General features: G+C 68.3%; 113 protein-coding genes (2 of these 113 running past the window's edge). 92 read left to right on the forward strand and 21 right to left on the reverse strand.

Annotation, left to right across the window (positions count from 1 at the left end; all coding sequences use genetic code 11):
* The 24 genes from AADV74_RS16205 to map all read left to right on the forward strand — a co-directional run.
* Window positions 1-323: the 3' portion of a YoaK family protein gene (locus AADV74_RS16205; RefSeq protein WP_342116066.1), read on the forward strand. Its footprint begins 382 nt before the window's first position; only the last 323 of its 705 coding nucleotides appear in the window; its start codon lies off the left edge, out of view; it ends in the stop codon at window positions 321-323.
* A gap of 458 nt (window positions 324-781) precedes the next feature.
* Window positions 782-1,090: a 30S ribosomal protein S10 gene (gene rpsJ / locus AADV74_RS16210; RefSeq protein WP_055821380.1), complete on the forward strand. Its 309-nt coding sequence runs from the start codon at window positions 782-784 to the stop codon at window positions 1,088-1,090.
* Window positions 1,091-1,100: 10 nt separating this feature from the next.
* A complete protein-coding gene (gene rplC / locus AADV74_RS16215; RefSeq protein WP_055821377.1) occupies window positions 1,101-1,757 on the forward strand; it encodes a 50S ribosomal protein L3 in 657 nt (218 codons plus the stop codon).
* Window positions 1,758-1,761: 4 nt separating this feature from the next.
* Window positions 1,762-2,421: a 50S ribosomal protein L4 gene (gene rplD / locus AADV74_RS16220; protein ID WP_342116070.1), complete on the forward strand. Its 660-nt coding sequence runs from the start codon at window positions 1,762-1,764 to the stop codon at window positions 2,419-2,421.
* Window positions 2,418-2,720, forward strand: a complete 303-nt coding sequence (gene rplW / locus AADV74_RS16225) for a 50S ribosomal protein L23 (protein ID WP_055821369.1) — start codon at window positions 2,418-2,420, stop codon at window positions 2,718-2,720. Before rplD ends, rplW begins: the two co-directional genes overlap by 4 nt.
* 17 nt (window positions 2,721-2,737) lie before the next feature.
* Window positions 2,738-3,577 (forward strand): 50S ribosomal protein L2, encoded by an 840-nt coding sequence (gene rplB, locus AADV74_RS16230; protein ID WP_055907448.1) that lies wholly within the window; start codon window positions 2,738-2,740, stop codon window positions 3,575-3,577.
* Window positions 3,578-3,589: 12 nt separating this feature from the next.
* Window positions 3,590-3,871: a 30S ribosomal protein S19 gene (gene rpsS, locus AADV74_RS16235; RefSeq protein WP_055821365.1), complete on the forward strand. Its 282-nt coding sequence runs from the start codon at window positions 3,590-3,592 to the stop codon at window positions 3,869-3,871.
* A 26-nt stretch (window positions 3,872-3,897) separates the two neighbouring features.
* A complete protein-coding gene (gene rplV, locus AADV74_RS16240; protein WP_082467805.1) occupies window positions 3,898-4,263 on the forward strand; it encodes a 50S ribosomal protein L22 in 366 nt (121 codons plus the stop codon).
* Complete coding sequence (gene rpsC, locus AADV74_RS16245; RefSeq protein WP_055821362.1) at window positions 4,263-5,021, forward strand: 30S ribosomal protein S3; 759 nt, start codon at window positions 4,263-4,265, stop codon at window positions 5,019-5,021. Before rplV ends, rpsC begins: the two co-directional genes overlap by 1 nt.
* The gene (gene rplP / locus AADV74_RS16250) at window positions 5,021-5,440 is read left to right on the forward strand and encodes a 50S ribosomal protein L16 (RefSeq protein WP_056165737.1); all 420 of its coding nucleotides are present in this window, start codon (window positions 5,021-5,023) and stop codon (window positions 5,438-5,440) included. Before rpsC ends, rplP begins: the two co-directional genes overlap by 1 nt.
* On the forward strand, window positions 5,440-5,763 hold the full coding sequence (rpmC, locus tag AADV74_RS16255) for a 50S ribosomal protein L29 (RefSeq protein ID WP_055821355.1): 324 nt from the start codon (window positions 5,440-5,442) through the stop codon (window positions 5,761-5,763). The genes rplP and rpmC overlap by 1 nt, the downstream gene beginning before the upstream one ends.
* A gap of 2 nt (window positions 5,764-5,765) precedes the next feature.
* Entirely contained in the window at window positions 5,766-6,074 is a 309-nt protein-coding gene (rpsQ, locus tag AADV74_RS16260; RefSeq protein ID WP_055907435.1) for a 30S ribosomal protein S17, read from the forward strand.
* 32 nt (window positions 6,075-6,106) lie between these two features.
* Entirely contained in the window at window positions 6,107-6,475 is a 369-nt protein-coding gene (gene rplN, locus AADV74_RS16265; RefSeq protein ID WP_055821349.1) for a 50S ribosomal protein L14, read from the forward strand.
* 3 nt (window positions 6,476-6,478) lie between these two features.
* Entirely contained in the window at window positions 6,479-6,838 is a 360-nt protein-coding gene (gene rplX, locus AADV74_RS16270; protein WP_342116090.1) for a 50S ribosomal protein L24, read from the forward strand.
* Window positions 6,838-7,425 (forward strand): 50S ribosomal protein L5, encoded by a 588-nt coding sequence (gene rplE, locus AADV74_RS16275; RefSeq protein ID WP_056165746.1) that lies wholly within the window; start codon window positions 6,838-6,840, stop codon window positions 7,423-7,425. The genes rplX and rplE overlap by 1 nt, the downstream gene beginning before the upstream one ends.
* A gap of 148 nt (window positions 7,426-7,573) precedes the next feature.
* Window positions 7,574-7,972 (forward strand): 30S ribosomal protein S8, encoded by a 399-nt coding sequence (rpsH, locus tag AADV74_RS16280; protein ID WP_055821339.1) that lies wholly within the window; start codon window positions 7,574-7,576, stop codon window positions 7,970-7,972.
* A gap of 6 nt (window positions 7,973-7,978) precedes the next feature.
* Window positions 7,979-8,515, forward strand: coding sequence for a 50S ribosomal protein L6 (gene rplF, locus AADV74_RS16285; RefSeq protein ID WP_342116094.1), 537 nt, complete (start codon window positions 7,979-7,981; stop codon window positions 8,513-8,515).
* A gap of 2 nt (window positions 8,516-8,517) precedes the next feature.
* On the forward strand, window positions 8,518-8,889 hold the full coding sequence (gene rplR / locus AADV74_RS16290) for a 50S ribosomal protein L18 (protein WP_055821334.1): 372 nt from the start codon (window positions 8,518-8,520) through the stop codon (window positions 8,887-8,889).
* A 29-nt stretch (window positions 8,890-8,918) separates the two neighbouring features.
* Window positions 8,919-9,587 carry a 30S ribosomal protein S5 gene (rpsE, locus tag AADV74_RS16295; RefSeq protein WP_268765481.1) on the forward strand — a complete coding sequence of 223 codons (669 nt, stop codon included), beginning with the start codon at window positions 8,919-8,921 and terminating at the stop codon, window positions 9,585-9,587.
* Window positions 9,587-9,769, forward strand: a complete 183-nt coding sequence (rpmD, locus tag AADV74_RS16300; RefSeq protein WP_183060650.1) for a 50S ribosomal protein L30 — start codon at window positions 9,587-9,589, stop codon at window positions 9,767-9,769. Before rpsE ends, rpmD begins: the two co-directional genes overlap by 1 nt.
* Window positions 9,769-10,500, forward strand: coding sequence for a 50S ribosomal protein L15 (rplO, locus tag AADV74_RS16305; RefSeq protein WP_342116106.1), 732 nt, complete (start codon window positions 9,769-9,771; stop codon window positions 10,498-10,500). The genes rpmD and rplO overlap by 1 nt, the downstream gene beginning before the upstream one ends.
* A 109-nt stretch (window positions 10,501-10,609) precedes the next feature.
* Window positions 10,610-11,932: a preprotein translocase subunit SecY gene (gene secY / locus AADV74_RS16310; protein ID WP_056165749.1), complete on the forward strand. Its 1,323-nt coding sequence runs from the start codon at window positions 10,610-10,612 to the stop codon at window positions 11,930-11,932.
* Entirely contained in the window at window positions 11,929-12,561 is a 633-nt protein-coding gene (locus AADV74_RS16315; protein WP_342116109.1) for an adenylate kinase, read from the forward strand. Before secY ends, AADV74_RS16315 begins: the two co-directional genes overlap by 4 nt.
* Before the next feature lie 5 nt (window positions 12,562-12,566).
* Window positions 12,567-13,397: a type I methionyl aminopeptidase gene (gene map / locus AADV74_RS16320; protein ID WP_342116113.1), complete on the forward strand. Its 831-nt coding sequence runs from the start codon at window positions 12,567-12,569 to the stop codon at window positions 13,395-13,397.
* A 98-nt stretch (window positions 13,398-13,495) separates the two neighbouring features.
* Here map and AADV74_RS16325 read toward each other — a convergent pair whose 3' ends face one another.
* Window positions 13,496-15,424, reverse strand: coding sequence for a BglG family transcription antiterminator (locus tag AADV74_RS16325; RefSeq protein ID WP_342116116.1), 1,929 nt, complete (start codon window positions 15,422-15,424; stop codon window positions 13,496-13,498).
* A gap of 185 nt (window positions 15,425-15,609) precedes the next feature.
* Here AADV74_RS16325 and AADV74_RS16330 point away from each other — a divergent pair, with 185 nt between their 5' ends.
* The 16 genes from AADV74_RS16330 to glmM all read left to right on the forward strand — a co-directional run bounded on the left by AADV74_RS16330 (window position 15,610) and on the right by glmM (window position 28,278).
* Complete coding sequence (locus AADV74_RS16330) at window positions 15,610-15,924, forward strand: PTS sugar transporter subunit IIB (protein ID WP_342116118.1); 315 nt, start codon at window positions 15,610-15,612, stop codon at window positions 15,922-15,924.
* Window positions 15,925-16,015: 91 nt separating this feature from the next.
* Entirely contained in the window at window positions 16,016-16,300 is a 285-nt protein-coding gene (locus tag AADV74_RS16335; RefSeq protein ID WP_342116121.1) for an HPr family phosphocarrier protein, read from the forward strand.
* A gap of 45 nt (window positions 16,301-16,345) precedes the next feature.
* Window positions 16,346-18,031: a phosphoenolpyruvate--protein phosphotransferase gene (gene ptsP, locus AADV74_RS16340; protein WP_342116124.1), complete on the forward strand. Its 1,686-nt coding sequence runs from the start codon at window positions 16,346-16,348 to the stop codon at window positions 18,029-18,031.
* 18 nt (window positions 18,032-18,049) lie between these two features.
* Window positions 18,050-19,576: a PTS mannitol transporter subunit IIBC gene (locus AADV74_RS16345; RefSeq protein ID WP_342116126.1), complete on the forward strand. Its 1,527-nt coding sequence runs from the start codon at window positions 18,050-18,052 to the stop codon at window positions 19,574-19,576.
* A 124-nt stretch (window positions 19,577-19,700) separates the two neighbouring features.
* Window positions 19,701-20,141, forward strand: coding sequence for a PTS mannitol transporter subunit IIA (locus AADV74_RS16350; RefSeq protein ID WP_342116127.1), 441 nt, complete (start codon window positions 19,701-19,703; stop codon window positions 20,139-20,141).
* A gap of 2 nt (window positions 20,142-20,143) precedes the next feature.
* A complete protein-coding gene (locus tag AADV74_RS16355) occupies window positions 20,144-21,292 on the forward strand; it encodes a mannitol-1-phosphate 5-dehydrogenase (protein ID WP_342116130.1) in 1,149 nt (382 codons plus the stop codon).
* A gap of 207 nt (window positions 21,293-21,499) precedes the next feature.
* Complete coding sequence (gene infA / locus AADV74_RS16360) at window positions 21,500-21,721, forward strand: translation initiation factor IF-1 (protein ID WP_021759551.1); 222 nt, start codon at window positions 21,500-21,502, stop codon at window positions 21,719-21,721.
* A 79-nt stretch (window positions 21,722-21,800) separates the two neighbouring features.
* Complete coding sequence (gene rpmJ / locus AADV74_RS16365; RefSeq protein WP_055821300.1) at window positions 21,801-21,917, forward strand: 50S ribosomal protein L36; 117 nt, start codon at window positions 21,801-21,803, stop codon at window positions 21,915-21,917.
* 155 nt (window positions 21,918-22,072) lie between these two features.
* On the forward strand, window positions 22,073-22,447 hold the full coding sequence (rpsM, locus tag AADV74_RS16370) for a 30S ribosomal protein S13 (protein ID WP_055821296.1): 375 nt from the start codon (window positions 22,073-22,075) through the stop codon (window positions 22,445-22,447).
* Between the two features lie 46 nt (window positions 22,448-22,493).
* Window positions 22,494-22,892, forward strand: coding sequence for a 30S ribosomal protein S11 (gene rpsK / locus AADV74_RS16375; RefSeq protein WP_055821293.1), 399 nt, complete (start codon window positions 22,494-22,496; stop codon window positions 22,890-22,892).
* 148 nt (window positions 22,893-23,040) lie between these two features.
* The gene (locus AADV74_RS16380; protein ID WP_056165781.1) at window positions 23,041-24,030 is read left to right on the forward strand and encodes a DNA-directed RNA polymerase subunit alpha; all 990 of its coding nucleotides are present in this window, start codon (window positions 23,041-23,043) and stop codon (window positions 24,028-24,030) included.
* Between the two features lie 45 nt (window positions 24,031-24,075).
* Window positions 24,076-24,609 (forward strand): 50S ribosomal protein L17, encoded by a 534-nt coding sequence (gene rplQ / locus AADV74_RS16385; RefSeq protein ID WP_342116182.1) that lies wholly within the window; start codon window positions 24,076-24,078, stop codon window positions 24,607-24,609.
* Window positions 24,610-24,794: 185 nt separating this feature from the next.
* On the forward strand, window positions 24,795-25,781 hold the full coding sequence (locus AADV74_RS16390; protein WP_342116408.1) for a tRNA pseudouridine synthase A: 987 nt from the start codon (window positions 24,795-24,797) through the stop codon (window positions 25,779-25,781).
* Window positions 25,782-25,914: 133 nt separating this feature from the next.
* The gene (rplM, locus tag AADV74_RS16395) at window positions 25,915-26,361 is read left to right on the forward strand and encodes a 50S ribosomal protein L13 (RefSeq protein WP_055821281.1); all 447 of its coding nucleotides are present in this window, start codon (window positions 25,915-25,917) and stop codon (window positions 26,359-26,361) included.
* A gap of 48 nt (window positions 26,362-26,409) precedes the next feature.
* Window positions 26,410-26,895 (forward strand): 30S ribosomal protein S9, encoded by a 486-nt coding sequence (gene rpsI, locus AADV74_RS16400; RefSeq protein WP_342116185.1) that lies wholly within the window; start codon window positions 26,410-26,412, stop codon window positions 26,893-26,895.
* A gap of 21 nt (window positions 26,896-26,916) precedes the next feature.
* A complete protein-coding gene (gene glmM, locus AADV74_RS16405) occupies window positions 26,917-28,278 on the forward strand; it encodes a phosphoglucosamine mutase (RefSeq protein ID WP_342116188.1) in 1,362 nt (453 codons plus the stop codon).
* A 17-nt stretch (window positions 28,279-28,295) separates the two neighbouring features.
* On the opposite strand, the gene coaA is transcribed toward glmM, so the two are convergent.
* Window positions 28,296-29,252: a type I pantothenate kinase gene (coaA, locus tag AADV74_RS16410; RefSeq protein ID WP_342116190.1), complete on the reverse strand. Its 957-nt coding sequence runs from the start codon at window positions 29,250-29,252 to the stop codon at window positions 28,296-28,298.
* A gap of 44 nt (window positions 29,253-29,296) precedes the next feature.
* On the opposite strand from coaA, the gene glmS reads away from it, so the two are divergent.
* The 10 genes from glmS (at window position 29,297) to AADV74_RS16460 (ending at window position 36,973) form a co-directional block, all read left to right on the forward strand.
* Window positions 29,297-31,147: a glutamine--fructose-6-phosphate transaminase (isomerizing) gene (glmS, locus tag AADV74_RS16415; RefSeq protein WP_342116193.1), complete on the forward strand. Its 1,851-nt coding sequence runs from the start codon at window positions 29,297-29,299 to the stop codon at window positions 31,145-31,147.
* A gap of 3 nt (window positions 31,148-31,150) precedes the next feature.
* A complete protein-coding gene (locus tag AADV74_RS16420) occupies window positions 31,151-31,510 on the forward strand; it encodes a holo-ACP synthase (RefSeq protein ID WP_342116195.1) in 360 nt (119 codons plus the stop codon).
* Window positions 31,507-32,625: an alanine racemase gene (alr, locus tag AADV74_RS16425; RefSeq protein ID WP_342116197.1), complete on the forward strand. Its 1,119-nt coding sequence runs from the start codon at window positions 31,507-31,509 to the stop codon at window positions 32,623-32,625. Before AADV74_RS16420 ends, alr begins: the two co-directional genes overlap by 4 nt.
* Window positions 32,626-32,662: 37 nt before the next feature.
* Entirely contained in the window at window positions 32,663-33,190 is a 528-nt protein-coding gene (tsaE, locus tag AADV74_RS16430) for a tRNA (adenosine(37)-N6)-threonylcarbamoyltransferase complex ATPase subunit type 1 TsaE (RefSeq protein ID WP_342116410.1), read from the forward strand.
* 9 nt (window positions 33,191-33,199) lie between these two features.
* Window positions 33,200-33,820, forward strand: a complete 621-nt coding sequence (gene tsaB / locus AADV74_RS16435) for a tRNA (adenosine(37)-N6)-threonylcarbamoyltransferase complex dimerization subunit type 1 TsaB (protein ID WP_342116199.1) — start codon at window positions 33,200-33,202, stop codon at window positions 33,818-33,820.
* A complete protein-coding gene (rimI, locus tag AADV74_RS16440; protein ID WP_342116201.1) occupies window positions 33,817-34,335 on the forward strand; it encodes a ribosomal protein S18-alanine N-acetyltransferase in 519 nt (172 codons plus the stop codon). Before tsaB ends, rimI begins: the two co-directional genes overlap by 4 nt.
* Window positions 34,332-35,387 (forward strand): tRNA (adenosine(37)-N6)-threonylcarbamoyltransferase complex transferase subunit TsaD, encoded by a 1,056-nt coding sequence (gene tsaD, locus AADV74_RS16445; protein WP_342116204.1) that lies wholly within the window; start codon window positions 34,332-34,334, stop codon window positions 35,385-35,387. Before rimI ends, tsaD begins: the two co-directional genes overlap by 4 nt.
* 104 nt (window positions 35,388-35,491) lie before the next feature.
* Entirely contained in the window at window positions 35,492-35,908 is a 417-nt protein-coding gene (locus AADV74_RS16450) for a DUF4190 domain-containing protein (protein ID WP_342116205.1), read from the forward strand.
* A 20-nt stretch (window positions 35,909-35,928) separates the two neighbouring features.
* A complete protein-coding gene (locus AADV74_RS16455; protein ID WP_342116207.1) occupies window positions 35,929-36,624 on the forward strand; it encodes a hypothetical protein in 696 nt (231 codons plus the stop codon).
* Window positions 36,625-36,646: 22 nt separating this feature from the next.
* Complete coding sequence (locus tag AADV74_RS16460) at window positions 36,647-36,973, forward strand: hypothetical protein (protein ID WP_342116209.1); 327 nt, start codon at window positions 36,647-36,649, stop codon at window positions 36,971-36,973.
* A gap of 61 nt (window positions 36,974-37,034) precedes the next feature.
* On the opposite strand, the gene AADV74_RS16465 is transcribed toward AADV74_RS16460, so the two are convergent.
* Window positions 37,035-38,222: a class I SAM-dependent methyltransferase gene (locus AADV74_RS16465; RefSeq protein ID WP_342116211.1), complete on the reverse strand. Its 1,188-nt coding sequence runs from the start codon at window positions 38,220-38,222 to the stop codon at window positions 37,035-37,037.
* Window positions 38,223-38,366: 144 nt separating this feature from the next.
* On the opposite strand from AADV74_RS16465, the gene groES reads away from it, so the two are divergent.
* The 4 genes from groES to AADV74_RS16485 all read left to right on the forward strand — a co-directional run bounded on the left by groES (window position 38,367) and on the right by AADV74_RS16485 (window position 42,134).
* Window positions 38,367-38,663, forward strand: coding sequence for a co-chaperone GroES (gene groES / locus AADV74_RS16470; RefSeq protein WP_056165818.1), 297 nt, complete (start codon window positions 38,367-38,369; stop codon window positions 38,661-38,663).
* A 194-nt stretch (window positions 38,664-38,857) separates the two neighbouring features.
* A complete protein-coding gene (rarD, locus tag AADV74_RS16475; RefSeq protein WP_342116215.1) occupies window positions 38,858-39,808 on the forward strand; it encodes an EamA family transporter RarD in 951 nt (316 codons plus the stop codon).
* A 46-nt stretch (window positions 39,809-39,854) separates the two neighbouring features.
* On the forward strand, window positions 39,855-40,613 hold the full coding sequence (locus AADV74_RS16480; RefSeq protein WP_342116217.1) for a hypothetical protein: 759 nt from the start codon (window positions 39,855-39,857) through the stop codon (window positions 40,611-40,613).
* 225 nt (window positions 40,614-40,838) lie between these two features.
* A complete protein-coding gene (locus AADV74_RS16485; RefSeq protein WP_342116218.1) occupies window positions 40,839-42,134 on the forward strand; it encodes an ABC transporter substrate-binding protein in 1,296 nt (431 codons plus the stop codon).
* A gap of 318 nt (window positions 42,135-42,452) precedes the next feature.
* Here the strand turns inward: AADV74_RS16485 and AADV74_RS16490 are convergent, their stop codons facing one another.
* The 4 genes from AADV74_RS16490 to AADV74_RS16505 are packed head-to-tail and all read right to left on the reverse strand — an operon-like array spanning window position 42,453 to window position 46,365.
* Window positions 42,453-43,217, reverse strand: a complete 765-nt coding sequence (locus AADV74_RS16490) for an ABC transporter ATP-binding protein (RefSeq protein WP_055821236.1) — start codon at window positions 43,215-43,217, stop codon at window positions 42,453-42,455.
* Window positions 43,204-44,118, reverse strand: coding sequence for an ABC transporter ATP-binding protein (locus AADV74_RS16495; protein WP_342116221.1), 915 nt, complete (start codon window positions 44,116-44,118; stop codon window positions 43,204-43,206). Before AADV74_RS16495 ends, AADV74_RS16490 begins: the two co-directional genes overlap by 14 nt.
* Window positions 44,108-45,091 carry a branched-chain amino acid ABC transporter permease gene (locus tag AADV74_RS16500; protein WP_342116414.1) on the reverse strand — a complete coding sequence of 328 codons (984 nt, stop codon included), beginning with the start codon at window positions 45,089-45,091 and terminating at the stop codon, window positions 44,108-44,110. The genes AADV74_RS16495 and AADV74_RS16500 overlap by 11 nt, the downstream gene beginning before the upstream one ends.
* A gap of 14 nt (window positions 45,092-45,105) precedes the next feature.
* The gene (locus AADV74_RS16505; RefSeq protein WP_425287315.1) at window positions 45,106-46,365 is read right to left on the reverse strand and encodes a branched-chain amino acid ABC transporter permease; all 1,260 of its coding nucleotides are present in this window, start codon (window positions 46,363-46,365) and stop codon (window positions 45,106-45,108) included.
* A gap of 293 nt (window positions 46,366-46,658) precedes the next feature.
* On the opposite strand from AADV74_RS16505, the gene guaB reads away from it, so the two are divergent.
* Complete coding sequence (guaB, locus tag AADV74_RS16510) at window positions 46,659-48,161, forward strand: IMP dehydrogenase (protein WP_342116226.1); 1,503 nt, start codon at window positions 46,659-46,661, stop codon at window positions 48,159-48,161.
* Window positions 48,162-48,325: 164 nt separating this feature from the next.
* Here guaB and AADV74_RS16515 read toward each other — a convergent pair whose 3' ends face one another.
* Window positions 48,326-49,501 carry a MalY/PatB family protein gene (locus AADV74_RS16515; protein ID WP_342116228.1) on the reverse strand — a complete coding sequence of 392 codons (1,176 nt, stop codon included), beginning with the start codon at window positions 49,499-49,501 and terminating at the stop codon, window positions 48,326-48,328.
* Window positions 49,502-49,648: 147 nt separating this feature from the next.
* Between AADV74_RS16515 and AADV74_RS16520 the strand changes: the two genes are divergently transcribed.
* From AADV74_RS16520 to AADV74_RS16570, 11 genes are all read left to right on the forward strand, one after another.
* Window positions 49,649-51,334 (forward strand): ABC-F family ATP-binding cassette domain-containing protein, encoded by a 1,686-nt coding sequence (locus AADV74_RS16520; RefSeq protein ID WP_342116417.1) that lies wholly within the window; start codon window positions 49,649-49,651, stop codon window positions 51,332-51,334.
* 55 nt (window positions 51,335-51,389) lie between these two features.
* Complete coding sequence (locus AADV74_RS16525; RefSeq protein ID WP_056165852.1) at window positions 51,390-52,508, forward strand: GuaB3 family IMP dehydrogenase-related protein; 1,119 nt, start codon at window positions 51,390-51,392, stop codon at window positions 52,506-52,508.
* Window positions 52,509-52,543: 35 nt separating this feature from the next.
* Entirely contained in the window at window positions 52,544-54,271 is a 1,728-nt protein-coding gene (locus AADV74_RS16530; protein WP_342116230.1) for a glycerol-3-phosphate dehydrogenase/oxidase, read from the forward strand.
* 1,013 nt (window positions 54,272-55,284) lie between these two features.
* The gene (locus tag AADV74_RS16535) at window positions 55,285-55,809 is read left to right on the forward strand and encodes a cation:proton antiporter regulatory subunit (RefSeq protein WP_342116232.1); all 525 of its coding nucleotides are present in this window, start codon (window positions 55,285-55,287) and stop codon (window positions 55,807-55,809) included.
* A 3-nt stretch (window positions 55,810-55,812) separates the two neighbouring features.
* A complete protein-coding gene (locus AADV74_RS16540) occupies window positions 55,813-57,153 on the forward strand; it encodes a cation:proton antiporter (RefSeq protein WP_342116234.1) in 1,341 nt (446 codons plus the stop codon).
* Between the two features lie 4 nt (window positions 57,154-57,157).
* Window positions 57,158-57,955, forward strand: coding sequence for an SURF1 family protein (locus tag AADV74_RS16545; protein WP_342116236.1), 798 nt, complete (start codon window positions 57,158-57,160; stop codon window positions 57,953-57,955).
* A 10-nt stretch (window positions 57,956-57,965) separates the two neighbouring features.
* Window positions 57,966-58,427 (forward strand): DUF3817 domain-containing protein, encoded by a 462-nt coding sequence (locus AADV74_RS16550; RefSeq protein ID WP_342116238.1) that lies wholly within the window; start codon window positions 57,966-57,968, stop codon window positions 58,425-58,427.
* Window positions 58,424-59,998 carry a glutamine-hydrolyzing GMP synthase gene (gene guaA / locus AADV74_RS16555; protein WP_342116239.1) on the forward strand — a complete coding sequence of 525 codons (1,575 nt, stop codon included), beginning with the start codon at window positions 58,424-58,426 and terminating at the stop codon, window positions 59,996-59,998. The genes AADV74_RS16550 and guaA overlap by 4 nt, the downstream gene beginning before the upstream one ends.
* Before the next feature lie 460 nt (window positions 59,999-60,458).
* A complete protein-coding gene (locus AADV74_RS16560) occupies window positions 60,459-61,406 on the forward strand; it encodes an L-lactate dehydrogenase (protein ID WP_342116241.1) in 948 nt (315 codons plus the stop codon).
* Window positions 61,407-61,503: 97 nt separating this feature from the next.
* Window positions 61,504-61,929, forward strand: a complete 426-nt coding sequence (locus AADV74_RS16565) for a YciI family protein (RefSeq protein ID WP_342116243.1) — start codon at window positions 61,504-61,506, stop codon at window positions 61,927-61,929.
* Window positions 61,930-61,958: 29 nt separating this feature from the next.
* Complete coding sequence (locus AADV74_RS16570; RefSeq protein ID WP_342116244.1) at window positions 61,959-63,242, forward strand: RNA polymerase sigma factor; 1,284 nt, start codon at window positions 61,959-61,961, stop codon at window positions 63,240-63,242.
* A 70-nt stretch (window positions 63,243-63,312) separates the two neighbouring features.
* On the opposite strand, the gene AADV74_RS16575 is transcribed toward AADV74_RS16570, so the two are convergent.
* A complete protein-coding gene (locus AADV74_RS16575) occupies window positions 63,313-64,119 on the reverse strand; it encodes a Bax inhibitor-1/YccA family protein (protein ID WP_342116246.1) in 807 nt (268 codons plus the stop codon).
* Between the two features lie 151 nt (window positions 64,120-64,270).
* On the opposite strand from AADV74_RS16575, the gene AADV74_RS16580 reads away from it, so the two are divergent.
* From AADV74_RS16580 to AADV74_RS16590, 3 genes are all read left to right on the forward strand, one after another.
* Window positions 64,271-65,299, forward strand: coding sequence for a glycerophosphodiester phosphodiesterase family protein (locus AADV74_RS16580; RefSeq protein ID WP_342116248.1), 1,029 nt, complete (start codon window positions 64,271-64,273; stop codon window positions 65,297-65,299).
* A 95-nt stretch (window positions 65,300-65,394) separates the two neighbouring features.
* On the forward strand, window positions 65,395-67,923 hold the full coding sequence (locus AADV74_RS16585) for an ATP-dependent helicase (RefSeq protein WP_342116250.1): 2,529 nt from the start codon (window positions 65,395-65,397) through the stop codon (window positions 67,921-67,923).
* Between the two features lie 19 nt (window positions 67,924-67,942).
* Window positions 67,943-68,485 (forward strand): NUDIX domain-containing protein, encoded by a 543-nt coding sequence (locus AADV74_RS16590; RefSeq protein ID WP_342116252.1) that lies wholly within the window; start codon window positions 67,943-67,945, stop codon window positions 68,483-68,485.
* Window positions 68,486-68,596: 111 nt separating this feature from the next.
* On the opposite strand, the gene AADV74_RS16595 is transcribed toward AADV74_RS16590, so the two are convergent.
* Window positions 68,597-71,137 carry a hypothetical protein gene (locus AADV74_RS16595; RefSeq protein WP_342116254.1) on the reverse strand — a complete coding sequence of 847 codons (2,541 nt, stop codon included), beginning with the start codon at window positions 71,135-71,137 and terminating at the stop codon, window positions 68,597-68,599.
* A 255-nt stretch (window positions 71,138-71,392) separates the two neighbouring features.
* Between AADV74_RS16595 and sucC the strand changes: the two genes are divergently transcribed.
* The 8 genes from sucC to ddaH all read left to right on the forward strand — a co-directional run bounded on the left by sucC (window position 71,393) and on the right by ddaH (window position 81,285).
* A complete protein-coding gene (gene sucC / locus AADV74_RS16600; RefSeq protein ID WP_135118914.1) occupies window positions 71,393-72,562 on the forward strand; it encodes an ADP-forming succinate--CoA ligase subunit beta in 1,170 nt (389 codons plus the stop codon).
* Between the two features lie 28 nt (window positions 72,563-72,590).
* A complete protein-coding gene (gene sucD, locus AADV74_RS16605) occupies window positions 72,591-73,478 on the forward strand; it encodes a succinate--CoA ligase subunit alpha (protein ID WP_055911400.1) in 888 nt (295 codons plus the stop codon).
* Window positions 73,479-73,627: 149 nt separating this feature from the next.
* The gene (locus tag AADV74_RS16610; protein ID WP_342116259.1) at window positions 73,628-75,199 is read left to right on the forward strand and encodes a hypothetical protein; all 1,572 of its coding nucleotides are present in this window, start codon (window positions 73,628-73,630) and stop codon (window positions 75,197-75,199) included.
* Between the two features lie 33 nt (window positions 75,200-75,232).
* Entirely contained in the window at window positions 75,233-76,492 is a 1,260-nt protein-coding gene (locus AADV74_RS16615) for a cell division protein PerM (protein WP_342116261.1), read from the forward strand.
* Window positions 76,493-76,611: 119 nt separating this feature from the next.
* Window positions 76,612-77,205, forward strand: a complete 594-nt coding sequence (gene purN / locus AADV74_RS16620) for a phosphoribosylglycinamide formyltransferase (protein WP_342116263.1) — start codon at window positions 76,612-76,614, stop codon at window positions 77,203-77,205.
* A complete protein-coding gene (purH, locus tag AADV74_RS16625) occupies window positions 77,202-78,803 on the forward strand; it encodes a bifunctional phosphoribosylaminoimidazolecarboxamide formyltransferase/IMP cyclohydrolase (RefSeq protein WP_342116267.1) in 1,602 nt (533 codons plus the stop codon). The genes purN and purH overlap by 4 nt, the downstream gene beginning before the upstream one ends.
* Before the next feature lie 113 nt (window positions 78,804-78,916).
* Window positions 78,917-80,002: a Glu/Leu/Phe/Val dehydrogenase family protein gene (locus tag AADV74_RS16630; protein ID WP_342116269.1), complete on the forward strand. Its 1,086-nt coding sequence runs from the start codon at window positions 78,917-78,919 to the stop codon at window positions 80,000-80,002.
* 32 nt (window positions 80,003-80,034) lie between these two features.
* Window positions 80,035-81,285 carry a dimethylargininase gene (gene ddaH, locus AADV74_RS16635; RefSeq protein ID WP_342116271.1) on the forward strand — a complete coding sequence of 417 codons (1,251 nt, stop codon included), beginning with the start codon at window positions 80,035-80,037 and terminating at the stop codon, window positions 81,283-81,285.
* On the opposite strand, the gene AADV74_RS16640 is transcribed toward ddaH, so the two are convergent.
* Genes AADV74_RS16640 through AADV74_RS16655 form a run of 4 tightly spaced genes read right to left on the reverse strand, consistent with a single transcriptional unit; the run spans window position 81,266 to window position 88,444 of the window.
* Window positions 81,266-81,967 carry an ABC transporter ATP-binding protein gene (locus tag AADV74_RS16640; protein ID WP_342116273.1) on the reverse strand — a complete coding sequence of 234 codons (702 nt, stop codon included), beginning with the start codon at window positions 81,965-81,967 and terminating at the stop codon, window positions 81,266-81,268. The two genes, ddaH and AADV74_RS16640, sit on opposite strands and share 20 nt — an antisense overlap.
* Entirely contained in the window at window positions 81,964-83,034 is a 1,071-nt protein-coding gene (locus tag AADV74_RS16645) for an ABC transporter ATP-binding protein (protein WP_425287314.1), read from the reverse strand. Before AADV74_RS16645 ends, AADV74_RS16640 begins: the two co-directional genes overlap by 4 nt.
* A 5-nt stretch (window positions 83,035-83,039) precedes the next feature.
* Window positions 83,040-85,757 (reverse strand): FtsX-like permease family protein, encoded by a 2,718-nt coding sequence (locus tag AADV74_RS16650; RefSeq protein WP_342116278.1) that lies wholly within the window; start codon window positions 85,755-85,757, stop codon window positions 83,040-83,042.
* Window positions 85,754-88,444 (reverse strand): hypothetical protein, encoded by a 2,691-nt coding sequence (locus AADV74_RS16655; RefSeq protein ID WP_342116279.1) that lies wholly within the window; start codon window positions 88,442-88,444, stop codon window positions 85,754-85,756. The genes AADV74_RS16650 and AADV74_RS16655 overlap by 4 nt, the downstream gene beginning before the upstream one ends.
* Before the next feature lie 453 nt (window positions 88,445-88,897).
* Here AADV74_RS16655 and AADV74_RS16660 point away from each other — a divergent pair, with 453 nt between their 5' ends.
* Together AADV74_RS16660 and AADV74_RS16665 are read left to right on the forward strand one after the other, a co-directional pair.
* Window positions 88,898-90,763, forward strand: a complete 1,866-nt coding sequence (locus tag AADV74_RS16660; RefSeq protein ID WP_342116281.1) for an ABC transporter ATP-binding protein — start codon at window positions 88,898-88,900, stop codon at window positions 90,761-90,763.
* A complete protein-coding gene (locus tag AADV74_RS16665) occupies window positions 90,760-92,565 on the forward strand; it encodes an ABC transporter ATP-binding protein (protein WP_342116283.1) in 1,806 nt (601 codons plus the stop codon). Before AADV74_RS16660 ends, AADV74_RS16665 begins: the two co-directional genes overlap by 4 nt.
* On the opposite strand, the gene AADV74_RS16670 is transcribed toward AADV74_RS16665, so the two are convergent.
* Window positions 92,562-93,851: a type III PLP-dependent enzyme gene (locus AADV74_RS16670; protein WP_342116285.1), complete on the reverse strand. Its 1,290-nt coding sequence runs from the start codon at window positions 93,849-93,851 to the stop codon at window positions 92,562-92,564. The genes AADV74_RS16665 and AADV74_RS16670 overlap by 4 nt on opposite strands.
* A complete protein-coding gene (locus AADV74_RS16675; RefSeq protein WP_342116287.1) occupies window positions 93,796-94,311 on the reverse strand; it encodes a hypothetical protein in 516 nt (171 codons plus the stop codon). Before AADV74_RS16675 ends, AADV74_RS16670 begins: the two co-directional genes overlap by 56 nt.
* A gap of 396 nt (window positions 94,312-94,707) precedes the next feature.
* Between AADV74_RS16675 and AADV74_RS16680 the strand changes: the two genes are divergently transcribed.
* The 3 genes from AADV74_RS16680 (at window position 94,708) to AADV74_RS16690 (ending at window position 97,612) form a co-directional block, all read left to right on the forward strand.
* Window positions 94,708-95,058 carry a response regulator gene (locus AADV74_RS16680; protein WP_342116289.1) on the forward strand — a complete coding sequence of 117 codons (351 nt, stop codon included), beginning with the start codon at window positions 94,708-94,710 and terminating at the stop codon, window positions 95,056-95,058.
* A gap of 89 nt (window positions 95,059-95,147) precedes the next feature.
* Complete coding sequence (locus AADV74_RS16685) at window positions 95,148-95,825, forward strand: response regulator transcription factor (RefSeq protein ID WP_342116291.1); 678 nt, start codon at window positions 95,148-95,150, stop codon at window positions 95,823-95,825.
* The gene (locus AADV74_RS16690; RefSeq protein ID WP_342116293.1) at window positions 95,822-97,612 is read left to right on the forward strand and encodes a sensor histidine kinase; all 1,791 of its coding nucleotides are present in this window, start codon (window positions 95,822-95,824) and stop codon (window positions 97,610-97,612) included. The genes AADV74_RS16685 and AADV74_RS16690 overlap by 4 nt, the downstream gene beginning before the upstream one ends.
* A 36-nt stretch (window positions 97,613-97,648) precedes the next feature.
* Here AADV74_RS16690 and AADV74_RS16695 read toward each other — a convergent pair whose 3' ends face one another.
* Both AADV74_RS16695 and AADV74_RS16700 read right to left on the reverse strand, forming a co-directional pair.
* A complete protein-coding gene (locus tag AADV74_RS16695; protein ID WP_342116296.1) occupies window positions 97,649-98,026 on the reverse strand; it encodes an MGMT family protein in 378 nt (125 codons plus the stop codon).
* A complete protein-coding gene (locus AADV74_RS16700; protein ID WP_342116297.1) occupies window positions 98,010-98,462 on the reverse strand; it encodes a GNAT family N-acetyltransferase in 453 nt (150 codons plus the stop codon). Before AADV74_RS16700 ends, AADV74_RS16695 begins: the two co-directional genes overlap by 17 nt.
* Before the next feature lie 160 nt (window positions 98,463-98,622).
* Here AADV74_RS16700 and AADV74_RS16705 point away from each other — a divergent pair, with 160 nt between their 5' ends.
* From AADV74_RS16705 to AADV74_RS16745, 9 genes are all read left to right on the forward strand, one after another.
* A complete protein-coding gene (locus AADV74_RS16705) occupies window positions 98,623-99,837 on the forward strand; it encodes an NADP-dependent isocitrate dehydrogenase (RefSeq protein ID WP_342116299.1) in 1,215 nt (404 codons plus the stop codon).
* Between the two features lie 153 nt (window positions 99,838-99,990).
* Window positions 99,991-101,583 (forward strand): ABC-F family ATP-binding cassette domain-containing protein, encoded by a 1,593-nt coding sequence (locus AADV74_RS16710; RefSeq protein WP_342116301.1) that lies wholly within the window; start codon window positions 99,991-99,993, stop codon window positions 101,581-101,583.
* A 127-nt stretch (window positions 101,584-101,710) separates the two neighbouring features.
* Entirely contained in the window at window positions 101,711-102,868 is a 1,158-nt protein-coding gene (locus AADV74_RS16715) for an ROK family transcriptional regulator (RefSeq protein ID WP_342116303.1), read from the forward strand.
* Between the two features lie 98 nt (window positions 102,869-102,966).
* Window positions 102,967-104,265, forward strand: coding sequence for an extracellular solute-binding protein (locus AADV74_RS16720; protein ID WP_342116305.1), 1,299 nt, complete (start codon window positions 102,967-102,969; stop codon window positions 104,263-104,265).
* A 140-nt stretch (window positions 104,266-104,405) separates the two neighbouring features.
* Window positions 104,406-105,359, forward strand: coding sequence for a carbohydrate ABC transporter permease (locus AADV74_RS16725; RefSeq protein WP_342116306.1), 954 nt, complete (start codon window positions 104,406-104,408; stop codon window positions 105,357-105,359).
* On the forward strand, window positions 105,356-106,297 hold the full coding sequence (locus tag AADV74_RS16730; protein ID WP_342116308.1) for a carbohydrate ABC transporter permease: 942 nt from the start codon (window positions 105,356-105,358) through the stop codon (window positions 106,295-106,297). The genes AADV74_RS16725 and AADV74_RS16730 overlap by 4 nt, the downstream gene beginning before the upstream one ends.
* The gene (nagZ, locus tag AADV74_RS16735) at window positions 106,294-107,859 is read left to right on the forward strand and encodes a beta-N-acetylhexosaminidase (RefSeq protein WP_342116309.1); all 1,566 of its coding nucleotides are present in this window, start codon (window positions 106,294-106,296) and stop codon (window positions 107,857-107,859) included. Before AADV74_RS16730 ends, nagZ begins: the two co-directional genes overlap by 4 nt.
* Window positions 107,856-108,776 (forward strand): ROK family protein, encoded by a 921-nt coding sequence (locus tag AADV74_RS16740; protein WP_342116311.1) that lies wholly within the window; start codon window positions 107,856-107,858, stop codon window positions 108,774-108,776. The genes nagZ and AADV74_RS16740 overlap by 4 nt, the downstream gene beginning before the upstream one ends.
* Window positions 108,769-109,554 (forward strand): glucosamine-6-phosphate deaminase, encoded by a 786-nt coding sequence (locus tag AADV74_RS16745; RefSeq protein ID WP_342116313.1) that lies wholly within the window; start codon window positions 108,769-108,771, stop codon window positions 109,552-109,554. The genes AADV74_RS16740 and AADV74_RS16745 overlap by 8 nt, the downstream gene beginning before the upstream one ends.
* 110 nt (window positions 109,555-109,664) lie before the next feature.
* On the opposite strand, the gene AADV74_RS16750 is transcribed toward AADV74_RS16745, so the two are convergent.
* From AADV74_RS16750 to purU, 3 genes are all read right to left on the reverse strand, one after another.
* Window positions 109,665-110,816 carry an N-acetylglucosamine-6-phosphate deacetylase gene (locus tag AADV74_RS16750; protein ID WP_342116314.1) on the reverse strand — a complete coding sequence of 384 codons (1,152 nt, stop codon included), beginning with the start codon at window positions 110,814-110,816 and terminating at the stop codon, window positions 109,665-109,667.
* Entirely contained in the window at window positions 110,813-111,172 is a 360-nt protein-coding gene (locus tag AADV74_RS16755) for a YrdB family protein (protein ID WP_342116315.1), read from the reverse strand. Before AADV74_RS16755 ends, AADV74_RS16750 begins: the two co-directional genes overlap by 4 nt.
* 62 nt (window positions 111,173-111,234) lie before the next feature.
* The gene (purU, locus tag AADV74_RS16760) at window positions 111,235-112,116 is read right to left on the reverse strand and encodes a formyltetrahydrofolate deformylase (RefSeq protein ID WP_342116316.1); all 882 of its coding nucleotides are present in this window, start codon (window positions 112,114-112,116) and stop codon (window positions 111,235-111,237) included.
* Window positions 112,117-112,271: 155 nt separating this feature from the next.
* Here purU and AADV74_RS16765 point away from each other — a divergent pair, with 155 nt between their 5' ends.
* On the forward strand, window positions 112,272-113,399 hold the 5' portion of the coding sequence (locus AADV74_RS16765) for an MFS transporter (RefSeq protein WP_342116318.1). 99 nt of this gene lie beyond the right edge of the window; 1,128 of the gene's 1,227 nt are visible here — the first part of the coding sequence; the start codon lies at window positions 112,272-112,274; its stop codon lies off the right edge, out of view.

Below are 113,399 nucleotides of genomic sequence, written 5' to 3' on the forward strand. Positions count from 1 at the left end.
CTGTGACAGGCCTTCTGGCCATCGTCATGGGCGCGCAGGCCGCGAGCGTGCGCGCAACGGGCATCACCGACGTGACCACGATCGTGGTCACCTCGACTCTCGCCAACCTCGCTATCGACAGCCGACTGGCAGGGGGAACAGGCGACAAGTGGCGTCGTCGCCTCGGTGCAGTGCTCGCCATGGGACTCGGTGGCGCCGGGGGAGCGGTGCTCGTGCGGTTCACCGGGGGAGCCTCGGCGCTCGTCGTCGCGGCCGTGCTGATGCTCGTCGCCGTGGCCATGCTGCACGTCGCCCGCACCCGGGAAAGAGCCGCGGTCGGGTGACGCCCGTGGCCCGGAATCACGCCGAAGCTGGGAGTCCCCGGGGCGCGACACGCCCGGGCTTGCAGCATGGCTCTCAGTGTGGCAAACTCGACTAGTTCAGCATTTCGGATGACTGCGTGTTCGCGCGTCTTCGAATCACTGCCAGGCAGTGCATAACCTCCCTCCGGGATCAGGTTAGGCCGCGGGCAGCAGGACGGACTTAATCGACAATCACTGCGCAGGGTCTATCTCTGTGCCTCTTCCGGTCCAGGCCGGAGGCGTGGGAGTCGGTGACAGGCTCGCAGGGCGGGTCTGTCGACATCATCGGATGCACGTGTTCCGGTTGTGTGGACAGGCCCGGTCGGCGGCCGATTGACAGATAAACAGTGGTGCGACATACGTAGTGCTACGACGGCGTCCAATGCAGCCGGCTCGAGAGAGTCCGGATGTAAGACGCCTTGACAGAGAGAGAGTTCGACATGGCGGGACAGAAGATCCGCATTCGACTGAAGTCATACGACCACGAGGTCATCGACACCTCGGCGCGCAAGATCGTCGACACGGTCACCCGTGCTGGTGCAACCGTCGTCGGCCCCGTGCCGCTTCCGACGGAGAAGAACGTGATCTGCGTGATCCGTTCCCCCCACAAGTACAAGGACAGCCGCGAGCACTTCGAGATGCGCACCCACAAGCGCCTCATCGACATCATCGACCCGACGCCCAAGGCTGTCGACTCGCTGATGCGCCTCGACCTTCCGGCCGATGTCAACATCGAGATCAAGCTCTAAGGGAACGACCATGTCTACTGCTAACAAGACCAGCAAGGGTCTGCTCGGCACGAAGCTTGGCATGACCCAGGTGTGGGACGAGAACAACAAGCTCATCCCCGTCACCGTCATCGAGATCACGCCCAACGTGGTCACCCAGATTCGTACCGCAGAGGTCGACGGCTACAGCGCCGTGCAGATCGCCGCAGGCCAGATCGACCCGCGCAAGGTGACCAAGCCTGCCGCCGGTCACTTCGACAAGGCCGGAGTCACCCCGCGTCGTCACCTCACCGAGGTGCGCACGGCTGACGCCGCCGACTACACCCTCGGCCAGGAGCTCACCGCTGAAGGTGTGTTCGAGGCCGGACAGCTCGTCGACGTCGTCGGCACGAGCAAGGGTAAGGGCACCGCCGGTGTCATGAAGCGCCACAACTTCAAGGGTGTCTCCGCTTCGCACGGTTCGCACCGCAACCACCGCAAGCCGGGCTCCATCGGCGCCTCCTCGACCCCCAGCCGTGTCTTCAAGGGCATGCGCATGGCCGGTCGCATGGGTGCCGAGCGCGTCACCGTCATGAACCTCAAGGTTCAGGCGATCGACGCCGAGAAGGGCCTCATCCTGGTCAAGGGTGCCGTTCCCGGCGCTCGTGGCCGCCTCGTTTTCGTCCGCACCGCAGTGAAGGGGGCGTAACCACATGGCTACCGCTACCAACACCGTCGACGTCGTCGACGTGACTGGAAAGAAGTCCGGCACCGTCGAGCTCCCCGCTGAGCTCTTCGACGTGCAGACCAACGTCCCGCTCATCCACCAGGTCGTCGTGGCACAGCTTGCAGCTGCTCGCCAGGGCACGCACAAGGTGAAGAGCCGTGGCGAGGTCTCCGGCGCCGGCCGCAAGCCGTTCAAGCAGAAGGGAACCGGTCGCGCTCGTCAGGGCTCGATCCGCGCCCCTCAGATGACCGGTGGTGGAATCGTCCACGGACCGACCCCCCGCGACTACTCGCAGCGCACCCCCAAGAAGATGATCGCCGCAGCCCTGCTCGGTGCTCTCTCGGACCGCGCTCGTGGTGCCCGCGTGCACGTCGTCGAGTCGCTCACCCTCGGTGAGACCCCGAAGACCAAGGCCGTCATCGCCCTGCTCGACCAGATCGCCACGTCGAAGCACGTTCTCATCGTGCTCTCGCGCGGTGACGAGCAGGCTCTCAAGGCTGTGCGCAACATCCCGACCGTGCACACCCTCACGGCCGACCAGCTGAACGCCTACGACGTCCTCGTCTCCGACGACATCGTCTTCACCAAGGCTGCTCTGGACTCGTTCATCGCAGCCAAGACCAAGAAGGTTGAGGTCTCCGCATGAGCGCCGCCCACAACAAGGACCCGCGCGATGTCATCATCTCGCCGGTCGTCTCGGAGAAGAGCTACGGCCTGATCGACGAGGGCAAGTACACGTTCATCGTGGACCCGCGCTCGAACAAGACCGAGATCAAGCTCGCCATCGAGAAGATCTTCAACGTTCAGGTCGCTTCGATCAACACGCTCAACCGTGTTGGCAAGACCCGCCGCACCAAGTTCGGTATGGGCAAGCGCAAGGACACCAAGCGTGCCATCGTCACGCTCAAGTCCGGTTCCATCGACATCTTCACGGCTGTCGGCTAGGGAGCAGAGGAATAACTATGGCTATTCGTAAGTACAAGCCCACGACGCCGGGTCGCCGCGGTTCGTCTGTTGCGGACTTCGCAGAGATCACCCGCTCGACCCCCGAGAAGTCGCTGCTTCGCCCGCTGCCCAAGACCGGTGGACGTAACAACCAGGGTCGCATCACGACCCGTCACATCGGTGGTGGCCACAAGCGCCAGTACCGCGTGATCGACTTCAAGCGCAACGACAAGGACGGCGTGCCGGCCAAGGTCGCTCACATCGAGTACGACCCCAACCGCACCGCCCGTATCGCGCTGCTGCACTTCGCAGACGGCACCAAGCGCTACATCCTGGCTCCGAACAAGCTCGCCCAGGGCGACATGATCGAGTCGGGCGCAAGCGCTGACATCAAGCCGGGCAACAACCTCCCGCTGAAGAACATCCCCACGGGTACCGTCATCCACGCCATCGAGCTCCGTCCCGGTGGCGGCGCGAAGATGGCCCGTTCGGCCGGCGCCTCCGTGCGTCTCGTCGCCAAGGATGGCCCCTACGCCCAGCTGCGTCTCCCCTCGGGTGAGATCCGCAACGTGGATGCGCGCTGCCGCGCCACGATCGGCGAGGTCGGCAACGCCGAGCAGTCGAACATCAACTGGGGCAAGGCCGGCCGCATGCGCTGGAAGGGCGTTCGCCCGACCGTGCGTGGTGTCGCCATGAACCCTGTCGACCACCCGCACGGTGGTGGTGAGGGCAAGACCTCCGGTGGACGTCACCCGGTCAGCCCCTGGGGACAGAAGGAAGGCCGCACACGCAAGCGCAACCTTCCCAGCGACCAGCTCATTGTCCGTCGACGCAACGTCGGCAAGAAGCGTAAGTAGGAGTTGTAGAAGATGCCACGCAGTCTCAAGAAGGGCCCCTTCGTCGATGACCACCTGCTTCGCAAGGTGATCTCGGCCAACGAGGCCAACAGCAAGAACGTGATCAAGACCTGGTCGCGCCGCTCGATGATCATCCCGGCCATGCTGGGTCACACCATCGCGGTGCACGACGGTCGCAAGCACATCCCGGTGTTCGTCACCGAGACCATGGTCGGGCACAAGCTCGGCGAGTTCGCGCCCACCCGCACCTTCCGTGGACACGTGAAGGACGACAAGAAGGGCCGTCGCCGCTAACGCGGTGACGTGAAGGAGGAGAAGAAATGGTGGAGTCGATCGCACGCGTGCGACACATCCGCGTCACCCCCCAGAAGGCTCGTCGCGTCGTCAACCTCATCCGCGGAAAGCAGGCTCAGGAGGCACTCGCCATCCTGAAGTTCGCCCCGCAGGGTGCAAGTGAGCCCGTGTACAAGCTGGTTGCCTCGGCAATCGCGAATGCGCGAGTCAAGGCCGACGCCTCGAACACCTACCTGGACGAGCAGGACCTGTACATCGCCAAGGCATTCGTCGACGAGGGTGCAACCCTCAAGCGTTTCCAGCCGCGTGCCCAGGGCCGTGCATTCCAGATTTTGAAGCGCACCAGCCACATCACTGTTGTGCTCGCCACTCCTGAGGAGGGTACGAAGTAATGGGTCAGAAGGTAAACCCCTACGGTTTCCGTCTGGGAATCACGACCGACCACGTGTCGCGTTGGTTCTCCGACTCGACCAAGCCGGGTCAGCGCTATAGCGACTACATCGCTGAGGACATCAAGATCCGTCGTCTGCTGCAGACCTCGCTCGACCGCGCGGGAGTCTCGCGCATCGAGATCGAGCGCACCCGTGACCGAGTGCGTGTGGACATCCACACCGCTCGCCCGGGCATCGTCATCGGCCGGCGTGGAGCAGAGGCCGAGCGCATCCGCGCCGACCTCGAGAAGCTCACCGCCAAGCAGATCCAGCTGAACATCCTCGAGGTCAAGAACCCCGAGGCTGACGCTCAGCTGGTCGCGCAGGGCATCGCCGAGCAGCTCTCCGCACGTGTGGCCTTCCGCCGCGCGATGCGCAAGGGTCTGCAGGGCGCCCAGCGCACCCCGTCCGTCAAGGGTGTCCGCATCCAGGTCTCCGGCCGCCTCGGCGGCGCTGAGATGAGCCGTTCGGAGTTCTACCGCGAAGGCCGTGTGCCGCTGCACACGCTCCGCGCGAACATCGACTACGGCTTCTACGAGGCGAAGACCACCTTCGGCCGCATCGGCGTGAAGGTCTGGATCTACAAGGGCGACATCACCAACAAGGAACTCGCTCGCGAGCAGGCGAACCAGAAGTCGTCGCGCCCCGAGCGTCGTGACGACCGCCCCCGCCGCGCACCGCGCGCTGAGGCTCCGGTCGCGGAAGGAGCGTCGGCATAATGTTGATTCCCCGTCGAGTCAAGCACCGTAAGCAGCACCACCCCGGCCGTTCCGGCCAGGCCACCGGTGGTACCAAGGTCACCTTCGGTGAGTACGGTATCCAGGCCCTGACCTCCGCCTACGTGACCAACCGTCAGATCGAGTCCGCTCGTATCGCGATGACGCGTCACATCAAGCGCGGTGGAAAGGTGTGGATCAACATCTACCCCGACCGCCCGCTCACCAAGAAGCCTGCCGAGACCCGCATGGGTTCCGGTAAGGGTTCGCCCGAGTGGTGGGTCGCTAACGTCAAGCCGGGTCGAGTCCTCTTCGAGGTCTCCGGCGTCTCCGAGGAACTCGCTCGTGAGGCCATGACCCGTGCAATCCACAAGCTGCCTCTCAAGGCACGCATCATCAAGCGCGAGGAGGGCGACGCATAATGGCGATCGGATCCAAGGAGCTCGCCTCAGTCGAGCTCGACACCTACGACGACGAGCGTCTCGTAGAAGAGCTGAAGAAGAGCAAGGAAGAGCTGTTCAACCTGCGCTTCCAGTCGGCCACCGGCCAGCTCGAGAGCCACGGCCGCCTGCGTGCGGTCAAGCGCGACATTGCTCGCATCTACACGGTCATCCGTGAGCGGGAGCTCGGCATTCGTGCCACTCCCGCACCGGTCGAGGTTCCCGCCAAGGCTGAGAAGAAGAGCGCCAAGAAGGCCAAGGCGACCGACGAGGTCACCGAGGCTGCAGAGACGAAGGAGGCCTAGTCATGGCTGAGACCAAGAAGGCCGCAGCTGCGGTCGAGGTCGCCGAGACGGCTGAGCTCGTTCGCGGCTACCGCAAGACCCGTCGTGGCTACGTCACGAGCGACAAGATGGAGAAGACCATCGTCGTCGAGGTCGAGGACCGCGTGAAGCACCCGCTGTACGGCAAGGTCATCCGCCGCACCTCCAAGGTGAAGGCGCACGACGAGCTCAACACGGCCGGCATCGGCGACCTCGTCCTCATCAGCGAGACCCGTCCCCTCAGCGCCTCCAAGCGCTGGCGCCTGGTCGAGATCCTCGAGAAGGCCAAGTAAGCCTCGGGCTTGCTTGATAGAAGGAGTTAGAAGTGCTTCAGCAGGAATCACGCCTCAAGGTCGCCGACAACACCGGCGCCAAGGAGCTGCTCACCATCCGCGTTCTCGGTGGATCCAAGCGTCGCTACGCCGGCCTCGGTGACGTCATCGTCGCCACGGTGAAGGATGCAATCCCCGGCGGAAACGTGAAGAAGGGTGACGTCGTCAAGGCCGTCATCGTCCGCACCAAGAAGAACACCCGTCGCGCCGACGGGTCGTACATCAAGTTCGATGAGAACGCTGCAGTGATCTTGAAGAATGACGGAGACCCCCGTGGTACCCGCATCTTCGGACCGGTCGGTCGCGAGCTTCGCGACAAGAAGTTCATGAAGATCATCTCGCTGGCGCCGGAGGTCATCTAAATCATGGCGAACATCAAGAAGGGTGACCTCGTGCAGGTCATCTCGGGACGCAGCCAGGCTCGCGGCGGAGATCGCGGCAAGCAGGGCAAGGTCATCGAGGTGCAGGTCGAGAAGAACCGCGTCATCGTCGAGGGCGTCAACTTCGTGACCAAGCACGTGCGCGTCGGACAGACGCAGCGTGGCACGAAGACCGGCGGCATCGAGACGCACGAGGCTCCGATCCACGTGTCGAACGTCGCGATCGTCGACCCCGAGACCAAGAAGCCGACCCGCGTCGGCTTCCGCATGGAAGAAGTAACGAAGGACGGCGTCACCAAGACGGTCCGCATCCGTTACGCCAAGAAGTCAGGTAAGGACCTGTAATGACTGAAACTGCCGTGGGAACTGGCAAAATCCAGCCCCGCCTCAAGCAGCGCTACCGCACCGAGATCGCGGCCGAGCTCACCAAGGAGAACGGGTACACGAACGTGCACCAGGTTCCCGGCCTGGTGAAGATCGTCGTGAACATGGGTGTCGGCGAGGCCGCTCGTGATGGCAAGGTCATCGACGGTGCGGTCGCAGACCTCACCAAGATCACCGGCCAGAAGCCGCAGGTCACGAAGGCCCGCAAGTCGATCGCCCAGTTCAAGCTTCGCGAGGGTCAGCCCATCGGCGCCCACGTCACGCTTCGCGGCGACCGCATGTGGGAGTTCCTCGACCGTCTGCTCTCGCTCGCACTGCCCCGTATCCGCGACTTCCGCGGCCTCTCGGACAAGCAGTTCGACGGAACCGGCAATTACACCTTCGGTCTTCAGGAGCAGAGCGTCTTCCACGAGATCGACCAGGACAAGATCGACCGCGTTCGCGGCATGGACATCACGATCGTGACGACTGCCAAGAGCGACGACGAGGGCCGCGCGCTGCTCAAGCAGCTCGGCTTCCCGTTCAAGACGGCCGAGAACCAGCAGTAGACTGTTCGGTTGGTTCGCCTTCCGCCTTCGGGCGGGAGGCGGGCCCATCGGAATACCGGGGTCAGGCAGTCGCCGGGCCCCCAACACCACAGGTCGACTTCCGTGTAACGGATGCTCGAAACCTGGTGAATAGAAGGATAAACATCACATGACGATGACAGATCCGGTCGCAGACATGCTGACCAGACTGCGCAACGCGAACTCGGCACACCACGACACCGTGTCGATGCCGCACTCCAAGCTCAAGTCGCACATTGCCGAGATCCTCCAGCGCGAGGGTTACATCGCCGGCTTCGACGTCGCCGACGCACGCGTCGGTCAGACGCTCACCCTGAACCTCAAGTTCGGCCCCAACCGCGAGCGGTCCATCGCAGGCATCAAGCGCGTCTCGAAGCCCGGCCTCCGCGTGTACGCGAAGTCCACCGAGATCCCCAAGGTGCTCGGCGGCCTCGGCGTTGCCATCCTGTCCACCTCCAGCGGTCTGCTCACCGACCGCCAGGCCGAGAAGAAGGGCGTAGGCGGAGAAGTCCTCGCCTACGTGTGGTAATCCGACATGTCACGTATCGGTCGACTTCCCATTGACATCCCCGCCGGCGTCACCGTGACGATCGACGGTCAGGACGTCTCGGTCAAGGGCCCGAAGGGCGAGCTCGCGCTCACCATCGCCGCCCCGATCGAGGCCACGGTCGAGGAGAACCAGGTTCTCGTCACCCGTCCCGACGACGAGCGCGCATCGCGTTCGCTCCACGGACTCACTCGTACCCTCATCAACAACCAGATCATCGGCGTCACCGCGGGCTACTCCAAGGGACTCGAGATCGTCGGTACCGGTTACCGCGTCGCCCAGAAGGGTGCCTCTCTCGAGCTGGCGCTCGGCTTCTCGCACCCCGTCACCGTCGAGGCCCCTGCCGGCATCACGTTGACCGTCGAGGGCAACAACAAGATCACCGTCGCGGGTATCGACAAGCAGGCCGTCGGTGAGACCGCTGCGAACATCCGCAAGATCAAGAAGCCGGAGCCCTACAAGGGCAAGGGCATCCGCTATGCCGGTGAGGTCGTTCGCCGTAAGGCCGGAAAGGCTGGTAAGTAATCATGGCTCTTGGAACAAGAGGCAAGAGCAAGTCGGCTGCGCGTTCGCGCCGCCACACCCGTCTGCGCAAGAAGGTCGTCGGCTCCGAGCTGCGTCCGCGTCTCGTCGTGACCCGCTCAGCGCGTCACGTCTTCGTCCAGGTCGTCGACGACAGCAAGGGCTTCACCCTTGCGTCGGCATCGACCATGGAGGCGGACCTCCGTACGTTCGACGGTGACAAGACCGCCAAGGCCCGCAAGGTCGGCGAGCTCGTCGCCGAGCGTGCCAAGGCTGCCGGTGTCGAGGCCGTCGTATTCGACCGTGGTGGAAGCAAGTACGCGGGTCGCGTCGCTGCTATCGCCGATGGAGCGCGAGAGGCAGGGCTCAACCTGTGAGCGAGAACACCCCCAACAAGGAGCAAGAAGTGACCGCAGAGGCACCGGTGGAAACCGCTGCATCGACGGAGACCGCACAGGCAGAGCCTCGTGAGGCTCGCCGTGGTGGCCGTGAGCGCAACCCGAACCGTGACCGCGGAAGCCGCGACGCCGAGAAGAGCCAGTTCCTCGAGCGCGTCGTGACCATCAACCGTGTGTCCAAGGTCGTCAAGGGTGGACGTCGCTTCAGCTTCACCGCCCTCGTCGTCGTCGGTGACGGCAACGGACTCGTCGGCGTCGGCTACGGCAAGGCCCGCGAGGTCCCGACCGCCATCTCGAAGGGCGTCGAGGAGGCGAAGAAGAACTTCTTCCGCGTTCCCCGCGTCGGCAGCACCATCCCGCACCCCGTGCAGGGTGAGGCAGCCGCCGGTGTCGTCCTCCTGCGTCCGGCCGGTGCCGGTACCGGTGTTATCGCCGGTGGCCCCGTCCGCGCCGTTCTCGAGTGCGCCGGTATCCACGACGTGCTGAGCAAGTCGCTCGGTTCGTCGAACACGATCAACATCGTGCACGCCACCGTCGAGGCACTCAAGCAGCTCGAAGAGCCGCGTGCGGTTGCCGCTCGTCGTGGCCTCGACTACGACCAGGTCGCTCCGGCTCGTCTGCTCCGCGCAGAGGCGCAGGCTGCCGAGGCTGCCGCAGCAGTGAAGGCAGGTGCCTGATGGCCCAGCTCAAGGTCACGCAGATCAAGTCCAAAGTTAGTGAAAAGCAGTACCAGCGCGACACGCTTCGCAGCCTGGGACTCAAGCGCATCGGTCAGTCCGTCGTTCGTGAGGACACTCCTCAGAACCGTGGCTACGTCAAGACCGTCGCTCACCTGGTGAAGGTTGAGGAGATCGACTAATGGCTGAGGCCAAGGAAACCGAGAAGGACGCCGTCAAGGCTCCTGCCAAGAAGGCTGCAGCCCCCAAGGCTGCTGCTGAGAAGGCACCCGCCAAGAAGGCCGCTGCTCCCAAGGCTGCTGCTGCCGACAAGGCTCCGGCCAAGAAGGCTGCTGCACCGAAGGCTGCTGCTGCCGACAACGCTCCGGCCAAGAAGGCGGCCCCCAAGGCCGCCGGCGCCGACAAGGCTGCTGCAGACAAGGCCCCGGCCACTGCTGCCAAGCCCAAGGCCAAGGCCGAGCCGACCGAGGCCCGCGAGCAGGTCCTCAAGGTGCACCACCTGCGCCCTGCTCCCGGTGCCAAGAAGGCCAAGACCCGCGTGGGTCGCGGTGAGGGCTCCAAGGGTAAGACCGCTGGTCGCGGTACCAAGGGTACGAAGGCGCGCTACACCGTGCGCATCGGATTCGAGGGTGGCCAGATGCCCCTCCACATGCGCACTCCCAAGCTGCGCGGCTTCAAGAACCCCTTCCGCGTCGAGTACCAGGTCGTCAACCTGGAGAAGCTCGCCGAGCTCTACCCGAAGGGCGGCGACGTCACCGTCACCGACCTCGTGGCCAAGGGCGCCGTTCGCAAGAACGAGAAGGTCAAGGTTCTCGGCAGCGGTGACATCGCTGTCAAGCTGAACGTCACGGTCGACAAGGTCTCCGGCTCCGCTGAGCAGAAGATCGTCGCCGCCGGCGGGTCGGTCAAGTAGTACCTGCATCTGTCTGAATCGAGCCTGTCGAGATCAGTCCTCATCACGAGGCGGTCTCGGCAGGCTCGATTCGCAGGTAGGCTGACTTCACACCACACCAGGAGGCTTTGTGTTTAGCGCCATCGCGCGGATCTTCCGCACGCCCGACCTTCGTCGCAAGATCGGGTTCACTCTGGGCATCGTCGCCCTCTTCCGCCTGGGATCTTTCATTCCGGCTCCGTTCGTCGACTTCGGCAACGTGCAGGCCTGCCTCGCGGCCAACCAGGGCACCAGCGGCCTCTACGAGCTGGTGAACCTGTTCAGTGGTGGCGCGCTCCTGCAGCTCTCCGTCTTCGCGCTGGGCATCATGCCGTACATCACGGCCTCGATCATCGTGCAGCTCCTGCGCGTGGTCATCCCTCACTTCGAGACCCTCTACAAGGAGGGCCAGTCCGGTCAGGCGAAGCTGACGCAGTACACGCGTTACCTCACCATCGCCCTCGGTGTGCTGCAGTCCACGACGCTCATCACCGTGGCCCGCTCGGGTGCGCTGTTCGGCACCTCGGCCAGCCCCGAGTGCACGCAGCTCATCACGAACGACGCCTGGTACGCGATCATGCTCATGGTCATCACCATGACGGCCGGAACCGGCCTCATCATGTGGATGGGTGAGCTCATCACCGAGCGCGGCATCGGCAACGGCATGTCGCTGCTCATCTTCACGTCGATCGCCGCCCGCTTCCCGGGCTCGCTGGGCTCGATCCTCCAGGCCAAGGGCTTCAACGTGTTCGCCCTGGTGCTGGCGGTGAGCCTGCTCGTCGTGCTGGCGGTGGTGTTCGTCGAACAGTCGCAGCGACGCGTCCCGGTGCAATACGCCAAGCGGATGGTCGGCAGGCGCACCTACGGCGGCAACAACACGTACATCCCGATCAAGGTCAACATGGCCGGCGTCGTTCCTGTGATCTTCGCCTCGTCGCTGCTGTACCTGCCCGCGTTGATCGCGCAGTTCAACCAGCCCGCCGCCGGCGAGACCGCCCAGCCGTGGGTGCTCTGGATCACGAACTACCTCACCAAGGGCGATCACCCGCTCTACATGCTGTTGTACTTCCTCCTCATCGTCGGGTTCACGTACTTCTACGTCGCGATCACCTTCAACCCCGAAGAGGTCGCCGACAACATGAAGAAGTACGGCGGGTTCATCCCCGGCATCCGCGCCGGTCGCCCGACGGCCGAGTACCTCGACTTCGTGCTGACCCGTATCACTCTTCCCGGTGCGTTCTACCTCGGTGCGATCGCGCTGCTGCCACTGATCGCCTTCAGCGCGTTCGGTGCCGATCAGAACTTCCCGTTCGGTGGAGCATCCGTGCTCATCATCGTCGGCGTCGGTCTCGAGACGGTCAAGCAGATCGACTCGCAGCTGCAGCAGCGTCACTACGAGGGCCTGCTCCGATGACCGGGGCCACGGCCAACCAGGTCCGCGGCGCTCGACTCCTGATCGTCGGTCCTCCCGGGGCCGGCAAGGGCACGCAGGCGAAGCGCATCGGTGAGACGTTCAGCATCCCCGACGTCTCGACGGGCGACATCTTCCGTTACCACATCAAGAACCAGACGCCCCTGGGCGTTCGGGTCAAGGAGATCGTGGACGCGGGCGACTACGTTCCCGACGAACTCACCAACGAGATCGTCACGGAACGGCTCGCCGAGGAGGATGCCCGCAACGGCTTCCTGCTCGACGGCTACCCGCGCACGGTCGATCAGGTCGGCTACCTCGACAACCTGCTCGCAGAGCAGGGTCGTCCGCTCGAGGCCGTCATCCGCCTCGTCGCCGACCAGGACGAGATCGTGGCCCGCCTCACCAAGCGCGCCACCGAGCAGGGTCGGGTCGACGACTCCGAGGCGGCCATCAGGCACCGCCAGGAGGTCTACACCCGCGAGACAGCTCCGCTCGTCGACATCTACCGCGACCGCGGCCTGCTGATCGACGTCGACGGACTCGGGTCGCCCGACGAGGTCGGTGACCGCGTCGCCCTCGCCCTCGCGGCCTTCGGAATCGGCGAGCTCGACTCCGCGGTGGCGAACTGACCCGCATGGGCTTCCGCCGTTCGATCTACAAGTCGCCGGCCGAGTTGCGGTCGATGCAGGCGCCCGGCCTGCTCACAGCGTCGGCGTTGGCCGCCGTGCGTCGGGCGATCCGTCCGGGCATCACCCCGCTCGAGCTCGACGCCATCGCCGAGAAGACGATCCGCGACGGCGGCGGCATCCCGAACTTCCAGCTCGTGCCCGGGTACTCCCACACGCTCTGCGTCTCGGTGAACGCCGACGTCGTCCACGGCATCCCGAGCACCGTCCCCATCGCGCCTGGAGACATCGTCTCGGTCGACGCCGGAGCCGAGATCGCGGGCTGGAACGGTGATTCCGCCTTCACCGTCGTGGTGCCGGATGCCACGAACGCCGAGCTCGTCGCCTCCAGGACCCGACTCTCGGACGTGACGGAGCTCTCGCTCTGGCACGGCATCGCGGCCCTGGCTCGCGCGAAGCACCTCAACGAGGTCGGCGACGCCGTGCAGCGCTACGTCGAGTCGCAGGGCGATTACGGCATCCTGACCGACTACGTCGGGCACGGCATCGGACGCACGATGCACGAGGATCCGCCGGTGTTCAACTACCGGGTGCGCCAGAAGGGGCCAGACGTGAAGCCTGGGCTCGTGGTCGCCATCGAGCCGATGATCGTCGAAGGCTCCATCGACACCATCGTGCAGGACGACGACTGGACCGTCACGACGGAGGACGGCCTCGACGCCGCGCACTGGGAGCACACCATCGCCGTTCACGCCGGTGGTGTCTGGGTGCTCACGGCCGAGGACGGCGGGGCAGCCGGTCTTGCTCCGCTCGGCGTGGTGCCGGTTCCGATCCCGTAGTCGAGATCGTTCGCTGAGCCCTGGACGGAGTCCGCGGGCGAAGCGCCGTCGGCTGTGCTTCGGGCGGTCGCTGCGCTCGGCCCTCTGCGAGCGGAAGCTCACGCCAATGCGTGCACCAGTTCCTCGATGAATGACGGGTAGTCGCGCGCGTTGCGCAGCAGCCTGTGCACGGAATCGTGCTCGGAGAACACCTCGACGAACTGATCGAACACGTCCTGGAAGCTCGACCTGTCGCTCTCGCTGAACGCGATGAAGGCGACGACGTTCACGCGGGCACCGTTCCAGTCGATGGGGGCGTCGCTCAGCACGATCGCGATCGACGTGCGCCGGGCGGTCATCGCCAGGGCATGCGGTACGGCGAGCGTGTCGGTGAAAGCCGTCGATGAGAGGCGTTCGCGCTCGATCGCCCCGGTGATGTACGCGTCGTCGATGATGCCGAGGTCGCGCATCCGCTCGCCGAGGAGTCGGATCATCGCCTCCTCGTCGGCCACCACGACGTCGCGGAGGAACAGCTCCGGCTGGAAGTAGCGCTCGAGTTCGACGGCCAGCCGAGCACGACGACGGTGCCGTCGGATGCGGCTCACGGCCGCGCGCACGCGCTCGATGTCGCCGTCGGTGAGGAATGGCGCGATGACGATCACCCGCTCATCGGGCACCGGCGGCTCGACCGTTGAGATGACGATGTCGCCCGGGAGTGCTCGCCAGTCGACGTCGGTGCGCGTCACGACGCTCTGCACGTCGAGGTCGCTGCCGACGGCTGAATCGATGCGGGCGAGCACAGTGAGATGCAGCTCGTAGTACGAGGGGGAGACGATCGAGCAGGCGACCAGGTCGTCATCCACCCGTCGGCGTTGTTCCACCAACGCTCCCACGTGCATGGCGATGTACGCGATCTCGTCCTCGTTGATGCTGATGCCGCGGCTCGTCTGCAGCTCGTTCGCGATATAGACCGCCAGCTCGTACGTGAGCGGATATCCCGCCTTGATCGAGCGGGTCAGAGGGTTGCGCGCGTAGGAGAGGTCGTTCGCGCGCGCGACCAGGTTGCGCACGTGCAGGGCGAGCCTGGTGAGGAACTCGTCGTCGTCGAGGTCGATGAGGAACTCGCGGCCGGCCTGCACAGCGATCCGGCGGAGCTCGGCGAGGTCGTCGGCATCGAGCAGGTCGTCGCGGCGAGCGTCGGGTCCGACCTGAGCGGGCGTCGCGACCCTGGTCTCGACGAGATAGCCGAGGTAGGCGACATCCTCGGCGCCGAGTCGTACGTCGAAGTGCCGCACGACGAGGGCGTCGACGACCGAGGCGACGCCGCTGTCAGCGGCATCCGTCGTCGTCTCGCCGTCCGGCTGCAGCGAGTGGTGCCGACGCACCCTGTCGACGGCGATCGCTATGTGCAGCAGCACGTTGCTCAGGCCGTACTCGTTCACGGCGGCGCCGCGCCGGCTCAGCTCTGCGATGAGATCGGTCTTGAACTCGGCCAGACCCTCGGTGGGGAACTCGCGCTGGATGGCCGCGAGTTCGAGCATGCCGCGCGCGGACTCCTCGCGGAAGAGCGTGCCGAGCAGACGCCGTCGGGCCGACTCGGTCCCATCGAGCACGAGATTGCCGCTACTCCGATGCAGCGACAGTCCCGTGCCGTCGAGGCGCGCCCGCACGCGGGTGAGATCGCCCTCGAGCGTCGACTCGCTCACGTGCAGTTCAGCTGCCGTCGCGTAGGCGTCCAGGCCGGTCGGAGCGTCGACGAGGCGGCGCAGCAGACGCGTGGCACGCGCTGTGGGGCCGCCCGACTCCTCGGCGGTCGATTCCCCGGCTCCGGATGCCGCCCGCCAGCGCGCGTACTCTGCGCGGTCGAGCCGATAACCGGCTGAGCCCGATCGCAGGGGTTCGAACGGTGCCGCCTCGGTCTTCACCGCGGTGACGTAGCTGCGCACGCTGCGCGCCGTGACGCCGAGCTGATCCCCCAGCTCCGCGGCCGTGAACCAGCGGTCGGCACGCGCGAGCAGGTCGAGCAGCTGCTCCCGTCTATCGCTCACGCCGTGGGTCCCTTCGCGTGCCCTCAGCTCCGAGGGCACTGTGCGCATCACGACGAGTCAAGCATCTCCCGTGACGTGAGCGGGCCGATCCGGCCAGATTTCCGCCGGGGCGGAAGAAAACGTGTTGGCCGATGCGCCCGGCCGGAGGCCACACTGGTGGACAGTCGAGCGAAGGAGCCGGATCAGTGAAGATCCTCGTCGTGTGTGGAGCAGGGGCATCGAGCTCCTTCGTGGCCCACCGCATCCGTCGTCTCGCTCGCGAACGGGGTCTCGAGATCGTCGTCTCTCCCACGAGCGACTCGGGCCTCGAGGATTCGGCACAGGATGCGGCCGTCGTCCTGCTGGGAGCCCACCTCGCCACTCAGGCCGATGCCATACGCGCCCGCCTCGCCGAGATCGGCGACGCGAGCGTCGTCGTGCTCCCCGAGGCCGCCTTCACAGACCAGTCGGGGGCCATCGCCCTCGACAGTGCACTCGACGCGGTCGGAATCCGTCCGTGACCGGCCGCGTCGATCCCATCTGCGTGGTGCCCGTGCACCCCGGACAGTATGGTGGGGTTGAGAACGGACGCCAGCGACGGAGGCCGGACACATGGAAGACACCGACACCACTGCGACTCGCAGCGTGCGAATCGGATCGGAGCACGGGCTGCACGCGCGTCCCGCGAAACTCTTCACTCAGGCCGTCGGGGGATCCGGGGCGAAGGTCACGATCGCCAAGGGCGACGGAAAGCCCGTCAATGCGGCGAGCATCCTCGCCGTCATCGCCCTGGGAATCGATCACGGCGACGAGGTCACCGTCGCGGTCGACGGAGATGATGCCGCAGCGGTCCTCGACCGCCTCGTCGATCTTCTCGTCACCGATCACGACAGCTGATCGCCCCGCGCGGGCGTCCTCCCGGCACACGACGGAGGGCGACTGATGGAACTGAACGGCATCGGAATCGGCGAGGGCATCGCTCTGGGCCCAGTGGCGCGCATGGCGGAGCCGCTGCCAGAGCCTGTCGACCGCCCGACCCACCTCGACGCCGAGCGCGAGGGCCAGAGGGCGACGGCCTCGCTGTCGGTGGTGGCCGCCGAGCTCAACCGCCGCGGCACCCAGGCCGGAGGGGCAGCGCGCGACATCCTCGAGGCCCAGGCGATGATGGCGGAGGATGTCACCCTCGCTGATGACATCACTGCCAGGCTCGCCGAGGGCAAGACCGCCGAACGCGCGGTGTTCGAGGCCTTCGCGGCCTTCCGTGACCTGCTCGCCGGCATGGGCGGCTACATGGGGGAGCGCGCCGCCGACCTCGACGACGTCTCCCAGCGCGTCATCGCGCACCTGCTCAAGCTTCCAGCCCCCGGCATCCCGAACCCCGGGCATCCCTTCGTGCTCGTGGCCCGCGATCTCGCCCCGGCCGACACCGCGCTGCTCGATCTCGACCAGGTGCTGGCGCTCATCACGACGGACGGCGGCCCCACATCGCACACGGCGATCCTGGCGCGGGAGAAGTCCATCGTCGCGGTCGTCGGAGCGGCAGGCGCCGCCACTCTCGCCGACGGCGACCAGGTGATCGTCGATGCAGCCGCGGATGCCGTGATCACGAGTCCGAGTGACGAGCAGCTCAGCGCCGCCAAGGCGCGCATCGACGAGCGCGCCCACCGATCTCAGGAGCCGACCGGCCCCGGCGCCCTGGCTGACGGAACCCCCGTGCCGCTGCTGGCCAACCTGGGGTCCGCCGCCGGCGCTGCAGATGCCCTCGCCGCCGGTGCCGAGGGCGTCGGACTGTTCCGCACCGAATTCCTGTTCCTCGACTCCCAGTCCGCGCCGACCGTGCGCGAGCAGCAGGAGCAGTACACCAAGCTGCTCACTGCCTTCGCCGGCAAGAAGGTGGTCGCCCGTGTACTCGACGCCGGGGCCGACAAGCCCCTCGCCTTCCTCAACGACGCCCCGGAGGAGAACCCGGCACTCGGGCTTCGCGGCATCCGATCGCTCCGCCACAGCGAGACCATCCTGCGCGAGCAGCTCACGGCTCTCGCGGCGGCGGATGCGGCGACGGATGCCGACCTCTGGGTGATGGCGCCCATGGTCGCCACCGTCGAGGAGGCCCGCTACTTCACCGACCTCGCCAAGGAGCTCGGCATCAAGACGGCCGGGGTCATGGTCGAGGTGCCGGCGACGGCGCTGCTCGCCGATCGCGTGCTCGCCGTGACCGACTTCGCCTCCATCGGCACCAACGACCTCACTCAGTACACGATGGCGGCCGACAGGTTGCTCGGCACCGTCGCGAACTTCCAGGACCCATGGCACCCGGCGGTCCTCAGGCTCGTCGCCGAGGTGGGCGCGGCCGGCCGGGCGGCAGGCAAGCCCGTCGGCATCTGCGGCGAGGCCGCAGCCGATCCGCTGTTGGCGGTCGTGCTCGTCGGCCTCGGCGCGACGACGCTCTCCATGTCCCCGTCGGCTCTCGCCGACGTACGCGCGTCCCTTGCGCGGTTCACCCTCGACGACGCCCGCGCGTTGGCCGAGGTCGCCCTGGCTGCCGATGGGGCAGCCGAGGCCAAGGCGGCCGCGAAGTCCCGCGCGGCCGAGCGCACAGCAGGGCGCGTTCCCGCGCCCGCCACCTGATCACAGAGAGGCACCACCATGACAACGACGTCGGAGAAGAAGTCCGGAGGCGGCAGGGTCGTCATCCAGAAGTTCGGCACGTTCCTCAGTGGAATGATCATGCCCAACATCGCGGCCTTCATCGCCTGGGGCTTCATCACGGCCTTCTTCATCAAGACGGGCTGGACTCCCGTGCCCGAGCTCGGAGGCTTCCCGAGCGCAGACGGCACCGAGCACACGGGCCTCGTCGGCCCGATGATCACGTACCTGCTTCCGCTCCTCATCGCCAACATGGGCGGTCGCCTCGTCTACGACACCCGAGGCGGCGTCGTCGCCTCGATCGCCACAGTCGGCGTGATCGTCGGCACCGACATTCCGATGTTCCTCGGAGCGATGATCATGGGTCCGCTCGCGGCCTGGGTCATGAAGAAGGTCGACAGCATCTGGGACGGCAAGATCAAGGCCGGCTTCGAGATGCTGGTGAACAACTTCTCGGCCGGCATCGTCGGCATGCTTCTGGCGATCTTCGGCTTCTTCGCCTTCGGGCCAGCGGTGCAGTGGCTCAGCGGCCTGCTCGAGACCGCCGTCAACTGGCTGACCTCGATGAACCTGCTACCGCTCCTGTCGCTGCTGGTCGAGCCGGGCAAGATCCTCTTCCTCAACAACGCCATCAACCAGGGCGTGTTCACGCCTCTCGGCACCCAGCAGTCCGTCGAGACCGGCAAGAGCATCCTGTTCCTCATCGAGGCGAACCCCGGCCCCGGCCTCGGCCTGCTGCTCGCCTTCACGTTCTTCGGTGTCGGTATGGCCAAGGCGAGCGCCCCCGGCGCCATCATCATCCAGTTCCTCGGCGGCATCCACGAGATCTACTTCCCGTACGTGCTGATGAAGCCGCTCACAGTGATCGCCGTGATCGCCGGTGGTATGACCGGTGTGGCCACGAACGTCATCTTCCAGACCGGACTTCGAGCACCGGCATCCCCGGGCAGCATCTTCGCGATCATCCTGCAGACGGCTTCGGACAGCTACGTCGGCGTGATCCTCTCGGTCATCCTCTCGGCAGCTGTCTCGTTCCTGATCGCGTCGATCATCCTGAGGGCCAGTCGCAAGCGCGACCTCGCGACAGAAGGCGCCGGAGACCTGGGTATGGCGATCGCCATGACAGAGTCGAACAAGGGCAAGTCGAGCGACGTGCTCAGCGGCCTCTCCGGTGCGGGCGTTGCCGCCGGTGCCGGGCTGGTCGGGGAGGGCGAGGCGGCTGCCTTCGAGCACAAGCCGATCCACACGATCATCTTCGCCTGCGACGCCGGCATGGGATCGAGTGCCATGGGAGCGACGGTGCTGCGCAACAAGATCAAGAAGGCGGGAATCGACAGCGTCGACGTGACGAACAAGTCGATCGCGAACCTGACCGACGACGTCGATCTCGTCGTCACCCACAAGGACCTCACCGAGCGCGCGAAGCAGCAGTCGCCGAGCGCACTGCACATCTCGGTGGAGAACTTCATGAACAGCCCGAAGTACGAGGAGATCGTGAATCTCCTGCAGAGCGAGGGCGTGCGCTGACGACGGGCGGATGCCGCGCGCTGGTGTCGCGGCATCCGCCCCTCGTCCACCTCGACGTCACTTCGGCCACGAGGCTCGCGATGATGAACGACGACGACGAACGAGAGAAAGTAGGGGGAGACCGATGACCGAGCAGATCCTGTCCAGTGGAGCAGTGCGCATCGCGGATGCCGCAGTCGGACGAGATGAGGCGATCCGCGCTGCGGGCGCGATCCTGGTCGAGGTGGGTGCCGTCGATGCGGCCTACGTCGACGCGATGCTCGAGCGGGAGGGGTCGGTGTCGACCTACATGGGCAACTTCCTCGCCATCCCGCACGGCACCAACGAGGCGAAGGACACCATCCTCCGGTCCAGCCTGTCGTTCACCCGCTACGACGAGCCGATCGACTGGAACGGCGACGAGGTGCGCTTCGTCGTCGGCATCGCCGGCATCGACAACGAGCACCTGGAGATCCTCTCCAAGATCGCCATCATCTTCTCCGACGAGGACGAGGTCGAGAAGCTGCTCGCCCTCGACAGCGCCGCGGAGCTCTACGCCGCGCTCTCCGAGGTCAACGAGTCGTGAACATGAAGAAGGCCGTGCACTTCGGTGCAGGCAACATCGGGCGCGGCTTCGTGGGGCTCATCCTGCACGACGCGGGGTACGAGGTCGTGTTCGCCGATGTGAACGCCGAGCTCATCGCCGCTCTCGACGCCGCATCCAGCTACGAGGTGCACGAGGTGGGGGACGCCCCTGCGACCCGCGTCGTCGACCACTTCCGCGCCGTCAACAGTGCGACCCAGGAGGAGGAGCTCCGCGCCGAGCTCACGACGGCGCACATCGTGACGACGGCCGTCGGCCCCACGATCCTGCGCTTCATCGCCCCGCACATCGCCGCGGCGATGCGGGAGCGCCCGGCCGAGCTGCCACCTCTCCAGGTCATGGCCTGCGAGAACGCGATCAACGCAACCGACCTGCTGCGTGACGAGGTGGCGTCGTTCATGGGACAGGACGAATGGCGCCGCTGCCTCCACCGGGCCGTGTTCGCCAACACCGCCGTCGATCGCATCGTTCCGGGGCAGGATCCGGATGCCGGCCTCGACGTGACCGTCGAGAGCTTCTTCGAGTGGGTCATCGAGGAGGGGCCGTTCGAGGGCGATGTGCCCGACATCCCCGACGCCACATTCGTGGCCGACCTGCTGCCATTCATCGAGCGGAAGCTCTTCACAGTGAACACCGGGCACGCCACCGTGGCCTACTTGGGTGCCGCCGCCGGATACACGAAGCTCTCTGACGCACTCAGCGACCCGAGCGTCGCCGAGATCGCGACGCGAGTGCTGCAGGAGACCTCCACGCTGCTGGTGGCGAAGCACCAGGCCGACCCCGAAGTGCAGCGGGACTATCGCGAGAAGATCCTGCGCCGGTTCGCGAACCCGTCGCTGCCCGACACCGTGCAGCGGGTCGGCCGCCAGCCGCTCCGCAAGCTCAGCAGGCACGAGCGCTTCGTCGGACCGGCTGCCGAACTGGCCGAGCGCGGCCTGCCCACGAGTGCGCTGGTCGAGGCGATCGGCGCCGTGCTGGCGTTCGACGACCCCGACGACGAGCAGAGCGTGCAGATGCACGCTCTTCTCGCTGCGGCCGAGAGCCCGGGGGAGTTCGTCGAGTCGGTCACGGGAATCGAACCGGAGCACCCCCTGTTCCAGGACTTGAGGGAGATCGTCGCGGCGCGGCGCTGACCCGACCAGGACTCCGAGGTACGGCATCCGTCATCGTCTGGATCCGAGCTGGGAAGTGTAACCGCTGATTGGCCAAAAGGCCGTCAATGCCATACGATTGATCTTTGGTGTCCTGCGTCCGTTGACGCATGCCCTCCGGACGTCTGAGTTCGAGGGTGGGCACCGTCCGCACGACCAGCATCCAATACTTTTAGCGACGAAGAGGCTATGGCCAAAAAAGACGGCGTCATCGAGATCGAAGGCTCGGTTGTCGAAGCTCTCCCGAACGCAATGTTCCGGGTTGAGCTCACCAACGGGCACAAGGTTCTGGCTCACATCTCAGGCAAGATGCGTCAGCACTACATCCGCATCCTCCCCGAGGACCGCGTGATCGTGGAGCTGAGCCCTTACGACCTGACACGCGGCCGGATCGTCTACCGCTACAAGTAAAGGCTGCTGTAAGTAACGGCCCGTTCGACTCCCCTGCGCGAGCAGGTGGACGGGTACGAAGACAGCGAAAAGGAAAACAATGAAGGTCAACCCCAGCGTCAAGCCCATCTGCGACCACTGCAAGGTGATCCGCCGTAACGGCCGCGTCATGGTCATCTGCAAGTCCAACCCGCGCCACAAGCAGCGCCAGGGTTAGTCGGTCGGCGCTCCGGCGCCGCTGATCACTCGCAGAGACGACTCGATAAGAGAACAGCACTCCCAAGAACCTGATCCGTCAGGGGACACCCACGGTTGGAGGCCGCGGCACCGGGAGTGCTCCACACCTCCACTCATCAACAGGAGAAGCCACACATGGCACGTCTAGCCGGCGTCGACATCCCGCGCGAGAAGCGCGTGGAGGTCGCACTGACCTACATCTACGGAGTTGGCCGCACCCGCGCCCTCCAGACCCTCGCCGAGACCCAGATCGACGGAAACATCCGCGTCAAGGACCTCAGCGACGAGCAGCTCGTCGCACTGCGCGACTTCATCGAAGGCACGTTCAAGGTGGAGGGTGACCTCCGCCGCGAGGTTGCCGCCGACATCCGCCGCAAGGTCGAGATCGGCTCCTACGAGGGCATCCGCCACCGTCGTGGCCTGCCTGTCCGCGGACAGCGCACCAAGACCAACGCTCGTACCCGCAAGGGCCCGAAGCGCACCGTGGCCGGCAAGAAGAAGGCTCGCTAGGCCTCGGCCAGCGACCTTTCGCGCCTCATAGGATTCAGGAGAAATCATGGCAGCACCCAAGTCGGCCGTTCGCAAGCCGCGCAAGAAGGAAAAGAAGAACATCGCCGTGGGCCAGGCCCACATCAAGTCGACGTTCAACAACACGATCGTCTCGATCACCGACACCACCGGTGCGGTCATCAGCTGGGCCTCGTCCGGTGGAGTCGGCTTCAAGGGTTCGCGCAAGTCGACCCCGTTCGCCGCTCAGCTCGCCGCCGAGTCGGCTGCGCGTCAGGCGCAGGAGCACGGCATGAAGAAGGTCGACGTGTTCGTCAAGGGACCCGGTTCGGGTCGCGAGACGGCCATCCGTTCGCTCCAGGCCGCCGGCCTCGAGGTCGGATCGATCAACGATGTCACCCCGCAGGCGCACAACGGATGCCGCCCGCCGAAGCGTCGCCGCGTCTAATCAACTGACAGGTCGGTCGGGTCTCGCTCCACGCGACACCCGGCCGGCCGTTCAGCCGTTCCTTCCATAACTCAACACCCGCCGGGCCCGCCCACCCGGTCGCCATCGCAGGTGTCATATAGCGGACACCTCGCCGAAAGGAATAACAGTGCTCATTGCACAGCGCCCCACGCTCACCGAGGAGAACATCTCCGAGTTCCGTTCGCGGTTCGTGATCGAGCCCCTCGAGCCCGGCTTCGGCTACACGCTCGGCAACTCGCTCCGCCGCACCCTCCTCTCGTCGATCCCCGGCGCTGCTGTGACCAGCATCCGCATCGACGGCGTCCTCCACGAGTTCAGCACCGTTCCCGGTGTCAAGGAGGATGTGACCGAGATCATCCTGAACATCAAGGGTCTGGTCGTCTCCAGCGAGCACGACGAGCCGATCACCGCCTACCTGCGCAAGCAGGGCGCCGGCCAGGTCACTGCTGCCGACATCTCGGCTCCCGCCGGTGTCGAGGTGCACAACCCCGACCTCGTGATCGCCACGATCAACGAGTCGGCCAAGTTCGAGCTCGAGCTCACGATCGAGCGCGGCCGCGGCTACGTCTCGGCCACGCAGAACCGCAACGAGTACAGCGAAGCCGGTCAGATCCCGATCGACTCGATCTACTCGCCCGTTCTCAAGGTGACCTACCGCGTCGAGGCGACTCGTGCCGGTGAGCGCACCGACTTCGACCGCCTCGTCGTCGACGTCGAGTCCAAGCCGGCCATCACGCCGCGCGACGCCATCGCATCCGCCGGTCGTACGCTCACCGAGCTGTTCGGTCTCGCCCGCGAGCTCAACACCGCAGCCGAGGGCATCGAGATCGGCCCCGCGCCGGTCGACGCCGTGCTCTCGAGCGAGCTCTCGATCCCGATCGAGGACCTCGACCTGTCGGTGCGTTCGTACAACTGCCTGAAGCGCGAGGGCATCAACAACGTCAGCGAGCTCGTCGCCCTCTCGGAGACGCAGCTCATGAACATCCGCAACTTCGGTCAGAAGTCGGTGGATGAGGTCAAGGACAAGCTCGTGGAGCTCGGCCTGTCGCTCAAGGACTCGGTCCCCGGATTCGACGGCGCCCACTTCTACAGCGGCTACGACGACGAGAACATCTAAAGCTCGTAGCTGAGCTTTTCGACCTTTCACATACTGGAGAAATAAATGCCTAAGCCCACCAAGGGCCCCCGCCTCGGAGGCGGACCCGCACACGAGCGTCTGATGCTGGCCAACCTGGCTTCGCAGCTGTTCGAGCACAAGTCGATCAAGACGACCGAGACCAAGGCCAAGCGCCTGCGTCCGTACGCCGAGCGTCTCATCACGTTCGCGAAGCGTGGAGACCTCCACGCCCGTCGTCGTGTTCTGGCTGTCATCGGTGACAAGTCGATCGTGCACGAGCTCTTCACCGAGATCGCTCCGCTCGTCGCCGAGCGCGACGGTGGCTACACCCGCATCACGAAGATCGGCTACCGCAAGGGCGACAACGCCCCCATGGCGCAGATCGAGCTCGTCCTCGAGCCCGTCGTGAAGAAGGCCAAGCCCGCCAAGGCCGCCGCGAAGACCGCTCCGGTCGTCGAGGCAGAGCCCGAGGCCGAGGTTGCCGACGAGACCGTCACCCCGGCTGAGGCCGAGGTCGATGAGGCCGTCGCCACCGACGCCGAGGTCGAGACCCCGGCCGACGAGGCCGAGGCCAAGTAGCCTTCGCTCCACCCTGACAGGGCCCCGGTGATCCGTTCGGATCGCCGGGGCCCTGTCTCGTGTGTGCCGGCGCGCCCTGTCGAGTTGCCGGTTTGCGGGGGGTCCATGGGGCGACACACGCCCGGAACGTGGCACCTCGTGAAACGGTTGTGCGCGCGGCTCGTAAACTGATCTGCGTGGATGGCATGGTTGACGAGGAGGACGAGACCTCCTCGACCCTTCATCCGCCGCTCGCGGGCACAAGTCGCGTCCGTCTCGACATCGCCTACGACGGAACCGACTTCAACGGCTGGGGTCGCCAGCCGAACCTGCGCACGGTGCAGGGTGACATCGAACAGGCCCTCGCCTCGATCCTGCGTCGTTACGGCCCTCCACCGACCCTGGTCGTCGCCGGGCGAACGGATGCCGGAGTGCATGCGACAGGTCAGGTCGTCCATCTCGACCTCACGGACGCCCAGGCGGGCAGCCTGCTTCGCCCAGACCGCGGGCGCAACCGCGGCGGGGAGCGCGACGCCGGCACGGCCCTGGCGCGTCGACTGAACGGCATCCTGAGCCAGAAGGGCGACATCGTGATCTCACGGGGCTCGCTGGCCCCAGTGGGATTCGACGCTCGGTTCGGTGCCCTGTGGCGGCGCTACAGCTACCGCCTGGCCGATCAGACCGCTGTGCGCAATCCGCTTCACAGGGTCAACACGACCTGGCATCATTCCCGACTCGATGGCGAGGCGATGGATGCCGCAGCCGCGAGCCTGTGCGGACTCCATGACTTCGCCGCCTACTGCAGGCCGCGTGACGGTGCCACGACGATCCGCACCCTGCAGGCATTCACCTGGGAGCGGGATGTCGACGGAGTGCTGACCGCGAGCCTCCAAGCCGACGCCTTCTGCCACAGCATGGTTCGCGCGCTCGTCGGCGCCTGCGTCTCGGTAGGGGCAGGCAAACTCGGCCCCGGCGACCCCGTAGCGCTGCGCGAAGCCGCGGAGCGCACGAACGCCTTCATGGTGATGCCGGCACGGGGACTCACGCTCACGCAGGTGGGTTATCCGGATGACCTGCGTCTGGCGGCGCGCGCGGCCGAGACGCGGCAGCGGCGCGGTCCGGCGCACCGCGCCGACGCTCCCGCTGGGGGAGCAGACCCGACCCGAATTGCCAACGGCCCGCAAGTCTCCTAAGATAGACCGTTGGTGCCCGTGCCTTGGCGGCCGGGTACACGAACGTGAGCCCTCCATCGACTGTGTTCTCCTCGAGAACCGCCCGGAGTGGGATTCACGAACACCTCCGTTCGAACAGAAAGCAGCCACTACAGTGACGCGCACCTACACCCCGAAAGCCAGTGAGATCACCCACGACTGGTACGTCATCGACGCAGCCGATGTCGTTCTCGGTCGCCTGGCGACCCACGCAGCAGTCCTGCTGCGCGGCAAGCACAAGCCGACCTTCGCCAACCACATGGACACCGGCGACTTCGTCATCATCATCAACGCCGACAAGGTCGCACTGACCGGCGCCAAGGCCGAGCAGAAGAAGGCATACCGCCACTCGGGCTACCCGGGCGGCCTCACGGCAGTCACCTACTCGGAGCTGCTCGAGAAGAACCCCACGCGCGCCGTCGAGAAGGCGATCCGCGGAATGCTCCCGAAGAACTCTCTCGGTCGCGCCCAGCTGAAGAAGCTCAAGGTCTACACCGGCCCGGAGCACCCTCACGCTGCACAGCAGCCGAAGCAGTTCGTCTTCAACCAGGTCGCCCAGTAGCGCCCGGCCCCCGACTTCTCGATTCACAGACAAAGGACTCCAATCACCGTGGCGAAGATCGCAGACCAGATCGACGTGGCTCCCGAGAGCTACTCGACCGAAACCCCCGCTGAAGAAACCCCCCGTGCACCCCGCGCCGTCCTGAACGTCTCGGGTTCGGCCGTCGGCCGTCGCAAGCAGGCCATCGCCCGCGCGCGCCTCGTGCCCGGCTCCGGCAGCCTGATCGTGAACGGCCGCGAGCTCGCGCACTACTTCCCGAACAAGCTCCACCAGCAGCTCATCAACGACCCGTTCAAGGTGCTCGACCTCATCGGCAGCTACGACGTCGTCGCGAAGGTCACGGGCGGTGGCCCCTCCGGCCAGGCCGGTGCCCTCCGCCTCGCGATCGCTCGTGCTCTCAACGAGATCGACCGCGAGAACAACCGTGCAGCTCTCAAGAAGGCCGGCTTCCTCACCCGTGACGCTCGCGTCATCGAGCGCAAGAAGGCCGGTCTCAAGAAGGCCCGTAAGGCATCGCAGTTCTCGAAGCGCTAAAGCGCTTCGACACTGGCAGACATGCCTCGTCTCTTCGGAACCGACGGGGTCCGGGGCCTGGCCAACCGTGAACTCACGGCTGACCTGGCTCTGGGCCTCGCTCAGGCGAGCGCCGTCGTCCTGACATCAGGACGACGTGCGGAAGAGCGCCGCGCGCAGGGCAGACGCCCTGTCGCGGTTCTCGCACGTGATGGCCGGGTCTCCGGCGAGTTCCTCGGAGCCGCCGTCGCAGCAGGCCTCGCGAGTTCCGGCGTGGACGTGCTCGACGCCGGCGTCGTGCCGACACCGGCCGCGGCGTTCCTCATCGCCGACAGCGGCGCCGACTTCGGCGTCATGATCTCGGCGTCGCACAACCCTGCCCCCGACAACGGCATCAAGCTGTTCGCCATCGGCGGCACCAAGCTTCCCGATGAGGTCGAAGACCGCATCGAGGCACACCTCGGCATCGAGAAGCTGCTCCCCACCGGCGGCGACGTCGGCCGCATCCGTCGCTTCGCGGATGGCGAGGACCGTTACGTCCTCCACCTGATGGGCTCTCTCCCGCACCGCCTCGACGGCGTGCACGTCGTGCTCGACTGCGCGAACGGTGCTGCCGCCGGCATCTCGCCCGAGGTGTTCGCACTGGCCGGAGCCACGATCACGGTCATCGGCGCGGAGCCAGACGGCACCAACATCAACGACGGGGTCGGCTCGACCCACCTCGACCACCTCGCGGTCAAGGTACTCGAGGTCGGCGCCGACATCGGCATCGCCCACGACGGCGACGCCGACCGCTGCCTCGCGGTCGACGCGGCGGGCAACGTCGTCGATGGCGACCAGATCATGGCGATCCTCGCTGTGGCGATGAAGGAACGCGGCCACCTCACGAACGACACGCTCGTCGTGACCGTGATGAGCAACCTCGGCCTGCACAAGGCGATGGAGGCGAACGGTATCAAGGTCATCCAGACCGCCGTGGGCGACCGCTACGTTCTCGAGGAGCTCAACGCAGACTCCCTTGCCCTGGGCGGAGAGCAGTCCGGCCACGTCATCATGACCGAGCACGCCACGACGGGTGACGGCATCCTGACCGGTCTCCATCTGGTGGCCGAGATGGCGCGCACCGGCAAGTCCGTCGCCGAACTCGCGAGCGTCATGACCGTGTTCCCCCAGATCCTGGTGAACGTTCGCGGTGTCGACCACCACGCCCTCGACTCGGATGAGGTGATCGCCGCCGCCGTGCGTGACGCGGAGGCCGTACTCGGCGACTCTGGCCGCGTGCTCATGCGTCGCTCGGGCACCGAGCCGATGGTGCGCGTCATGGTCGAGGCTGCCGATCAGGCCACTGCAGACCGGCTGGCCCACGGCCTCGCCGATGTCGTGCGGGAGCGCTTGACCCTGTAGGGCGGCAGCGCAGCTCGTCAGAGCTTCCGCAGCAGCACCGAGTCGACCGTGTGATTCTCGTCCTTCCGGAGCACGAGCGTCGCCCGCGACCGGGTCGGGCGGATGTTCTGAAGCAGGTTGGGCTCGTTGATCGACCGCCAGATCTCGCCCGAACGCGCGAGCGCCTCCGCCTCGGTGAGAGACGCGTAACGGTGGAAGTACGACAACGGGTTGCTGAATGCTCCGCGTTGGAGCTTGAGGAAGCGCTCGTCGTACCAGCGCGCGATGTCGCGAGTCCTGGCGTCGACGTAGATCGTGAAGTCGAACAGGTCGCTGACCGCGAGACGATGCCCGGGTCCGGGTGGTTGAAGAACGTTCAGGCCCTCGACGATGAGGACGTCGGGCCGGCGCACCGTGATCTGCGCATCCGGAACGATGTCGTAGCTCAGGTGCGAGTAGAACGGTGCGCGCACCTCCGCGGTCCCGGCCTTGACCTCGCTCACGAAGCGCAGCAGGGCTCGACGGTCGTACGACTCGGGGAAGCCCTTGCGTGTCATCAGGCCGCGGCGCTCGAGCTCGGCGTTCGGCAGGAGGAAGCCATCCGTCGTGACCAGCTCCACTCGAGGCGTGTCCTCCCAGCGAGCGAGGAGTTCGCGGAGCAGACGGGCGATCGTCGACTTTCCGACGGCGACGGATCCCGCCACGCCGATCACGAAGGGCGTGCTGTCGGCGCGATCGCCGAGGAAGTCGCTGGTGGCGCGGTGCAGGCTGCGAGCGCCGGCGACGTAGAGATTCAGCAACCGGCTGAGCGGGAGGTAGACATCCGTCACCTCGGAGAGATCGAGGGGCTCCCCGAGTCCGCGCAATTGCACGAGTTCGGTCTCGCTCAGGGGCAGGGGGGTCGACTGCGCGAGGGCGGCCCAATCGGCGCGATCCAGCTCGACGAACGGGGAGCTGTGGCCGTGGACACCGTTGGTTCTCGCCGGATCGGACATCACTGAGAGCTTAGTCGCAGGTCCCGCCCGCTAAAATCGAGACCATGTGTGGAATCGTGGGATATGTCGGCTCGAACAAGAGCCTCGAAGTGCTCGTCGGGGGCCTTCGTCGGCTCGAATACCGCGGGTACGACTCCGCCGGCGTTGCGGTGATCGACGAGGACGGCGTACTCGCCACGGCGAAGAAGGCCGGCAAGCTGGTCAAGCTCACGGATGAGCTCGAGGCGCATCCGATCAACGACGGCAGCACGGGTATCGGCCACACTCGGTGGGCCACTCACGGCGGCCCCACCGACGTCAACGCCCACCCCCACCTCGGCGACGACGGCAAGCTCGCCCTCATCCACAATGGCATCATCGAGAACTTCTCGGTGCTGAAGAGCGAGCTCCTCGCAGAGGGCTACACCTTCGAGTCGGAGACCGACACCGAGGTCGCGGCCGTGCTCCTCGGTCGCGAGTATCGCGCCGCCGGCGATCTGCAGGTCGCCTTCCAGACCACCGTCTCCCGTCTCGAGGGGGCGTTCACCCTGCTCGCACTGCACCAGGACCAGCCCAACCTGGTCGTGGGAGCGCGCCGCAACTCGCCGCTCGTCATCGGGCTCGGCGACGGCGAGAACTTCCTGGGGTCGGATGTCGCCGCCTTCGTCGAGCACACCCGTCGCGCCATGGCCATCGGCCAGGACCAGATCGTCGCGATCACTGCTGACGCCGTCGTCGTCACCGACTTCGAGGGCAACGCGGTCGAGACCGAGGAGTTCGAGGTGGCGTGGGACGCCTCGGCGAGCGACAAGGGCGGGTGGTCCAGTTTCATGGCCAAGGAGGTCTCCGAACAGCCCGACGCCGTGGCGAACACCCTGCGCGGCCGTGTGAGCGATTCCGGCGTGCACATCCCCGAACTCGAGGCCCTCGGTGATGACGTGCTCGCAGGCATCACCCGGATCGTCGTCGTCGGCTGCGGCACGGCCGCCTATGCCGGCCTCGTGGCGAAGTACGCGATCGAGAAGTGGGCCGGCATCCCGGTCGAGGTGGAGCTCAGCCACGAGTTCCGCTACCGCGACCCCGTCATCACCCGCGAGACGCTCGTCATCTCCATCTCGCAGTCCGGCGAGACCATGGACACTCTCATGGCCGTCAAGTACGCCGGTGACGCCGGCGCCCGCACGATCTCCATCTGCAACACCCAGGGCGCGACCATTCCACGCGAGTCGGATGCCGCCATCTACACGCATGCCGGGCCAGAGGTCGCCGTCGCCTCGACCAAGGCCTTCGTCGCGCAGATGACGGCGCTCTACCTCTTCGGCCTGCACCTCGCCCGCGTGCGCGGAACGCTCACCAACGACGAGGTGGCAGTGGAACTGGGCGAGCTCGAGGCGATCCCGGCGAAGCTGACCACGGTGCTGGAGACTGGCGGCAGCGTCCGGCAACTCGCGCACTGGATGGCCGACACCCGCGCCGTGCTCTTCCTCGGTCGGCATGTGGGCTTCCCTGTCGCGCTCGAGGGCGCGCTCAAGCTCAAGGAGCTCGCCTACATCCATGCAGAGGGCTTCGCCGCGGGTGAGCTGAAGCACGGCCCGATCGCGCTGATCGAGCCCGGTCAGCCCGTCTTCGTCATCGTGCCGAGCCCGAGCCGTTCGGCACTGCTTCACGCGAAGGTGGTCTCGAACATCCAGGAGATCCGCGCCCGCGGAGCGCGAGTCATCGCCATCGCAGAGCAGGGCGATGCCGCGGTGCTGCCCTTCGCCGACGAGGTCATTCCCATCCCGCTCGCCGCTCCCTTGTTCGAGCCGTTCCTGGCCGTCGTGCCTCTGCAGCTGTTCGCCATGGAGCTCTCGCTGGCGAAGGGCCTCGATGTGGACCAGCCCCGCAACCTGGCGAAGTCCGTCACGGTCGAGTGAATCGTGATCGCCGGCATCGGAGTCGACGTCGTCGATCTGGCCCGCTTCGAGCGGGCGATGGCACGCACACCTCGACTCGTCGAGCGCCTGTTCGCTGAGAGCGAACGCGGCCGCCATCCCCGCTCCCTGGCCGCACGGTTCGCGGCGAAGGAAGCGCTGATCAAGGCGCTCGGGGGCCCCGGTGGCCTGCGCTGGCACGACATGGTCATCGAGGCGAACGAGCACGGAGACCCGGAGTTCAGCCTGTCGGGCACGGTCGCGGCTGCCGCAGGGACCCAGGGTGTCACCAGTGTCCACGTGTCGATGAGCCACGATGCCGGCATCGCCACAGCCTTCGTCGTCCTGGAGCGTGACGACTCATGAGCGAGCAGCTCGTCTTCCGTGAGGCGTCCGTCGACCTCCGCGCTGTCAGAGCCAACGTCGCCGCCCTCGCGGCTCACGTGGGAACGCCGCACGTCATGGCCGTAGTCAAGGCGAACGCCTACGGCCACGGCGCCGTGCCCGTCGCACGCGCCGCGCTCGCCGGCGGCGCCGACTGGCTGGGCGTCGCCGACATCGCCGAGGCCATCGCGCTGCGAGACGCCGGAATCGACGCTCCGGTGCTGGCGTGGCTGCACGACCCCGACGTGGTCTTCGACGAGGCGATAGCCCGCGGCATCTCGATCGGCATCTCGACGCTCGGTCAGCTGGACGCCGTGACGGATGCCTCCCGCCGTGTGGGCGCGCCGGCACGGCTGCACCTCAAGGTCGACACCGGGCTCAGCCGCAACGGCATCCCCCAGGAGGACTGGGCCACGGCAGTCGAGTCGGCCGGTTCCCTGCAGGAGTCAGGCGACATCGTCGTGGAAGGGCTCTTCAGCCATCTGTCGAACGCCTCGCCCGAGGAGGATGCCGCCCAACGCGAACGGTTCCAGACGGCGATCGCGACGGCGGCGACCCACGGCGTCGCACCCGAGCTGTTGCACCTCGCCTCGACGGCTGCAGCCATCACCAGGCCCGAGAGCCGCTTCACCATGGTGCGACTGGGTATCGGCATCTACGGACTCTCACCATGGAGCGACAGAACGCCCGAGGTTCCACTGGTCCCGGCGATGACCCTCCGGGGCCGGATCGCGAACGTGCGCCGGGTCACGGCCGGCACGGGAGCCTCGTACGACTACCAGTGGCGGGCGACGCGCGACACCACTCTCGCGCTCGTGCCGCTCGGCTACGCAGAGGGCATCCCGCGGCAGGCGTCGGGCCGAGCCGAGGTCTGGATCGCGGGGGAGCGGCATCCGGTCGTCGGACGCATTGCGATGGACCAGTTCATCGTCGACGTCGGCGACCTGGCCGTGGCCGTCGGAGATGCCGTCGTCGTGTTCGGAGATCCGGCCACCGGTGCGCCGTCGGCCGACGACTGGGCAGCGGCTGCGGGAACCATCAACTATGAGATCGTGACGCGCATCGGGCACCGCGTGCAGCGCCACTACGTGGAGTAGAGCCGTGCAGAGAATCACCATCGCGGAGGCCGACGGCATGACGGCCCTCGGCGAGACGCTGGCGGCCGAACTGCGTGCCGGAGACCTGCTCGTGCTCAGCGGGCCCCTCGGCGCGGGCAAGACGACGTTCACGCGGGGGATCGGTGCAGGGCTGGGTGTGCGTGGTCGGGTGGCGAGTCCCACATTCGTGTTGGCACGCACCCACCCCAGCCTCGGCGACGGGCCGCCGCTCGTGCACGTCGACGCCTACAGGCTGCAGAGCGCCATGGAGCTCGACGACCTCGACATCGACTACGTCCGCTCCGTCGTCGTCGTGGAGTGGGGCTCCGGCCTGCTTGACGGCGTCGCCGAGTCGTGGCTGGAACTCGACATCGTGCGTCCGACAGGGGCCGGGGCGGATGCCGCAGCCACCGACACCGATCGTTCCGACGCAGACGACGACACCGACCAGACTGACGCGTCCGATCTGGGCGCCGACGAACCGCGCACCATCACCATCCGCGGCTTCGGCCCGCGGTGGGCTGGAACGGCCTACGCCGGAGAGTCGCCAGCCACGGCGAAGTAGGCTGGACGGGTGCTGCTCGCCATCGATACCTCCGCCGGCACGAGCGTCGCCGTGGTCGACCGAGACGGCGGCATCCTGAGCCAGGTCGACGTCGCCGACACCATGCGCCATGCCGAGGTGATCGGCTCGCTCATCACGGACGCCCTCGCCGAGGCCCGCATCCGACCCCACGAGCTGTCCGGGGTCGTCAGCGGCATGGGGCCCGGCCCCTTCACCGGGCTGCGTGTCGGCATCAGTGCCGCGCGCACGTTCGCCTTCGCGCTGGGGCGGCCGCTCGTGCCCATCGCCAGTCACGACGCCGTCGCCTGGCAGCACTACGCCTCGGGTGCGACCGGCGGACTGCTCGTGGTGACGGATGCCCGTCGCCGTGAGGTGTTCTGGTCGGCCTACTCCGGCGCCGACGCCGACGGACTCCCTCAGCGCACCGATGGCCCCGCCCTCGCCAAGCCCGATGCCGTTCCCTTCCTGGAGCTGCCGCGCATCGACGCCGCCACCATCCCCGCCGGGGGCCTCGGCATGGTCGCCGAGCTCGCCTTCGCGGCCGGACAGCCGTTCGCCGCTGACGAGCCGCTCTACCTGCGCTCGCCCGACGTCACCCCGTCGAACGGCCCGAAGCGGGTGACTCGATGACCTTCCAGCTCCGCCGGGCCGGCGTCGCAGACGTCGACTCCATCATGGCCATCGAGACCAGCACGTTCACGACGGATGCCTGGTCGTCGGCGACCATGCGGGCCGACCTCGCCAGCGAGCACACCTACTACCTCGTCGCGTTCCCGCCCGACGAGCGCGAGAACATCGTCGGCTACGCGGGGCTGCTGGCTCCCCGTGGAGGAACGGATGCCGACATCCAGACGATCGCCGTCACCGAGGCATCACGCGGTCATGGCCTCGGGCGCGCCCTCATGGATCGGCTCATCGACGAGGCCCGCGGACGCGGCGTGACCGAGGTCTTCCTCGAGGTGCGAGCCGACAACCCCGTCGCCCACCAGCTCTACGTGAAGCTCGGCTTCGCCGAGATCGCCGTGCGGCCGAACTACTACCAGCCAGACGGAGTGGATGCCATCGTGATGCGCCTGAGCGTCCAGCCGGCCAGGACGACGCTGGCGGTCGGCGTGGAGAGCATCCAGACGGAGGAGAGCCGATGAATCGCGAGGATCCCCTGGTGCTCGGCATCGAGACCTCCTGCGACGAGACCGGCGTCGGCATCGTGCGCGGGCGCACCCTGCTCGCCAACGCCATCGCCTCGTCGATGGACGAGCACGCGCGCTACGGCGGGGTCGTTCCCGAGGTCGCTGCCCGGGCGCATCTCGAATCGATGACGCCCATGATCGGCGCGGCCCTCGCCGAGGCGGGCGTGAGCCTGGAGGACCTCGACGCCATCGCCGTCACCAGCGGGCCCGGCCTGTCCGGGGCGCTCATGGTCGGCGTGGGCTCGGCCAAGGCGCTGGCACTCGCGCTCGACAAGCCGCTCTACGCGGTCAACCATCTCGTAGGCCACGTCGGTGTCGATGTCCTCGGCGAGGAGGGGCACCTCGAGTACCCCACGATCGCCCTGCTCGTCTCCGGCGGTCACACCTCGCTGCTGCTCGTCCGAGACCTGGTCTCCGACGTCGAGCTCCTCGGCGAGACCATCGACGACGCTGCGGGGGAGGCGTTCGACAAGGTCGCTCGCATCCTCGGCCTGCCCTACCCGGGCGGTCCGCACATCGACAGGCTGGCCGCACAGGGAGACCCGAAGGCGATCCGGTTCCCGCGCGGCCTGACCCTGCCGAAGGACATGGCCGCCCATCGGTACGACTTCAGCTTCTCCGGACTCAAGACCTCCGTCGCGCGGTGGGTCGAGAAGAAGCAGGACGCCGGCGAGGAGGTCCCGATCAACGACGTCGCCGCGAGCTTCCGGGAGGCCGTCGCCGACGTCCTCATCGGCAAGGCGATCGCAGCGTGCACCGACCTGGGCGTGCCCAGGCTCCTGCTCGGCGGCGGTGTCGTCGCGAACGCGAGGGTGCGCTCGCTCGCCGAGGAGCGCACTTCCGCGGCGGGCATAGCCCTGCGCATCCCGCCGCTCGACCTCTGCACGGACAACGGCGCCATGATCGCAGCCCTCGGAGCCCAGCTCGTGATGCACGGGCACGATCCGTCCGGGCCCGATTTCGGTGCCGACTCCACGCTGCCGGTCACCGACATCCAGGTGCATTGAGCCCCCGAACCGAGCCGGCGTCATAGTCGCGCGTCGCCCTTTCCGCCTCTGATCAGGCGGAGTAGGGTGGGCAGACGTGCGAATCCACGGCCGGAAGGGGACCGATGACCGACGTCAACCAGCCACCTGCAGATGACGTCGGTGGCCCGACGATTCCGCCGACCGCGCAGCCTGCTGCTGCCCCCGCGGTCCCGCCCGCCTACAGCCCGCCGCCGGCACCCGCTCAGGCACCCACGTATGCCCAGCAGCCCGCCTACGGCCAGCCGTACCCCGCTCAGCCCAAGTGGAACGTGCTGTCGATCCTCTCGTTCATCCTGTCCATCGTCGGCATCAGCCTCGTGGGCATCGTCCTCGGGCACATCGGCCTGAGCCAGGTCAAGAAGACCGGCGAGCAGGGCCGCGGCTTCGCCATCGCCGGCCTCGTCCTCGGGTACCTCGGCATCCTCGCCGGCATCATCCTCTTCTTCGTCGTCCTCATTCCGCTCTTCTTCTTCGCCGCGGCAAACGGCGACCAGTACTGAACCGAAAGCAGGCCACCGCCATGAGCGATCCCACGACCCCCGCACGACCCGACGAGCCGGAGCAGCCGGTCGACGGTGTCGAACCCACGGTCCCTTCGACCGAGATTCCCGAGGCAGCAGAGACTCCTGCGGTGACGGATGCCGCTACCGCTGCGGCTCCAGTCGACGAGCCGACGATTCCCGAGGAGCCGACGGTCCCCGACGCGCCGGACGCACCTCCGGCGCCGCCCGTCGAGCCGCCGACACCCGCGGTCCCTCCGGTTCCGCCTGCTGCGCCGCCGGCTCCCCCCGCGCCGCCTGCGCCCCCCGTGCCCCCCGCCTACGGTGCTCCACAGACACCGCCGCCCGCGTATGGAGCACCGCCCGCCTACGGCGCTCCGGCAGCTCCGGCTTACGGAGCGTCGGCATACGCCTCCGGCCCGGCGTCGCCGACTCCGACGCTCAGCCTCATTTCGCTCATCGCCGGCATCATCGGCGTTGCGGGATCGCTGGTCGTCGTGTGGATCCCCATCGCCGGAGGCATCCTGCAGATGCTGATCCCAGCGGCGGCCATCGTCCTGGGATTCCTCGGCAAGAAGAAGGAGCCGGCAGCGAAGGGCATGTGGTTGACCGGAATCATCCTGGGCTTCCTCGGCGTCGTCATCGGCCTGATCTCGCTCATCTTCTGGATCGCGGTCTTCGCGTCCATCGGCGACTCGGGTTACACGACGTACTAGGAACACCGTCGAGGTGAGGCGGATGGCCGTGACGGCCATCCGCCTCACGTCTCCACCGGCGGCGCAGGGAGGATCGATGAGCCAGTCCGAGGCGGCGCTGATGCCGGAACCGCCCAGTGCCGCGGCCAGCCTGTCGAGCTGGTTGGGTGTCGGCGGCCTGTTCGTCAGCCTGTTCCTGCCGTGGGGAGCTGTCGCGTGCGTGATCGCCGTGATCGCGGGGATCGCCGCGCGGCCGAGGGACTCGTACAGCCGCACCAACAGGATCGTCGGAATCGTCACGGGCGTGGCCGGCATCGTGGTCGCCGCTATCTGGGTGCTGGTCGTCGTCCGGGTCGCCCCTGGGCCCTGAGCGGCGCATATTCCGCGTGGTCCCGCCGTCGGGCCGTCCCGCCGTCACGCAGTCGAGATGGTCAGACCCTCTCGACGAGGAGTGTCACGTGCTTGCCGGCCTGTCGGGCGAGCACGATGGTGGCTGATGCCGTCCCCTTCAGTTGCAGACGCTTCCGCAGCTGGGCCGGATCGACGTCGATGCCGCGCTTCTTGATCTCGAGCGTTCCGATCCCACGCTCGCGCAGGGCGGCCTTCAGCTTCTTCTCGTCGGTGGGCAGCGCCTCGAGCACGTGGAACGCCGTCGCGAACGGGGTCGCGCGCGCGGCATCGGACGTGAGATAGGCGATTCCCTCGCTGAGCATTCCGGCGTCGATCTCGCGTGCCAGATCGCCGATGAGCCTGGCGCGGATGACGGCGCCGTCTGGCTCGTAGAGGTACTCGCCGAGTTCACGGACCTCGACGTCCGGGCTGTCGGCGGCGGCGCTGAGCTCGGCCGTGCCCGCCCGCCCCAGCAGCAGCGCCGAGCGACGGATGCCGGGACGGGCCAGTGCGCCGAACCAGAGCCCCATCTCCACCAGCTGCCCGTCGACCGACACCCACTGGGCTTCAGCGTTCGCGGGGATGAGCGAGCGGTCGAAGCCCGGGCCGAGCTTCACGCCTGTCGGCATCCGTTCGCCCAGCCCGAATGCGAAATCGAGGGAGGGCGAGTAGTCGCTCGCCTGGGTCAACCGCTCGGTCTCGGAGTGGCCGGCCGTGCGTCGGGCAGGGTCCAGGTACACGCCATCGACGCCGGCGAGATCGACTTCCTCGGCGCGGGCGTTGAGCACGGTGGCCGCCGTGAACGGGGCGAGGTTGTAGCTGGCGATGGCCGCCGTGACCTCGTCGGCGTCGGCGGCGGTCACCTCGAGCTCGAGGGCGGCCATCGCCAGGGCGTCGCCCCCGATTCCGCAGCCGAGGTCGGCCACCCGGCCGATGCCGGCCGCCGTGTACCGCCCGGCGTGCAGCGCCGCCACTGAGAGTCTCGTCGCCTGCTCGAGACCGGCGTCGGTGAACAGCATGCGGGAGGCGAATTCGCCGAACTTGCTCTCGGCTCTCGCCCGAAGCCGCGACTGGCTGAGCACGCTCGCGACGAGCCCGGCCGGATGGCCCTGGGCGCGCAGGCTGCTGACCAGGCGTACGACGTCGGCCTTGGCATCCCACGGCGGGAGGGAGTCGAGGAGACGGAATCCCTCTGGCGTCAGAAGGTCGACGAGCTCGGAGCGATCCATGCCTCAACGCTAACCCACAGGCCGCCGCGCCCGACGTCATGGTTGGCACTCACGTTGCATGAGTGCCAATCGCGCCCTAAACTCGTCTTAGCACTCTCATATCGAGTGTGCTAACCCAGTCTTCGTTACAGAAAGAGGTCAACCGTGTCGGTCTCCATCAAGCCGCTCGAGGATCGCATCGTCATCAAGCAGGTCGAGGCAGAGCAGACCACGGCGTCGGGTCTCGTCATCCCCGACACCGCCAAGGAGAAGCCCCAGGAGGGCGAGGTCGTGGCAGTGGGCCCCGGTCGCATCGACGACAACGGCAACCGCGTGCCCCTCGACATCGCCGTCGGCGACAAGGTCATCTACTCCAAGTACGGCGGAACCGAGGTCAAGTTCTCGGGTGAGGACCTCCTGGTCCTCTCCGCTCGCGACGTTCTCGCGGTGGTCGTGCGCTAGTCGCACCCCGCACGAGTGAGGGGCCCGGATGCTGACCGCATCCGGGCCCCTTCGTCATACCCGGGTCGGACCGAGCCCTTGCCGCCTCGTGCTCCAGAAGGAGCGGATGCTCCTCCGCGGCAGGATGTCGCGTCGCGTTGGCAGTCGGCCCAGCTCGCACCGGCTTCTCGCCGCGTAAGCTCAGACGAGTGGCTGTGACGAAGGAATCTCCGAAGACCCCCCTCGCACCGCCGACCGACAACGTCGGCCGCACCGGACTGATCTACGCGATCTCCGCCTATGTGCTCTGGGGCTTCCTCCCCATCTACTTCATCGCGCTGGCCCCGGCCGGGGCTCCCGAGATCGTCTCATGGCGCATCCTCTTCTCGCTGGTGTTCTGCGCCATCCTCCTGACCGCCACGAAGGCGTGGCGCGGATTCTTCGCGCTGGCCCGGCAGCCGCGCATCTCCCTGACCATGGCGCTCGCCGGAGTGCTCATCCTGGTGAACTGGACGGTCTACGTCTTCGCCGCCATGACGGGGCAGGTCGTCGAGGCGGCGCTCGGCTACTTCATCAACCCGATCGTCACAGTGTTCCTCGGTGTCATCGTGCTCCGGGAGCGGCTGCGTCCGTTGCAGTGGGCGGCTGTGGGCATCAGCATCGTCGCCGTGCTCGTTCTCGCCTTCGGGCATGGCAGCTTCCCCTGGGTCGCCCTGGCCCTCGCGTTCTCCTTCGGCTTCTACGGATTGATCAAGAAGAGGGTCGGCGGCCAGGTCGACGCCGTTTCGGGCCTCACGCTCGAGACGGCGTGGCTCGCCCCAGTCGCCATCGTCGCCCTCATCGTCGTGAGCGCGACCGGCGGGATCACGCTCGGCACCGTCAGCGTCTGGCACACCGTGCTCCTCGCGGCTGCCGGAGTCATCACGGCCGTGCCGCTGCTGTTCTTCGCCGCGGCGTCGAGACGCCTTCCGCTCATCTACATGGGCTTCATCCAGTACTTCGCGCCTTTCATCCAGTTCCTGGTCGGCGTGGTGCTGCTGCACGAGGCGATGCCGCCTGAGCGCTGGGTCGGATTCAGCCTGGTCTGGGTCGCTCTGGCGGTGCTCACGATCGACATGGCGCGGTCGGCGCGCAGTGGGCGGCGCGCATCCGTCGACTTGGTCTGACCCGCCGCTAGGCTTGCGCCCGGCAGAAGGGGAAGGACCGCCCGTTATGAGGACCCACCGATCGGTTGCGCTCGCAGCCCTCGTGGCAGGCGCGCTCCTGCTCACCGGCTGCACTGCCCAGAGTCAGGACGAGCAGCGACCGACCCCGACGGCGACCCAGACTCCTGCGCCGGTCGTCGCCGGCGACGGGTCGCTCCACCTCATGACGGTTCTCGACATGGCAGGCAAGACAGCGGCCGTCTCCCAGGCACAGGTCGCAGGAGTCGAGTTGGCCGTGCGCGAACTGGACGAGCAGGGTGGCGTTCTCGGGGCACCCGTCGTCGTGGTGCATCGATCGACGTCGACGGATGCCGCAGCCATCGTGAAGGAACTCGCCGAACGCAGCATCGACGTCGTGCTCTGGGCGGCGACGGGCGACATCCCCGAGGAGATCGCCGGTGTCGGCGGCGCCACGACCGTCGTGCGTATCGGCCCCGCCGACTGGAAGCCCGACGAGGCCTCATCAGCTCGCCTGCTTTCTGCGGATCCCGGGGCGGACCCGCTCATCGGCGGCGGCGAGGCTTACGACACCACCATTCGCGTCGCGCTTGCGGCGACCGAGGCGGACAACGACTCGGGCAGCGCGATCGCGGAGGCCATCACGGCGGTCTCGAGCGGCGCGTTCTCCTGCGTCAGCTTCGGCGAGTGCGCTGCCGCCCTCGCCGATGACACGTCGATCGTGTACGCCGGCATGACGGGTTCAGGAGGCCTCGCCCAGGCGACGCCGGAACCTGAGCCGAGCCCGACGAAGTCCACCAAGAAGTAGCTCCCGGCGCCCTGCTCAGACGCGTGAAAACGTCGCAGGAATGGCCGCGCAGTACAGATTCCGTTGTTTTGTGCCCGCCAGTTTGCCGGGATGTAACAATTTGGACGGTTTTACCGCACTGTGACCAAGTTGGCTTGTCCGGTCCATGATCGCCCAATACTGTGGCAGCACGGCAGTCTTCCGGACTGCCATCTGTGTACACATTCCTAAGTCCCAAGGAGCAACATGAGCGTATTCGCGAAGGCCAAGGCCTCGCGCTCTGCCCGGGCAGTATTGAGCGGAGCCGCCCTCGTCGGCGTCAGCGCTCTCCTACTGACCGCGTGCAGCAGTGGTGGCGGCGAGGCGGCCAGCCCGTCCGCTTCCGAGACGGCCGCGGCCGGCGACGCCCTGCCCATCAAGGCCGGTGACCGTGCCCTCGATCTGAAGATCGGCACGATCCTGCCGCAGTCCGGCACCCTCGCCTTCCTCGGCCCGCCCGAGGAGGCCGGCGTCAAGCTCGGCGCGACCGAGGTCAACGACGCAGCATCGGGCCTCAATCTCGAGGTCATCTACCGCGACTCGGGTGACACCACGACCGACACCGCCACCGTCTCGGTGACCGACCTCCTCTCGCAGGATGTTTCGGCCATCGTCGGTGCGGCGTCCTCGGGTGTCTCCTTCACTGTCATCGACCAGATCACCGGCGCCGGTGTCGTGCAGTTCTCGCCGGCGAACACGTCGCCCGACTTCACGACCTACGAGGACAAGGGCCTGTACTTCCGTACGGCTCCCTCCGACCTGCTCCAGGGAGAGGTTCTCGGCACGCAGATCGCCGAGGACGGCAACTCCACCCTCGGTCTCCTCGTGCTGAACGACCCCTACGGCACCGGCCTGGCCAAGGCCACGCAGGAGGCCTTCGAGGCCGCCGGCGGGGAGGTCGTCGTCGAGCAGCAGTTCAACACCGGTGACTCCAACTTCGACGCTCAGCTCTCGGCGATCTCCGCCGCGAAGCCCGACGCCGTTGCCGTCATCACGTTCGACGAGGCCAAGGTCGTCGTGCCTGCTCTCGTCGGATCCGGCTACCCCGGTGACAAGCTGTACTTCGTCGATGGAAACCTCGCCGACTACAGCGCCGACTTCGCTCCCGGCCTCATCGCCGGATCGAAGGGTACGCTCCCCGGCCCCAAGCTCGAGGACGACTTCAGGGAGCGCCTGCTCACCGCAGACCCGGCCCTGACCGACTTCAGCTACGGACCCGAGTCGTACGACGCCGCCGTCCTCATCGCTCTGGCTGCCTACGCGGCCAACAGCACCGACGGCACCGAGATCTCGAAGTACCTCCAGCAGGTCTCGGGCGGTACCGGCGACGGCACCAAGGTCACCACCTTCGAAGAGGGCGCGAAGCTCCTCGCCGAGGGCAAGCAGATCGACTACGACGGCGCCTCCGGCCCCGTCACGTTCGACGAGAACGGCGACCCGACCGAAGCCACCATCGGTGTCTACGAGTACGGAGCCGACAACAAGTACACGCGCATCAACTAGGCGTCGCTACTGAAGGAAGGGTCCCGGCTTCGGCCGGGGCCCTTTTCTCATTCCGACGGTGAGAGGGTCCGCTCTCCCGGGGATGGACGATACGCGGGCCGGGGCGAGCCTGGATCGATCAGAGTGCAACGCAAGGTCCGGCCCTGCGTGATCATGCCCGCAGCGGGCGTCAGCATGGCGTCCATGGCGGTGTGACCGCCCTCCGTGGCTCGGCCCTTCGATCCGTGTCGGAACGCACAACGGGAAGTGTCGGAACGCACAACGGGAAGAGGGGCGGATGCCGCAGCATCCGCCCCTCTTCCCGTGTTCTGCTGAGCGCTACTCGCCGAGCGTGCCGAGGTAGAGTCCGATGACCTTGGGGTCGTTCAGCAGCTCGCGGCCTGTGCCCGTGTACGCGTCCTTGCCCTGGTCGAGCACGTAGCCGCGGTCGCAGATCTGCAGGCAGCGTCGAGCGTTCTGCTCGACCATGATGGTCGTCACGCCGGCCTTGTTGATCTCCTTGACGCGCAGGAATGCCTCGTCCTGGCGCACGGGGGAGAGTCCGGCGCTCGGCTCGTCGAGCAGCAGGATGTGCGGCCCCATCATGAGTGCGCGCGACATGGCCACCATCTGGCGCTCGCCGCCCGAGAGCGAACCGGCGCGCTGCGTGAGGCGGCGTCCGAGTTCGGGGAAGATCTCCGTCACGAACTCGAGGCGCTCCTTGAGGCCTTTGGGCTTCTGGTACATGCCCATCTCCAGGTTCTCCTGGATGGTGAGCGACGGGAACACGTTGTTCGTCTGCGGAACGAAGCCGACGCCCTTGGCGACCAGCTTGTTCGCCTTGAGGTTGGTGATCTCCTCGCCCTGCAGGAAGATGCCGCCCTCGCGAACCTTCACGAGGCCGAAGATCGACTTCAGCAGGGTCGACTTGCCGGCGCCGTTCGGGCCGATGATGCCGATGAGCTCACCCTGACGCGCCTGCAGCGAGCAGTCGTTGAGGATGTTCACCCCGGGCAGGTATCCGGCTGTGACGCTGCGCACATCGACGACGAGCTCGCCGACGGGTGCGGGGGCGGCGGGGGCTGCTGGACTACTGTTCGTCATCGATGAGCTCCTTCAGGACTTCGACGTGCTCGGTGTCGGTCTCGCCCAGGTCGGAATCGTGGTGCGACCCGAGGTAGGCGTCGATGACGGCTGGGTTGGCCATGACGGTGTGCGGATCGCCTTCTGCGACGACCTTGCCCTCGGCCATCACGATCACCCAGTCGGCGATGTGGCGGACCATGTGCATGTCGTGCTCGACGAAGAGCACAGTCATGCCCTGGTCCTTGAGGCCCAGGATGTGGTCGAGCAGCGACTGCGTGAGCGCCGGGTTCACGCCGGCCATCGGCTCGTCGAGCATGACCAGCGTCGGATCGCTCATGAGCGCCCGAGCCATCTCGAGGAGCTTGCGCTGTCCACCGGAGAGGCTGGCGGCGTAGTCCTCGCGCTTGGCATCGAGCTTGAAGCGGGCGAGCAGCTCATCGGCCTTGACCGTGATCTCGTCCTCCTGCTTGCGCCACAGGAACGGCAGGACGGAGCGGAACAGGTTCTCGCCGGTCTGTCCCTTCGCGCCGAGCTTCATGTTGTCGAGCACAGTGAGGAGACCGAGCGACTTCGTCAGCTGGAAGGTGCGGATGAGTCCCATGCGGGCCACGCGGTAGGCGGGCACGCGCTGCAGCGGCTTGCCGTCGAACTCCCACACACCCGCATCCGGCTTGTCGAAGCCCGTCAGCAGGTTGAAGAAGGTCGTCTTGCCCGCGCCGTTGGGCCCGATGAGGGCCGTGATGGCGCCGCGGGGGATCTCGACGTGGTCGACGTCGACGGCTGTCAGGCCGCCGAAGGTGCGTCGCACACCGTCGGCGATGATGATCGGGTCGACCTTGCGGACTCCCGGGACGGCATCGCCGATGTGCAGGCCGGTCGTCTTGACCGGGGTGACTGTTGGGGTCGTGTCACTTGACAAAGGCCAACTCCTTCTTGTTTCCGAAGATGCCCTGTGGTCTGAAGATCACGATCAACATGATCGCGACTCCGACGAGGATGAAGCGCAGCTGACCAGCCTGCACCTGGGACATGAAGGGCAGCCAGCCGGCCTCCACGGCTCGGGCGATGAAGCCCGAGAAGAACGACAGCAGCACCCAGAAGATCATCGAGCCGATGATCGGTCCGAGGATGGTGGCGGCGCCACCGAGCAGCAGGATCGCGTAGATGAAGAAGGTGAGCGACGTCTGGTAGTTCGCCGGGACCACTGCACGCGGGAGCACGAAGATCATGCCGGCGAGGGTTCCGAAGACGCCACCGAGAACGAGGCTCTGCATCTTGTACGAGTACACGTTCTTGCCGAGGGCGCGCACGGCGTCCTCGTCCTCACGGATGCCCTTGATGACCCGGCCCCAGGGGCTGCGCATGATGAGCCAGGTGAGGATGCCCGCGACGATCACGACGGTCCAGCCGACGAGACGGATCCACCAGTCGTAGGCGTTGTACTGGAACGGCCCGAAGCCGACAGTCCCCTCGAAGGTGAACGGGTTGAGAGCGCCGAAGCTGCCCTTGTACCCCTGCAGGCCGCTGGCGGAACCGGTGACGGACTCCCACGTTCCCGTGGTGAAGAGCAGTCGCAGGATCTCGGCTGCCGCGATCGTGACGATGGCGAGGTAGTCGGCCCGCAGTCGCAGAGTCGGAATACCGAGGATGAGCGCGAAGACCACCGAGGCCCCGACTCCCACCAGCACGGCCGCCCACACGGGGAAGCCGAAGGTGAGGATCGAGATGGCGTAGCCGTAGGCGCCGAGGGCCATGAAGCCCGCCTGCCCGAAGTTCAGCAGGCCTGTGTATCCGAAGTGGATGGCGAGGCCGAGCGCTGCGAGTGCGTATGCAGCCGTCGTCGGGCTGATGAGCTCCTGCGAGGCATTGGAGAAGATCTGAATCCAGTCGATCATGTGCCTGCCCCCTAACCGATTCTCTCTTTGCGACCCAGGATGCCCTGCGGTCGGAACAGCAGGATGAGGATCAGGACGATGAGTGCTCCCACGTACTTGAGATCGGACGGGAGCCACAGGGTCGTGAGCTCCGTGAAGAGACCGACGATGATCGATCCGACCAGGGCGCCGAACGCCGTGCCGAGACCGCCGAGGGTCACGGCGGCGAAGACGAGCAGCAGGATCTGGAAGCCCATGTCCCAGCTCACGCCCGGACGGGCGTAGGCGTACAGGATGCCGGAGAGGCCGGCGAGCAGTCCGCCGAGCACCCAGACGATACGGATGACCCTGTCGACGTCGATGCCGCTGGCCGAGGCGAGGCTCGGGTTGTCCGACACGGCGCGTGTGGCCTTTCCGATGCGCGTGCGCAACAGGAAGTACGCGACGCCGAGCAGAACCACGACGCAGATGATCATGCTGGCCACATCGACCCACGAGAGGGCGACTGCGCCGAAGCGGATGTCGCTCGGCAGGGTCGCGCCGGGCAGTTGCTGCGTGGCTCCTCCGTAGAAGAACTGGTACACGTAGCGCAGGGCGAGGGAGAGTCCGATGCTCACGATCATGAGCTGGATGATGCCGACGCCCTTCCTGCGCAGCGGTTTCCAGATCATCGCATCGAGCGTCCAGCCGAGGCCTGCGCTCAGCACCAGGGCGATGATGATCGCGATCCAGAGCGGCCAGGCCAGGTCGACGCCGAAGGTGAGCGTCATGAGGGCACCGAAGGTGATCATCTCAGCGTGCGCGAAGTTCGACAGGCCGGTCGTGCCGAAGATCAGCGAGACGCCGATCGCGGCCAGCGCCAGGAGCAGTCCGAAGTTGAGGCCGTTGACGACGCGCTGCACGAACTGGTCGAAGAAGCTCGTCGTGACGCGCTGCCCCTCACCGAGGAAGAAGTTGACGGCCTTCGTCGCGGTGAGGGCGAACTCGGCCTCGATGGTCGCACCGCCCTTCGCGACGACGACGCCCTTGGGAAGCGTGTCCTCGTCGAGGGTGATCTTGTACGACGCCTTCTCGGGAACCCCGATCTTCCACTTGCCGTCGGCATCAGTCGCCACCGTCGCCGTGTAGCCGTTGCCGGAGACCGTGATCTCCACGCCCTCCAGCGGCTCCTGGTCGAACTGGACGTTGCCGACGAACGTGTAGTCGTACTCGGTGCCCACCTCGTCCGCGTGGGCTGGTGAGGCGTTGAATGCGCTCAATGTGAGAAATGCGAACAAGAGACCGACGAGGATCACGAGAGTTCTCGGTGATCGCCGACGAGCCGTATCAGTGGAATTCACTGAACCTCCATGGGGGGTGCCGCACCGGTCGTGCCGGTGGTGGCTCCTAGGTCAATCCTGACAACAACTTTGTCGACAGTACGTGCTGATTATGTCCTATGTGTTTCGCGAATGTGGTTGTCGACGCTGAGTGATTGTGTCGGGTGGAATGCCTGAGGCGCAAACTCGCTTAACATTGATCAACTGGTCGGATCATCGTGGATTGCGGCTTCATAACGATCTGGACTCTGTAAAGGAATTTCGAGATGGGCGAGCACGATCCCTTCGGCTTCATCGGTCTGACCTACGACGACGTGCTGCTCCTGCCCGGACACACCGACGTGATCCCGAGCGACGCGGACACGCGCTCGCAGCTGACCCGACGCATCGACGTCGCGACACCGCTGCTCTCGGCCGCGATGGACACCGTGACGGAGGCGCGCATGGCCATCGCCATGGCCCGTCAGGGCGGTATCGGCATCCTTCATCGCAATCTCTCGATCGCCGACCAGGCCGAGATGGTCGACCGGGTCAAGCGCAGTGAGTCCGGCATGGTGTCGAACCCCGTGACGACGACTCCGGATGCCTCCGTCGCCGACGTCGACGCCCTCTGCGCGACGTACCGCGTGAGCGGACTGCCCGTCGTGGACGAGGCCGGCAAGCTCGTCGGCATCATCTCGAACCGCGACATCAGGTTCGTCGCCGACTTCGAGAAGTCCTCGACGAGGGTGAGCGAGGTCATGACGAACATGCCGCTCATCACCGGCCGCGTCGGCATGAACCCCGACGAGGCTCTCGCCATCTTCGCCAAGCACAAGGTCGAGAAGCTCCCCCTCGTCGATGAGGACGGCTACCTGACCGGCCTCATCACGGTGAAGGACTTCGACAAGAGCGAGCAGTACCCCAACGCCACCAAGGACTCCGAGGGGCGCCTGCGCGTCGGGGCGGCCATGGGCTTCTTCGGCGACGCGTGGGAGCGCGCCGAGGCCCTGCGTGACGCCGGAGTCGACGTGCTCGTGGTCGACACGGCCAACGGCGAGAGCGCCGGCGTGCTCGACATCATCCGCCGCATCAAGACCGACCCCACGTTCGCCCACATCGACGTCATCGGCGGCAATGTCGCGACGCGTGAGGGTGCCCAGGCCTTGGTGGATGCCGGAGCCGATGCCGTGAAGGTCGGCGTCGGGCCGGGCTCCATCTGCACCACTCGCGTCGTCGCCGGCGTCGGCGTGCCGCAGATCACGGCGATCTACGAGGCGTCGAAGGCCACGCGCCCCGCCGGTGTCCCGCTCATCGCCGACGGCGGCCTGCAGTACTCGGGCGACATCGCCAAGGCGCTCGTCGCCGGCGCAGACACGGTGATGCTGGGATCCCTCCTCGCCGGAACCGCCGAGAGCCCCGGTGAGCTCATCTTCCAGAACGGCAAGCAGTTCAAGACCTACCGCGGCATGGGATCGCTGGGTGCGCTGCAGACGCGAGGCAAGAAGACCTCGTACTCGAAGGACCGCTACTTCCAGGCCGACGTGCCGAGCGACGACAAGCTCATTCCCGAGGGCATCGAAGGCCAGGTCCCGTTCCGCGGTCCGCTCTCGGCCGTGGCCTACCAGCTCATCGGCGGGCTCCGTCAGTCGATGTTCTACGTCGGAGCTCGCACCGTCGAGGAGCTGAAGGCCAAGGGCAAGTTCGTGCGCATCACGCCCGCCGGTCTCAAGGAGTCGCACCCGCACGACGTGCAGATCGTGGTCGAGGCCCCGAACTACACGCGCTGACCTTCAGAAAGGCGGTAGCCGCAGCTCCGAAAACGCGCCTGGGTTTTCGAGCGTGCCGCGACAGCCTGCCATCGCGAGGTGATGCGTGAGCCCGCTGCGGGCTCCGCCACGGAGGAGTGGTGTCGATACGGCTGCGCGCTTCGGCCGCGGACTGCGTCGGGCCCTCAGCGACCGGGCGGGAGGTCGCGGGCCGCCAGCGCCGCCAGCCGGTCGATCGCCTCGATGATGATCTCGGGAGAGGTGCCGAAGTTGAGTCGCGCATGACCGCGGCCCTGCTCGGCGCCGAACTCCGGGCCGTTCGCGAGGGCAACCTTCGCGTGCTCGAGAGCGTGCGCGGCGGGGTCGTCGCCCCAGCCGAGTGCCGAGAGGTCGAGCCAGGCCAGGTAGGTGGCGTCGGGGATGCGATAGCGCACGCCGGGAAGTTTCTCGGCGAGCAGTTCGCCGAGCATCTTCGCGTTGGCGTCGAGGGTCTCACGCACCCCGTCGAGCCAGGCGCCGCCGGCCGAGAAGGCCGCGATGCTCGCGATCTCCCCGAACAGCCCCGTTCGCCACTGCACCTCGATGGGGAAGGCCGCGCGGACGGCGTCGCCGCGGTCGCTCGCCGTGATGACGAGAGCGCACTTGAGGCCGGCGACGTTGAACGCCTTGCTCGCCGAGGTGACGGCGATGCCCACCTCGCGGGCGGCATCCGACACCGACAGGAATGGCGAGTACGCGGCACCCTCCCGCAGCAGGGCATTGTGGATCTCGTCGCTGACGATGGTGGCCCCGTGCCGCTGCGCGATGTCGGCGAGGGTGCGCAGGTCGTCGGCCGTGTGGCAGAGCCCGACGGGATTGTGCGGGTTGCAGAGCACCATCGCCCGCGCGCCAGCCGCGAATGCAGCATCGATGCCGTCGAGGTCGAGCCGCCAGCCGTCTTCGATCCCGCCGAGGAGCGGGATGCCGACGATGCGAGCCGACGCCTCGGGGGCCAGCTCGAAGAACGGCGGATAGACCGGGGGAGTGATGATCACTCCGTCGCCGGGCTCCGTGACCTGACGCAGCACCTCGACGATGCCGAGGCTCACGTCGGCCGTGCTGGTGACCCTGTTCGGGTCGACCTCCCAACCCCAGCGGTCGCGGGCGAATCCGGCGAAGGCCGTCGCCACGGCGAGGCTGGTGTAGACGTAGCCCGTGTCCGAGCGCTCGACTGCGGCATGCAGGGCCGCGGTGATGGGCGGCGCCAGCGGGAAGTCCATCTCGGCGACGGTGAGCGGCAGCACGTCGGCGGGGTGCGTGCGCCACTTCTCGCTGGTGCGCCCGCGGAGGCTGTGGAGGGGTTCGGCGTCGATCCTCGTCATGGCTCCAGCTTGCCGCATCCGTCCGACAGCAGGGGGCCTTCTGCGGCGGCCCGCTCCGATGGCGACATCTCGGTGTATCCTGATCGGCTGCCCACCCGCGGCGCCCGCTTCCGTCGGGCTCAGGCGATCACGAGGAACTCGAAGCTCATGGGCTACATCGACGTCAGCGACGTCTCCTTCACCCTTCCCGACGGCAGGCCCCTGCTCGATGCGGTCTCCTTCCGTGTCGGCGAGGGCGTCACGGGTGCTCTCATCGGTGCGAACGGCGCCGGCAAGTCGACGCTGCTGCGCATCATCCGTCGCGAGCTGGTTCCGGATTCCGGAGTCGTGTCGCTGGCCGGCGGGCTCGGCGTGATGGACCAGTTCGTCGGGCATGCTGCATCCGGGACCGTGCACGACCTGCTGGTCTCCGTCGCCCCGCAGCGGGTCCGAGGCGCGGCACTCGAGCTCGAGGCCAGCGAGAACGCGCTCATCGAGCACGACGACACCGCGACCCAGATGCGGTACGCCACGGCCCTCGCGGATTACGCGGATGCCGGCGGCTACGACCAGGAGACCGTCTGGGACACCTGCACCATGGCCGCCCTCGGCATCCCGTGGGAGCGTGCCCGCTATCGCGACGTCACCTCGCTCTCGGGCGGTGAGCAGAAGCGGCTCGCCCTCGAGGCGCTCTTCCGCGGCCCGGAGGAGGTGCTGCTGCTCGACGAGCCCGACAACTACCTCGACGTGCCGGGCAAGCGCTGGCTCGAGGAACAGCTGAGGGCGACCCGCAAGACCGTGCTGCTGGTCTCGCACGACCGGGAGCTGCTCGCGCGCGCCGCCGACCGCATCCTGACCGTCGAACTCGGTGGTGCCGGAAACACCGTGTGGGTGCACGGCGGCGGCTTCGGCGACTACCACGAGGCGCGCGACGCCCGCATGGACAGGCTCGACGAGCTGCGCCGGCGCTGGGACGAGGAGCACGCGAAGCTCCGCACCCTGGTGCAGACCCTCAAGACCAAGGCGACGTACAACGACGGCATGGCCTCCCGCTACCAGGCCGCGCAGACGCGGCTGCGCAAGTTCGAGGAGGCGGGGCCGCCCGAGGAGCGACCACCCGCCCAGGACGTCTCGATGCGCCTCCGCGGGGCGCGCACGGGAAAGCGCGCCGTCGTCTGCGAGCGGCTCGAGCTCACCGGGCTCATGCGGCCCTTCGACCTGGAGGTCTGGTACGGCGAGAGGGTGGCCGTGCTCGGATCGAACGGATCGGGCAAGTCGCACTTCCTGCGCGCGCTCGCCCGCGGCGGAACCGAACCCGACCGGATGCTCGGCCACGTGACCAGCATCGGTCAGGAGCTCGCGCCGGTACCCCACACCGGTCGTGCCGTACTCGGCGCCCGCGTGGTGCCCGGCTGGTTCGCCCAGACGCACCACCACCCCGAGCTGGCCGGCCGCACCCTGCTCGACATCCTCCATCGCGGCGACGAGGGGCGCACCGGCCTGCCGCGCGAGGCCGCGAGCTCGGCGCTCGACCGCTACGGACTGGTGCGCTCGGCACAGCAGAACTTCGAGTCGCTCTCGGGCGGCCAGCAGGCGCGGATGCAGATCCTGCTGCTCGAGCTCTCGGGCGCGACCCTGCTGCTGCTCGACGAGCCGACAGACAACCTCGACCTGGTCTCGGCCGAGGCGCTCGAGGAGGGGCTGGCCGCCTTCGACGGCACCGTGCTCGCCGTCACCCACGACCGCTGGTTCGCTCGCGGCTTCGACCGCTACCTCGTCTTCGGCGGCGACGGCGAGGTCTACGAGTCGGATCAGCCCGTCTGGGACGAGGCCCGGGTGGCGCGGGCCCGCTGAGCCTGCGGCATCCGGAAGCCCCTGCTGGCTCGGCAGTAGGCTGGAGCACGTGAGTATGGAAATCGAGATCGGTCGCGCCAAGCGCGGCCGCCGTGTGTATGCGTTCGACGACGTCGCCATCGTGCCGAGCCGGCGCACCCGCGACCCTGAAGACGTGTCGGTGACCTGGTCGATCGACGCGTACCAGTTCGACATCCCGTTCCTCGCGGCTCCGATGGACTCCGTGGTCTCGCCGACGACGGCCATCATGATGGGTCAGCTCGGCGGCCTCGGCGTGCTCGACCTCGAGGGCGTCTGGACGCGGTACGAGGACCCCGAGCCCCTGCTCGCCGAGATCCGCACCCTCCCGCAGGACCAGGCCACGCGCCGCATGCAGGAGATCTACTCGGCACCGATCAAGCCGGAGCTCGTGACCGAGCGCCTCGCCGAGATCCGCTCCGCCGGCGTCACCGTGGCCGGCGCCCTGTCGCCCCAGCGCACGCAGGAGCTCTACGAGACCGTCGTCGCCGCGGGTGTCGACCTGTTCGTCATCCGCGGCACCACGGTGTCGGCCGAGCACGTCTCGAAGAGCACCGAGCCGCTCAACCTCAAGAAGTTCATCTACGAGCTCGACGTTCCGGTCATCGTGGGCGGTGCAGCTACCTACACGGCGGCCCTGCACCTCATGCGCACCGGCGCCGCCGGCGTGCTCGTCGGCTTCGGCGGGGGAGCCGCATCCACCACCCGCGCAGCACTCGGCATCCACGCCCCGATGGCCACGGCCGTCGCCGACGTCGCCGGCGCTCGCCGCGACTACCTCGACGAATCGGGCGGACGCTACGTGCACGTCATCGCCGACGGGGGCCTCGGGACCAGCGGCGACATCGTCAAGGCGATCGCCTGCGGCGCCGACGCCGTGATGCTCGGGTCGACCCTGGCACGGGCGACGGATGCCCCCGGTGGCGGTTACCACTGGGGTGCCGAGTCGCACCACTCCAAGCTTCCGCGCGGCAATCGCGTTCAGGTCGGCACCATCGCCCCGCTCGAGGAGATCCTCTACGGACCGGCCCCCGTCGCCGAAGGCACGGCGAACCTCGTCGGGGCGCTGCGTCGCTCGATGGCCACGACCGGATACTCGGACCTCAAGGAGTTCCAGCGGGTCGAGGTTGTTGTCGCGCCGTATCAGGGCAACTAACGTCGAAGTAACGACTCGCCTCAGGGAGGCCAATGATGGCATCTACGAACAACGTCAGCCGATCGTCCAAGCTCGGCCCTGAGGAACGCGCGGCCGCTCTGACGAGGATGAAGGAGCGGGAGCTCGACATCCTCGTGGTCGGCGGCGGGATCGTGGGGGCCGGAGCTGCGCTCGACGCCGTCACGCGTGGGCTCAGCGTCGGGTTGCTCGAGCAGCGCGACTGGGCGTCGGGAACGTCCAGTCGGTCGTCGAAGCTCGTGCACGGCGGCATCCGGTACCTGGAACAGCTCGACTTCAGGCTGGTGCGGGAGGCGCTCATGGAGCGCGGACTGCTGCTGCAGCGCATCGCGCCGCACTTGGTGAAGCCGGTGCGCTTCCTGTACCCGCTCAAGAAGCGCGTGATCGAGCGCTGCTACATCGGCGCCGGCATGCTGCTGTACGACATCTTCAGCTACAGCGGCGGACGCCCGCCCGGGGTCCCGCACCACCGTCACCTCTCGAAGAGGCAGGTGATGCGCGCCATCCCGTCGCTCTCGAATGACGCCCTCGTCGGCGGCATCACCTACTACGACGCCCAGGTCGACGACGCGCGCTACGTGTCATCGCTCGGTCGCACCGCCTCGTTCTACGGCGCTCACGTGGCCACCCGCGTCAAGGTGGAGGGATTCATCAAGGTCGGCCAGCGCGTCATCGGCGTGCACGCCCACGACCTGCAGACCGGAGAGCGCTTCGAGGTGCGGGCCAAGCAGGTCGTGAACGCGACGGGCGTCTGGACGGACGACACCCAGCGCATGGTGGGCGAGCGCGGAACCTTCAAGGTGCGTGCGTCGAAGGGCATCCACCTGGTCGTTCCTCGCGACCGCTTCCAGTCCTCGATGGGACTGCTGCTGCGCACCGAGAAGAGTGTTCTGTTCGTCATCCCGTGGGGCAGGCACTGGCTCATCGGCACGACGGACACCGACTGGAACCTCGACAAGGCGCATCCGGCAGCAACGGCGGCCGACATCGACTACCTGCTCGAGCACGTCAACAGTGTGCTGGCCACGCAGCTCACCCGGGAGGACGTCGAGGGCGTATACGCGGGCCTGCGCCCCCTCCTCGCCGGAGAGAGCGAGCAGACCTCGAAGCTCTCCCGCGAGCACCTGGTCGGCCACAGCGTTCCCGGTCTCGTCGTGATCGCCGGTGGCAAGTGGACCACGTATCGCATCATGGCGAAGGACGCCATTGATGCGGCTGCGGATGCTCTCGACGGACGCGTGCCGCCGTCGACCACCCAGGAGATCCCGCTGCTCGGAGCCGAGGGCTACTGGGCAGCCTGGAACAAGCGTCGCAAGATCGCCAAGGCCTTCGGCGTGCACACCGTGCGCATCGAGCACCTGCTGAACCGGTACGGCACCCTGACCGACGAACTGCTCGACCTGATCCGCGGCGACGCCTCCCTCGGGGAGCCGCTGCCGGGCGCGGACGACTACCTGGGAGCCGAGGTGGTCTACGCCGCATCCCACGAGGGCGCTCTGCACCTCGAGGACGTGCTCGCCCGACGCACCCGCATCTCGATCGAGGCCTGGGACCGCGGAGTCTCCGCAGCTCCTGTGGCGGCCAAGCTCATGGGCGGGGTGCTCGGCTGGGACAAGGAGCGTCAGGAGCGCGAGGTGGCGAACTACCTCAAGCGCGTGGCCGCCGAGCGCCAGTCGCAGGAGCAGCCCGACGACGAGTCGGCCGACCGCGTGAGGCTCGAAGCGCCCGACATCATGACGCCGTAGCGCGGGCCCTCCCCGCCGCGCGCCATTTCGTGTGGGTGTGCGCCACCTGATGGGGCGCACATGCCCACGAAATGGCGTGGGGGTGGTGGCTCGCGGGCGTCTGCGATGAGGCGCGCGCGGAAGGCCGAGGGCGAGAAGCTTCGCGGCGAGCGGCGCACCGTGCCAAGCCTCGGCCCAGTCCCATCTTCCGCAGTCCCAGCGGAGGGCTGACTGCACAGCGCGCTCGCGCTTCTTCTCAGCGATCACGATCTGCCCAGGATTCCGGTGATCATCGGGGTCGGTCAGCACTCCGAGGTACTTGCCGTCGCCGTCGGCCTCGCCCCACGCCCTGTGCTCGGGCCAGGCCAGATCGAGGTAGACGGTCGATCCGGATGGAAGGGTGACCGGATACTGCAACATCGGAGCAGGGAAGCCGAGCTCTTCGATACGCAGACGGCTCAGTGTCTCGAGCGGGCTCTCGGCCTGCGTCGTAGAGCGGTCGAGCACGGCGAGCACACGCCTGCTGCCGGGGAAGGGGAGGCGTCGCGCGAAGGCCGACCGCAGCTGCTCCGGGGTGCACAGGGGCGGTCGGTCGCCGAACCGGTCGACTCGGAGTGCGGCATCCGCCATCACGAGGGCCTGCAGGAGGGATCGTGTCCGTGCCACGTCGATGAGGGTGTCCGGCACGGCGGTCACGACCACCCCGTCGATCTCGACGAGGTCGACGGTGCCACGTCGCCCGAACTCGACGACACCGTTGCGCCGGCGACCCGACGTCGTCGGTGACAGCAGGAAGACCTCCCGGCTGAAACCGTCAACGACGGGGAGCGCGTGCATGACCGCAGCCGTGAATCCTGCGCCATCTTGTGGGCCCGTGCGCCACCTCATGTGGCGCACAGGCCCAAGAAGTGGCGCGAAGGGCCGGACGCAGGCGAGGGTGGGCGCGGAGCAGGCGGAAGGCGGGCGGATTCGGGCCTGCAGAGGGCTCTTGTTAGGGTGGAAGGACTGTCCCCGAGACGTACGGAGTTCCAGCCATGGTCGATGTTCGGCGCGTCAAGCTCCCCGGGGTCGGGGTGTTGCACACCTTCATAACCGACGATGGCGGCAAGGTCGGCGTGATCGCCCACCGGTCCGGCCACAGCGACCTCGTCACGTTCTCGGACGAGGAGAACGACGCCGAGAAGGTGTCTCTGCGCCTGAGTGAAGACGAGGCTCACACCCTCGCCGAGCTGCTCGGCGGCACGCAGATCACCGAGACCCTCACGGCACTCGACCAGATCCCGGGACTGTCGATCGACTGGTTCACCGTCGATTACGACGACCACATCGCCGGGCAACCGCTGGGCGACCCGGCCGATGCCGGCGTCGCCGGTCTCACCGTCGTGGCCGTCGTGCGCGGCGAGTCGGCGAACCCGGCTCCGGCTCCGGACTTCAAGGTCTTCCCCGGTGACACCCTCGTGGTGGCCGGTGCGCCGGACAAGGTCCTCAAGGCCTTCGCCTACTTCCGCTCCGGGAGCCGCGCCGCCACGTCGGCCACCGACGCGCCGCCCGGAGGCTGAGCCATGCACTTCGGCCCAGAACTCATCACGCTCGGCATCCTGCTGATCGTCGCGTACGCGCTCGGACGCCTGGGAAAGATGGTCGGACTGCCGACCATCCCGATCTACATGATCGTCGGGCTCCTGGCCAGTCCGAACACCGGGTGGTTCCCGCTCAACTTCGAGAACCACTACATCGAGCTCATCGCCGTCTTCGGGCTCATCATGCTGCTGTTCAACCTCGGCCTCGAGTTCGACCAGGACGAGTTCTTCGGCAATGCGGGCAAGCTGCTGATCTCGGGCGGCTCGTACATCGTGCTCAACATGGGCGCCGGTCTCCTGTTCGGCTTCATGGTCGGGTGGGGCCCGCGCGAGGCCCTGGTGATCGCCGGGATGACGGCGACGTCGTCGAGCGCCATCGTCACGAAGCTGCTGATCGAGCTCAAACGCCTGCCCAACCGCGAGACGCCGATGATCCTCGGCGTGACCGTCGTGGAGGACATCTTCATCGCCATCTACCTGGCGATAGTTTCCGTCGTGCTGAGCGGCGAGACCGACATCGGTCCCATCCTCATGAAGCTCGGCATCGCCTTCGCGTTCCTCGTGATCATGTTCAGCGTCGCGCGTTGGGGAGGCAAGTTCGTCGGCCGCCTCTTCCGCACCAAGGACGACGAGCTCTTCACCATCCTGTTCTTCGGCCTGGCCGTCATGTTTGGCGGTATCGGCGAGGTTCTCGGGGTGACGGATGCGATCGGCGCCTTCCTCATCGGCCTCGTGCTCGGAGCCACCCGCTTCCGCAACAAGATCGAGCACATCGCCCTGCCGCTGCGCGACGTCTTCGGCGCCTTCTTCTTCCTGAACTTCGGCCTCGCGATGGACGTCGGCGAGTTCCCGTCGGTGCTGCTCCCCGTCGTCATCGCGATCGTGATGACGATCATCCTGAACGTGGCCGCCGGGCAGTTCGTGGCGCGCATCAACGGCCTCGGGGTGCAGGCCGGCATCAATGCGGCGGTCATCCTGCAGAACCGCGGCGAGTTCGCCCTCATCCTGGCCACCCTGTCCGTCGGCGCCGGACTCGACGACCGCATCACCCCGTTCGCCGGCCTCTACGTGCTGGTCATGTCGATCATCGGCCCGCTGCTGGCGGCGAACTCCGAGAGGATCGGGGCGAGGATCATCCGCAAGAAGCCCGAGAAGCAGCGGCGGGAACGCGATCCGATGCTGGACGAGGAGATCGCGCTGATGGAGGCCGCGACGGCCGGTCTCAGCACGAGCCACACGGACGAGACGGCCGAAGCGGTCGAACGTCTCATCGACGTGAAGGACAATGGATCAGACACACCCCGCTCGAAGGACGACGACTAGATCCATGCTCCGGATGATGGTGCGCCCTCGGTGGGTGCTCGCACTGCTCGCTGCCCTCGCGATCGCGGCGGGCTTCGCCGTGCTCGGCCAGTGGCAGCTGAGCCGGGCTGTCGAGTCATCTCGCGTCGAGACGCACCCGACCGAGACCATCGTCCCGCTCGCCGAGAAGGCCGAACCCTCGAAGCCCATCCGCCAGACCTCCACAGGCCAGATGGTCTCGGTCACGGGCCGCTGGGTTCCCGGCGACGAGCAGATCATCGGCAACCGCGTGAACGGCGAGGCCACGGGTTACTGGGTGGTGAGTCATCTGGCGGTAGATGCCGCCGGTGAGCCCGGCCTTCCCGTCGCCCGCGGCTGGGCCGCCGACGAGAAGACCGCCCGTGCCGTCGCGGCCGGCCTCGCCGGCGAGGGCACCGACGCCGTGACCGTCATCGGTCGACTCCTGCCGACCGAGGCGCCCGAGGCTCCGGACGCCGGCGCCGATCCGCACTCGATGACGACGGTGTCGACGGCCGCACTCATCAACCTGTGGGCTGACTTCGACAACCGCGACGTCTACGCTGCCTACATCGTCGAGATCGAGCCTCCGACGGGGCTGACGCCCATCGACTCGCCGCCCCCGTCGCAGGACGTCGAGCTCAACTGGCTCAACGTCTTCTACGCCGTGGAGTGGGTCGTCTTCGCCGGCTTCGCCATCTTCCTCTGGTACCGGCTGGTGCGCGACGCGTACGAGCGGGAGCAGGAGGAGGCGGCGGATGCGGCAGCGCAGGCCCCGGCCGAGACGACCTCCAGCGCGCCGTAGAATGGTGAGCATGCCGCTCGCACCCAAACCCGCTGATTTTCCGCGCATCCGGGGGGCGGTGAAGTTCTACCAGGTGGCCTCGGTCATCACCGGAACCCTCCTGCTCGCCCTCTGCGCCGAGATGCTCCTCAAGTACCTCGGAGGCCTCGAGATCGAGCTCGCCGGGCCCTCCGGCTTCCTCGCCCTCGTGCCTGCAGGCACGACAACCGCCGTGAACCTCTCGACCGGCATCCTGATCGTGCACGGCTGGTTCTACGTCGTCTACCTGTTCAGTGACTTCCGCCTGTGGAGCCTCATGCGCTGGCCGTTCGCCAGGTTCATCGTCATCGCGCTCGGCGGTGTCATCCCCTTCCTGTCGTTCTTCCTCGAGGGCCGCATCGCCCGCGAGGTGAAGGCCTACCTCGCGACCCGGGAAGCCGAAGCCGCGCCCGTCGTCGCCCAGACCACCCCCACCGTGGAGGCCACCCAGTGAGCGAGACCTCGCAGCGCCCAGTCCTCGTCGTCGACTTCGGTGCGCAGTACGCGCAGCTGATCGCCCGACGCGTCCGTGAGGCATCCGTCTACTCCGAGATCGTGCCGCACACGATCACCGCAGCCGAAGTGGCTGCGAAGAATCCCATCGGCATCGTGCTCTCCGGCGGGCCGTCCTCGGTCTACGAGGAAGGCGCCCCGGCGCTCGACACGGGCATCCTGGAGCTCGGGGTTCCGACCCTGGGCATCTGCTACGGCTTCCAGGTGATGGCGACCCAGCTCGGCGGCGAGGTCGCCCACACGGGCCAGCGCGAGTACGGGTCCACCGCCGTCACCGCCCGCACCGACGACAACCAGCTGCTCGGCGGCCAGCCCACGGCGCAGACGGTCTGGATGAGCCACGGCGACTCCGTCGCCATCGCGCCCGACGGCTTCGAGGTCCTCGCGTCGACGGCGTCGACCCCCGTCGCGGCGTTCGCCAACGACGAGAAGCGCTTCTACGGCGTGCAATGGCACCCCGAGGTCAAGCACTCGCAGTACGGCCAGGACGTCATCGTGAACTTCCTGCACAAGGCTGCCGGCATTCCCGCCGACTGGAACAGCGGCAACGTCATCGCCGAGCAGGTCGAGAAGATCCGCGCCCAGGTCGGGTCTGCCCGTGTCATCGCCGGGCTCTCCGGCGGCGTCGACTCCGCCGTGGCCGCGGCCATCGTGCACGAGGCCGTCGGCGACCAGTTGGTCTGCGTGTTCGTCGACCACGGACTGCTGCGCCAGGACGAGCGTCGCCAGGTCGAGGTGGACTACGTGGCCGCGACCGGCATCCGCCTGGTCACGATCGACGCCCGCGAGCAGTTCCTCACCGCCCTCGCCGGCGTCTCGGACCCCGAGACCAAGCGCAAGATCATCGGCCGCGAGTTCATCCGCTCCTTCGAGCAGGCCGAGCGCGACCTCATCGCCGAGGCCGACGCCGACGGCGAGCCCATCCGCTTCCTCGTGCAGGGCACCCTGTACCCGGATGTCGTGGAGTCCGGCGGAGGATCGGGAACGGCGAACATCAAGAGCCACCACAACGTGGGCGGGCTGCCCGAGGACCTGCAGTTCGAGCTCGTCGAGCCGCTGCGCGCCCTGTTCAAGGACGAGGTGCGCGCGATCGGCCGCGAGCTGGGACTGCCCGAGGAGATCGTGGGACGCCAGCCGTTCCCCGGCCCCGGCCTCGGCATCCGCATCGTCGGCGAGGTCACCGAGGCGCGCCTCGAACTGCTGCGGCACGCGGATGCGATCGTGCGGGCCGAGCTCTCGGCCGCGGGTCTCGACGGCGAGATCTGGCAGTGCCCGGTCGTGCTGCTGGCCGACGTGCGCTCGGTGGGCGTGCAGGGCGACGGCCGCACCTACGGACACCCGATCGTGCTGCGTCCGGTGTCCTCCGAGGACGCGATGACGGCCGACTGGACGCGCCTGCCGTACGACGTGCTGGCGCGCATCTCGAACCGGATCACCAACGAGGTGGCCGACGTGAACCGAGTGGTTCTCGACGTCACGTCGAAGCCGCCGGGGACGATCGAGTGGGAGTGATGTAGCGCTGGGCGCTTTCGTGGGGCGATATCTCGCTCCTCGGGCCGCCTTCGCGGTCGGTGGTCTCACTCCTCAGCTCAGACATTGACGTGAAAAGGCACCCGGAAGAACGCCGGGTGCCTTTTCACGTCAAAACTCGCACCCCGCGAGACCTCCGACCGCGAAGGCTGTGGGGCGCCCACCTCAGCCGCGACAGCTCCGGCGTGGGGGAGGGGTCGGCTGGCGCCCGCTCGAGTGCGGCTGGGGCCGACGCTGGCTACCGGCTGGTCGAGTCGCGACCGAGCGCAGCGTGGACGCGTATCGAGACCACCCGGTGTGCGAGTCAGCGGAGTTCGGGTGCAATCGGGCGACTGATGCGGGTGAATCGGCCTGTTTCGGCGGTGAACTCCGCTGACTCGTACACGCGACCGTCATCGGCGCGGGCTGGCGGGCGTCGCCGTGCGCACGGGAGGATGGTGACATGGCTGAGATCGAGAACTCGAAACTGACCGTCGTCGGCGCTGGAAGCGTCGGGGCGAGCCTCGCCTACGCGGCACTCATCCGCGGGTCGGCTCGGCACGTGGCGCTGTACGACATCAACGCGGCCAAGGCCGAGGCCGAGGTGCTCGACCTCGCACACGGCACCCAGTTCACAGGCTCGAGCACCATCACCGGCGGCGCCGACGTCGGGGTGATCGAGGGCTCGAACGTCATCGTCATCACCGCAGGGGCCAAGCAGGAGCCCGGCCAGTCGCGGCTCGACCTCGCCGGCACGAACGTGCGCATCCTGGAGAAGCTGCTGCCGTCGCTGCTCGAGCAGGCACCCGATGCCACCTACGTGCTCGTCACCAATCCCTGCGACGTGCTCACCGTCGTGGCGCAGAAGATCAGCGGACTGCCATCGCATCGCGTGTTCTCCTCGGGCACTGTGCTCGACACCTCGCGGCTCAGGGTGCTGCTCGCCCGGCGAGCGGGCGTCGCGACCTCGAGCGTGCACGCCTACATCGTGGGCGAACACGGCGACACGGAGTTCCCGCTGTGGTCGAACGCCTCCATCGGAACAGTGCCGCTGCTCGACTGGGGTGGCGGCTCGGTGTTCGCCGCCGACGAGCTCGACGACATCGCCGCCGAGGTGCGCGACGCCGCGTACGCGGTGATCCGCGGCAAGGGTGCCACGAACTACGCCATCGGACTCTCAGGCGCCCGCATCGTCGAGGCGCTGCTGCAGGACGAGCACGCCGTCATGCCCGTGAGCACTGTGTTGAGCGATTACCACGGCATCGACGGGATCGCCCTGTCGGTGCCGAGCATCGTCAGTGCCTCGGGCGTGCGGCCCATCCGCGAGACTCCGTTCTCGGCGCAGGAGGAATCGCGCCTGCGGGCATCCGGAGACGCCCTGCGCACCTCGCTCGCATCGCTGGGATATTGATTCGAGGGATTTCTGACGGCGTTGTCGATCGGGGCGGCATCCGTTCGACGTCTGAGTGAAGGCCCCCGTCGGGCCTCGACAACCAAGGAGGAACACCATGAAGTACATGCTGATCATGCGGGGCACCGATGAGGCATACGCCGCATACAAGGAGATGCCGTTCGAGGAGGTCATCGCCGCGATGGGCCGGTACAACGAGGAGCTCATCAAGGCCGGCGTGCTGCTGGCGGGCGAGGGCCTCACCGATGCGAGCGAGGGCTTCGTCGTCGACTTCGCCTCGGAGACCCCGCTCGTGACAGACGGCCCCTACGGCGAGACGAAGGAGCTGTTCAACGGCTTCTGGATCCTCGAGGTCTCCTCGAAGGAGGAAGCGGCGGAGTGGGCGAAGAAGGTCCCTCTCGGCCCCGGCAGCTTCATCGAGGTGCGCCGCGTCACCGAGATGAGCGACTTCCCCCAGGACAACGAGTTCATCCAGCGCGAGGCCGAGTTCCGCGCGGCGAACGATCCGACGTTCAAGCTCTGAACCGGCACCTGCCGGCCACGACTGCGGTGATGACGACTGAGACGGCGGCGACGGATGCCGACGGCATCCGTCGCTCCGTCGCGGCCGTGTGGCGGATGGAGTCCGCCAGGATCGTGGCGACGCTCACCCGGGTGACCGGCGACTTCTCCCTGGCCGAGGACCTGGCCCAGGAGGCGTTGGCCGACGCGCTCGAGCAGTGGCCGCGTGACGGGGTGCCCCGCAACGCCGGCGCCTGGCTGACTGCCGTCGCCAAGCGCAAGGCCATCGACGGCTGGCGGAGGCGGGAGCGGCTGGACGAGCGCTACGGCGCCATCGCCCACGACCTGGAATCCCGGATCGATCCGGATGCCGCGCCTTGGGACCCCGACGACATCGACGACGACGTGCTGCGTCTCGTCTTCATCGCCTGCCACCCGGTGCTCGCCCGGGAGGCCCGCGTCGCGCTGACGCTGCGCGTGGTCGGCGGCCTCTCGAGCGAGGAGATCGCCCGCGCGTTCCTCGTGCCGACAGCAACAGTGCAGCAGCGCATAGTGCGGGCGAAGAAGACCCTCGCCGCAGCCAAGGTGCCGTTCGAGGTGCCGTCGCGCGACGAGTACGCCGCGCGCCTCGGCTCGGTGCTCGGCGTCATCTACCTGGTGTTCAACGAGGGCTACTCGGCCTCGAGCGGCAGCGAGTGGATGCGTCCAGAGCTGAGCAGGGAGGCGCTCCGGCTCGGTCGCGTGCTCGCCGAGCTCGCTCCCCGCGAGCCCGAGGTGCACGGGCTTGTCGCGCTCATGGAGTTCCAGACCTCGCGGTTCCGAGCGCGCGTGACGGCGGAGGGCGAGCCGATCCTGTTGGGCGACCAGGACCGCAGTCGCTGGGATCGGGCTCACATCATTCGCGGGCGCACGGCTCTGGCGCGAGCGGATGCCGCCGGCCGGGGTCGTGGTTCCTACGCGCTGCAGGCGGCCATCGCCGAGTGCCACTCCGTCGCGCCGTCGACCGACGAGACCGACTGGGACCGCATCGTCGTGCTCTACGAGGTGCTCGGTCGGCTGGCTCCGTCGCCGATCGTCGACCTCAACCGCGCCGTCGCGGTGGCCATGGCCACGGGGCCGGCCACGGGCCTGCGGCTGGTCGACGAGATCGCGGCATCCGGAGCCCTGTCGGGAACCCACCTGCTGCCGAGCGTGCGCGGCGAGCTCCTGGCCCGCCTCGGTCGCCTCGACGAGGCGCGAGTCGAGCTCAGCGAGGCCGCCCGGCTGACGGGCAACGAGCGGGAACGTGGAGTGCTGCTCGGCAAGGTCGCGGCACTCGACGCCCCCGACACCTGAGCGCGCTCGGAGAACGCAGAACGGGCCGCCCCGAAGGGCGACCCGTTCAGCTGTTTTCCGAATCCGAGAGCTAGTTGCGCGCGATCGCGAACATGCGCAGCAGCTCGGTGTACAGCCAGATGACCGTGACCATGATGCCGAAGGCGCCCGACCAGCCGTACTTGCGCGGTGCGCGGTTGCGCACGCCCTGCTGGATGGCGTCGAAGTCGAGCACCAGCGAGTACGCGGCCATGATCACGACGAGGATGCCGATGACGATGCCCCACGGGATGCTGGTTCCCGGGATGTCCTCACCGCGCAGGCCGAACGGGTTTCCGTTGGCCCCGCCGAACATCATGATGAACAGGTTGACCAGCGAGAACACCAGGTAGCCGACCATGGCGATGAGGAAGACCTTGGTGGCCTTCTTCGACGCCCGGATCTTGCCGCTGGCGAAGAGGGCGAGGGTCACGCCGACGACCACGAGGGTGGCGACGACGGCCTGCACGACGATGCCGGGGTAGATGGTCTCGAAGAGCAGCGAGAAGCCGCCGATGAAGACGCCCTGCGCGGCAGCGTAGGCGAGGATGAGCGGAGCGGAGGGCTCGCGCTTGAAGATGTTGACCAGGGCGAGCACGAAGCCGACGAGGGCGGCGACGCCCCAGAGCCACGGGATGGTGGGGTAGGTCATCCAGCCGATGGCAGCGCCGGCGAGCAGGATGACGAAGCTCACGACGGACTTGACGATCGTGTCCTCGACGGTCATGCGGTCTGTCTCGACGGCGTTGGCCGATGGCTGGTTGTAATGTGCCGCCAGCTCTTCGGCGGTGGGAGTGGCGACGGCGACACCGCCCTTCTCGCTGAACGCGGCGTTGCGACTGAATGCGGGATTGGCCATGGTGGTCCTTCGCTCGAGGCGGGGGAAGTAGGGCGACCGGTGATGTCGCTTCTCGTCAAATCTACCGGGAAGATGCGCGGATTTCATGGGAATCCGCCCGGAGCGGAACTGAGGCAGCAGACGCGGGCTCCACCCTCGTTAGCCTGATGACATGACCGACCGTCCGCATCCGCTCGTCATCGGCCATCGCGGGGCCAGCGGCTACCGCCCCGAGCACACGGCATCGGCCTACCAGCTGGCCTTCGCCCTGGGAGCCGACGCCGTCGAGCCCGACATCGTCGCGACTCGCGACGGCGTGCTGGTGCTCCGTCACGAGAACGAGATCTCGGGAACGACCGACGTCGCGGCGCACCCGGAGTTCCACGCCAGACGCACCACCAAGGAGATCGACGGGAAGAAGCTCACGGGCTGGTTCACCGAGGACTTCACCTGGCTGGAACTGGCCACCCTGCGCGCCCGCGAGCGCATCCCGAAGGTGCGCCCGGCCAACGCCAGCTTCGACGACCGCCTCCCGCTGCTGCGTCTCGCCGACCTCTTCAGGCTGATCGAGGAGACGGATGCCGCAGACGGCCGCGTGCTCGGCATGGTGGCGGAGATCAAGCACGCCAGCTACTTCGCAGGCATCGGCCTGCCGCTCGACGAGTTGTTCGCAGGGGAGCTCGCCGCGGCCGACTGGGCGACGGACGACGAGCGGCTCACCGTCGAGGCCTTCGAGATCACCGTGCTCGAGGAGCTGGCGCTCCGCGGGATCACCGCGCCCCGGATCTACCTAATGGAGAAGGCCGGAGTCCCGTACGACCTGTACCTCGGCGCCGGTGCCGACGCACCCGGCTACGCCGACTTCATGACCGAGACCGGCCTGCGCGAGCTGGAGGGACGTGTCGACGGGATCAGCGTCGACAAGACAGTGCTGGTGGGTGAGAAGACCGCGACGGATCGGGGCGCGCTCGGCGGGCGTGCGCTCGTCGATGCGGCCCACGACCACGGGCTGTCCGTGTTCACCTGGACGCTCCGCCCCGAGAACCGCTTCCTCTCGACAGCGTTCCAGAGCGGGCACGGCAAGGCCACCCACGGCGACTGGCTCGGGGAGTTCGCCCTGGTTCTCGACACCGGCGTCGACGGGATCTTCGTCGACCACCCGGATCTCGGGGTCGAGGCACGGGAGCGGTTCGCGCGCTGAGGGGTTCGCGCTTCGGCCGCGGACTCCGTCCGGGCCTCTGCGAACGGGAAGGGGAGGGCGCCTTGTCGGCGGCCGCGCCTACAATTGACGCAGCCATGAGCACTCTCTTCGAACCCGACGCGCCCACCCCGATCATCGTCCACGACGCGCCGGGCGGCTCCGGCGGGGGCTCCAACCGCGGTGCTGGCCACGCGGGGCCGTCGAGTCGGCTCACCGACGGACTCAACCCTCCGCAGCGCGAAGCCGTCGAGTACCGCGGTCCGGCACTGCTCATCGTCGCCGGCGCCGGCTCCGGCAAGACCCGAGTGCTCACCCACCGCATCGCGGGCCTGATCGAGACGCGCGAGGCCTGGCCCAGCCAGATCCTCGCCATCACCTTCACCAACAAGGCCGCCGCCGAGATGCGCGAGCGCGTGTCGGCGCTCCTCGGCCAGGCATCCGAGGGCATGTGGATCTCCACCTTCCACTCCGCCTGCGTGCGCATCCTCCGCCGAGAGTCCGAGAAGGCCGGCCTCACGTCGACCTTCACCATCTACGACTCGGCCGACAGTCGCACCGTGCTGAAGCGCATCATCAAGGCGCTGGACGCCGACACCCTCGGCTTCACCCCCGGCAACGCCGGGGCGCAGATCTCGAAGCTCAAGAACGAGCTGACGGATGTCGACGCCTACGCCCGCAGCGCGAACATGAGCGACCCCAAGCAGGCCGTGTTCCTGGAGATCTTCCGGCAGTACACCCGCACGCTGCGCTCGGCCGGCGCCCTCGACTTCGACGACCTCATCGGCGAGACCGTCTACCTGTTCCGCGCCTTCCCCGAGACAGCTGCGCTCTACCGCCGGCGGTTCCGCCACATCCTGGTCGATGAGTACCAGGACACCAACCACGCGCAGTACTCGCTCATCCGCGAGCTCACCCGGCCGGTCTCGCGCGAGCTCGTCGTCGAGATGGAGAACAAGGGCGTCCTGGTGCGCGGACTCGAGGACGAGACCGGCATCATCCCCGGCGCATCGCTCACCGTCGTCGGCGACTCCGACCAGTCGATCTACGCGTTCCGCGGCGCCGACATCCGCAACATCACCGAGTTCGAGCGCGACTTCCCGGGCGCCCGAGTGGTTCTGCTCGAACAGAACTACAGGTCGACCCAGAACATCCTGAGCGCGGCGAACTCCGTCATCTCGAACAACTTCGATCGCAAGGCCAAGAACCTGTTCACGACCGTGGGCGACGGCGACAAGATCACCGGCTACACCGGCTACTCGGGCCACGACGAGGCGCAGTTCGTCGCCGATGAGATCGAGGCGCTGCATCGCAAGGGCATGGCCTACCGCGACATCGCGGTGTTCTACCGCACCAACGCCCAGACCCGTGCACTGGAGGAGATCTTCGTGCGCTCGGCTCTGCCGTACCGGGTGGTCGGCGGCACCAAGTTCTACGAGCGCGCCGAGATCAAGGACGCGATGGCCTACCTCATCGCCGTCGCCAATCCGCTCGACGAGCTCGCCATCCGCCGCATCCTGAACACGCCGAAGCGCGGCATCGGCCCTGCGACCGAGACGCAGCTCGCCCAGTTCGCCGAGACCAACGGGCTGAGCTTCCGCGCCGCGATGCGCGAGGCCGGGTCGCTGGGACTCGGCCCCAAGGTCACCAACGCCATCCTGCAGCTCGCGGCGGTTCTCGATCAGGCCGCAGCCATGCTCGTGCCGGTGCAGGCCGACGACGCCGCCCCGACTCCGAGCGACGATCCGAATGCCGAGCCCGATGCCCGAGGCGGCGTCGGCGCAGCCAAGGTATCGGAGGTGCTCACTTTCCTCATGACGGAGAGCGGGCTGCTCGAGGCCCTGCGTCGGAGCCGAGACCCGCAGGACGAGACCCGCGCCGAGAACGTCGAGGAACTCGTCGCCCAGACCAAGGACTTCGAGAAGGAGAACCCCGGCTCAGGCCTGGTCGATTTCCTGACGCAGGTGTCGCTGGTCGCCGCAGCCGACGACCTGGATGACTCGTCGGGAACCGTCTCGCTCATGACGCTGCACACGGCGAAGGGCCTCGAGTACGACGCGGTCTTCCTCACCGGCATCGAGGAGGACCTGCTGCCGCACAAGATGAGCGCCAACGAGCCGGGCGGCCCGGCCGAGGAGCGCCGGCTGTTCTACGTCGGCATCACCCGTGCACGCCAGCGCCTCTACCTCTCGCTCGCGATGACGCGCTCGCAGTTCGGCGACACCTCCGTGGCCATGCCGAGTCGCTACCTGCAGGAGATCCCGGCCGACCTCATCGACTGGCGCCAGTCGCCGGGCATGGCCAACTCGCGCGGTGGAACCCAGCCGCGGGCGCTCAACGCCCGTCGCGACGGGCGTGGCCCCGGGCAGTACGGCTACAGCTCCGACCCGACGTTGCCGCCCGCTCCGCGGCCTAAGACCGAGTGGCCGAACGCCATCGGCGCGCAGGTGCGCGACAACGGCGACCTCGAGCTCGCGGCCGGCGACCGCATCCGTCACACCAACTTCGGCGAGGGCCGGGTGTCGCAGGTGACCGGCGAGGGCACCAAGCGCGTCGCGCACGTGCAGTTCGACACCGCAGGAGCGAAGAAGCTGCTGATCAAGATCGCGCCCATCGAGAAGCTCTAGGGACTGAGAAGATCGACGGATGACCTGGCCGACAGCAACTCGCAGCACGGTGTACGAGAACCCATGGATCCGGGTGACGGAGGATCAGGTCACTCGGCCCGACGGTTCAGACGGCATCTACGGTGTCGTGGAGGTGCGCAACGCCGCCGTCTTCGTCGTGGCGCTCACGGATGACGACGAGGTGCTGCTGGTCACGATCGACAGGCACACCGTCGGCACGACGATCGAGGTGCCAGCCGGGGGCACCGACGGGGAAGACGCCCTGCTCGCGGCACAGCGCGAACTGCTCGAGGAGACTGGCCACGTCGCGGCCGTCTGGCAGCGGATCGGAACGATGAACGCCCTCAACGGCATCTGCCGTGCGCCGGAGGCCGTCTACCTGGCGACGGGCCTCAGCGTCGCGGCGGAGGCCACAGGCCATCAGGCCGAGGAGGGCATCTCGCAGGTCAGGGCAGTTCCGTGGGGCGACGTCATCCGGATGGTCGCCGATGGCGAGATTACCGACGGCGAGACGGTCGCAGCCCTCCTCTACGCGGCGATAGCCCTCGGCCGGATGGCCTGAGCGCAGCGCTCGGACTCATCCGATCACCGAGAACAAGGCCGGATCGGAGGCTTGGCGCGGCTGCAGGTCCTCGGGCCTGTTGTCGACCTTCGGGCCTGTTCTCGCGGTGCACTACGGACGCCCCGGCTGCCGCTCGGGCAGGCCGGCGAGCTGGCCGAGCGCTCGGCGATAGGACGGCGTGCGTGGATACCAGCTGTGCGCGTCGACTGCGCCGACGTAGCCGCTGGCGTCGACCTCCTCTGCGTACACGTCCCGGTCGTTCGGGGTGGTCGACCAGGACGGGAAGCCGAGGAAGTCCGTGGCGCGCCAGAGGCTGATCCAGTCTGCGGCTGGAACCACTCCTGGTGCCGGCCGGTCGGAGATGTTCGCCGCAGCCGCGGCCTCCTGCTCGGCGATGACGTGTTTCTGATCGGCGGCCCATGGGTCCCGCGCTCGGAGCTTCGGCGCGCGGCACGGTTCGCCGCCGATGACCTCGGGCCCCAGGATCTCGGGCCAGAACCGCCCGAAGTACGGCCTCAGCTGGATGCCGAAGGTGAGCAACGACACCCGGCCCTGGTAGTCGGAGAGCCATTTCGGATGCGTCGCGAGCGCGAACAGCGAGGAGACGGCCACCACGCCGCCCATGCTGTGCGCCGTCACGATGGCGGTGCGAACCTGCCCTTTCACCGGCGGCAGGTCGAGCCACCAGCTGAGTCGTCGCGCCACCTCGGGAACGGCGCGCTCGGTGTAGCAGGGGGCGCCGAGGGGGTGGCCGGCACGCGGCAGGAAGCAGGCCAGGTCCCAGACGAGCCCGAGCGGGCGCACCACCTTCGAGCCGCCGAAGACGAGTCCGCCGACGACGGCGAGCCCGATCGCGCCCCAGACGATGAGCGAGAAGTCCATCCATCGTGCTGCGAGGACTGATGCCGTCGCGAAGGGTTCCGGCGCCAGCAGCTGCGTGACGAAGCGCTGGTCGAGTGAGGAGAACGCCGTGATCACGGTGACGACGGTCGCAGCCATGCCGGCCAGGCAGAGCGCTCCGAGGATGGGCTCGACGAGGTGGTAGCGAGCAGCTGACGCGCGCTTGCGGCGAACCTCGCCGGCCAGCAGCGCGCGCAGGTCGCCCCGCGGGCTGCCATCGGCCACCGGCGGCTCCTTCGAGGCCTCGTCCCAGAAGGCGTCGATGCGCGGCAGAACGTCGCGCCGACGGATGAGTTGGATCGCCACGATGAGCAGGGCCACGATGAGGAAGGCGAGGAGCACACCCAGGTACCAGGGGTAGAAAGCGCCGAGACGGAGAGACGGATCACCGCGCACGCAACCGGTGCCCGTGCAGGAGGCATAGGCGGTGGCGAGCTTTCGTCCACCGCCGAGGGCGCTGGCCGGCTTGTCGCCGTTCAGCCAGTCGCCCATCACCACATTGACGATGCAGGAGAGGGCGAGACCGATCACCAGGCCCATCGTCATGAAGACGGCCGGTGCCATCCCGCCCCAGGCCCGGTGGCGGCGGTCCGGCGCCGGGAAGAACAGCGTGACCGTGACCAGAAGCACCGCCAGCAGCACCGTCGAGACGAGGACCCAGTTGAAGGCTATGCGCATGGCGTAGCCGTTGATGTCGAGGCCGGGGAACAGCGACAGTGCACCCGTCGCGACGGCGAGCACGAGGAAGGCGGCCGTGAGGGTGAGCGTCGGCAGGGGAGTGCGCTCCTCGAGTCGCTCGAACGGCATGGTGTCGGTTCGGTAGGCGAGCACCACGGCCGTCACCATCACGACGGTCGCGGCGATGCAGACTCCGACGCCCCACCCCGGACGGCTGCTGCTCACGAGCGCGAGTCCGCACAGCAGCGCCGTCATGGCGATGCCTGTCGCGAGGTGCATGGAGGTGAGGCGGGAGATCTCGGTGCGCGACTGCCAGAACCGGGGCTGGGCGAGTAGCACCGGTTCCTCGGTCGCCGGTGCGCCCTTGATGATGCGTCCTGCCACGTTGTAGCGCAGGCGCGCGAGCGTCGAGGTGGCGAAGACGGCGAACAGCACGCTCACCGGCACGATTGAGAAGAATGCGATCCTCCGCCCTGTCGACCAGCGGGCGAAAGCCTCGAACGGCTCGGGGAGTGCCGTGCAGGTGAGACGGCGCCCGCCGTAGCACTGCACGGCGATGAGGTCGAGCGCGATCGACGCGAAGGAGAGGATCAGCAGCGTCGTGAGCACGACGCAGAACATCCGGATGAGGCCGGACTGGAAACGGATGCGAGTGCCGGAGCGCGGCAGGTTCCAGCTCCAGATCGCGGCGTTGGCGATGCTGAACGGCAGCACGGCTGTCCAGCAGGCACGGCCGATGGCCGCGACGATCGCGCCGCCGATGCCGGTCTCCGGAGACACCGTACGTACCATGCCGCCCCACGAGTACGCCTCGCGATGGATGCCCTCGGGAACGCTGCCGCGGGGTGACTCCACGGCATCGACGACCCCTCGGCTGCCCTCGCCGAGCTCCTGTTGGGCTCGCCCCTTGTCGAGTGATTCAGCCGTCGGATGCCAGAAGCTGCCGAGCTTGTCTCCCATGGCGAACTCGACCTCGTCGGGTGGCAGGTCGAGCAGCTCGTGAGGCGGCATGTTGTTCACCCCGTGGATGCGCAGTTCGAGGACAGGTTCGCCGCCGCTCGCGTTCGTCGCCATGATGAGCCGCCTTTCGCACGTGGATGCTCGCGACCGTACTGCTGCTGTCGGCGTCCGCGACACAGGGCCTGCCCCGACGCCGCCGCGGCCGGGTTCTGCCGCCGCGGAGCGTTCTGGCCACCCGATCAGGAGGGGTAGGCTTTCAGATGGCCCGAAACTGTCTTGACGTCGAGGTAATCGCGCGGACTCGGGTCACGGAACACATCCCCTGAAAAGCCAGCGCCGCGCGCTCAATGCGGATTGGAAGTCACGCACGTGGATCTTTACGAGTACCAGGCCAGAGACCTGTTCGAACAGTACGGTGTCCCGGTTCTTCCGGGCATCGTCGCGGACACCGCCGACGAGGTGCGGGCCGCGGCCGAGAAGCTGGGCGGCGTCGTCGTCGTCAAGGCGCAGGTCAAGGTCGGAGGCCGCGGCAAGGCCGGCGGCGTCAAGGTCGCCAAGAACCCCGACGAGGCTTACGAGGCGGCACAGGCCATCCTCGGCCTCGACATCAAGGGCCACGTCGTCAATCGCGTCATGGTCGCCGGCGGTGCGCGCATCGCGCAGGAGTACTACTTCTCCGTGCTGCTGGACCGGGCCAACCGCTCCTACCTCTCGCTCACGAGCTTCGAAGGCGGCATGGAGATCGAGATCCTCGCCGTCGAGAAGCCCGAGGCGCTCGCACGCATCGAGGTGAACCCCGGAACGGGTCTCGACCTCGAGACCGCCAAGGAGATCGCCGTCGCCGCGAAGTTCCCGGCCGAGCTGGTCGACAAGGTCGCGCCTGTCTTCGTCAAGCTCTACGAGGTGTACACCGGCGAGGACGCCACCCTCGTCGAGGTGAACCCGCTCGTGCTCACCGAGGACGGCGACATCATCGCCCTCGACGGCAAGGTCACGCTCGACGAGAACGCCGACTTCCGCCACCCGAACCACGCCGAGCTCGAGGATGCCGCTGCCGCGGACCCGCTCGAGGCGAAGGCCAAGGAGTCCGACCTCAACTACGTCAAGCTCGATGGCCAGGTCGGAGTCATCGGAAACGGTGCCGGACTCGTCATGTCGACCCTCGACGTCGTCGCCTACGCCGGTGAGAACCACGGCGGGGTGAAGCCCGCCAACTTCCTCGACATCGGTGGTGGAGCATCCGCCGCCGTCATGGCAGCCGGTCTCGACGTCATCCTCGGCGACGAGCAGGTCAAGAGCGTCTTCGTGAACGTCTTCGGCGGCATCACAGCCTGCGACGCGGTGGCCAACGGCATCGTCGGAGCCCTCGAGACCCTCGGCGAGCACGCCAACAAGCCGCTCGTCGTGCGCCTCGACGGCAACAACGTCGAGGAGGGTCGCCGCATCCTCACCGACTACAACCACCCGCTCGTCACCCTCGCCGCCACCATGGACGAGGGCGCCGACAAGGCCGCCGAGCTCGCGAACGCCGCCGCGTAGGCCACGGACAAGGACAGGATTCAAAGACATGTCGATCTTCCTCAACAAGGACTCCAAGGTCATCGTCCAGGGCATCACCGGCGGTGAGGGCACCAAGCACACCGCTCTCATGCTGAAGGCCGGTACCCAGGTCGTCGGCGGCGTGAACGCCCGCAAGGCCGGAACCACCGTCACGCACGGCGACGTCGAGCTGCCCGTGTTCGGCACGGTCGCAGAGGCCGTAGCCACCACAGGTGCCGACGTCTCGATCGCCTTCGTTCCTCCGGCCTTCACCAAGGACGCCGTGATCGAGGCCATCGACGCCGAGATCCCCCTGCTGGTCATCATCACCGAGGGCGTTCCCGTGCAGGACTCGGCGGAGTTCTGGGCCTACGCCCAGGCCAAGGGCAACAAGACCCGCATCATCGGCCCGAACTGCCCCGGCATTATCACGCCGGGCGAGTCGCTCGTCGGCATCACGCCCGCGACGATCACCGGCAAGGGACCCATCGGCCTCGTGTCGAAGTCGGGCACCCTGACCTACCAGATGATGTACGAGCTGCGCGACCTCGGCTTCTCGACCGCCATCGGCATCGGCGGCGACCCGATCATCGGAACGACGCACATCGATGCTCTCGCTGCCTTCGAGGCCGACCCCGAGACCAAGGCCATCGTCATGATCGGCGAGATCGGCGGCGACGCCGAGGAGCGCGCTGCCGACTTCATCAAGGCCAACGTCACGAAGCCCGTCGTGGGCTATGTCGCGGGCTTCACGGCTCCGGAGGGCAAGACCATGGGCCACGCAGGCGCCATCGTGTCGGGCTCGGCCGGAACTGCGCAGGCGAAGCAGGAGGCCCTCGAGGCCGCCGGCGTCAAGGTCGGCAAGACCCCGAGCGAGACCGCGCGCCTCATGCGCGAGGTGCTCGCAGCGCTGTAGGACGACCAGCACGAAAAGCGGGGCTCACCGGGACGGTGGGCCCCGCTCCTCGTTGCAGCCGCGTCATTCGGAGCCGTTTGCACGCCAACCCTGTGCCGCAGCGTTCCATGGCGATACTGTGGGCCCAGATGTGACGAGAGGTTGGGCTCATGGCGCGGTTGTCGAATGCAGAACTCCAGCGGCAGCTCGAACTGCTCGCAGCGGAGAACGCTGAGCTGCGGTTGAAGCAGGGCGAAGCCGGTGGTGCACTGAACGTCGAGTCCGAGGAGCTTCGACGGCAGCAGGAGGAGACCGCATCGGCCATCGCCCTGGAGGCCGAGGAGCAGCGACGCGAGCAGGCCGCGGCTGCGGCTGCACTCGCCGCCGAGAACGCGGCGCTGCGCGCCGAACTCGAGGCCGCCCGAAGCGCAGCCGAGACAGTGCCGATCACCCCGCTCGATGATGTCATCGTGCCGCCGGCAGGCAAGCGGCGCCCGCACACGAGCCGCTGGTGGGCGGTGCTGTCGGCATTCCTCATCGTGATCGGGCTGATCCTCGCGCCGACCGCCGTCATCGCGAGCTGGGCGAAGAACCAGCTCTCGAGCACGGAGACCTTCGTCGCCACCTTCGCCCCGCTCGCAGACGACCCGGCGGTCCAAGCACTGGTCACGGATCAGGTCGTTCTCGCGATCAACGAGCAGATCGACGTCCAAGGACTCACCGATTCGCTCTTCGACGGCGTCGAGGAGCTCGGCCTCGCCCCGAAGGCCTCGGCCGCGCTCGACCTGCTGCGCGCTCCGGCCGCTGCCGGCATCCAGTCGCTCATCCAGACCTCGGTGACGAGGTTCGTCGAATCCGACGCCTTCTCCGCCATCTGGACGCAGGCCCTGACCGTCACGCACAACCAGGTGCTCGCCACCCTGAACGGCGACGAGAACGCGGCCATCGGCATCGACGCCCAAGGCCAGATCGGCGTACAACTGGCGCCGATCATCGAGGAGGTCAAGCGGGTGCTGGTGAACCAGGGCATCGGCTTCGCCGCCCAGATCCCCACCATCGACAAGACCATCGTGATCGCGCAGTCCGACCAGGCCGTACTCGCCCAGTCGCTGTACGGCGTGGCCGTGGGTGTCGGGACCTGGCTGCCCTGGGTCGCGATCGCCTTCCTCATCGCCGGCGTCCTCGTCGCGCGGCGGCGCATCGTCGCCCTGCTCGGTGCGAGCATCGGACTCGCCCTGGTCATGATCCTGCTGGCCGCCGGCCTCGGAGTCGGTCGCATCGTGACCGTCGCGAACCTCGCTCCTGCGATCATGTCCGCGTCCGCTGCCGGGGTCATCTACGACCAGGTGCTGACGTTCATCTCGGCGACGATCACGGCCGTGACCGTCCTCGCGGTGACTGTGGCCGTCGTCGGCTGGCTGGCGTCCTCCTACCGCCCTGCGGTGAAGCTGCGTCTGCTCTTCCTGGGCTGGGTCGCCTGGGTGCGGGCCGCAGGCGCGAAGCGCGGAGTGACCACCGGTCGCTTCGGCGAGTGGCTCTACCGCCAGCGCGTCGTGGTCCGGGTGGCGATCGCCGTGATCGCGGCTGCAGTCGTGCTGTTCGTGCGGCCGCTCTCGCCGGCGTTGATCATCTGGACGGCCGTGATCGCCATCGTGCTGCTCGGCATCAGCGAGCTCCTCCAGCGCCCTGTGGTGACGGTGCCCGATGAGGCGGACGAAGACACCCCGATCGTCGTCGCCTGAGGGCGGGCATCCGGCAGGTAGAGTCCCTGACGGATGAACCGCACAACGACTGCTCTGATCGCCGCTCTCGAGGCGCTCGTCGTCGTCGCCGTCGGGATCGGCATTCCGCTCGTCCCGCTCACGATCCTGTGGGCGACGACCCTCCGCATGGCGTCGGACTGGCTGCCGTTCTGGCGTGGCTCCGTCGATCTCTGGCTCGTCGGGCACGGGGTGGACCTCACAGTCCGTCTTCCCGAGGCCGTGGCCGCGACCACAGGGCTGCCGGATGCCGCCCAGCCCTTCACGATCTCGATCGCACTGCTCGGATTCGCCGTCATCACGGTGCTGAGCGGGCTGAGGGTCGGTCGGCGCGCTGTGATCAGCGGTGACCGGATGCTCGGGGTCGTCGTCGCCGCCCTCACCTTCGCCGTGCTCACGGCCCTCGTCGCGCTCAGCGCCACCGCAACCGTCGCCAGGCCAGCGCCAGTGCAGGCCTTCGTGCTGCCGACCCTGATCTACGTGACCGCGATGCTCGCGGCGTCCGAGTGGGAGTCCCAGCGCGGGCCCGTCGGGCGGCGCGACGCCACGGCGGTCCGAGTGCGAGCGACGGTCATGCAGTGGCCGGCGATGGTCCGCGCCGGCATCGACGCAGCGGTCCGTGGAGCGACCGTCGCCGTCGCCGGGATCATCGGTGTGGCCGCTGTTGTCGTCGCCATCATGCTCGTGACCCACTACGCCACCGTCACGGCGCTCTACGAGAGCCTGCAGGCCGGCATCCTGGGCGGAATCGCCATCACACTGCTGCAGCTGGCACTGCTTCCCAACCTGGTGATCTGGGCCGCCGCGTGGCTTGTCGGTCCCGGCTTCCTGATCGGCACCGGCACGAGCGTCGCACCGGGCGGGACCGTGCTCGGTGCCGTGCCCGGGCTCCCGGTGCTCGGCGCGCTCCCGCAGGGCGAGCCCGCGATCGGCGTCCTCGGTGTGCTCGTGCCGATCGCCTTCGGAGCGCTGGCCGGGTGGCTCGCCCATCGGCGACTGCCGCCGACGGCGACGAGACTCCACCTGGCCGGCATCGGAGCGGGCATCGGCGCTCTGGCCGGCCTCGCCCTCGGGCTGCTCGCCTGGTGGTCGGGTGGAGCGATCGGCCCCGGTCGGCTCGCCAGCGTCGGCCCTGATCCGTGGCTGGTCGGCATCCTCGCCGCAGTCGAGATCGCAGTTCCCGCCGTGCTCGCCCTGCTCGCTGCAGGCTGGCGGGGCTCCGCCGACGAGCGGGCCGGCGCCGAGCTGCGTTCGGACGAGCCAGCGCGCGACTGAGGAGTCCCGAGCGGCGCGCGGCGCGCGGCGCGCGGTGTGCGGTGTGCGGTGCGCGGTGCGCACGTGAGCATGGCCGCCCGCGTCAGGGGCGCATCCGCTGCTCCGGTAGGCTCGTGGACGTGCTTTCGCTCGTGGTCCTGATCTCCGGAGGGGGGTCGAACCTCCGCGCCCTGCTCGAGGCATCGCAGGATGCGGAGTTCCCCGCCCGGGTGGTGGCGATCGGCGCCGACCGCGATGCCGTCGGGCTCTCGCTGGGCGAGGAGTACGGCATCCCGACCTTCACGGTCGCCTACCCCGGGTATCCCGATCGCGAGACCTGGGGTGATGCCCTGCTGGAGCAGATCCGTGCCTGGGGCCCGGACCTCGTCGTCCTGAGCGGGATGATGCGGCTGCTGCCGCCGCGCGTCGTCGCTGCGCTCTCGCCGAACCTTATCAACACCCACCCCGCGTACCTGCCCGAGTTCCCCGGAGCCCATGGAGTGCGCGACGCGCTCGCCGCGGGAGCCCCCGAGACCGGCGCCAGCCTCATCGTCGTCGACAACAGCGTCGACGGCGGACCGATCATCGCGCAGGAGCGCGTGCCGATCCACGTCGGCGACACCGAGTCGTCGCTGCACGATCGCATCAAGCCCGTCGAGCGCCGCCTCCTCATCGAGGCCGTACTCGACATCGCCAACGGACACGTCGATTTGAAGGAACTCTCCCGATCATGAGCGGCCCCAGCCACGACCCCAGCCTCTACCGCGACCGCGATGTCGTTCCCATCCGTCGAGCCCTCATCTCCGTGAGCGACAAGACCGGGCTCCTCGAGCTCGCGGGCGCCCTCTCGGCCTCCGGGGTCGAGATCGTCTCCACAGGATCGACGGCGTCGACCATCCGCGATGCCGGCTTCGCGGTGACGGATGTCGCCAGCGTGACGGGCTTCGCCGAGGCCCTCGACGGCCGCGTCAAGACGCTGCACCCCGCCGTGCACGCCGGTCTTCTCGCCGACCTGCGGCTGGAGTCGCACGAGGCGCAGCTGCTCGAGCTCGGCATCGCGCCGTTCGAGTTGGTCGTGGTGAACCTGTATCCGTTCGTGCAGACCGTCGCGTCGGGTGCCCCGGCGTCCGACATCGTCGAGCAGATCGACATCGGCGGGCCCGCGATGGTGCGCGCCTCGGCGAAGAACCACGCGAACGTCGCGATCGTCGTCGACCCCGCGCGCTACCCGCAGGTCGTCGCCGCCCTCGAGGCCGGCGGAACGACCCTGGCACAGCGCCAGGCCCTCGGAGCAGAGGCCTTCCGCCACACGGCGAGCTACGACGTCAACGTCGCCTCGTGGATCGGGAACGTCGTCGCCCCCGACGACGACGGCACCGGCTTCCCGGGCTGGCTCGGCGGCACCTGGACGCGTCAACAGTCGCTGCGCTACGGCGAGAACTCGCACCAGTCGGCGGCGTTGTACGCCAACCGCGAGGGTGGCGGCATCGCCCAGTCGCGCCAGCTGCACGGCAAGGAGATGTCGTACAACAACTACGTCGATGCCGACGCAGCACTGCGAGCGGCCTTCGACTTCTCCGAGCCTGCCGTCGCCATCATCAAGCACGCGAACCCCTGCGGCATCGCGGTGGCCGATCCGGATGCCGCTGACGCCATCGCCTCGGCCCACGCGCGTGCCCACGCCTGCGACCCCGTGTCGGCCTTCGGCGGCGTGATCGCCGCGAACCGCGTCGTGACCCGCGCCATGGCGGAGACCGTCGCCGGCATCTTCACCGAGGTGCTCATCGCGCCGGGCTTCGAGCCCGAGGCGCTCGAACTGCTCACGGCGAAGAAGAACATCCGGCTGCTCGAACTCCCCGCCGACTACTCGCGCAGCGGGATCGAGCTGCGACAGATCTCGGGAGGACTGCTGCTGCAGCAGGCCGACACGCATTTCGCCCCGTTCGAGGAGTGGACCCTCGCTGCCGGTGAGTCCGTAGACGACGCCACCCGCGCCGACCTCGAGTTCGCCTGGCGGGCCTGCCGCGCCGTCAAGTCGAACGCCATCCTGCTCGCGGCGGGAGGGGCATCCGTCGGCGTCGGCATGGGTCAGGTCAACCGCGTCGACTCCTGCCAGCTCGCGGTGACCCGAGCCGGCGACCGCGCAGCCGGGTCCGTGGCGGCATCCGACGCCTTCTTCCCGTTCGCCGACGGCGCCCAGATCCTCATCGACGCCGGAGTGGCGGCCATCGTGCAGCCCGGTGGCAGCATCCGCGACGAGGAGGTCATCGCCGCGGCAACGGCTGCCGGCGTGACCATGTACTTCACCGGAGAGCGGCACTTCTTCCACTGACGGAACTCGTCGTCCTCCTCGCCCGAGGGCGGCCCCGCGCGTATCCTTGGGAGCGGCACACACCCCGTGCCGCACACCCTGCCCACGAAGCAGATCCTCAAGGAGAATCGACGATGACTCTCATCGATACAGCACCAGCATCCCCTCCCGACGTTGCAGCATCGGCCCCCGAGTTCGACCATGAGCGTGTGCTCGTCGTCACCGGTCGCCGCTCCGGTCTCACGATCATCGTGGCGGTGCATTCCACCCGCCTCGGCCAGGCGCTCGGCGGTTGCCGCGTCTGGCAGTACGACGACTGGCAGGACGCCCTGGCCGACGCCCTCCGGCTCTCGGCAGCAATGACGTTGAAGAACGCGGCCGCCGGCCTCGCCCGCGGCGGCGGCAAGGCCGTCATCCACGTTCCGCGCGGCACAGTGCTCACCGAGGAGGGGCGGCACGCAGCCATGCTCGATCTCGGCGACGCCGTCGAGAGCCTCGACGGTGCGTACATGACCGCAGAGGACGTGGGAACGAGCGCCGAATTGATGGCGATCGTGGCCCTGCGCACTGCGCACGTCTGCGGCCTTCCACCCGAGCAGGGCGGGGTGGGCGAGCCTGCCGACGCCACGGCATCCGGAGTCCTCGCCGCGATCGGCTCCACCCTAGAAGCCCTCGACGGTTCCCGCGACGTCGCGGGGCGCCACATCGTGATCTCAGGCCTCGGCCAGGTCGGCGGCCGGCTCGCTCGGGCGCTGACGGCCGGTGGCGCCCGCCTGACGGTGACGGATGTCGACACCTCGAAGAAGGCCCTCGCCACGGAGCTGGGGGCGCACTGGGTCGAGCCGGCTGACGCCCACGCCGTGAAGGCGGACCTGTTCGTGCCGTGCGGTCTGGGTGGGGCGCTGTCGAGTCGCGTGATCGACGAACTGCGGGTGCGAGGAGTCGTCGGTGCCGCGAACAACCAGTTGGCGTCGCGCGATGGCGCCAGGCGCCTCGCCGACCGCGGCATCCTCTGGGCTCCGGACTTCGTGGCCAACGGCGGTGGGGTGATCTACCTGGACGGTGCGTCGACCGGAGACGCGGACCTCGACGCGATCGAGCTGCGGGTCCTGGCCATCGGCGACACCGTCACCGAGATCTTCCGTGAGTCCACCGCCGACGGCACGACGACGCTGGAGGCGGCTGAACGCATCGCCGAGGCACGGTTGCACGCCGCCTGATCACCGCGCGGGTGGCCGGTAGTGTCGCACTCATGACTTTCTCGAGTGCTGCCACCCGACCACCCGTTCCGGCCGTCGACCTCGGACGCCGCATCACGGCGGGCGTGCTCTCGGCGCTCGTCGTGGTCGTCGTGGCCCTCGCCGTCACGAGCCTGGCGTTCTTCATCGGCGGCCAGCAGGCGACGGCGGCCCTCACCGGGGCGGCGAACTTCTTCCTGGTGCCCACCATCGTCGCGGGCGTCCTGTTGGCGATCTTCAACGCCCTCGGCGCCACTCGCTGGTGGCTCCCCGCCCTCGCCGGTGGTCTCGGCGCTGGTCTCATCGGCGCCGTGCTCGGCTCCATCCTCACCGTCGCCGGTGCCGGAACCGCCATCGACGGTGCCGTGCTCGGGCAGATCTTCGCGAGCCTCATCGGCTTCAACCTGTTGTTCGTGCTCGCGGTGACGCTCGGCGAGGTCACCCTCGGTCGCAGCATCACCGCCATCGTGCTCGGATACGGCGTGGGCTCGTCGGGCCAGTCCCGCCGGATCGCCCTCGTACGCGTTCCGGCCGAGAACCTCGCCGAGGGCATCGTGACCCATATCGAGCGCGAGGGGATCGACTCGGAGGTCGCCGACGAGCAGTGGGACAACTACTGCGCGGCCATGACCGCGGAGGGCTGGGAGGTCGTGGAGGTTCCGGCCGAGCCTCTGCTCGCCGACTCCGTGTTCGTCGAGGACGCAGTGGTCATGTTCGGCGACGTCGCCGTGATCGCGAGCCCCGGATCCGAGGCCCGACGCGGCGAGATCGCCGGAGCCGAGGAGTCGGTGCGCTCGATCCCGGGCGTGCAGGTCGAGCGCATCGAGCTGCCGGGAACCCTGGACGGCGGCGACGTGCTCAAGGTCGGCGCGACTGTGTACGTCGGCCGGTCGACGCGCACCAATGCCGAGGGCATCCGCCAACTCCGCGTGTTGCTCGCGCCCCTCGGCTACACGGTCGTCGCCGTGCCGCTCACGAAGGCCCTGCACCTCAAGAGCGCTGCGACGGCCCTGCCGGACGGCACCGTGATCGGCTACCCGCCGCTGCTCGATGACATCACGGTCTTCGACCGCTTCGTGGCCGTGCCCGAGGCCGGGGGAGCCCACGTCGTCGAACTCGCACCAGACACCGTGCTCATGGCCGGGTCCGCCCCGGTCAGCGCCGCGCTCATCTCCGACCTGGGCTACAGGGTGGTGACCGTCGACATCTCCGAATTCGAGAAGCTCGAGGGCTGCGTCACCTGCCTCAGCGTACGGGTGCGCTGAGGTCGTCTGCCGCGCGCAGTCGCCCGTCGTGCATCTCGAGCACGCGGTCTGCGCGCTGCACCAGGAGCGGGTCGTGGGTGGAGACTATCGCCGCAATGCCGCGGTCGTGCACCAGTCCCGAGATCAGGTCCATGACCGTCGCGGCGGTTCCACTGTCGAGCTGCCCGGTGGGCTCGTCGGCGAGGAGGATGCCGGGACGCGACACCAGTGCACGGGCTATGCCCACGCGCTGCTGCTGCCCGCCGGACAGCTCCGCCGGACGCTGGGCGGCGTGGTCGGACAGCCCGACGAGTGCGAGCGCCTCGGCGACGCGGGCGTCGCGTTCGGCTGCCTCGGTCCTGGCCAGCCGGAGAGGCACCTCGACGTTCTCGGCTGCCGACAGCACCGGGATCAGCCCGAACCCCTGGAAGATGTAGCCGAGACCCGTGCGGCGGAGTTCTGCGAGCTCGTCCTCGCTGAGGCTGGTGAGTTCCCGGTCGCCCACCCAGACCTGCCCCGCCGTCGGGCTGTCGAGACCTCCGAGCAGGTTGAGCAGGGTCGTCTTACCGGCGCCTGACGATCCGCGCACGACGAGCAGCTCACCCGGCGAGACGCTGAGCGAGACATCGTTGACGGCGCGCACGACGGCGTCGCCGACCGTGTAGTGGCGGCTGAGGCCCTCGGCCCGCAGTGCGATGCTCATGAGGCGTCCTCCTGTGTGGGGGCGGCGTGACGGCCGCGAGGGGGTGCCGCGGGTGCGGCTGGTGCCGGTGCAGCAGGCGCTGCGGAGGGTGCGGCATCCTGAACCGTCGACGGCTCGGGAGCCGGCGTCGCAGCCGGAACCGGGGGAGCGGCAGCCGGGCGCTGCTCCTGACCCGGGCGCACGGCCACGTGGTCGGGTTCGAGCGATAGTCGCACCCTGTCGTGCAGGCCGAGGGCTCCGACGAAGTCGTGCGGCAACTGCAGACGACCGACTCGGTCGAGCACGGCGAACTCCTCCGCGACGGCCTGTTCGGCCCCGTGCTCGTCTGTGCGGGTGCTGCGCAGCACCTCGGTGGAGGTGCGCCCGTCACGGATCTGCACCGTGCGTGCCACGTGCTCCGACACAGTGGGGTCGTGGGTGACGATGAGCGTCGTCACCCCCAGGCGCTCGTTCACCGAGCGCATGGCCTCGAGGACCGATGCCGAGGTCGCCTCGTCGAGTTCGCCGGTGGGCTCGTCGGCCAGCAGAACCCGCGGCTCGTTCGCGATGGCGACGGCAATGGCGACGCGCTGCTGCTGACCGCCCGACATCTGCGCCGGCCGTCGATCGGCGACCCCGGCGACGTCGAGCACCTCGAGCACCTCCCGGACACGTGCGTCGCGATCGCCGCGGGCGCCGGCGACGGCCAGAGCGGCGGCGACGTTCTCAGCGGCCGTCAGGTAGGGAAGCAGATTCCGTCCGGTCTGCTGCCAGACGAAGCCGACGCTGCGACGACGGAAGGCCACCCGCTCGCGTCGACCTAGGGCGAGCAGGTCGTGACCGGCCACTCGGGCGATGCCGGCCGTGGGGACATCGAGTCCGGACAGGATGCCGAGCAGGGTCGACTTCCCGGAGCCGGACGCCCCGATGAGGGCGACCAGCTCGCCGCGATCGAGGCGCAGGTTGAGTCCCTGAAGCGCCTGGACCTCCACCCCCTGCGCGGTGAAGATGCGGACGAGGTCGGAGCAGATCACGTCGGGCTCGCCGGTCTCTGTCGTGTCGGTCACGCGGGTCTCCGTCTTCTCCATGGTTGTCAGGCCTCCACTGTCCTCAGGATCGCACTGGCGTGGGCCCTCCCGGAGGCGAACAGCGCGATGAACGTGCACAGGGCCGTCACCAGCACGAAGCCGAGCACGAGGGCGAGGGTGAGGAGCGGGTCGACCGCGAGCGCAGGCTGCAGCCGGCCTCCTGTGAATCCGCGCAGGTCGACGCCGGCGAGGATCACGAGCGGCAGGCCGATTCCGAGCGCTGCGCCGAACACCAGCGCGACCACGGCCATCGGCGCGATCTCCCAGACGGCGAGCGAGCGAGCCTCACGGCGGCCTCCTCCGAGCATCCGCAGCAGTACCAGGATTCGGGCCCTGGCCGGGCCTCCGAGCACGAGGGTCATCGCGATGGTGAGGGCGCTGAGCAGGGCCGTGACCGCGATGCCGATGAGCAGGGCGGACTGCAGGCCGGCCGCAGCCGGAGCCGAGGTCAGGACCGCGGCGGAATCGGCCGGGGTGTCGACCGTCGCCTCGTCACCCGCCACGGCTTGCACGGCAGCCCGGGTGGCCTCGAGATCGGAACCGGGCTCGACTCGGAGCAGCATCACGTGGGTGACGGGGTTGACGACTCCGACCCTGTCGGCGAAGCGGCTGTCGACGACGGCCCAGTTCGCCCGAGTGCTGAGCGCCGTGCTGCCGTCGACCGTCGCGACTATGGTGATCGGCTCTCCGTCGAGGGTGGCATCCGTCGACCTGCCGACAGCGGCCGTCGTCGCCCCCGACGCCACGATCGGGACCGCGTCGCCGTCGGCGCGCAGCGCTGCCCCGACCGGAATGGCGCCGGGAGCGTCGCCCTGCACCCTGCCGAGGGCCTCGGTGTCGACGACGATGATCGAGGTGTTGGTGCGGCGACCGTCGACGTCGATGAGCGCGCTGTTCGCGCCGGACACCGCAGCGGCGTCCGCGACTCCGGGAACGGTGCCGATCTCCTCCACCTGCTCGGTGGTGAGCGGCGTGCCCTTCACGCGCAGGTCCGCACCAACGGCCGTCAGTGCTGCGTCGTCGATGCCGGACCGGATGGTCGTGAGCAGTACTCCTGACGAGACGGCGACGGCGACCCCCACAACCAGCGCCAGCACAGGGGCGAGGCCGGTCGCCGGATCGCGGAGCGCCCGCACCGGTCCGAGGTAGGCGCTGAGGCCCCGCCGCGCGTGCGAGCGCCGAGCCAGCCACGCCAGCGGCAGCGGGTAGAGCCTGAGCGCGGCAACGCAGACGGCCAGCGCGAGCAGCAGGGGAGCCGCGGCGAGCAGCGGATCGATTCCGGATGCCGCTGCCGCCGTCGTGAGCCCCCGCTGCATCAGCGCGAAGGTCGCCACGGCCGCGAGGCCGACGACGACGAGCTCGACGATGATCCGCACCCGCCCAGAGGCCCGGCTCGCGCCGTCGAGGTCGTCGCGCTCGCCGCGCCGGAGGTCGGGCGCCGGAAGCGCGAGGAGCACCGCCGGCAGGAGCCCGAGCAGGACCGGCAGCAGGAGGGCGCCCACCGTGACCTGGCCGGTGGTGACGAGGATTCCGATGAACGATCCCACGATCGCGGCTGGAACGCCGATCACCAGCCCCTCGTTCGCCATGACGCCACGCAGGGTGCCGCCGCTCGCTCCTCGGGCCGCGAGCAGGCGAAGGGCATCGGCCCGTCGGCCGCTGATCATCCGGCAGCCGAGCAGCAGCACGGCGATCATCACGCCGAGGGGGCCGGAGGCCGTCATGGCGAGCACGGCGTCGACGGCGGCATCCGTCGTCAGGGTGTCCTCGATGGTGTCGGACGGACCGGCGGAGAACGACAGCATGGACTCGAAGAACTCGGTCCGCGTCATCATGACGGTGGGAGGAGCCGACTCGAGGCGGCGCAACTGCTCGACCAGCGCCGGCGCGTCGGCCTGCGTCACGGCGTCGGGGTCGAGCGGGAACCACACCTCGACGCGCACCGCAGTGGGCGACATGGCGAGGGCGGGAAGCTCCGAGGAGTCGACGAGCCCTGTCACCGTGTACACCGGAGGGCCGAGCGGCTCCTGCACGAGGCTCGGTTCGAGCAGCAGGGGAGCGTGCGACCAGTAGTCGTCATCGGGGTCGACGGGCTCGAAGACGCCCGACAGGCGGGCGCTGAACGTCTCGCCACGGTCGGCCTGGATCTGGCGGGTCTCGCCGACGCCCCAGGAGAGGATGTCGGCGTTGACGGTGCCGAGGCCGATCTCGACGACATCGTCATCCGTCTCAGAGGGCGGCGAGCCGTCGGTGTACCGCACGTGCTCGGAGGATCGCGGGTCGTAGGCGAGGGCCAGCTCGCCGTAGTTCTCGTCGCCCGCCCTGGTGATGGGCAGGCTGTCCTGCGACAGGAAGTACTGCGGCCGACCCGTCGCCTCGCGGAGCGGAGACGGCAGGCTGTCGTGGAGGGCCACGACTTCGTCGTTGAACGCGCCCCACGACGGCTGGGACTCCGGTGGCAGCGCATGAGGTCCCGACGTGGCACCGGCGCCGGGGTCGGGCACGCCGATCGCACCGCCGGTGATGTCGCGTTGCGCGGGCTCGAGCGCGCTGACGGCGTAGTCGAGCGATCGGGTGTGCATGGCCTCGACCGCCCGCGGCGCTGCGGCCGCGAGGGCGGACAGCAGGACGACGAGCACGGCCACGGTGAGTCCGCCGGCCGGGTGGGCCGCGAGATGGCGCAGCAGGAGCGCCGGGCCGGAATGTGCTGAACGACGACTCACGATGCCTCCCCGACGGCCGAAGGGCTGGAGGCACGGAGACGCACGGAGCGGGCGTGCAGCGCGATGATGACGGCCAGCGGCAGGCCGAGGGCGAGCAGGGCCAGTGCGAGGGCGAGCACGCCGACGGATGGTGGCAGGCCCGCGACGAGAGATGCCTCGGCGACGGATGCCGCAGCGAACTGCGCGGCCGTGAGCGCCACCGTCGCGGCTCCGACGGCGAGCCCGACGAGGCCGCCGGCGACGACGGCGACCATGAGCTCGACAGCGCGGCCCCTGGCCTGCGCACGCGACGGCACCCCGATCGCGCGGAGGAGCGCCACCTCGCCGGAGCGGGCGGCGCCCAGCGCCGAGAGGATGCCGACGGTCGCGATGAGGGCCAGGGCGATGGCTGCCCCGACGCCGACCCACACGGCGACGACGACAGGCTCTGCGAGCAGCGTCGCGGCGCCGGGAGCCGCGATCGTGACGGCGTCCGGCCCGGCGGCAGCGGAGGCGCCGGCGGCCAGCGCGGGCTCGATGGCTGCCGCTACACGAGCCGGATCATCGGCCGCAGCCCAGACCTCGTTCGCCTCGGCCGTCGTGTCGTTGCCGCGCAGCAGGTCGTCATCGAGGGTGGCGAGCGGGAAGAGCGCCGCGAGCTGGTCGGTCGACCCGGGCACCGACGGCGTCAGGCCGGCGACGACGGCGGACCCGGAACGCAGCAGGCCGTCGAACTGGTAGTCGAACAGGTCGCCGACCCGCAGCCCGCGCTTGTCGGCGAGGGCGGTCGAGATCACGGCCGGCACGCCCTGGCCTGCGGCATCCGTCGCCATGATCCGGCCGAGCGGCTCGGTCGATGCCAGCGTGGCATCGGGCTCGCTCGGCAGGGCGAGCGTCTGTGGGGCTGCAGGCGAGGTCTCGAGGGCGGTCAGCTCGATGACGATCCCGACGGCGCCATCGGCGGCGCTCAGTCGACCATCGACGGCGAGCAGGTTCCAGCCGTCGTCGGCGGCGGGCAGTTCGGCCGAGAGCGTGACGCGTCCTGGACCGTCGACCTCGAGTGAACCGAGGGCGATCGAGACGAGCGCGCCATCGGCGTCGGCGAGCCAGGCGCTCAGCGCGATCGCGCCGCGACGGCTGTCGTCCGGTGCCGAGACGCCGAGATCGAGCCGCAACGACTCGGAGCCCTCGGGGAGGGCGAGGCCGGGCCGTACGTCCTCGGCGAGTGCTGCGGCCATGGCAGCTGTGTCGACGGTGCCGCCGACGTCGGCGAGCACCCCTGTCATCTCCGCGGGCGAGAGGGCTGTGAGCGAGGCCGGGTCGTCGCCCACCCGGATGGGAGCCGTGGCGACGGGGGCGGCATCCGTCACCCCGTCGATCTCGCGCACCGCAGTCGTCGTCCCGGCCGTCGAGTCGTCTGCGAGGGCCACCCGCACCGACGTTCCAGTGGCCTGCTGGGCCGAGGCCTCGGCCAGGGCACGCCAGGTCGCGGAGTACCCCGAGGCGAACACTGCGCTGCCCACGGCCAGGCAGACCAGGAGCACGGCCACCTGGAACATCGGGAAGCGGCGCGCGACCTGGCGGGCGGCGAGAGAGCCGGCGAGCCCGGTTCCCCGTGCCGACGCTCGCTCGACGGCGACGACGACGGGCCGCAGCACGAGCACGGCGATCATCGCGCCGGCCACCAGCACGAGCACAGGGGCGAACTCGGCGATGAGGTCGACGCGCACCCCGCCGTCGGCTGCGGGAACGAGAGGCGAGCCGTACTGCAGCAGCTGAGCTACGGAGACGGATGCTGCGACAGTGGCGAGAATCGCGCCGGTAGCCGTGACCGCGAGGGTGCCGACGCCTCGGCCCGAGCGCTCTGCCCGACGCCCGGCGGCCCCGCCGATCGCACCCCGTGCGGCGCTGAAGCCGGCCACGAGAAGCGCCAGAAGGGCGACGGCGACGGCGAACGGCCAGCCGCTCAGCGAGGATGCCTCGACGGGCTGGAGCAACCCCAGCGCGGCGACGGCGACCGCCGTGCCGACGATCGCCGCCGGGATCACGGTCACGGCCGACTCGAGAACGGCCAGCGTGCCGAGCTGCGGCGCCGTCATCCCTCGCGCCGTGAGCAGCTCGCCCTCGTCCGCGCGGGCACTGCGGAGAAGGCGGGCGATCTGGGCCAGCGCGAACCACGCGAAGACGAACACGAGCAGCAGCGGAACCGGCTGCACGGACGCCACCGCGACGACACCGCGATCGAGCTCGGCGAGGGTGGAAGGCAGCGCCCCGGAGCTGGACATCGTCGTGGCGGGGATGGTCGCCGTGTCGAGCACTGACACGAGGTCGTCGATCTCGTGGCGCAGCTCGGTCGCACCGACGGGCGTCAGCGCGTTCTCGGCCGGGGTGATCACCCACACCAGCCGGTCGTCTCCGTCGACGAAGCGCTCCACCTCGCCGTGCTCGACCGTCTCGCCGATGAGGGCGTCGACGGCATCCTGGGCGGCCGCAGCATCGTCGGGATCGGACGGGTCGGCCGTGACCACGAACTCGGTGGATGGTCCGGATGCCGCCAGGGCATCGTGCACGCCGGTCGCCGTCGAGGTGGCGAGCCCGCCGATGATGCCGACACCGGCCAGCGCCGCTGCGGCCACGACCGCTCCGAGGCCGAGGAGGAGTCCCGCGTGGGCTCGCGCTCGGAGCACGGCGAGACGGATCGATCCCACCGGCGCCCCCTCGTCTCGTCCGCGTCCGCCGCCATGCCGACACTCCCGTCAGCGTAATCGACACTCGGGCAGCAGTCGGCTCGACGCAGCCGTTGCGGTCGACGGATGCGCGGGTATAGTCTGCAAGGCTGCCTGCCGCCCGAACGCGACGGTGGCACCCAGATCCAACGAAGACGCGCAGGAGGATGCCATGACGAAGACACAGAAGCCGACGCCCCGATCCGGAGCGACCACCGGCCTTGTCGTCGCGGCACGCCTCGCCGCGATCACGGAGTAGCCGCACCGCACGCCGCACGGGCGACGCCCGTTCCGCACAGCGCCGGTCCGCACGACCGACAGGCGCTCACACCATCAACACCACGCCGACAGCGGGATCCCGCTCGCCGACGCCGGTCTTCAGCACGGCCGCGCCACGAGCAGGCTCCTCGGCCACCCCGTCAGAGACAGCGAGACATGCCCGCATCCGTTCAGCACCAGCACCCGCCTCAAGACCGTCCCGGAACGGTCCGGACCCTGATGAGGCTCTACCCCTACGTCAAGCCCGCCGTGCCCTTCCTCATCCTGGGCGCGGTCTCGGCGCTGCTCGCCAGCCTGGTCGCGCTCGCCATCCCGCAGATCCTGCAGGTCCTCGTCGACGGTCCGCTGTCGACGGGTGACGCCTCGGCGATCCTGCCGGCCTCGCTGCTCGTCATCGGGCTCGGCGTGCTCGAGGCCATCCTCATCGGCCTCCGACGCTGGTTCGTGCTCACGCCGGGCACCCACGTCGAGGCGAGCATGCGCAACGGTCTCTACGCGCAGCTGCAGGACCTCCCGGTGGCGTTCCACGACCGCTGGCCCAGTGGCCAGCTGCTCTCGCGAGCCGTCAGCGACCTCGGCCTCATCCGCCGGTTCCTCGCCTTCGGCATCATCCTGCTCGTCGTCAACGTGCTCACGATCATCGTGGGGTTCGGCATCCTCATCTCGATGAACTGGATCCTCGGCCTCATCTTCTTCGCCTGCTCGATCCCGCTCTGGATCTACGGCTTCGTGTTCGAGGGCAAGTACTCCACCATCGCCAGGCGCAGCCAGGACCAGGCAGGAGACCTGGCGACGGCCGTCGAGGAGTCTGTGCACGGCATCAGGGTGCTGAAGGCGTTCGGCCGGGGAAGGCACGCGCTCAAGAACTTCACCTCGCAGGCCGAGGACCTGCGCGGAACCGAGATCGAGAAGGCCCGCGCGATCGCCGGTATCTGGCTGTGGTTGCTCATGGTTCCGGATGTCGCCTTCGCGCTCTGCCTCGTGGTGGGCACCTGGCTCGCGGCCCAGGGCGAGCTCAGTGTCGGAACGCTGGTGGCCTTCTTCGCGACGGCGACAGTGCTGCGCTTCCCCGTGGAATCGATCGGATTCCTGTTGTCGATGACCTTCGACACCCGCACGGCGACCGACCGCTTCTTCGACATCCTCGACGAGGTGAACGCCATCCGCGACCCCGAGGCCCCGGTGACGATCACCGACCCGCAGGGCGAGCTCCACTTCGACGCCGTGCACTTCCGCTACCAGGACTCGCCTGAGCGCTTTCCCGATCTCGTCGACGGGGTCGAACTCACCCTGCGACCGGGGGAGACCATGGCGCTCGTCGGACTCACGGGTTCGGGCAAGTCGACCATCACGGCTCTCACCACGCGCCTGTACGACGTCACCGGGGGTGCGGTGCGACTCGACGGCGTCGACGTGCGCGACCTCAGCCGCGAGGAGCTGCGTCGTCACATCGCCATGGCCTTCGAGGACGCGACGCTGTTCTCGGCGTCGGTCCGCGACAACGTGCTGCTCGGACGCCCCGAGTTCGCAGAGCGCAGTCCTGAAGCGGATGCCGCCCTCGCCGAAGCGCTGGAGATCGCCCAGGCCGGGTTCGTGCACGACCTCCCCGACGGCGTCGACACCACGGTGGGCGAGGAGGGCATGAGCCTCTCGGGCGGCCAGCGCCAGCGGCTCGCCCTCGCCCGCGCCGTCGCGGCGAAGCCCGCCGTGCTCGTGCTCGACGACCCGCTGTCGGCGCTCGACGTCGACACCGAGGCGCTCGTGGAGGCAGCCCTGCGCAGGGTGCTCGCCTCGACGACGGCGCTCATCGTGGCGCACAGGCCGTCGACGGTCATGCTCGCCGACAGGGTCGCACTGCTGCAGGACGGCCGCATCACGGCCGTCGGACGCCATTCCGAGCTGTTGGAGACCAACGACCACTACAGGTTCGTGATTTCGAGCCTGGAGGACGAGGAGCGCCGCGACCAGGCGCGCCAGACCGACCGAGATCTGTTCGACGAGAAGGAGGGGGTGAACCGATGAGCGTCACCGGAGTGGAGGGTGAGGAGCGCAACGACTTCACTAAGGAGGAGTCGCGCCAGATCCGCCGGCGCTCGCTGCACCTGCTCGGGTCGCTCCTGCGACCGCTGCGGCCGCAGGTGGTGCTCGCCGTCGTGGTCATCGTGTTCTCGACGGCGTTCCAGGTGGCCGGGCCCGCGCTGATCGCGATGGGCATCGACCAGGGCCTTCCGGCCCTCATGGAGCAGGACTGGGGTCCGCTCGGGCTCGTCGGCGGCGCCTACCTCGTCACCGGCGTGCTCGGTGCCGTACTGATCGCCTGGTACACGGTGCTGAGCGCCCGCATCAGCCAGGCGGTGCTCATCGACCTGCGCACGCGCGTGTTCCTGCAGACGCAGCGACTCAGCCTCGAGTTCCACGAGTCGTACACGTCTGGTCGTATCATCTCGCGCCAGACCAGCGACCTCGACGCCATCCGCGAACTCCTCGACGAGGGCATCAACGGCCTCATCCGCGGGGTGCTGTACATGGGCTTCATCGGCATCGCGCTGTTCACCCTGGACTGGGTGAGCGGCCTCGTGCTCGTCGTCTCGCTGGTGCCGCTGTTCGTGCTCACGCGCTGGTTCCAGAAGCGTTCGCAGAGCCTGTTCCGTGAGTCGCGCGTCGCCTCGGCGAAGCTCATCGTGAAGTTCGTCGAGACCATGACCGGCATCCGTGCCGTCAAGGCGTTCCGGGTGGAGAAGCGCAACGGCGAGGAGTTCGGCGACCTCACCGAGGACTACCGCGACGTGAACGCGCGCGTCATCCAGCTGTTCGGCATCTTCGACCCCGGCCTCGTGCTCATCGGCAACGTGGCCGTCGGCGTCGTCCTGCTGGTCGGCGGATTCCGCGTGATCGACGGGCAGGTGGCGATCGGCGTGCTGCTCGCGGCCCTGCTCTACACGCGGCGCTTCTTCGACCCCATGGAGGAGATGGCGATGTTCTACAACTCCTACCAGTCGGCCGCGGCGGCGCTCGAGAAGATCTCGGGCGTGCTCGAGGAGAAGCCGAGCGTGCCGGATCCCGTGAAGCCCATCGACCTCTGGGAGGCCAAGGGCACGGTGCGGTTCCAGGGTGTGAGGTTCGCCTACAGGTCCGATCGCGAGATCCTGCCGCAGTTCGACCTGGAGCTGCCGGCCGGCCAGACGATCGCCCTCGTCGGGTCGACCGGTGCGGGCAAGACCACCCTCGCCAAGCTCATCTCGCGGTTCTACGACCCGTCCGATGGGGCCGTAACGCTCGACGGCGTCGACCTGCGCGACCTGCACCCCAAGGACCTGCGGCGTGCGATCGTCATGGTCACGCAGGAGGCCTACCTGTTCTCGGGGTCTGTCGCCGACAACATCGCCATCGGCAAGCCCGAGGCGTCGTTCGACGAGATCGTGGCAGCGGCGAAGGCCGTCGGGGCCCACGAGTTCATCGAGGGGCTGCCGAACGGCTACGACACCGACGTGAACAAGCGCGGCGGGCGCGTGAGCGCGGGTCAGCGCCAGTTGATCTCGTTCGCGCGGGCGTTCCTCGCCGACCCGGCTGTGCTCATCCTCGATGAGGCGACGTCGTCCCTCGACATCCCGAGCGAGCGTCTCGTGCAGGAGGCGCTGCAGACCCTGCTCGCGGACCGGACGGCTGTCATCATCGCCCACCGGCTGTCGACTGTGGCGATCGCAGACAGGGTGCTGGTCATGGAGTACGGCCGCATCGTGGAGGACGGCACACCCGACGACCTCATCTCGGGCACCGGCCGCTTCGCCCAGTTGCACGCGGCCTGGCGGGACTCGCTGGTCTAGAAGCGGAGCGGGCCGGCGTCGATCACATGGATCGGCGTCGGCTCGAGTCCATTGAACCCAGAAGCCGTCACCGAGGTGTACGCGCCCATCATCGGACTCACGAGCAGGTCGCCCTCGCCCAGCACGGGCAACTCGACGCCGCGGGCGATCACGTCGACGCTGTCGCAGGTCGGTCCGGCCAGGGTGACGCGTTCGCGTGCGGGCTCCGGGACCGACGATCCCGAGAGCTCGCTCGCGGCGAAGACCAGCGGATGCACCCCCTCCGTCAGCACGTTCGAATAGCTGCCGTACAGCCCGTCGTCGAGGTAATGCCAACGTCCGTCGACCCGGTCGCTCGATCCGACCACGCGGGAGACCAGCGTCATCGCCGTGGCGGTGACGAACCGGCCGGGTTCCAGGAGCACGGTGTCGTTCCGCCCGCTCGCGGCGATGGCATTGCGGATGCCGGCACCCAGCACGGCCAGATCGGGAACGGCCTCGTCGTAGCCGATCGGGAAGCCGCCGCCGAGGTCGAGCACGGAGAAGCGCGCCCCGGTGCGTGCCTCGAGTTCGCTCATCAGGCGGGTCGTGCGGCCGATCGCGCGCTCGAACGGTGCGACGGTCGTGGTCTGGCTCCCCACATGGAAGCTGAAGCCGGCGACTCCCACGCCCAGACCGATGGCCTGCTCCACGAGAGCCGCCGCCTGCACCTCGGTCGCGCCGAACTTCGTGGAGAGGTCGCACCCGGCGGCGGGGTTCGGAAAGCTCAGCCGCACGAGCACGTCGATGTCGCGGGGCAGCACGGCGAGCTTCGACAGCTCGCCCGGGTTGTCGACCACGAAACGACGGATGCCGCTGCAGTAGGCGTCGGCGACATCCGCCCGTGACCGGATCGGATGCGTGTGCAGCGTGCGCCCGACGTCGACGCCCGCGTCGCTGAGGAGAGCGATCTCGCCTCGTGACGCGACCTCGAACGAGGCACCGGCCTCAGCGATGGTGCTGACCACGGCCGGATGCGGCAGGGCCTTGGTCGCGAAGTGGATGTGCGCGGCAGGCAGTTCCCGCCGCAGCAGGTCGAGCTGTTCGCGCACCCGGGCGGTGTCGAGCACCAGGAGCGGCGAGCCATGGCGCCGCACGATGCCGGTCAGCCCGATGGCGGCGCTGTACCGAGCGAGCTCGGCACGCACCCTGTCGCGGTGTGTGGAGACCGGGACCCGGGCCGCGGCGGTTCGGGCGATCTGCCCGTCGTCGTCAGCGGACCGCCGGACCGACGGGGCCGGCAGCGTCGAGAGGGATGCGGGGGTCATGGTTCTCCTTCGGGTGAGGCAGGATGACACGCTTGCCGAGCTCGAAGCTCGTGATGGTGATGGCGTAGAACACGACGTCGGAGGCGAGCTTGCCGACCAGCCAGGCGAGCGGCGTGGCGCCCATCGTGGCCGGGATGGCCCAGAGCAGGACAGGGCGCACCAGCAGGGTGTCGACGAGTTCGGCCGGTCCGAACTCGGCACCGAGCGAGCGGATGCTGAGCCACGTCGTGGCGACGGGGCCGTGCGTCGCCGCATGCCCGCGCACCGTGCGTGCGACGATGACGGCGTAGTAGCCGATGGTCTCGGCGAGAGTGCCCGCGATCGCGGCGACCGCCAGGGATCCTGTCGCCTCGTACACGCCCCACGCGGCCAGCAGGGCGGCCGTCGTTCCGAGGATCTCCGGCACCAGGTAGCGAGCGAGCCACACCCGGGCTGCTCGACGGGTTCGGAAGGAGGTCACGCAGGCGATCCTCGTCCGCTGCAGCCGCCACCGCGTCGGTGCTGGCACCTCGACGAGGAGGGGACAGCCCGGAACGGTACGGGCAGCCACCCTGACGGCAGGCGCGCAGGCTCCGTGCGCACGTGAAGAGGGGGAGGACCTGTCGGGTTCAGGTCTTCCCCCTCTTCGTGAACCCGACCAGCTGATCGTCACTTCCGAGTTCGGGTCCGGATGCCGTTGAGCTGGATCTGCGAGTCACGACCGCTGTGCCCGGTACGTTTTCGCGAGTTCGACAGTCATGTTCCTCCCTCGAACGGGGGCGCGGATCGGTGGACGCCCTCCGTGACCTCTCGGGGTGCTCCCCGATCTTCGGCCCGCTGGTCAGGTCGAGGTCTGCGCCCGGGGGACAATCGGGACATGGTGTCCCGGGTGGTGATCGTCGACGACCACGACGTGTTTCGTGATCAGGTGCGCAGACTCCTCGAAGCCGACGGCTTCGAGGTGGTCGGCGACGCCGCATCGGCCCTCTCCGGTGTCGCTCTCGTGGGCGAGAGCCTGCCGGACCTGGTGCTGCTCGACGTGATGCTGCCGGATGCGATGGGCTTCGATGTCGTTCCATCGCTGCGCGCGCTCGGTTCGTTCGCTATCGTTCTCACATCGAGTCGCGATCGGAGTGACTACGGCAGTCGCATCGAGACGAGTGGCGCCGACGGCTTCATCCCGAAGGACGAGCTCTCCGGAGCCGGCCTCCGCGAGTTCGTCGCCTGACCCGCGGCACCTGCACAATCGCACAGCACCTTCAGTCACATCCGTCACCCCCAGCGTCGCGAGAACGGCGCCCGACAGACTGGACGATCATGAACGCGGAGAGAGTCACCCCTGACGGGACGCCGACCAGGGTCGCCATCGCCGACGACGCGATGCTGTTGCGCACGGGGATCTCCACGGTCCTCACCGCCGGCGGCTGCGAGATCGTCGCCTCTGTCGGAACCGCAGCCGAGTTGCTGCGGGTCGTGCAGGAGCGCCCCGTCGACGCCGTCGTCCTCGACATCCGAATGCCGCCGACGCACACCGACGAGGGCATCGTCGCTCTCGAGACCCTGCGCTCCAGCGGCTCGAAGGTCGGCGTGCTGCTGCTGTCCATGTATGCGACGCCTGCCTACGCGATCCGGGCGATGAGCGCCGGCGGAGGCACGGGCTACCTGTTGAAGGACCGCGTCGCCGAGCCGGAGCGCCTGGTCCAGGCCGTGCGCACTGTCGCATCGGGCGGCTCCGTCGTCGACAGCGAGGTCGTGGCCCAACTGGTCGCGCAGAAGGGCAACCCGTCGATCGAGGTGCTCACCCCGAGGGAACGCGATGTGCTCGCGCTCATGGCCGAGGGGAAGTCGAACTCCGGCATCGCCTCGACCCTGTTCCTCAGCCTCAAGACCGTCGAGACCCACATCGGGAACATCATGTCGAAGCTCGGCATCGACGAGTCGCCCACGGATCACCGGCGGGTCCTCGCCGTGCTCCGCCTGCTCGGCCAGCCGTGACGCCACTGCGGCTCCGCAGGCTCCTGCTCGTCGCCCTGGCGGCGGCGCTCATCGTCGCCCAGGAGGTCATCGGCTTCGAGGCCGCGGCGCTGACCCAGCCGTGGTCGCTGAGTGGGACCATCTTCCACGCCTTCGCCGGCCTCAGCTACGCGGTGTGCGCGTGGATCGCCTGGGAGACGGCTGACTCGCCGATCCCGGCGCGCATCATGATCACGATCGCGTTCCTCTGGCTGCCGCCGGCCTTCATCGCGGCCATGTGGCCCTACGGCGCACTCTGGCCGCTGCTGGAGTCCGTCGGGCTGTTCTGGGCCGTGCTGCAGGCGGGACTGGTCGTGGTGTACCCGACAGGGCGCTTCTTCGGGCCCGTGGAGAAGTGGCTGCTCGCCATCGGGGGCGTCGCGGTCGTCATCCGCATGCTCGCCGTGCTGTTCCTCATGCCGGCTCCGGCACGCTACCCCGACTGCGCCTGCGCTCCGAACGCCTACGCCTTCGCGGCCGACGAGGCTCTCTACTCGGCCATCGACCTCGGTTTCCGTGCGCTCGGCATCGCGTTGATCGTCGGCATCATCGTGCTGGTCACGGTGCGCTGGATGCGCGGCACGACACCTGCGCGCAACATCGCGTTCGTGATGCCCGTCGCCCTCATCCTGTGGTGCGCCGCCGTGACATACGGCACCGTCTCCGACATCACCGGCGGCAGTTCTGCCCTGTTCACCTATCTCGGCTACCTCGGAACCGCCTCGATCCCGATCAGCTTCGTCGCTGGGCTCGTCTTCATCCGGAGCCTCCGAGGGCGGGTGTCAGACCTCATGGTCCACACCCGCGACGGCGTCGACCGTGACTACTGGCAGGCGGTGCTCGCCGAGACCCTGCGCGACCCGGCGCTCAAGGTGTACTGGTGGGAACCGGAGCTCGACGGCTACGTCGACTCTCGCGGCGCCGTCATGCCGGGCGACCCCGATCGGGCACGCCCCCGCGGGCGCGCCATGATGCCGATCGAATCGCAGTCCGGCCGTCTCGCCGTCATCGATCACGACAGGGCGTTGAGCGAGAACCAGGAGCTGCTGGACGCCGTCTCGACAGCGCTCACCCTCTCCGTCGACAACGGACGCCTGCGCGAGGAGCTGGAGCAGACGCTCGAGGAGGTGCGGGAGTCTCGCGTGCGCATCATCGAGGCCGGCATCCAGGCTCGCAAGAAGATCGAGCGGGACCTGCACGACGGCTCGCAGCAGTCGCTCGTTTCGCTCGCCCTCAGCCTGCGGATGGCGATCACGCGTGCCAGCGCCGACGGTAACGTCGGGCTCGCGGCCGACCTCGAGGAGGCACTCGCACAGCTGAGCGGCTCCCTCAAGCAGCTGCGCGAGCTCGCGCGCGGGATCCACCCGAGCTCCCTCACCCTCGGAGGCCTGGGCATGGCGATCAGCGAGCTGGTGGCGCGCTCGCCCGTGCCGGTGCAGGTCGACGTCGCCGTTCCCGATCACCTGCCCCCGTTGACCGAGACCACGCTCTACTTCTTCATCGCGGAGTGCCTGACGAATGTCGCCAAGTACTCCGGGGCGTCGCACTGCGGCATCCGTCTGGCCGCCGATGACGACGGACTGAGCGTGAGCGTCACCGACGATGGCCGCGGGGGAGCTGACTTCTCGAAGGGCACGGGGCTCATGGGGCTCGTCGACCGCATCGCGGCGCTCGGCGGAACGGTGGAGCTGTCGATGGGCGATGGAGGGCGCGGCACGACGGTCGCCGCGCGCATCCCTGCCGCGGCACTCGTCGAGCAGCGCGCGTGAGCTGACGCTCGGGATGGTCGCTCTGCGACCGGGCGGTCAGGGCCGCCAGCGCGCGGCCGTCGCGACGCGGTAGCCGGCATCCGTCAGCACGATGGGGGTTCCCTCGTCGCGGTAGTGCACGAGAGCGCTGTCCTCGTGGTCGATCGGCGGGTGCCCGCCGGCCCTGATGACACGCCACCAGGGGGCGTCGGAGCCGTACCGCGCCATCACCTGCCCGACGACGCGGGCGCCGCGCGAACCGAGGGTGGCCGCGACGTCGCCGTAGGTCATGACGTGGCCGGGCGGAATGGAGTCGACGACCTCGAGCACCGCGGCGATGAAGCCCTCGGCGATGTGCGGCCCGCGACGGGGAACGGATGCCGCTGGCGGCCTGCCGGTGCGCCCGGAGTGGCCGGGTTCAGAGGGCGAGGGCACCGATGATGTCGCCGTACTGGGTCTGGTCTACGTCGACGAATCCGATGCGGTGGAAGAAGGCCTCCGGCCCCTCGGTGCCGGGCTCCCACATCACCGTGATGCGGTCGAAGCCGCGGGTGCGGGCCTCCTCGGCGAGGGCGCGGGCGAGGAAACGTCCGACGCCCTGACCCTGCGCATCGGCGTCGACGTTGATGCGCCAGATGCACGCACGGAACTCTTCGTGCTCGTTGTCCGGATCGAAGTTGCCGTGGATGAAGCCGACGACCTTGTCGTCGAGCCGGGCGACGCGCTGCCAGGCCGCGGCGGGGTCGGTGACGGTCGTCTCGGCCGAGTACGAGACCGGCGCGATGAACTGCTCCTGGCCGGGCTTCAGGCTCAGGGTGTTCGCCGCCGCGATATTCGACGCCGACAGTTCTTCCAGTCTGATCTCACCCATGACGCAAGGCTATCCTGCTCGCCGCCGCAGCGGAAAGTCGGCCTTTTCGCCGACGTCACCCGCCGAAATCCCGTCGAACTGTCTTGATGTCGAGATAGTTGCGTTGCTCGGGTAGGATTGTCGGGGCCGATCGGCCCGCATCTTTCGAGGAGAACAACAATTGTCCAAGATCAAGGTTGAAGGCACCGTCGTCGAGCTCGACGGCGACGAGATGACACGCATCATCTGGCAGGCCATCAAGGATTCACTCATCCACCCGTACCTCGACATCGACCTCGAGTACTACGACCTCTCCATCCAGAAGCGTGACGAGACCGACGACCAGATCACGGTCGACGCGGCACACGCCATCCTGAAGCACGGCGTCGGCGTGAAGTGCGCCACCATCACTCCCGACGAGGCTCGCGTCGAGGAGTTCGGCCTGAAGAAGATGTGGCGCTCGCCGAACGGCACCATCCGCAACATCCTCGGCGGCGTGATCTTCCGCGAGCCGATCATCATCTCGAACATCCCGCGCCTGGTTCCCGGCTGGAACAAGCCGATCATCGTCGGTCGCCACGCCTTCGGCGACCAGTACCGCGCCACCGACTTCCGTTTCGAGGGTGAGGGCACCCTCACGATGACCTTCACCCCGAAGGACGGCTCGGAGCCGCAGTCCTTCGAGGTCTTCCAGTCGCCGGGTTCCGGCGTGGCGATGGGCATGTACAACCTCGACGACTCGATCCGCGACTTCGCTCGCGCCTCGCTCAATTACGGCCTCGACCGCAACTACCCGGTCTACCTCTCCACCAAGAACACGATCCTCAAGGCCTACGACGGCCGGTTCAAGGACCTGTTCCAGGAGATCTTCGAGACCGAGTTCAAGGAGCAGTTCGACGCGGCGGGTCTCACCTACGAGCACCGCCTGATCGACGACATGGTCGCATCCTCGCTCAAGTGGGAGGGCGGCTACGTCTGGGCCTGCAAGAACTACGACGGCGACGTGCAGTCCGACACCGTGGCCCAGGGCTTCGGATCGCTCGGCCTCATGACCAGCGTGCTGGCCACGCCGGACGGCAAGGTCGTGGAAGCCGAGGCAGCGCACGGCACCGTGACCCGTCACTACCGCCAGCACCAGCAGGGCAAGCCGACGTCGACCAACCCGATCGCGTCGATCTACGCGTGGACGCGCGGCCTGTCGCACCGCGGCAAGCTCGATGGCAACCAGGACCTCATCGACTTCGCGTCGACGCTCGAGGACGTCGTCATCAAGACCGTCGAGTCCGGCTCGATGACGAAGGACCTCGCGCTCCTCGTCGGCCCCGAGCAGGGCTACGAGACGACCGAGCAGTTCCTCGAGTCGATCGCCGCCAACCTGCGGACGCGCCTGGCGTAAGCAGCAGCATCCGTCGTCCGGCCCACCGCCGGCGCCGCCCTCCGTCATCGACGGGGGATCGCAGCGCCGCGGTGGGCCGGATGTCTTTTCACGCACCGTGCCGGTGCAGCACCACTCTGTACAGCTGTACCGACGAATCCCGAGGACACCCCCATGAGCCAGATCCGCCTGAACGACGTGACCAAGGAGTACGACGGGCGACTCGTGGTGCGGGAGGCCTTCCTCAAGCTCCGCGAGGGTGATCGGGTCGGCCTCATCGGCAAGAACGGAACGGGCAAGACCACGTTTCTCGAACTCGTGCTGGGCCGGCAGGAGCCCACCAGCGGCACCGTCGACGTGTCGCTGGGCACCACGATCGGCTACTTCTCGCAGTTCTCCGAGCTCGACGGCGATCTGTCGATCCGTCAGATCCTGAGCGGGCTGTTCGCCGAGGTGCACGAGACCCAGGCCCGCATCGACGCGATCGGGACGCAGCTGGCCGAGCCGATGGACGACGTCGAGATGGCCCGGCTGCTCGCCGAGCAGGGCGAGCTGTTCGAGAAGATGGACGCCATCGACGGATGGGGCTACGAGAACACCATCGAGACCGTGCTCACCCGCATCGGGTTCGACGAGGCCCGGAGCACGCTCGCCGTCGACCGCCTCTCGGGCGGCTGGCGCAACAGGGCGGCGCTGGCGAAGATCCTGGTGCAGGCCCCCGACGTGCTGCTGCTCGACGAGCCGACCAACTTCCTCGACCTCGACGGCGTGCGCTGGCTCGAGGGCTGGCTCCGCACCTTCCCCGGCGCCGTGCTCGTCGTCTCGCACGACAGGCAGTTCCTCGACGGCGTCGTCACGCGCATCGTCGAGATCGAGAACCATCACCTGCACGACTACGACGGCGACTACTCGGCCTACGTGCAGGCCAAGCAGTCGCGACTGAAGATGCTCGAGAAGCAGTTCGCCCACGAGGAGGAACTGCTGGCCTACGAGCAGGCAGCGAGCAGCGCACGCCGCGAGGCCGCCCGGAATCCCGACAGGGGACTGGCGCGCAAGCTCGCCGACATCAAGAAGCGCCAGGCGCCCCGCCCCGTCGATCAGGTGATCACTGCCATCTACGACGGACTGCGCGTCAGCAACGACCTCCTGACCGTCGAGGGTCTCGCGAAGGGATTCGACGGCGAACCGTTGTTCTCGGGCCTCACCTTCAGCCTGCACCGTGGCGACCGCTTCGCCGTGGTCGGCTCGAACGGCTTGGGCAAGTCGACGCTGCTCGACGTGCTGACCGGTCAGACGGAACCCGATGCCGGCCGCGTGCGCTGGGCGAAGGGCGCGCGCTTCGTCTCCTACAACCAGGTCTACGCCGAGCTCGACCTGACCGACACCGTCGGCCATGCCGTGAACGCCTACCCGGACTCGTTGGCCTTCACGGCCACGAAGAAGAGCGTGAACCGTTTCCTCGCGATGCTGCAGTTCTCGGATGCCGACCTGCAGCAGAAGATCGGCACCCTCTCCGGCGGCCAGCGTGCCCGCGTCGCCATCGCCCAGTGTCTGCTCTCGGGTGCCGCGGTGATCGTGCTCGACGAGCCGACGAACCACCTCGACATCACGAGCACCCAGGTGATGGAGCGCGCCCTCACGCATTTCCCCGGCGCCGTGGTCGTGGTGAGTCACGACAGGTTCTTCATCGACAAGATCGCAGACACCCTGCTCGTCTTCGACGGATCGGGCACCGTCACGCAGACCGCGGCGACGGGAGCGCTCTAGGTATCTCGGGCGGCGTTTCCCCGCCGGACGGGGAAGTGTTTCCAGAAGATCACAGGTTTGTAAAGAACATGGACTAACTTCGGTCCATCGCTTGCGCATCGTTAGTTCGTAAGCTTTACTAACAAACATGACGGCGACGCAGCTCTCTCCCAGCCGGGCACTCCGCCCGACAGCCAAGGTGTTGCCCGAGCACGCTCGGGGGCACAACCGCTCACTCGTGCTCCAGACGCTGTACCGTGAATCAGGCCAGAGCCGGGCCGATGTCGCCCGCGAGACGGGCCTCACCCGTGTCACCGTCTCCGACCTCGTGGCCGAGCTCATCGCCGAAGGACTCGTCGTCGAGACGGGCCAGCGCGAGGACGCACGCCCGGGGAAGCCTGCCACCCTGCTCGACTTCGATCGCGGGGCCTTCCAGATCGCGACCGTGGACCTCTCGGACGACTCGGTCTTCCGGGGCGCCGTGCTCGACCTCGGTGGCGCGATCCTCGCCCGCGACGAGATCGCCCTCGCGGGAAGCACGGGCTCGGAGGCCATCGCCAAGGTCCTGCAGCTCGTCGACAGCCTCGTCGCGGCCGCCACGGCTCCGCTCCTCGGCATCGGAGTCGGTTCCCCGGGCATCGTCGACCTCGAGGGCACAGTGCGCACGGCACCCAACCTGCGCTGGACCTCCGTCGACCTGCACGGCGTGCTGGCCGAGCGCTTCGAGGTCCCCGTGCTCGTCGCCAATGACGCCAACGCCGCGGTCTTCGCCGAGCACAGCTTCGGCGGTGTCGACGGCGACATCATGCTCATCAAGGTGGGTCACGGCGTGGGCGCCGGCCTGCTGGTCGGCGGTCGTCCGCTCTTCGGCGCCACATCGGCCGCCGGTGAGATCGGCCACGTCGTCGTCGGAACCGACGGCGGCCCGCTGTGCGCCTGCGGCAACACCGGCTGCCTCGAGGCCTGGCTCGCCGCCCCGCGACTGGCCGCGCGCATTGCGGCCATCACGGCGACGGGCGACGAGGCCGACGCCGAGCGCACCACTGTTCTTCGGGAGGCGGGCCGCCGGCTCGGCATCATCCTCGCTCCCGTGGTCGGGGCCCTCGATCTCTCCGAGATCGTGCTGAGCGGCCCGACCGAACTGCTTGAAGGACCGCTGGCGACAGCGGCCATCGAGACGATCCGCACCAGAACGATGGCCGAGTTCACGGGCTCTCTGACGGTTCGGATGACCACGCAGGGGCAGGACATAGTCCTCCGCGGCGCCGCGGTCATGGTCCTATCCGGACAGCTCGGGGTCTCTTAGGGACCCTGACGAATGGGAGTCGGAAAGCCGCGACGCCCAGTGCTCGTGAACCACAACACCCCGAAGCACCACCACCCAACCAAGAGAAGGAAATCCCAATGAAGAGAAAGTACGCAGTAGCTGCCATCGCAACCGCAGCCGCACTCGTTCTCGCCGGTTGCAGCTCGACGGGCGGCGACGCCGCTTCGACCGAGTCTGCCAAGGGCCAGGACATCACGCTGTGGCTGATGGGCGGTGACACCCCCGACGCCCTCCGCAACTACCTCAAGACGGAGTACACGAAGGCGACCGGTGGCACGCTGAAGATCGAGGAGCAGGGCTGGGGCGACGCCGTCGCGAAGCTCACCACTGCGCTTCCCGACGCTGCCAACACCCCCGACGTGACCGAGATCGGCAACACCTGGTCGCCGACCTTCACCAACGCGGGCGCCTTCACCGACCTGAGCGACATGTACGACGAGCTCGGCGGCGACAAGCTGCTGAAGTCGTTCGTAGAGGTCGGCGAGGTCGACGGCAAGCAGTACGCGCTGCCCTACTACTTCGGCTCGCGCTACAACTTCTACCGCAAGGACATCTGGTCCGCCGCGGGCAAGACCGTTCCCACGACGCTCGCCGAGTTCGACGAGACCGTCAAGTCGCTGAAGACCGACACGCAGTCCGGCTTCTACATCGGCGGCTCCGACTGGCGCAACGGCATCTCCTGGATCTTCGCCAACGGTGGGGACCTCGCCAAGAAGGACGGCGACAAGTGGGTCGGCACCCTGGCCTCCGACGAGACCGTCAAGGGCCTGACCGAGTTCCAGTCGCTGTTCGAGGGTGCCTCCCTCGCACCGTCGACCGAGTTCGACAGCACCCCGTGGGTCAACATCAACAACAACGAGGCAACGGGCGTCCCAGAGGCCGCGACGATCATCGCTCCCGGATGGGCGCACTGGTCGATCGGTGACCTGGCTCCGGACCCGAAGGACGCGACCAAGACCGTCGCAACCTGGAACGACGACACCTTCGGCACGTTCGTGCTCCCCGGTGTCGATGGTGGAGCAGCCCCGGTCTTCGCCGGTGGATCCAACATCGCCGTCTCGGCCGCCAGCAAGAACCAGGCCGGTGCCAAGGAGCTCATGAAGATCATCTTCTCCGAGGACTACCAGACCCTCCTCGGCGAGAACGGTCTCGGCCCGGCCAACCTCGACTACGCGTCGGCTCTCGGCGACGACCAGTTCGCCAAGGCCCTCGTCGAGTCGGCTGCCGGCTCGAAGCTGACCCCCGCTGCACCCGGATGGGCCGCAGTCGAGGGTGCCGGCATCCTCGAGGAGTTCTTCGGCAAGGTCTCGGCCGGCGGCGACGTCAAGGCCCTGGCCACCGAGTACGACGAGAAGCTGGACAAGCTCCTCAACTAGTCGGACCCTCCGGTCCACGGTCGGTCACGGCCGCGGCATCCGGAACACAGCACGACACCAGGGGCCGCGAGCGACTCTTCGCTCGCGGCCCCTACCCCTGATCTCTTGCACGCGCACCACACTGAAAGGAGGATGAGACCGTGACAGCAACGCTCACCCGGGACGCCCCCGCAGCCGCGCCGAAGCCGCCGGCGCGACGCCCCCGACGACGCCTCTCCGTTCCGCACCTTCTCCTCATCCCCGCGATCGTCATCCTCCTGGTCGGCATGGGCTACCCGCTCATCTGGCAGGTCATCACCTCGACGCAGGAATTCGGCATCAAGCAGCAGTTCGGCCAGCCGGCTCCGTTCGTGGGCCTCGCCAACTACTTCAGCCTCGCGACCGACCCCACCATGTGGGAGGTCGTCGTGCGCTCCATAGCCTTCTGCTTCATCACGGCCGCCGTCACCCTCGTGGTCGGCCTGCTGCTCGCCGTGCTCATGACCGCCGTCGGCACGGTCGTGCGGCTCATACTCCAGATCTCGCTGCTGCTCGCCTGGGCGATGCCCGTCGTCGCCGCGATGACGGTGTGGATCTGGATGTTCGATCGCCGCCGCGGCCTGGTCAACTACCTCCTCGACATGGTCCCGGGCGTCGACATGAACCGGTTCTCGTGGCTCTCGACCCCCATCACCTTCTTCATCGTCGCCAGCGTCATCGTCGTCTGGATGAGTGTTCCGTTCGTGGCGTTCTCGATCTACGCCGGTCTCACCCAGGTGTCCGAGGAAGTGCTCGAGGCCGCTCAGCTCGACGGTGCCAACGGCTTCAAGCGCCTGCGCTACATCATCATGCCGATGATCCGGCCCGTCATCATGATCGTGCTGCTGCTGCAGCTCATCTGGGACCTGCGCGTCTTCACCCAGATCACCATGCTGCAGGATGCCGGATCCAAGTCGAGCGAGTACGACCTGCTCGGCACCTACATCTACAAACTCGGCGCCGGGGCCCAGGACTTCGGCATGGCCAGCGCCGTCTCCATCTTCGTACTCGCGCTCACCCTGGCCATCAGCTGGTTCTACGTGCGCAGCCTTCTCAAGGAGGACGAGCAGTCATGACCGACACCAGCATCAACACCCACGTCATCGCGAGCGAGCTCGCCCCAGCTCCGGCCCCCATCCCCACAGCCTCCGAGACGCAGCCGCAGAAGCTCACCCGCGTGCGGTTCCGTCCCGCCCGCATCCTGCTGTCGATCCTCGCCATCGTGGTGTCGCTGGCCTGGGTGTTCCCCGTCTACTGGATGCTGAACTCATCGCTGCTGCCGAACCGCACCCTGCAGTCGTTCATCCCCACCTTCCTGCCCATCGGCGGCTCGTTCGAGAACTACTCCAACGCCCTCGAGGACGGCTCCTTCTACTCGGCCCTCGGCATCAGCCTCTCGGTCACCCTGATCGCGGTGTTCTTCTGCCTGCTGTTCGCGTTCCTCGCGGCCGTGGCCATCAGCCGGTTCCGGTTCAAGGGGCGCAAGTCCTTCGTTCTCGCCGTTCTGATCATCCAGATGCTGCCGGCCGAGGGCCTGTTCATCGCCCAGTACAAGATGGTCTCGAGCGTCGGGCTGCTGAACTCCATCATCGGCGTGAGCATCATCTACACCGCCGCCGTCGTTCCGTTCACCATCTGGATGCTGCGCGGCTTCGTCGCCGGAATCCCGGCAGACCTCGAAGAGGCCGCCATGGTCGACGGGCTCAGTCGCACCGGTGCCTTCATGCGCATCACGTTCCCGTTGCTCGCACCCGGGCTCGTGGCATCCGGAGTCTTCGCATTCCTGCAGGCCTGGAACGAGTTCACCGTCGCCCTCGTGCTGCTGCCTGCCGAGGACATGCACACGTTGCCGCTCTGGTTGCGCGGCTTCATCCAGGCCAGCGCCACCCGCGAGACCGACTGGGGCCAGGTCATGGCCGCGTCGACGCTCGTGGCACTGCCCGTCATCGTCTTCTTCCTCATCGTGCAGGGCCGGATGACGAGCGGACTCGTGGCCGGGGCGGTCAAGGGATGAGCGGAGCAGCCACCACCGCATCCGTTCCCGACTCCGCCACCATCAGCAGCAGGGGAGAACTCCGCTCGCTGGTCGCCGCGACCTTGATGCCGGGCTTCGTCGGCACCGAGCTCCCCGACTGGCTCAGCTCCCGCCTGCGCGCCGGCCTCGGCGGAGTCTGCATCTTCGGTCAGAACATCGTGTCGCGTTCCCAGCTGCGCGAGCTGACGGATGCCGTCCGCGCGGCGAATCCGCGGGCCGTCATCGCGATCGACGAGGAGGGCGGCGATGTCACCCGGCTCTACTACGACCAGGGATCGCCCTACCCCGGCCCGGCCGTGCTCGGACGCCTCGATGACTTGCAGCTCACCGAGAGGGTCGGTCGCACCGTCGCCGAGGAGCTGGCCGCCGTCGGCTGCACGCTGAACTTCGCACCCGACGCCGACGTGAACTCCAACCCCGACAACCCCGTCATCGGAGTGCGCAGCTTCGGCAGCGACCCGGTCGCGGTCGCGCGCCACATCGGTGCGTGGGTGGCAGGACACGAGGGCGCCGGCATCGCCGTGAGCGCCAAGCACTTCCCGGGGCACGGCGACACGGCCCAGGACTCGCACCTCGCGCTGCCCGTGATCGACGCAGACCTCGAGACCCTGCGGTCACGGGAACTGGTGCCGTTCCGCGCCGCGATCGAGGCCGGAGCCCGCACCATCATGACCTCGCACATCCTCATCCCGCAGGTCGACGCCGAGTTCCCGGCGACGCACTCCCGGCGGATCCTGCAGGGTCTGCTGCGCGACGAGCTCGGCTTCGACGGCGTGATCGTGAGCGACGCCCTCGACATGAAGGGCGCCAGCGGCATCCACGGCATCCCCGAGGCCGCAGTGCGCGCCCTCGACGCCGGCTGCGACCTGCTCTGCATCGGCACGGAGAACACCGATGGCGAACTCGACGAGATCGAGGACCGGGTGCTCGCGGCCATCGCGAGCGGTCGGCTGTCGATCGAGCGCGTGCTCGAGGCCGCCCTCCGCGTTCGCGAGCTGGGCGAGGAGACGAACGCCGTGCTCGCAGCGCTCGACGCCGGATCGGCCGCGGCCTCGGCCGACGACGCCACAGCCTCCGAGCTCGCCGAACCCGTCTTCGACACCGCGCAGGTGCAGCTCGCCTTCGACGTCTCGCCGCACGCTCGGGCCTGGCTCGATGCCGGCATCGAGCCGAGTGCCGTCGTGCGTATCGACACCGTCGCCAACATCGCGGTGGGAGTGGCCCCGTGGGGGCCGTTCGCGGAGCTGGCGCGTCATCCGTTCCCCGCCGACTCGGCCTGGAGCACCCCGCACCCTCTCGCAGAGGGGAGCGCGGCACTTCCCGACTTCTCGGGGCCGGTGATCGTGGTCGGCAAGGACATCCACCGCTACGCTTTCGCACGCGAGGCCATCGACGAGCTGCGCGCGAACGGGGGAGCAGTGCTCGTGGTCGACCTGGGCTGGCCGAGCGACGATCGCGCCTACGCCGACATCGCCACCTTCGGTGCGTCGCGCCTGCTGGGACGCAGTGTCCTCGCCCTGCTCGAAGGGTCGACGGCATGAGACTCGGAATCGACATCGGCGGCACGAAGACCGCCGCGATCGCCATGGACTCCGACGGACGCCTCAGCGACCAGGTGCGGATGCCGACGGGGTGGGGCGGCCCTGCCGTCATCGAGACCGCCGTCGACGCCGTGCGTCAGGTCGCTGCGCTCTCGGGCATCAGCATCGGCGACCTGCGCTCGATCGGCATCGGCATCCCGGGCGCCGTCGACTCGGCCACCGGACGGGTGCGTCACGCCGTGAACCTGGGCGTGGACGACCTCGACCTGGGCGAGGCGCTGATCGAGCGTCTCGGCGTGAGCGTGAGCGTCGAGAACGACGTGAAGGCCGCGGCCATGGGTGCGCAGCACCTGCTGACCGAGACCGGGGCGGCCAACGGGTTCGACTCGATGGCCTACCTCAACCTCGGCACCGGGCTGGCGGCCGGCATCGTGCAGCGCGGAGTGCTGCTGCGCGGAGGTCACGGCATCGCCGGCGAGATCGGGCACATCCCGATCGACCCGAACGGCGCCGTGTGCAGCTGCGGACAGCGTGGTTGCGTCGAGACCGTCGCCTCGGGCTCAGCGATTGCACGCCTGTGGCCGACGGATGACGCCCTCCCCGCTCGTGCCCTGTTCCAGGCCGCGGCATCCGGAGACCCTGAGGCCCTCGCCGTGCAGGAGCGCTTCTTCGATGGAGTATCGGCGGCCGTGCGCATCCTCGTGCTGTCGACCGACGTCGACGCCGTCGTCATCGGTGGCGGTCTCAGCGCGCTCGGCACCCCGCTCATCGATGGGGTGCGTTCAGCGCTCGGTCGGGCAGCGGAATCCTCGCGCTTCCTGGCATCGATCGCCCTCGCCGAGCGCGTGCACATCATCCCCCTCGGATTCCCGGCCGCAGCGGTCGGAGCAGCCCTCACAGGAGTAGCCCATGGCTGAAGTCGTCATCGTCCCTGATGCCGCGGCGGCTGGATCGGTCGTCGCCGACGCCATCATCGCCCTCATCCAGCGCCGCCCGGACGCCGTGCTCGGCCTCGCGACGGGCTCGACGCCGCTCACCACGTACCGCGCCCTCGAATCCCGCATCCATGCCGTGGGCACCGATGTGAGCAGGGTGCGCGGGTTCGCGCTCGACGAGTACGTCGGCCTGCCCGTCGATCACCCCGAGAGCTACCACTCGGTCATCCACCGCGAAGTCGTCGAGCCACTCGGGCTCGACCCTGCGCGCATCAGGGTGCCGAACGGCGACCCGAGCGGGATCCTCACCTCGGGCGACGAGTACGAGGCGGCGATCCTCGCAGCCGGCGGCGTCGACCTGCAGATCCTCGGCATCGGGACGACGGGCCACATCGGCTTCAACGAACCGGGGTCCTCGCTGGCATCGACCACCCGCTGGAAGACCCTGACCGAGCAGACCCGTCGCGACAATGCGCGCTTCTTCGACTCGATCGACCAGGTGCCGACGCACTGCATCACGCAGGGGCTGGGCACGATCATGCGGGCACGGCACCTGGTGCTGCTGGCATTCGGAGCGGGCAAGGCCGCTGCGGTGGCCGATGCGCTCGAGGGACCGATCTCGGCGAGCCATCCGGGTTCGGCCATCCAGCTGCATCCGCACGTCACCGTCGTGGTGGACGAGGCCGCGGCGTCGAAGCTCGGCAACGCCGAGTACTACAGGCACGCGTGGGCGCTGCGTCCGGAGGGCGTGCCGCTGTAGTGCCCTCTCCGCTCGCTGAGGGCCGCCCGAAGCGCAGCGGGGCGCTGCTGCTTCGGTGCGCTTCGGCCACGGACTGCGTCCGGGCCTCAGCGAGCGAGGTGATCGCGGAGCTAGAGCGCGACGCCGTTCGCCCAGACCCGCTGCACCGCGAAGCCGGCGTCGAGGAGAACGGCGTCGGCCGCGTAGCCCTCGGCCAGCAGGCCGAGCTCCGCGTCCAGCCCGAGCACCCGTGCAGGAGTGAGCGTGAGCGCCGTGACGGCGACGACGGGGTCGAGACCCGCGAGCTCGACGGCGTTCTTCAGAGCCACGTCCAGCGTGAGGGTCGAGCCCGCGATCGCTCCGCCCGAGGTGAGCCTGGCGACGCCGTCGGTCACCGTGACGTCGAGCGAGCCCAGCTCGTAGTGCCCGTCGCCCGACCCGGTCGCGGCCATGGCGTCGGTGATGAGGGCGATGCGTCCTGGAGCGGCGGCGAAGGCGAGCGCGGCGACCTCGGGTCGCACGTGCACCCCGTCGAGGATGAGCTCGAGAGTGACCCGCTGGTCTCCGAAGGCCGCGACGATGGGGCCGGGCTGGCGGTGGTGGATGCCGGGCAGCGCGTTGAACGCGTGGGTGATGAGGGTCGCACCCCTGTCGAACGCGGCCTGCGCCTGCTCGAACGTCGCCGCCGTGTGGCCGACGGCGACGACGACGCCGGCTGCCGAGAACGTCTCGACGGCATCGAGGCCGCCGGGCAGCTCGGGAGCGAGGGTGACCTGGCGGAGGGTGCCACGGGCGGCGGCGAGCAGGGTGGCGACGACCGTGGCATCGGCCTCGATCAGGAGGTCTGCGTTGTGCGCTCCGCGATGCGATTCGGCGAGGAACGGACCCTCGAGGTGTGCGCCGAGCACCAGCGGGTCGGCATCCGCGAGGTCGGCGATGGTGCCCAGACTCCCGGCGAGGCTGTCGACGGGATTGGTGACCAGGCTCAGCACGGACCGGGTCGTTCCGTGCACGCGGTGAACGGCGAGGGCCGTGCGGATGCCGTCGACGTCGTGGTCGAAGTCCGCGCCGGCGCCGCCATGGCCGTGCAGGTCGATGAAGCCCGGCGTGAGCCAGTGCCCGGCGGCGTCCGTCACCACGGCGGTGGGATCGGATGCCGCGACGGCACGCCATCCGTCACCCGTTCCGGTCGCCGTGATGCGATCGGCGGATGCCGCGAACCAGAAGTCGTCGATGGTGCCGTGGGCGTCGAGCTTGCGGGCACCGTGGACGACGAGGCTCACGCGAACTCCTTGCGGCCGCTGATGATGCCGGAGATCGTGGCGACGACGGCGAAGACCGCTGCGACGATGGGCTGTCCGAGCTGCCACCAGGCCAGGGCTGCCGAACCCATGACGACGATCTCGACGACCGCCTTGCCGAAGGGGTCGATCCTGAACACGGCCTTGGGGGAGCGGAACAGACCCCAGAGCAGGATGGCGAGAAGCGGTGCTCCGATGCCGATGAGGGCGCCGGGCCACGGCAGCGGCCAGGCCGTGAAGCCCCAGATGCCCAGCGTGAGGACCGCGAAGATCTCGAGCAGGAATCGGAGGATGTCGTTCGGGCTCACCCTGTACTGTTCTGGCGCTGCGTCACTCACTCGTGAAGTTTACCGGGGATGCGCTTCGGCCGCGGCTTCGCCGGGTCTCGGCGAGCACGGTGTCAGCGGAAGATGATCGTGCGAGCGCCGTCCTGCAGCACCCGACGCTCGGCGAACCACTTGACCGCCTGGCTCAGGGTGCGGCTCTCCTCGTCCTGGCCGATGGCGACGAGCTCGCCGGGGGAGCGCGAGTGATCGACGCGCACGACGTTCTGCTCGATGATCGGGCCCTCGTCGAGATCGCTCGTGACGAAGTGCGCCGTGGCGCCGATGAGCTTCACGCCGCGCGCATGCGCCTGCTTGTACGGGTTCGCGCCCTTGAATCCGGGAAGGAAGGAGTGGTGGATGTTGATGGCCATGCCCTCGAGCCGCTCGCAGAGCTCGGGGGTGAGGATCTGCATGTAGCGCGCCAGCACCACGAGCTCGATGTCGTGCTCGTCGACGGCCCGCAGCACCCGCTCCTCGAAGGCGGCCTTGCTCGCGGCATCCGTCACCGGGAGGGACTCGAACGGCACCCCGTGGAATCCGACGAGGTCGCGCAGGGTGGAGTGGTTCGAGAGCACCAGCGGAATGTGGACGGGCAGCTGGCCGGCGCGCTGGCGGAACAGCAGGTCGTTCACGCAGTGCGCGGCGGTGGAGGCGAGAACGAGGGTACGCAGCGGCCGGCCGACGGTGTCGATATGCGCCGCCATGCCGTAGTGCTCGATGACGGGGGCGAGGGCTGCCTCGAACTCGCTCCTGTCGGCGAGCGACTCCACCTGGAGCCTGATGAAGAAACGGCCGGTGTCTGCGCTCGAGAACTGCTGGCTCTCGGTGATGTTGCCGCGCGCCGCGACGATGGCGCCGCTCACGGCGTGGACGATTCCGGGCTGGTCGGGACAGCTCACCGTGATGACCCAGTGGTGGTGGATCGGCGGATGCGGCACAGCGGCGTCGAAGTCCATCCGCTCAGGTTATCCCGTGGGGCCCGGCTAGACTCGACGACGGTCGGTGTGATCAACCCGGCCCTGGGCGCGCACAACAGCGCGTAGTCGACCCGCAGAGCTCGCGCTCATCGAGCGAGAGAGCGTCACGCGGGGAACGCCTGTCGGAGACTGCCATGTCCACGACCGATTCCGCTGCCGTGAGCAGCATCTCGAAATTCCCCTGGCTGGGCCTCATCGTGCTGGCCGTCGCCGTGTTCCTCTCGGTGACCGGCGAGATGCTGCCGACGGGCCTGCTGCCCGACATGAGCTCCGACCTCGGCGTCTCGGAGCCGCTCGTCGGCCTGCTCGTGACGGTGTTCGCGTTCACCGTCGTGCTGACCAGCGCCCCGCTCACCGGCCTCACCCGCCGACTGCCGCGCCACGCCCTGCTGGTCGCGGCCATCGTCGTGCTCGGGCTCGCGAACGTGCTCACGGCCTTCGCCCCGAACTACGGCTTCGTCGTCGGTTCGCGCGTGGTCGGCGGCATGGCGCACGGGCTGTTCTGGGCGATCGTCGGCGCCTACGCCGGCCACCTCGTGCCCAAGGAGCAGATCGGGCGCGCCGTCTCGATCGCGCTCGGCGGCGGAACGCTCGCGTTCGTCTTCGGCGTCCCGCTGGGAACCGCGCTCGGCCACGCCGTCGGATGGCGACTCGCCTTCGGCATCGTCGCCGGCCTCACGCTGCTGAGCGCCGTGCTGGTCTGGCGTTTCCTGCCCGTGGTGCACCGCGTCGAGCCGGGTGTGAACACCGCAGCCATCCCGGCGATCCGCGACCGCTCGGTGACGGCCGTCGCCATCGTGTGCGCCGTCACGGCGATCACCATGATCGGCCACTACGTGCTCTACACGTATATCGCTCCGTACTTCATCGACGTGGTCGGAACGGATGCGGCAGCCGTGAGCCCGCTCCTCTTCGTCGCCGGGGTCTCGGGCCTCATCGGCCTGGTCGTCGCCGGTGCCGTGTTCAGCAAGCGCCCGACCCGAGGCCTGCTCATCTCGCTCGGCGTGGTGGCCCTCTCGGTCTCGGCGCTCGGCCTCTTCTCGGGCAGCTGGATCCCGGCGCTGATCGCCTTCATCACCTGGAGCCTGGCGTTCGGCATGCTGCCGCCGCTGCTGCAGACGCGGCTGCTGCACGCGGCATCCGCACGCATCCGCGACGCAGCGAGCGCCTTCTACACGACGGCTTTCAACATCGGCATCGGCGGGGGAGCCCTGCTCGGTGCCGTGCTCTACGACACCCTCGGGCTCGCGGCGCTGCCGTGG

This window comes from Leifsonia stereocauli, assembly GCF_038432415.1.
Taxonomy (GTDB): Bacteria; Actinomycetota; Actinomycetes; order Actinomycetales; family Microbacteriaceae; genus Orlajensenia; species Orlajensenia stereocauli.

Excerpts from the sequence above, each read along its gene's own strand:
- AADV74_RS16540 (WP_342116234.1), top strand. The coding sequence starts at position 55,813 with ATGCACTTCGGCCCAGAACTCATCACGCTCGGCATCCTGCTGATCGTC.
- AADV74_RS16355 (WP_342116130.1), top strand. The coding sequence starts at position 20,144 with ATGAAGAAGGCCGTGCACTTCGGTGCAGGCAACATCGGGCGCGGCTTC.
- AADV74_RS16685 (WP_342116291.1), top strand. The coding sequence starts at position 95,148 with ATGAACGCGGAGAGAGTCACCCCTGACGGGACGCCGACCAGGGTCGCC.
- AADV74_RS16645 (WP_425287314.1), bottom strand. The coding sequence starts at position 83,034 with ATGGAGAAGACGGAGACCCGCGTGACCGACACGACAGAGACCGGCGAG.
- AADV74_RS16545 (WP_342116236.1), top strand. The coding sequence starts at position 57,158 with ATGCTCCGGATGATGGTGCGCCCTCGGTGGGTGCTCGCACTGCTCGCT.
- AADV74_RS16525 (WP_056165852.1), top strand. The coding sequence starts at position 51,390 with ATGGAAATCGAGATCGGTCGCGCCAAGCGCGGCCGCCGTGTGTATGCG.
- AADV74_RS16710 (WP_342116301.1), top strand. The coding sequence starts at position 99,991 with ATGAGCCAGATCCGCCTGAACGACGTGACCAAGGAGTACGACGGGCGA.
- coaA (WP_342116190.1), bottom strand. The coding sequence starts at position 29,252 with ATGTCCGATCCGGCGAGAACCAACGGTGTCCACGGCCACAGCTCCCCG.
- rpsC (WP_055821362.1), top strand. The coding sequence starts at position 4,263 with ATGGGTCAGAAGGTAAACCCCTACGGTTTCCGTCTGGGAATCACGACC.
- rplB (WP_055907448.1), top strand. The coding sequence starts at position 2,738 with ATGGCTATTCGTAAGTACAAGCCCACGACGCCGGGTCGCCGCGGTTCG.
- rpsK (WP_055821293.1), top strand. The coding sequence starts at position 22,494 with ATGGCAGCACCCAAGTCGGCCGTTCGCAAGCCGCGCAAGAAGGAAAAG.
- rplV (WP_082467805.1), top strand. The coding sequence starts at position 3,898 with ATGGTGGAGTCGATCGCACGCGTGCGACACATCCGCGTCACCCCCCAG.
- sucD (WP_055911400.1), top strand. The coding sequence starts at position 72,591 with ATGTCGATCTTCCTCAACAAGGACTCCAAGGTCATCGTCCAGGGCATC.
- AADV74_RS16615 (WP_342116261.1), top strand. The coding sequence starts at position 75,233 with ATGAACCGCACAACGACTGCTCTGATCGCCGCTCTCGAGGCGCTCGTC.
- AADV74_RS16560 (WP_342116241.1), top strand. The coding sequence starts at position 60,459 with ATGGCTGAGATCGAGAACTCGAAACTGACCGTCGTCGGCGCTGGAAGC.
- purU (WP_342116316.1), bottom strand. The coding sequence starts at position 112,116 with ATGGACTTCGACGCCGCTGTGCCGCATCCGCCGATCCACCACCACTGG.
- AADV74_RS16485 (WP_342116218.1), top strand. The coding sequence starts at position 40,839 with ATGAGCGTATTCGCGAAGGCCAAGGCCTCGCGCTCTGCCCGGGCAGTA.
- nagZ (WP_342116309.1), top strand. The coding sequence starts at position 106,294 with ATGAGCGGAGCAGCCACCACCGCATCCGTTCCCGACTCCGCCACCATC.
- AADV74_RS16595 (WP_342116254.1), bottom strand. The coding sequence starts at position 71,137 with ATGGCGACGAACGCGAGCGGCGGCGAACCTGTCCTCGAACTGCGCATC.
- AADV74_RS16640 (WP_342116273.1), bottom strand. The coding sequence starts at position 81,967 with ATGAGCATCGCACTGCGGGCCGAGGGCCTCAGCCGCCACTACACGGTC.
- AADV74_RS16670 (WP_342116285.1), bottom strand. The coding sequence starts at position 93,851 with ATGACCCCCGCATCCCTCTCGACGCTGCCGGCCCCGTCGGTCCGGCGG.
- AADV74_RS16350 (WP_342116127.1), top strand. The coding sequence starts at position 19,701 with ATGACCGAGCAGATCCTGTCCAGTGGAGCAGTGCGCATCGCGGATGCC.
- AADV74_RS16740 (WP_342116311.1), top strand. The coding sequence starts at position 107,856 with ATGAGACTCGGAATCGACATCGGCGGCACGAAGACCGCCGCGATCGCC.
- rplW (WP_055821369.1), top strand. The coding sequence starts at position 2,418 with ATGAGCGCCGCCCACAACAAGGACCCGCGCGATGTCATCATCTCGCCG.
- AADV74_RS16535 (WP_342116232.1), top strand. The coding sequence starts at position 55,285 with ATGGTCGATGTTCGGCGCGTCAAGCTCCCCGGGGTCGGGGTGTTGCAC.
- AADV74_RS16565 (WP_342116243.1), top strand. The coding sequence starts at position 61,504 with ATGAAGTACATGCTGATCATGCGGGGCACCGATGAGGCATACGCCGCA.
- rplC (WP_055821377.1), top strand. The coding sequence starts at position 1,101 with ATGTCTACTGCTAACAAGACCAGCAAGGGTCTGCTCGGCACGAAGCTT.
- rplO (WP_342116106.1), top strand. The coding sequence starts at position 9,769 with ATGGCTGAGGCCAAGGAAACCGAGAAGGACGCCGTCAAGGCTCCTGCC.
- AADV74_RS16465 (WP_342116211.1), bottom strand. The coding sequence starts at position 38,222 with ATGGATCGCTCCGAGCTCGTCGACCTTCTGACGCCAGAGGGATTCCGT.
- infA (WP_021759551.1), top strand. The coding sequence starts at position 21,500 with ATGGCCAAAAAAGACGGCGTCATCGAGATCGAAGGCTCGGTTGTCGAA.
- AADV74_RS16580 (WP_342116248.1), top strand. The coding sequence starts at position 64,271 with ATGACCGACCGTCCGCATCCGCTCGTCATCGGCCATCGCGGGGCCAGC.
- AADV74_RS16610 (WP_342116259.1), top strand. The coding sequence starts at position 73,628 with ATGGCGCGGTTGTCGAATGCAGAACTCCAGCGGCAGCTCGAACTGCTC.
- AADV74_RS16745 (WP_342116313.1), top strand. The coding sequence starts at position 108,769 with ATGGCTGAAGTCGTCATCGTCCCTGATGCCGCGGCGGCTGGATCGGTC.
- ptsP (WP_342116124.1), top strand. The coding sequence starts at position 16,346 with ATGGAACTGAACGGCATCGGAATCGGCGAGGGCATCGCTCTGGGCCCA.
- AADV74_RS16590 (WP_342116252.1), top strand. The coding sequence starts at position 67,943 with ATGACCTGGCCGACAGCAACTCGCAGCACGGTGTACGAGAACCCATGG.
- AADV74_RS16630 (WP_342116269.1), top strand. The coding sequence starts at position 78,917 with ATGACTCTCATCGATACAGCACCAGCATCCCCTCCCGACGTTGCAGCA.
- rplE (WP_056165746.1), top strand. The coding sequence starts at position 6,838 with ATGACTGAAACTGCCGTGGGAACTGGCAAAATCCAGCCCCGCCTCAAG.
- rpsH (WP_055821339.1), top strand. The coding sequence starts at position 7,574 with ATGACGATGACAGATCCGGTCGCAGACATGCTGACCAGACTGCGCAAC.
- AADV74_RS16585 (WP_342116250.1), top strand. The coding sequence starts at position 65,395 with ATGAGCACTCTCTTCGAACCCGACGCGCCCACCCCGATCATCGTCCAC.
- rplD (WP_342116070.1), top strand. The coding sequence starts at position 1,762 with ATGGCTACCGCTACCAACACCGTCGACGTCGTCGACGTGACTGGAAAG.
- AADV74_RS16480 (WP_342116217.1), top strand. The coding sequence starts at position 39,855 with ATGAGGACCCACCGATCGGTTGCGCTCGCAGCCCTCGTGGCAGGCGCG.
- AADV74_RS16550 (WP_342116238.1), top strand. The coding sequence starts at position 57,966 with ATGCCGCTCGCACCCAAACCCGCTGATTTTCCGCGCATCCGGGGGGCG.
- rpsQ (WP_055907435.1), top strand. The coding sequence starts at position 5,766 with ATGGCTGAGACCAAGAAGGCCGCAGCTGCGGTCGAGGTCGCCGAGACG.
- alr (WP_342116197.1), top strand. The coding sequence starts at position 31,507 with ATGAGCGAGCAGCTCGTCTTCCGTGAGGCGTCCGTCGACCTCCGCGCT.
- AADV74_RS16490 (WP_055821236.1), bottom strand. The coding sequence starts at position 43,217 with ATGACGAACAGTAGTCCAGCAGCCCCCGCCGCCCCCGCACCCGTCGGC.
- AADV74_RS16730 (WP_342116308.1), top strand. The coding sequence starts at position 105,356 with ATGACCGACACCAGCATCAACACCCACGTCATCGCGAGCGAGCTCGCC.
- AADV74_RS16460 (WP_342116209.1), top strand. The coding sequence starts at position 36,647 with ATGGCCGTGACGGCCATCCGCCTCACGTCTCCACCGGCGGCGCAGGGA.
- AADV74_RS16700 (WP_342116297.1), bottom strand. The coding sequence starts at position 98,462 with ATGGGTGAGATCAGACTGGAAGAACTGTCGGCGTCGAATATCGCGGCG.
- AADV74_RS16575 (WP_342116246.1), bottom strand. The coding sequence starts at position 64,119 with ATGGCCAATCCCGCATTCAGTCGCAACGCCGCGTTCAGCGAGAAGGGC.
- map (WP_342116113.1), top strand. The coding sequence starts at position 12,567 with ATGGGCTTCCGCCGTTCGATCTACAAGTCGCCGGCCGAGTTGCGGTCG.
- rpsJ (WP_055821380.1), top strand. The coding sequence starts at position 782 with ATGGCGGGACAGAAGATCCGCATTCGACTGAAGTCATACGACCACGAG.
- AADV74_RS16450 (WP_342116205.1), top strand. The coding sequence starts at position 35,492 with ATGACCGACGTCAACCAGCCACCTGCAGATGACGTCGGTGGCCCGACG.
- AADV74_RS16720 (WP_342116305.1), top strand. The coding sequence starts at position 102,967 with ATGAAGAGAAAGTACGCAGTAGCTGCCATCGCAACCGCAGCCGCACTC.
- AADV74_RS16345 (WP_342116126.1), top strand. The coding sequence starts at position 18,050 with ATGACAACGACGTCGGAGAAGAAGTCCGGAGGCGGCAGGGTCGTCATC.
- ddaH (WP_342116271.1), top strand. The coding sequence starts at position 80,035 with ATGACTTTCTCGAGTGCTGCCACCCGACCACCCGTTCCGGCCGTCGAC.
- glmS (WP_342116193.1), top strand. The coding sequence starts at position 29,297 with ATGTGTGGAATCGTGGGATATGTCGGCTCGAACAAGAGCCTCGAAGTG.
- rpsS (WP_055821365.1), top strand. The coding sequence starts at position 3,590 with ATGCCACGCAGTCTCAAGAAGGGCCCCTTCGTCGATGACCACCTGCTT.
- glmM (WP_342116188.1), top strand. The coding sequence starts at position 26,917 with ATGCCTCGTCTCTTCGGAACCGACGGGGTCCGGGGCCTGGCCAACCGT.
- tsaD (WP_342116204.1), top strand. The coding sequence starts at position 34,332 with ATGAATCGCGAGGATCCCCTGGTGCTCGGCATCGAGACCTCCTGCGAC.
- AADV74_RS16515 (WP_342116228.1), bottom strand. The coding sequence starts at position 49,501 with ATGACGAGGATCGACGCCGAACCCCTCCACAGCCTCCGCGGGCGCACC.
- AADV74_RS16680 (WP_342116289.1), top strand. The coding sequence starts at position 94,708 with ATGGTGTCCCGGGTGGTGATCGTCGACGACCACGACGTGTTTCGTGAT.
- rplP (WP_056165737.1), top strand. The coding sequence starts at position 5,021 with ATGTTGATTCCCCGTCGAGTCAAGCACCGTAAGCAGCACCACCCCGGC.
- rpsM (WP_055821296.1), top strand. The coding sequence starts at position 22,073 with ATGGCACGTCTAGCCGGCGTCGACATCCCGCGCGAGAAGCGCGTGGAG.
- AADV74_RS16665 (WP_342116283.1), top strand. The coding sequence starts at position 90,760 with ATGAGCGTCACCGGAGTGGAGGGTGAGGAGCGCAACGACTTCACTAAG.
- guaB (WP_342116226.1), top strand. The coding sequence starts at position 46,659 with ATGGGCGAGCACGATCCCTTCGGCTTCATCGGTCTGACCTACGACGAC.
- AADV74_RS16335 (WP_342116121.1), top strand. The coding sequence starts at position 16,016 with ATGGAAGACACCGACACCACTGCGACTCGCAGCGTGCGAATCGGATCG.
- AADV74_RS16715 (WP_342116303.1), top strand. The coding sequence starts at position 101,711 with ATGACGGCGACGCAGCTCTCTCCCAGCCGGGCACTCCGCCCGACAGCC.
- AADV74_RS16530 (WP_342116230.1), top strand. The coding sequence starts at position 52,544 with ATGGCATCTACGAACAACGTCAGCCGATCGTCCAAGCTCGGCCCTGAG.
- rimI (WP_342116201.1), top strand. The coding sequence starts at position 33,817 with ATGACCTTCCAGCTCCGCCGGGCCGGCGTCGCAGACGTCGACTCCATC.
- tsaE (WP_342116410.1), top strand. The coding sequence starts at position 32,663 with ATGACGGCCCTCGGCGAGACGCTGGCGGCCGAACTGCGTGCCGGAGAC.
- rpmJ (WP_055821300.1), top strand. The coding sequence starts at position 21,801 with ATGAAGGTCAACCCCAGCGTCAAGCCCATCTGCGACCACTGCAAGGTG.
- AADV74_RS16455 (WP_342116207.1), top strand. The coding sequence starts at position 35,929 with ATGAGCGATCCCACGACCCCCGCACGACCCGACGAGCCGGAGCAGCCG.
- AADV74_RS16570 (WP_342116244.1), top strand. The coding sequence starts at position 61,959 with ATGACGACTGAGACGGCGGCGACGGATGCCGACGGCATCCGTCGCTCC.
- rplQ (WP_342116182.1), top strand. The coding sequence starts at position 24,076 with ATGCCTAAGCCCACCAAGGGCCCCCGCCTCGGAGGCGGACCCGCACAC.
- AADV74_RS16520 (WP_342116417.1), top strand. The coding sequence starts at position 49,649 with ATGGGCTACATCGACGTCAGCGACGTCTCCTTCACCCTTCCCGACGGC.
- rpmC (WP_055821355.1), top strand. The coding sequence starts at position 5,440 with ATGGCGATCGGATCCAAGGAGCTCGCCTCAGTCGAGCTCGACACCTAC.
- AADV74_RS16315 (WP_342116109.1), top strand. The coding sequence starts at position 11,929 with ATGACCGGGGCCACGGCCAACCAGGTCCGCGGCGCTCGACTCCTGATC.
- AADV74_RS16390 (WP_342116408.1), top strand. The coding sequence starts at position 24,795 with ATGGTTGACGAGGAGGACGAGACCTCCTCGACCCTTCATCCGCCGCTC.
- AADV74_RS16660 (WP_342116281.1), top strand. The coding sequence starts at position 88,898 with ATGCCCGCATCCGTTCAGCACCAGCACCCGCCTCAAGACCGTCCCGGA.
- rplF (WP_342116094.1), top strand. The coding sequence starts at position 7,979 with ATGTCACGTATCGGTCGACTTCCCATTGACATCCCCGCCGGCGTCACC.
- rpmD (WP_183060650.1), top strand. The coding sequence starts at position 9,587 with ATGGCCCAGCTCAAGGTCACGCAGATCAAGTCCAAAGTTAGTGAAAAG.
- rplR (WP_055821334.1), top strand. The coding sequence starts at position 8,518 with ATGGCTCTTGGAACAAGAGGCAAGAGCAAGTCGGCTGCGCGTTCGCGC.
- rplX (WP_342116090.1), top strand. The coding sequence starts at position 6,479 with ATGGCGAACATCAAGAAGGGTGACCTCGTGCAGGTCATCTCGGGACGC.
- purH (WP_342116267.1), top strand. The coding sequence starts at position 77,202 with ATGAGCGGCCCCAGCCACGACCCCAGCCTCTACCGCGACCGCGATGTC.